This is a genomic window from Cognataquiflexum aquatile (assembly GCF_003316845.1).
Taxonomy (GTDB): Bacteria; Bacteroidota; Bacteroidia; order Cytophagales; family Cyclobacteriaceae; genus Cognataquiflexum; species Cognataquiflexum aquatile.
On sequence record NZ_QMIK01000006.1, the window covers coordinates 57672 to 173014 of the forward strand.

The window sequence follows — 115343 nt, forward strand, 5'->3', positions numbered from 1 at the left end:
GTGTAGACCCCATTCCTTTCTTAATCTTTTTGGTCTCAAAAATGAGCTGAATCATATATTAAAAAGCGGGAACCCTATGGATTCCCGCTTTTGAAAATGTTGACATAATCTTCTATTTCTTTGTCACTTCATAAAATAAGCCCCTTCAAACTTCACCCTTGACAAGCTATCGGCAGAAGTGGTCTTGCCGGCTTGACTACAGGTAAGGCACAGCAACCCTTTTTCATTAAATACCCAATGGTTGCGTGAATTGATGTCTCTCGTTTTGTAGCCATTGCGGTGGATGGTGTTTTGGATGATCGGAATGATCGATTTATCCATCACAAATGGCCTGTCATAAGGTATTTCCAAGTCAAGGCTGAGGTTTTGCACCCTGAATTTATCCAATTCATTCAAATTGATCGACCGTTCAAAAGTCACCGTAGAGTCCTCCACTTTGTAGCTGTATTGAATAGATTCGGCGTTTTTCAAGGCATCGGCTTTGTTTTTTCCCCTAGCTTCAAAGTTTTGAATCAATATAGGTTCAGCAGCATCCGTGCCTTCAAGCTGGAGCTTTACAAGGTCAAATATTCCTCCCTCTTTATTGGTATCCACTGATTTAAGGACTATCGTACCTGGTGCAAAGGCCAATGGCTGTTCTACTGTATGGGTTGCTTCGGTTTTGAAGGATGCCACTACACGTGGTATCTGGAAGGCACATAGCCCAATGCTCAGCAACCAAAGTCCTAATGCCACCAATCCGAATCTTGCGTCGATGATGCTCTTTTTGACAAGCACCGAGATGCCTAACAGTACGATGATGATTCCCGGAATCAGCATGGCTACGGCTGCGGAGATCGCAAGCCAAGTAGGTACGATTTCAGTGATCCATTCCATGGGTATGCTCTCCCTGATTCCTAAGTACACATCACTTCCCGGTGCTATTCCGAAATATACAGCCAAAGCGACAAGTGGGGCAATTGTGATGGACATTCCGATGATGAATATGATCAATCCGAAAAAGACCCGGATGACCGCTAGCAGGAATGAACCCAATGGTCCCAATGCCTCACCAAGTGCATTGATTACTTTTCCTAGAAATCGGAAGGGTGCCAAAAGGATTTTCCTTGCCTGACTTTCTTCTTTTGGAAGGATGGGGTTTTGATTTTCCTTAATCGTGGTTTCAATATTATCCAAAGTGATGGCGCCACCTTTCATTTCAATTCTCTCAGTGATTGATTTGGCCACCGGCGTAATGATCCAAAGGATGATGTAGATAACGAATCCTGATCCACCGGCAAATATCAACCCGATAAACAACAGTCTCATCCAGATCACTTCAATACCAAAGTAGGCCGCCAATCCACTGGCCACACCTCCTAGGGTTTTGTCGTCCGGATTTCGGTAGAGCTTCTTGATGTTTTTATCCTCAGGTTCGTCGTAGGATACCGGCAGGATTACCCACAATACGATATAGGCGATGATGGCAAAGAATCCGAAAGAAAGGCTGAAATTGAAGTTCCAAGGTAGAAAATCCCAACCCGGACTTCCGAGTTTCAAGTTGCCGCTAAAGATCAGCAAGATCGCCACCAGCCTGGTCCAAAGCGGGTCAATGGAAAGGTAATTTGCCATTCCGGCACAAACCCCACCGAGGATTTTGCGGTTTTCCAGTCTTGTGAGTTTTTTGTAGCCTTTGGTGTTTTCGTGCGGAGTGATATGCTTATAGTAATCATATTCCTCATTGGCCTCTGCTTTTTTATCTTCAGGACTATCGTCCAATTCCTCCTCAATTGCCTTAAAATCGGCAATCGTACCCATCTTTTCGATCAGGCTGTTTACATTTTCGGCGGTGATGACCTGCTTGTTGTTTTTGAGGTTGCTGAGGAAAATTTCCGCAATCCTGTTTTCGATATCGGAAATGATTTCCTGATTGTCCTCATAGTGAGAAAAATGCCTGTTGATGGATTCAAGGTATTTTTTCAATGTGGTATAACCATCCTCTTCTATGTGAAACAGGATCCCACTGATGTTGATGCTTATTGTCTTTTTCATGGCTTATTTCTTTGAGGTGATTAATTGGGTAGAATTGACCAGGGAATCCCAGGTTTCATTCAGGGTTTCTAAAAACCTTGATCCTTCTTCTGTGATGGAATAATACTTTCTGGGCGGTCCGGATTCGGATTCTACCCATTTGTAGGAAACCAAAGAGGCATTTTTGAGTCTGTTGAGCAGAGGGTACAAAGTACCTTCCACCACGATCATCTTGGCGTCTGTAAGTTCCTCGATCATGTCTGAGGCATATACTTCCCCTCTGGCTATGATATGCAAAATGCAGAACTCCAGAAGTCCTTTCCGCATTTGTATCTGGGTGTTTGAAGCGTTCATTTTTTCTGAGTGGTTTAGTTACCAAGGAGTGTGTTTCAAAGCGTAGACATACTCCTTTTCCCATCAACCTTTAGAAAAACTGTACCAAAGTGTAAAACAGTACCTTGCATTACAAGACTTGTGTGTATAAAAAGGTACTGGAAAATTAAAAAAATATTAAAAAAGTTCGTTTTTTTTTATTTGAGGCATTTTTTGCCTGAATTTTGACCAAGGGATTTTTTTTAGACTTGATATACAAAAAGGATTTCAGGAAAAACAAGTGTGGCTGAAGTGGACAATATTATGTACACTTCCGAACAGGATTTTGGGAGTCAGGGCGTTCATTTTTATTTTGGGAAGGCTTTTTCCTTAGGTTTTTCTTTTTACTTTGCATCATAATTTAATACATGATAAATGGTGATTATCAGGTGTTTTATTGGAATAGTATTGTTTTTTAGCTTAACCAAGCTTGATGCCCAAACAATTACTCCCAAGTATTCCAATGAATTCATGAATATTGGTATTGGCGCCCGTGCCCTCGGAATGGGGGGTGCCCAGGTATCCTCTGTCCGAGATGTGACAGCTGCGTATTGGAATCCGGCCGGTCTGATCGGAATCCGGCACCAACATGAATTTGCCATGATGCACGCAGAGTATTTTGCCGGCATTGCAAAGTTCGATTACCTGGGGTACAGTACGAGTATAGATATGGACAACTCCATCGGTGTGTCTCTGATCCGGTTTGGGGTGGACGATATTCCTGACACAAGATTTTTGTACGATGCCAATGGGGCTTTGAATTACAATAACATCCAATTTTTCAATGCAGCGGATTATGCTTTGATGTTATCTTATGCGAGGGACGTCAGTGATGTATTCAAAATCGGCTTCAACGGAAAAGTGATCCATAGGAATGTGGGTAAATTTGCGCAGGCTTGGGGCTTTGGACTCGATGTAGGCGGGATTTTTCTTTTGGAGCAATGGAGATTTGGTTTTATGTTGCGGGACATCACCACAACTTTCAATGCGTGGTTTCACAATGCAGACATGGTGAGGGACATATATGCCCAAACCAACAATCAGATTCCTGTCAATTCCATTGAACTTACCTTGCCGCGAGCGATATTCAGCGTGACGAGAGACGTAGAGATCAATGAGGAATTCAGGGTTCAGGGAGTTTTTGATCTGGACTTGACTTTTGACGGAAGGAGAAATACACTTGTGAGGACCGGCTTGGTCAGTGTCGACCCAAGGTTGGGGATAGAAGCATCCTATAGAAATATGGTTTTTCTGAGAGCGGGGGGGAGCAATGTGCAGCGGATCAAGGATTTTGATGCGACTTATTACACATCTTGGAAACCCAGTTTTGGCTTGGGAGTTTTTCTCAATGAAAAATTCCAGATTGACTATGCGTTGTCCGATATTGGGGGAATTTCCCAAACACCCTATTCACATGTGTTCAGTGTGAAGGTGAGTTTGAAAGAACATGAACAGAGATTTAGGTTGAATAAAGGCTGGGAATATTAATGATGGCGAAAAGATTCTTTTTTTCAGTGGTGGCTTTGTTCTATTGCACTTTGGCTTTGGCTCAAAGTGAATGGATTGACTTTGACCGTACTTATTACAAAATCCCAACTGCCACAGATGGGATTTACAGACTGAATTTCACTTCCCTTTCTTCCTCAGGGCTCAATCCCAATGTCATCGATCCTCGAAACATCCGTGTCTTTCACCGCGGAGAAGAAGTAGCAATCTTTGTTCAGGGCGAGGCAGACGGCAAGTTTGACCCGAATGATTTTATTGATTTTTATGGCAAAAGGAATGATGCCACCTTGGATGTCAAGTTTTATGATGATCCTTCCCATTTGGGAAATACCATGTATAATACCCACAATGACACCACCGCTTTTTTTCTGACACTATCGCCCGATACCCGTGGCAAAAGGATGGCTAGAAGGCAAGAATCCAATGCATCTATTCCTTTGCAGGCCAATTACCAAACCATCCGGCAGGTAGTCTATTTTGAAAATTATAATCTTGGACAGATTTACAGTCCGGGGGTGTACCTGACTGATTTTGAACAAGGAAGCGGTTGGATGAGTGCTGCTATCACTAAAACCAACCCCAGAACGGTGGTGCTTGCTGACCTTGGGGATGTTCCCAATACAGGTAATGTGCAGCTGGAAATCGGACTCACAGGCAGGTCACCAAGTCCCCATACTTCCCTCATCAGCGTGGGACCCAATTCCAGTAATTTGAGGCAGGTGGCCTCCTACGATTATGAAAATTATCAGGCTATACACCAGGTGGTTGGACTTTTGCCATCAGACTTTAGCCCTACCGGATCGATTGCCATTCGGGTAGCCTCAGCAGGTACCGGGGCAACAGATAACGTTTCCATTGCCTATATCAGATTGACCTATCCCAAGGTTGTAGCAGATGGTGATTTTAGCAGAGAAATATTTATTTCGGGAGCTGAAAACAGTAGAGTCCAGATAGGAAATGTCCTTTCTGATTACCTAGCCTTAGAAGTGTCGGATCCGATCAATCCCATCCTTGTCCCTGTTACCAAAACCGGGAACCAAGTTGCTTTTGTCTCCGGTACAACGGGTGTTCCAAGCAAGATTTTTGTCCAAAACCAACTGAACATCAATAGGATTGCCACTATGACTCCGGTGAAGTTCCGGAATGTTCTCGGGCAAAAAGCCGACTATATCGTTTTGTCCCACAAAACACTGAGAAGACCTTCTTCCACTTATGCTGATCCGGTCAAAGCGCATGCTGCCCACCGGGCTTCCCCACAAGGGGGAGGATATGATACTTTGGTAGTCAATATCGACGAACTTTACGATCAGTTTACTTTTGGAGAAAAGACACCTTTGGCTGTTTATGAATTCCTGAGGGCCTATTATCCTATCCACAAGCCTGACTATCTGTTGCTGATAGGCAGGGCAATGGGGATTTTTTCTACAGCTAGAGCCAATGGGATCAATTTTTTCTATCGACAAAACCCATCTGTTTTCCAGTTTCAGGACCTTATTCCTCCGGCAGGATATCCCTATGCGGACAACAATTATTCGATGGGACTGGATCCGGACAACCTCAGCACGGCGGCTATTGTGATTGGAAGAATACCTGCCCGAAATCCCGAACAAGTGGCTGCTTATCTGGACAAGGTTAAGGAAAAAGATGCCCTTGGAGTATCAGAAGATTGGCAAAAAGAAGTGGTCCATCTCAGTGGAGGGGTATCTGCTTTCGAGCTGAACAGGTATTTCAATTTTCTGAATGGGTTTAAAAACATAATTGAAGGTCCCTACATGGGAGCGAATGTCACCACTTACCGCAAGCGTTCCAATTCGACGATCGAACTGATCGATATTTCCGGTGATATCAACAGAGGTACCAGTTTGGTGACCTTCTTTGGACATGGGTCTCCTTCGCTGATAGACATTGAAATCGGGTTTGCTTCAGATCCCACGATTGGATATAACAACAAGGGGAAATATCCTATGTTGCTCCTCAACGGTTGTGATGCCGGTAATGCCTTTGGAAATGCATATACTTTTGGAGAAGATTGGGTGCTGACTCCGAATAAAGGTGCCACGAATTTTATGGCCCATGCAAATATCGGTGTGGATGTTTACCTCCGTAGGTACAGTGAGGCATTCTATATCAAAGCATTTTCTGATTCCGCGACTATCTACCAACCCGTAGGGATGGTTAGGAGAGAGGCAGAAAAGTGGTTTTTTGACAGATACGGACAATCACCGGTCAACCGCTCCCATGCCGAGCAGTTGGTCATGTTGGGTGACCCGGCAGTAAGGCTTTTTCCTGCCAACAAAGCAGACTATTCTGTCAAGGAGTCTGATGTGACTTTGGGAAGCTTTGAAGGGGAGACTTTCAATGCACTTGCCGATTCCTTAGATTTCTCCTTTATCCTAAAAAATATCGGAAGGGTAGATGTTGATTCCCTCGAATTCAAAATCTCCCGAAGATTGCCTGATGGAACAAATATCAATTTCCCATCCATAAGGATTCCTGCAGTTTACAGAAAAGATACCATCCATTTTGCTGTTCCAAATACAGGTATCCAAGCCTTTGGGGACAATATTTTTACCTTGGAAATCAATCCGACCAGGGTGATTCCTGAGATGACTTTTGGTAACAATGCCATCACTGTAACCAAATTTATCCCGCTTAGTGGAACCATTCACCTGATTCCGGAAAACTTTGGAATCGTCAATGAAGCAGAAATCAACCTCATTGCACAGATTCCCGGAAAATCCGTGGAATCAAGAAACCTGGTGATACAGCTGGATACAGCAGCCAACTTCTCCTCTGCCATCAGAAGGGAAACCAGGATTACAACTTCCAATTTGGCAAATTGGGAATTGAACCTTTTCCAAAATGTGACCCAAAGAGACTCGGTGACATTCTATTGGAGGTCAAGATTTTTGGACCCAAGAGAAGGGGAAAGCCAAGAGTGGACTGAAGGAAGTTTTACATTCATCTCCAATGGCCCTCAAGGTTGGGTACAAAGGAAGCTTGCCCAATTAGAAACCAATCAACTAAACAACCTTGAAATCGAACCCGTCAAGCGCCAATGGAAATACAAAGACACCAAGCTGGATGTGGGTGTATTTACATTTGGAAACCAAACAGACAGCTTGACATTTAGGAATACCCAATTTTACCTGCAGGGTGTTCCATATATTATTGATAATGTAAACAATGCCAACTCAAGGCTTTGTCCTGACGGTTCTTTGGGTTTGGTGGCTTTTGAGCAGAGGTCTCTGACACCTTATTTGGTGATTCCTGTACCGGGATTTGATATCCTGGATGGCAGGAGTTGCGGTAGGGTGCCACAGGTGATTCAGAGTGTTCGCAACGCGTGGATTACACAACCTGGTCAAAGGATGCTTCTTGACTATATCGATGGACTAAAGGAAGGGGACTATGTGGTGATTTTCTCCGTGGGTAATGTGACCTATCAGCAATGGCCGGATGCCGTATTTGAAAAAATGAAAGAAATCGGAGCCAATGAAGCTGTGCTCAGAAATCTTCAAAATGGCGATCCTTACATACTCTATGGACGAAAAGGCATGAGACCTGGAGAAGCTGTGGAGATCGTTTCCCAACAGAACATTGAATTGGAGACAAATCAGCAGATCATAGAATTCGATACCGAGTTGCAGGGTTATCTTTCTTCGGGAAGTATCGTCACGCCAAGGATTGGGCCTTCGTCGGAATGGAAGAGATTCTTCAACAGCGTCAATGGAAGGGATTGGTTCGATGAGGAGTTGGCATTTTTTGATGTGATCGGTGTTGGGCCTACAGGCGATGAACAGGTACTTTTCAATGAAGTGCAAGACGGAGAAATAGACCTTTCCAATGTCAATTCGGACCTTTTTCCTTATCTGAGACTGCGGTATGCCATGAAGGATTCGCTTTCGACCGCGCCGGCGTACCTGGACAAGTGGCAGGTAAATTATACAGGAGTCCCTGAGGGAGTATTGATATTCAATGGCAAAGAGGAAAAATTGAACTTACAGGAAGGACAGGTTGCTACCCTCAGTTTTGAATTTGTAAATATTTCCCAATTGGATTTCCGGGATTCCTTGGTCGTGGAATGGGAATTCAACAACACGACAACCAAGAAAATAGAAAAGTTTTCCAAAAAGATTCCAGCTGTCAAATCGGGTGAAAAATATGGGTTCAACATTGAGTTTAATTCTACCGGCAATGGAGGAGATATCCAGGTGGAGGTTTTTGCAAATCCAAGAATTATCCTCGAGCAGACTTACAGAAACAACATCATCGATCTCGGGACCTACTTTGTAGTGGCGCCGGATCAAAACAATGCCATTTTGGACGTTAATTTTGATGGGGTTTACATCCTTGATGGGGATATCGTTTCGCCGACTGTCATGATTACTTCTATCCTCAAAAATGACAAATCCCTTATCCTCAAAAAGGATACCTTAGGCTTAGAGATATATCTCAAAAAACCTTGTGAGGATTGTCAGTATGAAAGAATTAATTTTTCTTCTCCTTTGGTCACTTGGTCTGAAGCAACTGAGAATAGCAGTTTCAAAGTGGAATTCCGTCCCGGACCTTTGGAAGATGGGATTTATACCCTGAGAGTGGTGACCGAGGACCTAGGTGTCGACAAACCTTACGAAATCAACTTTGAGGTTATCAACGAATCCACCATCACCAACTTCTATCCTTACCCCAATCCATTCAGCACCAGCACCAGATTTGTATTTACAGTGACAGGTTCCGAAGTGCCTGATCAGATCAAAATCCAGATCATGACAGTGACCGGAAGGGTTGTCCGTGAAATCCTTCAGGATGAAATTGGCCCAATCAGGATTGGTAACAATATCACCGAGTTTGCTTGGGATGGCAGGGATGAGTTTGGAGACCAATTGGCCAATGGTGTTTACATCTATCGGGTTCTTGTCCGCAAAGACGGACAATTTGTAGAGCTCAGGGAAACTGCAGGGGACAAAGCCTTCAAACAAGGTTATGGAAAAATGTATTTATTGCGATAAGGATGTGATGAATTCTTTTCGAAGAATCCCTAATCAAAAAAAAATTTGGTAACGGCGGTAACCCTGTATACAAACTTTGATTTATTGTCTTTTAGCTAGGTCAAAAGAATAGAAAACAAAGAAGCCTGTTTCTGACCAGAAACAGGCTTCTTTGCATATCGTTAAATATTCTTTGGAATATCAACCTTCTTCATCTTCATATTCCAAAACCACAATTTCATACATATTTTTACCATTGACCTGTACAGGCTGATAGTAGGTTTCACCGTATCTTACTAAAGTTCTTTCTCCTACTTTCACTTCCTCACCACCTTCGGACAGATTTTCAACCAAAGCACCCGCTGTCGGAGGTACTACTACATACCCATTGGCAGTCTTTTCATAAAATGCGCCTCCCCAATAATAGTTGATTTCATTGTCTTCCAATTTTACTATTTCGTAATTGTCCGGTATAGAGCTTACTTCTGCACCAATCGGTGCAGGAACGACAACCCAGCCATCGTCATCTTTTTGGTAGAATACCCCATCTGCGTATTGGAATTCATTGACGACATTCGTCACGTTGGTCACATTGGTGATATTGGTTTCATTGGTGACATTGGTAACGTTTACCACCTGAGCCTGAGGAGGAGGCATAGGCATCCAAAAACCCCAAGGATGCCACATCGGTCCCCAAAAGAAAGGGCGAAATGCGAAGAAGAAGAATGGATGGAATGCGAATACTCTCATTCCTCCCCACATAAAGGGTGGACGCATCATCATTGGAGACATCACATTTACCCTTACTACTGTGTTTCTTTGGGCATTGATATTGATATTGTTATTGTTCCCGATATTAATGTTGTTGTTTCCTCCACCAGGTCTGTTTCCACCTCCTGGTCCGTTTCCACCACCGGGTCTGTTGTTATTGCCTACTCCGGGATTTCTTCCGCCATCACCACCTGGCCTAGCACCTGAGGCACTTCCTGCCCTATCACCATCTCTGTTTCCGGTTCTATTACCTGAAGCGCTTGCTTGACTATTTGCGCCAGCGCCCTGATCCCTTGATTGACGTGAAGAGTTGATGGACCTGTCACCAGTTGCCTGATTGGTGTTAACTTTTCGGTCCGGAGCTCTTTGTGCTCCACCATTGATGGATCCGGGGGTACTTGTAGAAGGTCTGGCAGAAGGCTGTGAGGCACGATTTGAGGGTGCTGCAGCCGGTTGTCTGGAAGGGCTACTTGTGTTTGGCCTTGAAGCGGAGCTACCACTTTGTCTGGATGGAGAAGCGCTACTTGGTCTAGATGCAGCCCCGCCCCCGCTAGGTCTTGAAGCTCCACCACTGCTCGGCCTTGCAGCCGCGCCACCACCTGCTCGGCCTCCACCACCATGGCTCATTCTCTGAGCCAAAAGGCCGTCTGGATTAACAGTCAGGAATAGCATCAACATTGCTATACCTGCCAATTTTGCATATTTATTGATCATAATCATGAGCTTTAATTTCAATAGGTTGATGATTTGGAAACGATATTTAAGCGTCTTGCATTTTCAGGAGCTACAAAATCAAAGATAGCTACCGGTAAATCGGGGTTTAACTTCCAATTGGAAAATGTACCTTCGAATTGCAGGGTCTCTCCGTCTTTTTTCTCATGGATGACATATCGCCCAGGGAGAGCAAATGTGTCATTGTGAATCCAAATCTGAATGTGTTTATCGGTTCCTTTCGCAACAATATGGTGGTAATCTCTGCCGTCAAAATGGACCAATCCTATATAATAGATACTTTCACTGCTTTCGATCAGATCATCAGTAAATGAGGGATAAAAGAAATCACCCGCAGGGAAATCAACACCATAATCGGCGTTGACCATATCGATGGTTTCAAGGATGTTGTCCGGAGTCTCGATAAACCCATAAGTATTGGCAGTAAAGGAGTAATACATCAGCATGTCTGTATTATACCAATATCCCAATTCTTCTTTGGGCCCTTTGGAATGAATATGCATTTTGTCTGGTCCTACCATATGGACATCATGCACTGAATACTGCCTGAGTATTCCTTTGCCTGGATCATTGACATCTATTCCGGTTTTGAGCTGAAAACTGCAGGATTTAAGATCCCCAATGACCTCGCTCATTCGGTCCAAAAGGACCACTGCTCTTGCATCCATGGTACTGTCCTGTGCTTTTGCACCGACTACCAAGAAAAATGCAACCATAAAATATCCTATTTTTTGCATAGACTTTAGGTAATTGATAAATTGATAATTTTGTATTGAATCTTGAAATAAATTTAAAAACAATCGGGACAAACAGCTAGGGTTTGCAAAAAGAAATCAGGTTTTGTGACCTAGGGAATATTTTTTTAGGAGTTTCATTTTTCAGGTGAAAATGGGTGGTAGCAAGGTGTTTTATTTTGTTCTAAAAAACCGCCAAATTCCCCATAAACTCAGTAACAAAAGAAAAATGAAAATCCAGGCTTTTCCTGAAATCCCTTCCTGATTGATTGCACTATAGATATCTGTACCAAGAGTTCCGGCAGAAAAGGTAATAATTGTTCTTGGCAACATTCCGATACTGCCAAAAAGTACAAGTTTTTTCCAACCTACATGCAGCAATGAAAAAAGAAAGTTAGAAACTGCAAATGGTAGGATGGGACTCAATCTTCCAAAAAAAATCAATTCTCCCATCCGGTTTCTTTTCATTTCGATCAGGTTTTTTGCTTTGGGGTACCTGTCCAAAATCAGATCTAGACTTTCTCCACCTAGTTTTTTGCCCCAGGCATAACCCAACAAAGAAGCAAGATTATAGGCCAAAAACAGATATAAAAAAGCTTCCCAGCCAAATAGGAACCCCGAAAGGACTGCGACCAGCGTGGTGGGCATCAGGGCTAAACCCATCAATAAGGTAACAAAAAGCAGGTATGTAGCGGCAGTCAAGACAGAGGAAAAATCCCAATTTTGGAGATTCTCGGAATAATGGATCAATACAGGAATTCCTAAAAGACTGCCTATCGACGGCACTACCGCAACCCAAACAAGTGCCAAAGCAACGACTGGATTAATCCTGTAGGCGGATTGGAATTCCTTGAATATGCCTTGCTTTTTTTCCATCTTTGGGCCACTGAAGCGCAAAGGAAATCAAAACTTCGGAATTAAACCCAAAGAAATTAGATAGCAGAAATATGAAATTTGGAACAAAAGCAATCCATGCCGGTGTAGAACCGGATCCATCCACAGGGGCAATCATGACCCCGATTTTTCAAACTTCGACATATGTCCAAAAATCCCCCGGAGTGCACAAAGGGTATGAATATGCAAGAACCCAAAACCCTACCCGGGATGCACTACAAAAAAATCTGGCTGCCCTCGAAAACGGAAAGCACGGATTGTGCTTTTCATCAGGCTTGGGAGCCATCGATGCAGTGGTCAAATTGCTCAATCCCGGTGACGAAGTCATCAGTACCAATGACCTCTACGGCGGAACTTACAGGATTTTTACCAAGGTTTTTGGGCGCTATGGGATCAAATTTCATTTTATCTCCATGGAAAATCCCGCTTCGATTGAATCCTATATCAACAAAAACACCAAGATGATCTGGGCTGAGACTCCCACCAATCCGATGATGAATATCATTGACGTGGAGGAAATCGGAAAGATTGCCAAGAAGCATAAGATTCTTTTTGCCGTTGACAACACTTTTGCGACTCCTTTTCTCCAAAACCCTTTGGATATGGGAGCAGATATTGTCATGCATTCCGTTACCAAATACCTTGCAGGTCATTCTGATACCGTGATGGGCGCGTTGATAGTCAATGATGATGAACTTGCCAAGCAATTGGCTTTCCTCCAAAATGCCTGTGGAGCGACACCTGGACCTCAGGATTGCTTTTTGGTATTGCGTGGGATCAAAACACTCCATATCCGCATGGAAAGACATTGCCAAAACGGAGCGGAAATTGCCCATTTTCTGAAATCCCATCCTAAAGTGGACAAGGTTTATTGGCCGGGATTTGAGACTCATCCAAACCATGCCGTTGCCAAAAAACAGATGCGGGACTTTGGGGGGATGATTTCTTTTGTCATCAAAGGCAACAAATTGGAAGATGCCATCAAGGTATTGGAAAACATGCATTACTTCTCCCTTGCGGAATCTCTCGGCGGCGTTGAATCCCTTTGTGGGCATCCCGCTACCATGACACACGCAAGCATTCCAAAAGCAGAAAGAGAAAAAGTGGGTTTGGTAGATTCGTTGATCAGACTCAGTGTAGGGATAGAAGATGTCGAAGACCTGAAAGAGGACCTAGCGCAGGCATTGGAACTGGTATAAGTTTGGTGGGTATTCAGGAATGAATGCCCGTACTTTAAAAAAATACAATGAACTTTGGGAAACATGGAAAAATAGAAATTCCATGTTTCTTTTTTTGTCCGAAGCAAAGGAATTTGGGAAAATGATTTTTGGCTTAAAGCAGCTCGGAAAATTCGAGGGGAGAAATGATCGGAAGAATGGGGGTTGTTTTCTTTAAAAAACCTTTGTCAGAGGTTACAATTACACTTATGTTATTTTCAAGTGCGGTGAAATATTGGAGGGCATCTTCTAAATCTCCAAAGTCAGATTTTATGGCTTTAATTAGAGTATTCTTGTTGGCCTCCAATAACTCAAAATTCAAAATTATCATTTCCAGAATGGCCTTGGTGGCTTCCAAGCCTTTACTTTTTTCTAAAAAATAAATACAGATTTGAATGGAGGATATGCTGAAAAATCCAATAATTTTTCTTTGATCAATTGACTCAAATAATTCTGTAATCCCTGTGGTTCCTCTCTCTAGAAAGAAGTCCAAGAGGACATTTGAATCAAAATATACCCGATGCTTCATTTAGGTTAGTTTTGATTTAAAATAGGTTTCCTTCCAATCAAAATCTTCTGGAAATTCAGTTTTTGACTTGGGTAAAGTCTTTAAAAACTCAATCAGACCTAAATTACTTTTTGTTTTGGTTTTTGGTTTTAGAATTTCCGCAAAATGGGTTTCAACCAAATTTGAAATGCTGATATCTTGCTCAATGGCATATTGCTTGACCTCATTCAGCAAGTTTTCTTCAATGGTTATATTGAGTTTTTTTTTCATAAGAAAATTAAATACGTATAAATATATGTTATACGCATAGAAAGGTCAAGAAAAAAATGAGATTAATTGAACCCGTACTGATTTCCGATGGTTTTATTTTTTTATTCTACACATTTTTAAACCAATTATGACCATGCAGAATCTTGAAAACAAAACAGCACTGATTACCGGCGGAAGCAAGGGGATCGGATTTGGAATCGCAGCCGCGTTGATGGCTCAGGGGATGAATGTAGCCATTACAAGCCGCTCCCAAAAAGGTGCGGATGAAGCGGCTGCTGAACTGAATAAATCCGGAAAAGGTAAGGCATTAGGGATTAAAGCTGACGTTAGGAATTTTGAATCCCAACAGAAAGCGGTAGACACCGTACTGAAAAAATGGGGAACTTTAGACCTTTTTGTAGCCAATGCCGGAGTTGGGTTTTTTGCCTCTATTGAGGATATGACTTTGGACCAATGGCATGAAACGATAGACACCAACCTGACAGGTGTGTTTTACAGTTTAAAAGCGGGATTGGATGGATTAAAAGCTTCAAAAGGATATTTTATTTCTATTTCTTCCCTTGCAGGGACAAATTTCTTTGTCAACGGATCGGCATATAATGCTAGTAAATTTGGGGTCACGGGTTTCACCCAAGCTGCTATGCTTGACTTGCGACAACACGGTATCCGGGCTACTACGATCATGCCTGGCTCAGTGGCTACCTATTTCAACAACCACAAGCCTAATGAAACTGATGCGTGGAAAATTCAGATAGAGGATATAGGTCAGATGGTGGTGGACTTGATGCAAATGAATCCAAGGACACTTCTAAGCAAAATTGAAGTCAGACCAAGCATGCCTGCTTGACCAGATCAAAGCAATAATAAAATTAAATTCAGTACCCAAAATTGAATTGTCAGTTTTGGGTACTTTTTGTTTCGGTAGCATCTTGGATGTTTGGTTTTTTCCTATTTATTTCCTGATAATGAATTCCCTCATCTCAACAATTAAATCTTGCCGTATCTGTGAGGCTTATCTTCCTTTGGGTCCAAGACCTGTTTTTGTAGCCGATTCCGCTGCAAAAATCCTGATTGTGGGACAGGCACCCGGCACCAAGGTTCATGCTTCAGGTATTCCTTGGGATGATCAAAGCGGCAAAGAACTTCGCAGGTGGTTGGGTGTCGATAAAGAAGACTTTTATAATCCAAAACTTTTTGCAATAGTACCAATGGGATTTTGTTATCCTGGGAAAGGAAAAGGTGGTGACCTTCCTCCCAGACCCGAATGTGCCCCACTTTGGCACCATCAACTTTTGTTACAAATGCCCCAAATCCGACTGACCTTGCTGATTGGCAGCTATTCACTGGACTATTATCTGGGAAAATCCAAAAAGAAAAACCTTACTGAGACTATCACCGCTTTTGAAGAATACCTTCCGGCATATTTTCCCTTGGTTCATCCCTCCCCGAGGAATAAAATATGGCAAAAGAAAAACCCATGGTTTGAGCAAGTGGTCGTACCGCGCTTAAGGGAAAAAGTCCATGCCATAATCGTCAATTCCAATCCATGAATCCCATCCTTGAAACAGATCGTCTTCTCCTGAGAGAATTAAACCTGGGCGATGTCCCTTTTATCCTTTCCCTGCTGAACAGTCCCGGCTGGCTGAAATATATCGGAGATCGGGGGGTCAAAAATGAAGAACAGGCAAAGGATTATCTTTTGAACGGTCCACTCAAAAGTTATAAAGAAAATGGTTTTGGCCTGTATTTAGTAGAAGAAAGGATTTCAAAATTACCAATCGGATTGTGTGGCCTACTCAAAAGAGAAACTTTAGAAAATCCTGATTTGGGATTTGCGTTCCTTTCGGATTATATGGGCAAAGGATTTGCCTTTGAGGCTGCACATGCAGTTTTGGAGTACACGAAAAGTGAGTTGAAGATGCCGACAATCCTAGCCATTGTTCTTCCCAATAACCAACCCTCCATTAAACTACTAGAAAAGCTAGGTTTTCAATATCAGAAGACTATTCAGGTTAAAGAAGGGGAAGATTTGAGTCTATTTCAGGTCAATCTATAAAACCGGATCCTGACACCTACTTCTCAAATCATCAGTCCCATGGAACCGAAAGAAAAACCAATTATGGCGCCGATGACCAATTCTTTCATGCTGTGTCTCTTCATTTGCCACCTTGACCATGCCACCGCAAGTGCAAATCCCAAAGTGATAAATCCTGGCAAAAACCCAAACACAAAAATATTTACCCCGATATAAAATGCGATTCCGGCATGCATGGAGGCTTTTATTTTGAGATTGACCAAGGCCATGGACAGTACCATGGCAAAGAAAACCAACGTTTGACGCAGGACTTCTCCAGGAAAATCGAGGATCCAAAAGACCAAAAGCAAGACCACAAAAAGGCTGATGGCAAAAGGATAGAAGCCTTTCCTTTGCATCCTGTCGGAGACATCAAAGTTGGTATATTCCCCGCTTTTCATTTTCCGATAGTTGTTCCAAATGATAGGAACTGCTACAAGCACAATCACAAGGAAAGAAACCATCAAGGCCATTTTCCTTTCGAGATTCTGAAAGGACATAAAAATCACGTAAGCATTTCCAAACAATAGTGGGTGTCCTATTACAGAAATGAATTTTGCGGTTTTTTGTCCGTTAACATTCATCAGTTCGGTTGGATCAGGTCCCAAAGATTGCCATAAAGGTCCTCAAATACGGCTACAGTCCCATAAGGCTCCGTGCTTTTTGGACGGAAGATTTTGATGTTTTGATCTAAAAGATTTTGGTAATCCCTTTCGAAATCATCGGTGTACAAAAACAGAAAAACACGCCCACCGCTTTGGTTTCCGACTGCCTGGAGCTGGACTTCATCTGCCGCTTTGGCCAATAAGATTTCACATTGTCCATATTCATATCCTGGCGGCGCTATTCTGACCCATCTTTTGGTATCCGACATGCGGGTGTCTTCCAATAATTGAAAGTGGAGTTTTTTGGTGTAAAAAGCGATGGCTTCGTCATAGTCCCTGACCACCAAGGCGAATTTTGCGATAAATTGTTTCATTATTCTTCTGGTAAATACCGTTGATTGGAAATTTCCGAAATTACCCCAAACCTGCAATTTTTCGGATTTTCCTCCCAATTTGTTTTTTGGTCACTATTAAGTTCAATGAATTTGGTCACTTTGGTCTTCGATTGTTGTGGCGATAAAGGAGGCAATCTGCTCATAGCCCATATCGGAGGGATGGATGCCATCTTCTGAAAAAAACTCTCCGGCAAACTTTCCGCCATGATTTTCAAAAGAAAGATGAGGTAATTTTTTTTCCAACTTTTCCAATTCTCCGGTTAAAATCCCCCTCTGCCATCCCAAGAAGAACCGCATGATTTTGGGTATTCCAGGAAACATCTGAACAGGCGGAATAAGAGGTATGGTGATTTTCTCCACATTTTTTTCCAATACAAGATATTGGATAAAGGATTCTATTTTTGTTCTGAATTTTCCCGGAGGTGTGAATCTGAAGCAATCATTGGCGCCGATCAGGATGATGGTTTTTGAAAAATTCCTTGGCATTTCATTTTCGGATTTTCTAAAAAGACTTTGGAGGTTCTCTGCCTTTAGGCCATTTTCACCAATATTGATAATTGTGAATTGCTCTTTTAAATTTTTGAATATGTGAGAGGCAAATGTCCTTTCGGTACTCGTCGCTCCCACACCGGCGGCGGTGGATTCTCCTATGATCAATAGACAGGATCCTGGATTGGAGCTTTCAAGTTTTAAAAATTCACTCCTTGGCGGAAGTTTGACAAGGTTGTTTTTCAATTTTGTTCCAATGATATAAAGAATTGGAAATACCGGTACCAATACCACCAATTCTAAAAAATACGAAAATCTGTTGCGCATGACTTTGTGTAAAACTGTAAACAAAACACCAAGCCTTGATTCAAAGCTTGGTGCAGAATTGGTTATGCTGAAAAGAGATTATCCTCCGACTTTTTTGGCTTTATATCCCTCTTGGATCAGGATCTGAAGGACTTTGTCACGGTGGTCGCCTTGGATCAGGATTTCCCCTTCTTTGGCACTTCCCCCTACGCCGCATTTGTTTTTGAGGATTTTGCCCAGTTCCTTGAGATCATCTTCAGTCCCTATAAATCCTTCTATTAAAGTCACCTGCTTGCCGCCACGGGATTTTTTGTCCAACATGACTTTGAGATTTTGCTTTTGAGGGGACAAAGTTTCATCTTCTTTTTCTCCCCCAAAATTGAATGCGAAATCATTGCTGGTGGAATAGACCACACCGTCCCTTTTCTTCCAGTCGTTGTTGTTCTTTTTTGACATTTTATTTTTTTGATTTCATGGTCCACACTGGCCTTTGGGCAGCATTGACCACATCTTCTGCAATACTTCCGCTCAGCAGGTGCAAAAATCCTGTCCTGCCATGCGTGGCCATGGCGATCATGTCGGCATTGACATCATCGGCAAACTCAAGGATGCCTTCTTCTTCCGAAGTGCTGTTGTACACCTGCATGGAAGCTGCATTGATCTCAAAATCTTCTGCAAAGGTTTTCATCTTTTCCATCGAAGTCCTCGTGCTTTCAAACATCGAAGGGGTATTGATTTTGACCAAGTGAATCTCTGCACCTATGGTGGCTACGGCGGTCTTCAGTCTGTCGATTACCTCGCTTGGTACTCCTTCAAAGTTGCTCGCAAACACTACTTTACGGATGTTTTCTGCAGAGACAGGTCCCTTAATCGTGATGACAGGACAGGATGCATGCCTTACGACTTTTTCGGTATTGCTGCCGACCAATACCTCTTCCATGCCCGAAGAACCTTTGCTCCCCATGATTACAATGTCAGCTTTGGCATCGATTATTTCTTTGGAAATTCCAGCAAAAGGATTCCCGAAAACCATTTTGGTTTCAAATTTAAATCCGTCGTCTTTGAATTCCTCCTCCATCGCTGCCATCTGTTTTTTTCTCTTTTCGATCAGCTCGATCATAAAAATCTGGCTTGATTCGCTGCTAAAGGAACCGACTTCACCATAACTCGAAAAACTCTGTGGTGAGGGCAGTTCGATGATATGTAAGAGTTCTAATTTGTTTTTTGTCCTTTTTGCCAATTCAATGGCAAATTCAAAAGCATAGTTTGCTTCTTTGGAAAAATCATAAGGAACGAGAATTGTTTTCATGGTATAGGGTGTTTATTGATGCAGGAAATTACAAAAATTACCTCAATCCTTTCAGCAACTGATCCTTTTTATCTAAAAAAATAATATTCCAATTCCAAAAACTAAAACCCAAAGCAATGTTGAAATGGCCATTTTTTTTAGATTGGGATCAAGATCTCTCGCTTCGGTTTTTGAGGCCACGGATTTTCCTACTTTTGCCATGATTGGAAGGACAGCCAATGCTATCAGACAGCCATAAGATTGGTTGAGGATGGCAAAAAGCACCAAAGACAAATTTCCGCCAAAAATCAATCCCCAATTGTAAATCACAGCTTTTTTCCGGCCGATACGAACAGGAATGGATTTTTTCCCTGCGAAGGTATCTGCTTTGATATCACGGATGTTATTGATGTTCAAGACCGCAGTACTGAAAAATCCCAATGAAACAGCAGGCAAAACAATACTCCAATCAAAGGACAGTGAATGCAGAAAATACGTGCCTAAAACTCCCAATAAACCAAAAAACAAGAAAACTGAAATATCCCCCAATCCGGCATAGCCATAAGGCTTGCTGCCGGAAGTGTAAGTCACTGCCGCTACGATGGCTGCGATACCCAAACCCAAAAACAGGAGAAACATCTTCCAATCCTGAAGGGAAATGTAAAGCAATACCAATCCTGAAATTAATGAAAGGCTACCCAGAAGAAACATTGCTTTTTTCATTTCTCCCAAACTGATGATACCCGACTGAACTGCCCTGATGGGGCCTTCCCGGTCAGCAGAATCCGCGCCATGGATGCTGTCGCCATAGTCGTTGGCGAGATTGGAAAGAATCTGAAGAAAAACAGTCGTCATTGCTGCCATCAAAAATACCCAAAAGCGAAATTCCCCTTGGTAGGCTGCAAGAAATGATCCCATTAAAATACTGGACAAAGCCAACGGTAACGTTCTCAAACGGATGGCATGCATCCAGGCCTGTCTTTTATTGGATAAGGTAACTTCCACTTTTTGATTTTGGATCAAAACTAACAAAAAGACCTGTTTTCGGAAGGAAAACAGGTCTTTTTGTAACAAATATTTGTGTTATTCAGCAATAAGTTTCAGGATTTCTTCATCCATAGGCTTCACTGAGGAAGCGAAAAACTTTACAAGTTCACCTTTTTCATTGATGAAGTATTTACAGAAGTTCCATGTAGGTTCTTTGTCATTCCATCCGTTCAGGTCTTTGTCTGAAAGCCATTTGTAAAGGGGCGCTTTGTCATCACCTTTTACGGATATTTTATCCATCATCATAAAGGTGACCCCGAATTTGGAAGAGCAGAATTCTTTGATTTCCTCATTGGTTCCTGGTTCCTGACCACCAAAATTATTGGCAGGAAAACCGATGATCGTCACCTCATCTCCATGTTCTTGATGAAGTTTCTGGAGGTCTTCGTACTGTTTGGTATAGCCACATTTCGAGGCTACATTCACCAATAGTAGTTTCTTTCCTTTGAATTGGGAGAAATCGACTTCCTGACCATTGATGTCTTTCATTTTAAAATCGTAAAAAGATTTTTCCATAACCATTTCATCTGGTGATACATTGTTGACTGGTTCTTGCTTTTGGATAAAGCCTGTGAAGGCTAAAGCGATGATTGCGAAAGTGAAAAGGATTTTTTTCATATTACATTCTGTCTGGGACTTTGATTCCTAATAACTGCATGCCCTTGCGAATTGTTTTGGCGGTGATGGCAGAAACGGCAATTCTGAAAGATTGGACCTTTGGGTCATTTTCATGGAAGATCGACAATTCTGCGTAGAATCTATTATATTCTTTAGCCAAGTCAAAAAGATATTGGGCTAATACAGATGGCGAGTATTCTTCTCCAGCTGCCATTATTTTTTTCTCAAACTCATTTAAAACAACAATCAGGTCTCTTTCAGCAGGCTCAAGCTTGTCCAATCCTTCAAATCCCGCACTGCTGTAATCAACTCCGATTTGTTCGGCTTTTCGGAGAATAGATGCAATTCTTGCATGGGAATATTGGATAAATGGACCGGTATTTCCCTGAAATTCAATGGATTCCTGAGGATTGAAAAGCATCCTTTTCTTGGGATCGACTTTGAGCAAGAAATATTTCAAAGCGCCCATTCCCAATATTTCATATAGTTCAGCAGCTTTTTCAGCGCTGAAACCATCGATTTTTCCAAGTTCTTTGGTATGGCTTTCGGCCGTCTCGATCATTTCCTGCATGAGGTCATCTGCGTCGACGACGGTTCCCTCACGAGATTTCATCTTTCCGGTAGGCAAATCCACCATCCCATAGGATAAGTGATATAAACCATCTCCATAAGGACGACCCAACTTCCGCATGATCTTGAACAACACATCGAAATGGTAATCCTGCTCGTTGCCGACTACGTAGACCGATTTGTCAAAATGGAAATCCTGGTATTTCAATTCGCAGGTCCCCATGTCCTGGGTGATGTAGACCGAAGTGCCGTCAGACCTCAGAACCAGTTTTTCATCCAAACCTTCGGCTGACAGATCGACCCAAACTGAACCGTTTTCTTTTTTGAAGAAGACGCCTTTTTCCAGGCCTTCATCTACGATGTTTTTCCCCAAAAGGTAAGTGTCTGATTCGTAGTAAAACTTATCGAAATCAACTCCCATTTTTTTGTAAGTGGCATCAAATCCCTCATACACCCATCCGTTCATGGTTTTCCAAAGGTCAACCACGCCATTGTCTCCTGCCTCCCAAAGTCTCAGCATTTCCTGTGCTTCGAGCATGAGTGGCGCATTTTTCTTGGCCTGCTCTTCTGGTTGGCCATCGGCAACAAGCTGTTGGATTTCTTTTTTGTATTCCCTGTCAAAAATCACATAGTATTTTCCTGCCAAATGGTCTCCTTTTAGTCCGCTTGAAGACGGGGTTTCTCCATTGCCGTGGTGTCTGTAAGCTACCATTGACTTGCAGATATGGATGCCGCGGTCATTGACAAGGTTGGCTTTGACTACTTCATAGCCGTTGGCTTTCAGGATTTCAGCAACGGCATAGCCTAGGAAATTATTCCTCAAGTGTCCAAGATGCAGCGGCTTGTTGGTGTTGGGGCTGCTGTATTCGACCATTACCTTTTTTCCGTTTGCGGGAAGTTGGCCCAAATCCGGATTGCCGTAGATCTTTGAAAAAATATCCAACCAAGATGTCTCACTCACAGAGATGTTCAGGAATCCTTTGACAGTGTTGAAAGAAGAGACCACATCACAGTTTGCCACGAGATATTCCCCGATTTTTGCACCCGAAGCCTCAGGATTGAGTTTGGTGATTTTCAAAAACGGAAACACCACAAATGTAAAAGTCCCTTCAAATTCCTTTCGGGTAGGTTGTAGGGCAAGTTCTTCTAAAGTTGCCTGATGACCAAAAAGCTCTTGAAAAGCTTGTTGAATGCTGGCTGTTATTTTCTGTTCTATATTCATGAAATAGACATGAGACGTGAGATATGAGACTTGAGACTGTGACCATCGATCGGTATTAGTATCTCTTTCTCAGTTTTTAAATTTTATACTTTTATTAACCAAATAACCAAATCACCAATAACCAAATCACCAATAACCAAATCACCAATAGCCCTTAAACTTAAAAGTTATCCACCAATGACTTGGTAGTCGCTTCTAAAATGTCAAAGGCGTTTTCGGCCATCAGGTTTTCGGAATCTAGGGTAGGATTCACTTCTACGATTTCCCAACAGCAAACCCGCTTGTCTTTGATCAATTCTGTGTTGAGCTCGAGGGCTTCTTTTACAGTTAATCCATTGGCAACGGGCGTTCCGGTACCCATGGAGATCGATGAGTCCAAGCTGTCCACATCAAAGGAAATGTAAATCTGATCACAATTTCCAAGGATGCTAAGTGCTTCGGCCGCCACTTTGGTGATGCCAAGGTTCCTTACTTCTTCTGTGGTGAAATTTTTGATCCCATATTTTTTGATCAGAAAATCCTCAGGCGATTCGGTATCCCTTACAGAAATGAATACTATATCTTCCGCTTTTATTTTTGGTGCGTCGCCGCCGATTTTTTTAATTTTCTCCCAATACTGAACGGTCTCTTCAGCAGGCTGATTGACTTCACAGTCCCTGTTGTCGGTCTGAATACACATCGCCAAAGGCATCCCGTGCATATTTCCTGAGGGGGTGGTATAGGGAGTGTGGAGGTCAGCATGTGCATCTATCCAAATTACCCCGAGACGTTTGTCAGGATGGGCAGACTTGATTCCCATGATGGTGCCTGCGGCTGTGGAATGATCTCCCGCCAATATTATTGGAAAAAGCTTTTCCAATCTCAGCGATTCTATGGTGCTGTAGACATTTTTCAAAACCTGGTAGACTCCATCGATGTATTTGGCATTTGGATGTTTGTTTCCTTTCCAAAGAAAATTGTTGGCATCAGGGACATGGATAGGATCAAATCTGGTGAAGAAATCCGAAGTTTTGTCTAAGCTGGCGATTTTTAGTGCGTCAATTCCAAGACTCGCGCCTCTCGTTCCGGCGGCAATTTCCGATCGGACCTCGACCAATTTTATATCTCTCATAGATGGTTTATCTGGGCTTCATTCAATTATTCTTCATTCGAAGTGCCGCAAAAGTAGTCAAAAAAAGGCTGAAAAACCATTTGAAAAGATTCATTTGAGAAAGTCAATACCTGCCAAAACGGGTCTTATTCACCATGTAAATTTTTGGAGATTCAGGTTTTGATGATTATTCAATAATTCTGGTTTATTTAGGGAAAGTGATTTTTTTAAAACAAAAATCAGGCATTGTCAATGAACATCAAAAATAAAGTCGGCTGGAAGACAGCATCAGGCTTGGTGATAGCCAATATGATCGGAACCGGGGTTTTTACAAGTCTCGGATTTCAGGTGGCAGAAAGTCAGAATACCTGGAGTATCATCCTACTTTGGGTGATAGGAGGGTTGATGGCACTGATAGGGGCATTTGTCTATGCAGAGTTGGGTACCCATTTCAAACAATCCGGAGGTGATTATATCTTCCTTTCGAGGACCATTCATCCTGCGGCAGGTTATCTCTATGCCTGGATTTCCCTGACTGTGGGTTTTTCGGCGCCGATTTCCATTGCGGCCATGGCCATGGTCGAGTATTGGGAACCATTGATAGGTTTCCACAATAGCAGGACTATCGGTATGGCGGCGATTTTGATGATGGGTTTGTTTCACTCGTTTTCGGTTCACCAATCTGGTCTTGTCCACAATATCCTTACCGGCATCAAATTGCTTTTTGTCTTTGTCCTCATTGGATTGGGATTCGGATATGCTTCAGTTCTCTCGGAAAGCAGTTTTGATTTTAGCGCTTCTTGGAAAGGGGAGATTTTTGCCCCCGGATTTGCTGTTTCTCTGATCTATGTTTTTTATGCCTATACAGGATGGAATTCTGCAGCATACATCGTAGAAGAAATCAACGAACCGCGAAAAAGCCTTCCCAAGGCATTGATTTCTGCGGCTATTCTGGTAATGGTCGTTTATGTGTTGTTGCAGCTTGTCTTTCTAAAGCATGCTTCTATTGAGCAGCTGGAAGGAAAAGTTCAGGTGGCCACCTTGGCATTTGGGAACCTTTTCGGAACCCAAGGGGTGTTTTGGGTGAGCCTGTTTATTGGAATCCAGCTAATTGCCACGATAAGCGGCTATACTTGGGTGGGTCCAAGGATTACCAATGCGATGGCCAAAGAATATGTGTTTTGGAAACCATTGGCTTTGGTCAACAAAAACGGGATACCGGTTAGGGCTATATGGTTCAATACTTTTGTAAGTCTTCTATTGATGTTTACCGGCTCTTTTGAGGCCATCATGTTGTATGCAGGGTTTGTCCTTCAGGTAATGGGAACCTTAACCATCGCCGCTTCTCTCAGACTCAAAAACAGATCCGGATTCCAAAGTCCGTTCCGGCCTTGGCTGCAGTGGATTTACATTGGTTTCAGTCTTTGGGTGATGGTATTCATGGTTTATGACCGTCCAAAAGAAAGCCTTTTTGGATTGGGGATAATCTTTGTAGGTTACTTACTTTATCTGTTTGATTCATTGAAAAAGCCAAATAAAGTATGATTAAGTCAAAGCTTCCTGATGTCGGTACCACCATTTTTACAGTCATGTCCAAGTTGGCCACGGATTGCAATGCCATTAACCTGGCGCAGGGATTTCCTGGATTTGATTGCTTCCCCTACCTCCATGACCTGGTGACCAAATATGTAAGTGAAGGATATAACCAATACGCTCCCATGAGCGGGGTGCCGATTTTCAAGCAAAGGATTGCCGAAAAAACTAAATTGGTATATGGGGTGGACTTCAATGGAGAATCGGAAGTCACAGTCGTTTCCGGTGCTACTGAAGCTCTTTTTGCAGCAGTGACGGCTGTGGTCAGGCCTGGTGATGAGGTGATTTTGCTCGAACCCTCCTATGACAGCTATGCTCCGGCAGTGGTGTTGAATGGCGGAATTCCGGTATATGTCTCCCTAAAGCTTCCTGATTTTTCGGTGGATTGGGACAGCGTAAAATCAGCCATCTCTGACAAAACCAGACTGATCATGGTAAATACTCCCCACAATCCATGTGGCTATGTCTGGACTCAGGATGACCTGAACACCTTAGCCGAACTGATTCAGGACAGGGAAATATACGTCGTCAGTGACGAAGTCTACGAGCATATTACTTTCGATGGAAGGAAGCACCTCCCCTTGTTCAGTCATCCTCTGCTCAAAGAAAGGACTTTTGCCTGTGGCTCTTTTGGAAAAACTTTCCATATCACAGGATGGAAAATAGGATATTGCCTGGCTCCCGAAAAACTGACCTCAGAATTCCGGAAGATCCATCAGTTCCTGACCTTCAGCACAGCCACTCCACTGCAGTATGCTTTGGCAGATTTTATGGTGGAACCATCCAGATACCTCCATCTCAATGACTTTTATCAACGAAAAAGAGATTTGTTTTGTCAGGGTTTGAAAAATACGGCTTTTGAATTTACTCCCTCTCAGGGAAGTTTTTTTCAAATGGTTTCCTACGCCCACCTTTCTCAGGAACCTGATTATGACTTGTCCGTGCGGATGACCCGGGAGATCGGTGTAGCAAGTATTCCTGTCTCTGTTTTTTACCATAACAAAACCGACCACAAATTGCTCAGGTTCTGTTTTGCCAAAGAAGATGATGTGTTGGAAAAAGCGCTTGAATTGCTTCAGAAACCTTTGTTTTGAGCGATAATCCTAATCTACCTATCCCCGAGTTTTCTTACTGACACAAAAAAATCCCCACCTTACTCTATTCTGGTAAAAAGAATGGCAATGGAATGCGATTTGACTTCGTAAGTGGTTTCATAGTAATTTCCGGCCTCAGTCCATAAGCAAATATCACATGGCCCATCAAGGCTGGTATCTACCCACCTCCTCCAAGTCACACTTATCCCTTCGATAGTTTGGGGTATTTCAAAGCTTAGGTTTTGATTGTAGGAATTGATCAAGTAATGCATGGCCATTTTACCGTTGAGGGACATTACTGTCATCGCGATGCTGAGTGAGGTCGGGGACCAATCAGGTTGGTGAAGTTTGATACCATGCCAATAAATTTTGGACTGTGTGAGCAGTTCCTTCAAACTCAGTGTGAATGTGGATTGGGAGGTTTCTCTCAGCAAGCGTTTTTTGATCAGTACCTTCACAAACCTGAATATTTCTTCATTTTTTTCAACCAGATCCCAATTGAACCAAGAGAGCTCATTGTCCTGACAATAGGCGTTGTTGTTGCCCTGTTGGGTATGTAGGATTTCATCTCCCATCAAAAGCATGGGTGCTCCCAATGACAATAAGGTGACCGTGAAAAAGTTTTTGATCTGCCGTTTGCGAATTGCCAAAATCTCAGGATCGTCTGTCGGACCTTCGACACCGCAATTCCAGCTGAGGTTGTCATTATGTCCGTCGCGGTTGTTTTCACCGTTTGCAAAGTTGTGCTTGATATTATAAGAAACTAGGTCATTCAAAGTAAACCCATCATGGCAGGTGACAAAGTTGATGCTTTGTTCCGATTCTCTGTTTTTGGATCCATATATGTCCGGGCTTCCGATCAACCTTGTTACAAAATCACCCACTTTTCCTTTGTCTCCGCGGAGAAAACTACGGGCATCATCTCTGAATCTCCCGTTCCATTCTTTCCAGCTGTCACCGGTGAAGTTGCCTACCTGATACAATCCCGAGGCATCCCAAGCCTCAGCAATCAGCTTGGTGCCTGCCAGGATCGGGTCAGATTCGATGTCCCAAATGATCGGGGCATTTTCGATGGGATTGCCCCTTTCATCCCTGGATAAAATGGAAGCCAAGTCAAACCTAAAGCCGTCCACATGCATGTCCCGCACCCAAAAGTGCAGACTTGAGATGATCATCTTTCGGACAATCGCCTGGTTGGCATTCAGCGTATTACCTGTTCCTGAATAGTTTTTGTACTTGGACCGGTCATTGTCCAGAATATAATAAATGCTGTTATCGATGCCTCTGAAGGTATAAGTCGGTCCTTCTTCGTGGTTTTCTGATGTATGGTTAAATACCACATCCATGATCACTTCCAATCCTGCGCGGTGAAGGGCTTTGACCATATCCCTGAATTCATCCAATACTTTCAGCGGATTTTCGGGGTCGGTGCTGTATCCCTGATGCGGGGCAAAGAAAGAAATCGGACTGTAACCCCAATAATTGGATTTGCCCTCAGGGGCATCCTGAACATCAAACTGAAAGACAGGCAGCAGTTCTACGGCAGTGATACCGAGTTCGACGAGGTAGGGGATCTTTTCTATCAGCCCCGCAAAAGTCCCTCTTTTGTGTGGGGCAACTCCCGAATTTGGATTTTTGGTGAATCCGCCGACATGCATTTCGTAAATGACTGTGGATGAAAATGCTTTTCTTGGATGGATATCACCTTCCCAATCATACAATCCCAAGTCGACAATAACGCTTTTCAGGGACATGGCATCTTCTTTTCCGAATTTGCTGACTGCTTTTCTGTTAAATTGTTTGGGTATGGATACAGCTTTGGAGTAGGGGTCAAGCAATATTTTGGAAGAATCAAACCGGTGTCCAAGCATGGGTTCGAATGGACCGTGCACGCGGTAACCATAAAGTTGACCTGGTTTAACTCCGGCAACAAAAATATGCCAATAGTGGTAAGTTTTGTTTTTTGAAGCATCCAACCGGAAGGTTTGGATTGGTTCGATATCCTCTACTTTGTTAAAAAAAAGCAATTCGACCCAAACAGCATTTTTAGAAAAAAGACAAAAATTGACTCCTTCAGGAGAAAAGCTAGGACCTATTGGGAAGCTTTGGCCAACTGAAGTTGAATATGGGGTGATGGGTGTGGACATTGGGTTAATTTGTCTCAGCATGAATTTAGCGCCGAATTAAGCTTGTTTTTAAACGTGAAACAAGCAAATCCCCCATGCTGTTTCCAAATATTTCGTCATCTTTAATATTGGAAAATTTCTGTAACTAGAATAAATCTATGGAAAACCCTATCAATAATCCCAATATTAAAAAACTGAGCCCTGAAGAATGGGAACAGGCTTGGCAAAATAACTGGAAGGATGCCCAAATGGACTATGAACTTCCTTCCAATAGCAAAAAATCGAAAAAAGGAAAATCCGAGGAACGTGATTTTCTGATGAACCGAAGGTCGGCCAAAAAGGAAAAGGAAAGGCTGAAAAAAATCTCCGAAGAATTTGAAATGGGTTTCAAAAAGCTTGGAAAGCTTGGGCCCGCGATCACCATTTTCGGTTCGGCAAGGTTCAAGGAAGGCGACCCTAATTATGAAATGGCAAGAAAAGCTGGGTATGAATTTGCCAAAGCCGGGTTTACAGTCCTCACGGGAGGCGGTCCCGGAGTGATGGAAGCTGGAAACAGGGGTGCCCATGAAGCGGGTGGCCCGACTTATGGCCTGAATATCATATTGCCAAAAGAACAACATCCCAATCCCTATGTGACTGACAGCATTGAATTCAAGTATTTTTTTGTTCGAAAGGTTATGTTGGTCAAGTACTCCTGTGCCTTTATTGTCATGCCCGGAGGGTTGGGCACATTGGACGAACTTTTTGAGGCGGCGACCCTCATCCAGACCAAGAAGATCGGACCGTTCCCCTTGATCTTGGTAGGGAGTAAATTTTGGAAGGGATTGCGGGATTTTGTCGGCTTTATGTCCGAACAGGGCGTTTTCTCTACCGACGAAATCGGTTTTTCCAAAATTGTGGATACTCCTGAGGAAGCCGTGGACCTGGTGCTGAAAAGCTTGCCGCCGTCACTCACCAAAGAACTGGTTCCTATCACTAAGAACAAAAAGGAGAAAAAGTAAATCCAAAAACCCTTATCCAAAATATTTGTTATATTTAAATCCTATAAAAAAGATAGGAAATATATGAAATATTAAAAATACGTTTTTACATTTGTCAACCCACTCTGTTTCAAAGGATCAATTTGACCGTTTTTTATACTATGGGATAAAATTTGAAGAGGCGTTACGCAATAAAAAGAGTGCTTTAGAAAAATAAGTAACCAAACCATACCGATATGTTTTTTTATAAATAAAAACATACTAAAACGATATGAAAAATATGATATTAAAATTTGAATTCTATCCCAAACCTGATTTATCTCAAACCACAATTAAAATTTAATTTCTATGAAACAGATTTTACAGCTTGTCCTGATCTCAATTTTCTTTGTACACTCTGTATTTGCACAAGAAGCAGTCCGGGGAATGATCAAAGATTCTGCGGACAATCCAATCGTGGGCGCTGCAATCACGATCAAGGACACAAAGTTTTATGCGATCTCGGACGAAAATGGAGAGTTCCAAATAGCAGGAATCAAGGATTTTCCTGTGACGCTTTCTGCAAGCTTCGTTGGATTTGAAGCATTGTCGATTGAATTAAAAGAACATCCAACTTCGCCTCTTCAACTTGTGCTGATAGAAGACGACCTATTGGCAGAAGTATTGATCACTGCCAGAAGACGTCAGGAAGAAATCCAGGCTGTTCCGATTCCGATTACTGTCGTTAGTGGGGCATTGGTGGAAGAGGCACAGGCATTCAATGTCAACAGGTTGAAAGAATTGATACCTTCTGTCCAGCTTTATTCATCCAATCCACGAAACACCACGCTAAATATCCGAGGTTTGGGTTCCACTTTTGGTCTGACCAATGACGGTATTGATCCTGGAGTCGGATTTTATGTGGATGGCGTTTATTATGCAAGGCCCGCAGTCACTACCTTGGATTTCATCGATATTGACCAAGTGGAAGTACTCCGTGGCCCGCAGGGAACACTTTTTGGAAAAAATACCACAGCCGGTGCCTTCAACATCAGTTCACGCAGGCCAAGATTCCAACCGGGGGCGACGGTGGAATCAAGCTTTGGAAATTATGGCTTTATTCAGACCAAAGCATCCGTGACAGGTCCTTTGAGTGAAAAACTGGCCGGGAGGATTTCTTTTTCAGGTACACAAAGGGATGGTTTGATTTATAATGTTGCCACCCAAAAATATACGAATACCATCAATAACCTTGGGGTAAGAGGGCAGCTTTTATATCTTCCTTCTGATAAAGTGGAGATTTTGTTGGCGGCCGATGCTACCAAACAAAAACCTGACGGCTTTGCCCAGGTAGTGGCAGGCGTAGTGCAGACCAAGCGTGCACCGTTCAGACAGTTTAACCAGATCATTGCAGATCTGAATTATACGCTTCCTTCCACCAATGCATTTGACAGAGTGATTGACCATGATACACCATGGAGATCCGGGAATGATATCGGAGGTGTTTCATTGAATGTGGATGTAGAAGTTGGAAAAGGAACCTTGACTTCAACCTCAGCTTGGCGGTATTGGAATTGGGACCCCTCCAATGACAGGGATTTTACAGGATTGCAGGCATTATCCAAATCCCAGGCGCCTTCCAAGCATGACCAATATTCTCAGGAAATCAGATATGCCGGTGATTTTAACTCAAAATTGAGCGGAGTAATTGGGGTTTTTGCATTGAGCCAAAATCTAAGGTCTAGCCCTTACCATACTGAAGAGTCTGGAATTCACCAATGGAGGTTTGTCCAGAATAACCAAAACCCGCTTTGGAAAACTCCGGGGCTGTTGGATGGATATGGGACACGAACCACAAATAGTCTAAAAAGTTTTACCGGAGCTGTTTTTGGGCAGTTGGATTGGGCTATCACAGAGAAGCTGCATATTCTCCCAGGTTTGAGATGGAATTACGACCAAAAATCTGTGGTTTTTGATCGGGTGACCTACGGAGGATTACAGACTACAGATCCCGCACTTTTGGCCCTCAAAAATTCGGTGTTTAATGATCAGGCATTTGACGCCGAAGTCGAAGAGTCCAATTTCTCAGGACAATTCACTGTTGCTTACAAAGCCTCAGAGCGCATCAATACTTTCGCCACTTACTCCAAAAGCTATAAGCCTGTTGGGGTCAATTTGGGTGGTTTGCCAAGAGAAGGCACGAGGACCATGATTGAATTGGCAAGGGTAGAACCGGAGGATGTATCCCATTTTGAGTTGGGAGTGAAAACCAATCCCACCCAACGTTCCACTTTGAATTTAAATTTTCACCATACCGATATCAAAAATTATCAGACTTTGGTCCAAACCCCGGATTTAGCCGTGAACCGGGGCTATCTTGCCAATGCCGAAAGGGTCAGGGTGTATGGAGTGGAACTGGATGGCAATATCAGAGTCAATAGAAGCCTGTCATTCTTTGGGGCCTTGGCCTATACAGATGCCATTTATGTGAGCTTTACCAATGCACCGGTACCACTGGAAGAAGTCGGAGGAGAATCCTTTAAGGATATTTCAGGGGGCAGGCTTCCAGGGGTTTCCAAATGGGCAGGTTCCCTTGGAGGTGAATTGGTCAACGATGGGAAATTGATGGGGTGGAAGGGGGAATTCTTCTTTGCAGCGGAAGGATTTTTCAGAACTGAATTTTCTTCCAGTCCTTCGCCATCAGCCTTCCTGAATATTGATGGCTATGGCTTGGTCAATGCAAGGGTAGGTTTCAGGGCAAATGATGGGCTGTCTTTTTTCTTATGGTCTAGAAACCTTACCGATACCCAATACTACGAACAATTCCTTCCCGGGGCAGGAAATGCCGGGCACTATGCTGCCGTACTTGGAGATCCAAGAACATTCGGGTTTACTGTGAGGTACAATCTTACAGATTGATAATTTCCAACTTCTTAAGTGTTTTCTTTTGGATAGTAATTTTATTCTCTACATACCCTACAAAAAATATAGGAATTGTTGGAATAATGGGAATTTGATTTTACTTTTGGCACCATCAAATAGAAAAAGGTCAAACCATGGAAAAGGTAATGTTGAGATTGCGTGAAGAACCGTTTTGGTTAGGGTTCTTTGGGCTGAGTCTTCTTTTGGTTTTTTTGATAGGCTATAAGGCCTTTTCAGGGATTTTCACAGGGGTGGAGATTGATTATGAAATGTTTGCCTGGTTTTTATTGGTTGGTTTTGTGGCGCAGACCATTGATGGAGCTCTTGGGATGGCATACGGGGTCAGCTCAAATTCAATATTATTGGGAATAGGTGTTCCCCCTGCAATGGCGAGTGCATGGGTTCATTTTGCCCAGGTATTCACGAGTCTGGCTTCAGGGTTTTCGCATTGGAAACTTGGAAATGTGAAGTGGGACCTTGCCAAGAGATTGATGATTCCCGGAGTTTTAGGAGCAGTGGCCGGAGCTTATTTCTTATCCAATATTGATGGGAATACGATTAAACCATTTATAGCTGCCTATCTCATGCTGATGGGGGTGATCATAATTTCCAAGGTGTTTAGAAAAAGGAAGAAAGAGTTTGATTCCAATGGAAAAAGTCTTCCCTATTTGGCAGGTGTCGGAGGTTTTGCGGATGCGGTAGGCGGTGGAGGATGGGGTCCAATTGTCAATTCGACTTTGCTCGGTAAAGGTCAGGTACCCCGATTTGCCATCGGGACAGGAAATTTTGTAGAGATATTTGTATCCTTGGCAAGCGCAAGTACATTTTTATTTTTTGTCAAAGAATTGAGTTTAGCCCCGGTTTTGGGTTTGATTTTGGGTGGGGTGATCGCAGCTCCTTTTGCGGCGGTTATCTGTAAAAAACTGAATCCTAGGATTTTATTGTTTTTGGTGGGTTTGTTGATCATCGGGTTGAGTATTCGAACATTCTATCTTGCCGTCCAATAAAATTCCAATAAGGCGCATTGGATAGTTTGGCCTTAACTTTTTTCGTACTTTGGGGAGCAAAAGAGAAAAATAATGCTGTCCAAAAGAGCCAAATATGCCATAAAGACCATTTTATACCTTTATGAGCATCAGAGTCCTGTTCCCATATCAGCCAAAACCATCTCTGAAAAAGAGAGGATTCCCTACAAATTTTTAGAGAATATCCTTCGTGAACTCAAAACCCATCAGGTGGTCAGAAGTGTGCGTGGGGCGGAAGGTGGATATACTTTGGCAAAGGACCCTAATGAAATTACCGTCGCCCACCTGATGCGCATCATTGATGGACCGATTGCTTTGATACCCTGTGTATCAGAGCGTTATTATGAATCTTGCGGTGAATGCGAAAATGAAGAAACATGCCGTATACGAAAGCTTTTTGCCGAACTAAGAACGGAAATGCTTCCGGTACTTGAAAAATCAATCATCCAACTTGCCGGTTTGTAGGCAATTAATTTTGAAATTCTTTTCGTTGGAATCCAAGGTTTAAAATTTTTTAATCATTACCCTATAAAAATGATAGGGTAATTAGGATAATTAAAATCCACCTTTTATATTTGAAGCATCGTTTTGAAAAAACCTTTGTCAAACAAAAAAATATTTAATCCATGGCATCTCCAATCTCTACCCAACAAGCCCCAGTTCAGGAGTCATTCACTTTCCAAAGTGTATCAAAAAGATCAGAAATTCTTGCTCCTTTGGTAAGCGTAACTGAAATGATTATGGCTTGCGATATGGTAGAATTGACAGGACAAGGTTCTTTTAACTTCCCTAATTATCCTGAAGCCAACAAAAACTTTCAAGTCTTATATTTTAAACTCACCTCTGATTTCGAAAGCCTCAAAGGTTTGTTTAACGGGCTGATCAGCATCGGACAGCCGAAAGGTGTGATTTTGGAATTCGAAAAGGAATTGAATACGTACACCTTGAAATTTTACTCTTCCAATGAACCTGTTGTTACAGGATATTTTTCAAAAATAACCAAGGAAATCTCGGAAGAAATCAGATTTAAAAAGATCCTCAAAAAAATAATTGAAAACCAAAAGTCCTTTGAAGCTGAAGGCCAACTGCTTCGCAATGAGATTTTCGCATAAAAGTTCTCTCCGATTAAATTTGTTGTTAAGGGGAAAGTCCAAGTGGATTTTCCCCTTTTTTCATTTGATTTGCCGATTTTAAAAGCAAATTTTGCAGCACGTTTTCAATTTTAACTTCTCCGATTCCAAATGAATAAATACATCGATCTGATCCAACAGACTTTTGACTTTCCCACCAAAGAATTTAAAGTAGAGAACAACGAGCTGCACTTCAACGGTGTCAACCTCATGGAAATCATCAAAACCTATGGGACGCCTCTGAAGCTGACTTACCTTCCGAAGATTTCTGAAAACATTCAAAATGCGAAGACCTTTTTTGGGAATGCGATCGAAAAGCATAATTACAAGGGGAAGTACACCTATTGCTACTGTACCAAGTCGTCACATTTCAGCTTTGTGTTGAATGAAGCATTGAAAAACGACATCCATATCGAAACATCTTCCACTTTTGACATTCCTTTGGTCAGGAATCTTTATGCCCAAGGATTGATTACAAAGGAGACCTTTATCGTTTGTAACGGTTTCAAAAGACAGCTTTACAAGCAATACATTACCGAATTGCTCAATGATGGTTTTGTCAATTGTGTTCCCATCCTGGACAATCTCGGAGAAATCGACTATTACCTGGAGAATGTCAAAGTACCCTTTCAGGTGGGTATCAGAATTGCAGCCGACGAAGAGCCCAAGTTTGGGTTTTACACCTCAAGATTGGGTGTGAGGTACAATGACATCATTTCTCTTTACGAAGAAAAAATCAAGGACAATCCCAATGTCAGTCTGAAGATGCTTCACTTTTTCCTCAACTCCGGGATCAAGGATACTGCTTACTATTGGTCTGAATTGACCCGGTTTATCCAAAAATATGTAGACCTCAAAAAAGTGGCGCCGTCCTTGGATACCATGGATATCGGAGGCGGATGGCCGATCAAAACCAATGTGTTTTTTGACTATGACTACCAATACATGGCAGAGCAGATCGTCAAAAACATCAAATGGATGTGTGCCAAAAACCATACTGACGAACCCAATATTTTTACCGAATTCGGTAGCTATACTGTGGGAGAAAGTGGTGCTGTGCTCTATTCCGTTTTGGACGAAAAACTCCAAAATGACAAGGAACTCTGGTATATGATCGATGGCAGTTTCATCACTCAGCTTCCTGACAGCTGGGGGTTGAACCAAAAATACATCATGCTTGCAGTCAACAATTGGGATGAAGAATACCACAACATTTCACTTGGAGGCCTGACCTGTGACAGTATGGATTACTATAACTCCGAAGCCCATCAGTTCAATATTTACCTTCCAAAAATAGAGGAAGGAAGAAAACAATACATCGGATTTTTCCACACTGGAGCGTATCAAGAATCCCTTGGCGGCTATGGAGGAATTCAACATTGTCTGATACCTGCACCCAAGCATGTAATCATTGACAAGGAAGCAGACGGTACGGTCAGGCATTGGCTTTTTGCACCGGAGCAGACAAGCGACAGTATGATGAAAGTACTTGGATATGTGAAATAAGAAAAAGGGGTGGTTTTCAGCAAACCACCCCTTTTTTTGTTTGCTGCTTTCCCTAAGTGAATGATTAAAAAATCTCCTTTTCGAAAGTCAGCAAATGTATTTTTTCAACCTTCTGCGTGATCGACTTTTTCTCCGTTTATGGTAATATATCCTTTCATACAATCAGCCGTCATACAGCTATGAATGGGAAGGATTCCGAGAAGATCACCCACTTTAACTTTGGAGAGCAATTCGTCAGAAGCCTTGATGATGCCGTGCTCCTGAGAAATACTTTTCAAAAATGACCGCTGCGAAGGGATTTTCCATCCGTTTTCTGTCAGGTAGACCACCTCGCCAAAATTTTTCCCTCCATCAGGTTCAGTCAGTACATCTTTGGCAAGATGTACACCGCCACCGTGTACGAGGATTTCTTTTCTTTCTTTTTTGATATCTACCACAGGAACCACCAAAGCCACAGCCACATCTTCCCTGCTACAGCTTCCCAAAGCCACTTGCATCAGGTCATAAAAAACAAAGTTTCCCGGCCCAAGCTCATCAATATCTCCAAAATCCTCCATCACAGAGCAGCCGGGAGTGTCCCCTGTCCTTGTGACAAGATCAGGATATTCTGACCGGTATTTATTTTTCAGCATGCTGAGGGCGGCACGGGTTTGCTCATAGATTTTAGGGATGTTTTTTTCATAGTAAGAGTGACCCGCATGAAGGTAAAACCCCTTGAATTTGAGTTTGTCTGTGCTTTTGGCTTTTCGAAGAATGGCTTCCATCAATCCAAAATCCGACACCTCTACTCCGGTACGGCCATAACCTGCATCTATTTCGATAAAAAAGCCAACAGGATTTTCCAATTCATTGGCGAGTTTTTCAGTAACAGCCTCATTGATAAGCTGCACAGATAGTGATTGGGTTTTGGCAAGGTCACTCAGGGTTTTTGTTTCGAGGGGATTGAATGGAAATGCGATGTGGATGTTGTCCCAACCCTGACCACAAAAGTACGCCGCCATTTTGATCGAGGATACGGTAATTTCTCTTATACCGTATTCCATGGCCCATTTTCCCACCAAGTGGGATTGTGAGGTTTTGAAGTGGGGCACAAGTTTTTTTCCATATCTTTTGGCTTTTTCCGACATCTTCTGAAGGTTATGTCGGCAGATTTTTTCATCTAGCAAAAGGGTAGGAGAGGTGATACCGGAAAGTACAGACATGGAATGGATGGTTTTTGATTGGAATTTGAAAGTAGGGAAAATGCCCCAATCAAAAAATATTTCCCACAGCCGATCATCAAAATAATAGGAATGAACCTGACATTTTTGGTAAATTATGGCCTGTTAATAAAACAATTATCCCCAATCCCAACCTATGAGAACCAAAATTCTTTCTAAAGGTATTGTCCTTTCATGTTTCTTGATTGTATCCTTCCTTTTTTCCTGTAAGGAAAAAGAAAAAGCACCTGAAGATCTTCAGATCACCCAATATGACCATGAAGTCGTCAAAAAGCAAGCTGCAGAAATAGAGGCAACGGTGACCCCGACTTTGGCTGAAGGGCTATCGATGAAACTTTGGGCGGTAGATTCCATGATTATCGATCCGGTTTCAATTAAGGTGACAGATGATGGAACTTTGTATTATGTAAGTTCTGAGCGTCTGGGACAATCAGAATTTGATATCCGGGGACATCAAAATTGGGAGATACAATCCATCAGCTGGCAAAGTGTAGCCGATAGGAAAGCCTTTTTGCGTAAAGAATTCGCTCCGGAAAGGAGTGGGGAAAACAAGTGGCTGAAGGATCTGAACGGTGATGGTTCTTTTGATTGGAAGGACCTGACGGTGGAGAAAGAAAGTGTTTATAAAGTGAAGGACACCAACGGTGATGGCTTGGCGGATTGGTCTCAGCGGATTGTTTATGACTTCCATGAGGAGGAGACAGATTTGGCATTGGCAGTTACGGTACATGAAAATGACCTTTTTGTGGGTGTTGCACCGGATTTTTGGAGGTTACAGGATACCAATGGAGATGGGTTGATGGACAAAAAAACTTCCATTTCTCATGGATATGGTGTGCATGTGGGATTCGGTTCCCATGGTATGTCGGGTGCCAAAGTCGGACCTGACGGGAGGATATATTGGGGAATAGGAGACATTGGGTTTCATGGGACTGACCAAGATGGGGTTGAGTGGAATTACCCCAACAGAGGAGTTGTGGTCAGATCAAATCCCGACGGAAGCGACTTTGAAGTGTTTGCGATGGGTTTGAGAAATACCCACGAGTTTGCTTGGGATGAATATAACAACATGATTTCTGTCGACAATGATGGCGACCACAGAGGGGAAAGTGAGCGTTTGGTTTACTTGGTCAATGGTTCGGATACGGGCTGGAGAATCAACTGGCAGTTTGGAAAATACCGTGATCCGGACAACAATTCTTACAAAGTCTGGATGGACGAAAACATGTACAAACCAAGACATGAGGGACAGGCGGCGTACATTACCCCATGCATCATCAATTATGTAAACGGCCCGACAGGGATGGTTTACAATCCCGGGACTGCCTTGGGAGAAAGGTGGAAGCAGCACTTTTTTGTGGTCGAATTTGTGGGAAATCCAGCCCGCTCTGGAATCCATGCTTTTCAGCTTAAACCTCAGGGAGCCACCTTTGAGCTTGCCAAAACCGAACTGATCCAGACAGGAATGCTTCCTTCAGGGATAGATTTCGGACCTGACGGTGCCTTGTATGTGGCGGATTGGATCAATGGTTGGGGAAGTAAAAATTATGGACGTATCTGGAAGCTTGATGATAATGAAGGTCAAAACTGGGCAGCAAGAAAAGAAACCCAACGGTTGATCACATTGGATTATTCCAAAATGTCTGAGGAGGAATTGGAAGGACACCTGTATTTTGAGGATGTCAGGATACGGAGAAAAGCACAATTTGAACTCGCAAAAAGAGGAGAAAAAGGTGCAAAAGTATTCGAAAAGGTGATGAATCAGAAGGCCAATCAGATTGCAAGAATTCATGCCATTGTCGGAATGAGCCAGATTGCGAGGATGGAGGACATGAAATTTGCGAAGCCATTGATTCCATTGCTAAAAGACACTGATCCTGAAATCCGTGCCCAAGCTGCCAAATGGATCGGTGATATCAAATACAAAGACGCCGGAGAATTTTTATTGGCTCTTTTGGTAGATGAATATCCAAGAGCAAGATTTTTCGGTGCCGAGGCCATAGGCAGAATCGGCTATACACCGGCATTTCCCTCTTTGGTAGGCTTGCTTGATACCAACGATGATGAGGATGCCTATATCCGACACGCTGCTTCTTTGGCTTTAGCGAGGTTGAACCAAGCTGATGAGTTGGTAGCGCTCTCAACAGAACCCAGCAATGCTATCCGGTTGGGTGCTGTATTGGCTTTGAGGAGATTGAGCCACCCCGGAATCCAGCAATTTCTAAAAGATCCAAACGAGTATATCGTAACTGAGGCGGCAAGGGCAATCAATGATGATTTTTCTATAGAGGGGGCTATGCCTGCTTTGGGTGACATGTTGGTTACCACAAAATTTTCAAATGAACCGCTGATAAGGAGGGCTATCAGTGCTAACTTAAGGGTAGGCACAGAAAAGTCCATGCAAAACCTCATTGCTTATATTTCCAAACCTGGGGCACCTTTGGTGCTGAGACAGGAAGCGATCGATGCTTTAGGGACTTGGACCAAGCCTTCGGTTTTGGACAGGGTAGACGGAAGGTACCGAGGAGAAGTTACAAGAGATGGCGCATTGGTCAGAACTGCAGCTGCCGGCACCTTGCTTCAAATGTTGAATGAAAAAGAAAACGGACTTAAAATTTCAGCAATCAATGCCATCGGTAGGCTTGGAATCCAAGATGGATCAGACGAGCTTTTGGCTTTGATCCAAAATGACAAATCTCCTGAAGTCCGTGTTGCCTCTATCCAGTCTCTCGCCAAAATGAATGCCTCCAATACAGCTGCAGGCATCGAAAAAGCCATTGCAGATGCTGACAAATCAGTCAGGGTGGCAGGCTTGAGCCTAATGGAACAATTGGATATGGACAAGGCCCTGAAAGTAAAACTTTTGAATGAAATCATTGAAAAAAGAACCACCGAGGAAAAGCAAGCTGCATTGGTAGCTTTGGGTAAATTGCCTGTGGAAAATACCAAAACTGTCTTTGAGGACCTATTTGCCCAGATGTCTGCGGGCAAACTTCCTACGGACATTTTATTGGAACTTTCTGAATCTGTTGAAATATCCAAAGACCCAACTCTTGCAGGAGGATATCAAAAAGCAGCAGACATGCTATGGAAAGGAGATGTATTGGCCTCTTACCAAAGCAGCCTCAATGGCGGTGATGAAATCAAAGGAAGGGGAATATTTTTCCAATCCCAGACCGGCCAATGTATGCGCTGCCATGCTTTTGACGATATGGGAGCGACTGTTGGCCCAAGTATGAACGGCGTGGGCAGAAAGTTAAGCAGACAGGAGATTTTGGAATCCCTGATCGACCCAAGCAAAAGGATTGCTCCGGGATATGGTATTGTAATGGTGGAGTTGAACAACGGAAAAACCGTCAACGGTATCCTTGAAAATGAGACCAATTCCTCACTTCTGGTTCAAATGGGCAATCAGCCTGACACCCTCATCCAAAAGATAGACATCAAAACCCAAAAGATGGCTGCCTCAAGCATGCCGGACATGAAAGCTATCCTGAGCAGGAGGGAAATCAGGGATTTGGTCAGTTATCTTGCCACCTTGAAAGAAGATTTTTGAAAAGGGTAGGAATTATATTTCTGATTTCAATCCTTGTCTTTACCGGGATAGGTGTAGGGTTGATTTGGTGGGGGAGAACTATGCTTCATAATGCGGATATTCCCCAAAAGACACACCTATTGGAAGATTCTCAATCCCAAAAGGTGATGGTCTTTTTTGCCCATCCTGATGACGAGATTGCAGTGGGAGGTACTTTGCTTGATTTACGAAAGCAAGGACATGAGTTGATGATGGTTTATTTGACCAAAGGGGAAGCCGGGCCAACGGGAGGGTTGGTGAAGCAGGAGGAACTTGGAGCAGCAAGGGCACTTGAAATGAAAAAAGTGGCAGGAATCCTTGGAGCAAGTGAATTAGAAATGTTTGACTATCCTGACAGTGGCCTCAAGAATCTACCTTTGGATACCTTCAAAATTGTAGCAAGGGAAATCATCGAAAAGCACCGGCCTGATGTGGTAATCAGTTACGACAGTAAAGTCGGTCTTTACGGACATCCTGACCATAGGATGGTTTCCCAAGCGATGGAAGAAGTTTTCCTTGAGGATAAAAATAAACCGGGATTTCCAGTCAAAAAACTCTATCAAGTCACTTTATCCCCCAAACAGATTGAAATTGCTTTGAAAATTGCTCCCGGCTTTCAAAGAAATTATCCCAAGACAGGAGAAGGATTGCCGGTTCCCGATTTTTCAGTTGGGACCACGGCCTATTTCTCCACTTTGGTCAGGATGATGGAAGCACATGCCACCCAACAGGAGGTTTTCAGAGATCTATTGCCTTACAGGGAACAAGTGCCAGAGTTCATTTATTCCAGAATTTTTGACAGGGAGTATTTTTATGAAGTGAAGTAGATTCCAGGATTGAAATGTCGTTTAGAAAATAAAAAAATTCAATTATGATAAGACATACGGTTGTTTTCAGACTCAAATTTCCAAAAGGTTCATCGGAAGAAAGGGAGTTTCTACAAGCGGCAGCTGCCTTGGCATTGATTCCGGGAGTTCAAAAATTCGAATCCCTCAGACAAATCAGCAAGAAAAATGATTTTGATTATGGCCTTTCCATGGAGTTTGATTCGGAAAGTGGTTATGATTCCTATAACAATCACCCCGACCATTCAAAGTTTGTGAATGACTTTTGGGTAAATTCGGTTGAGAAATTTTTGGAGATTGATTATAAGTTGATCAAATAAGAAAACAATCTTTTGGGGACAAACCCGAAAGAGATGCCTTAATAGACAACAAAATTTTTTGAATTGCGGAGATGTTATTTGACCAAGGTTACTTCAATGGCAAATTCAACTGCCTCGTCTGTTCCGTCAGAGTTGACATCAAAAGGCTCCGACTCATCCAAAACTAGAACAAGTTTGTTATTGGTCAAGCTAGTAACATCAAAGTCTTGGTCGCCGTTGACCGAAGTCAATGCCAACTTGGTATTGTTATTTTGAAGGCTATACGTGCCCGAATCCTCCTCCATACCATCCACTCGGACTACGTAAGTTCCATCGGCATTAAATGTAAATTTAGTGGTTTCCAATTCTGCCTCTTCAATAATTCCCGAAAGGAAAAGGACCTGTACAGATTGTGCTACTTGGGGTGAAAGGCCCATTACGGAGGTCAGGTAGGTCAGTGCCGTCTGCCCGTTTATAGTAGCTTCTTTGAGAGAATAGGAATCAAAACTCCATGTTCCCACGATGGTGGCAGAAGGAGATTTGTCCTCACTCATACATGATCCCAAAAATGAAAACGCGGCGATAAGTACCGCAAAAAAGACGAATTTAAAGTTCTTGATCATGGCTTAACAAGTTTATAGATTCTACATAAATCTCATAAATTTACAGAATAAACCGGAAATATTAAAACCAGAATAATTTAAACACAATTTTGATTTTAGTAAATCAAGTATTTTTTACGTGAAATTTTGAAGGCATCCAGGTCTTTTTGCCAGGATGCTTTGATTTCGGCTTCGCTTTTTCCGGCCAGAATATCCTTTCTTAATTGGTCGCTTCCAGCCAATTTGTCAAAAAAATTATTGAAAAACTTTTCCTTCTTTCCTGAAATTTCATAAGCCTCCAACAGGTATTTCAAAGTAAACTGATGGGTCAATGGTTCATTTCTCAGATCCCTGCCATAGCACTTTTTATCCTGCTGTGGCGGAGTCTTTGACATGCCTTCTATACTTACCGGAGTGAAGGTGAAATCCCCGAACTTGGGATCAGGATAGCCATAAACCTGAAAAGGAAAATAGGTTCCCCGACCCAATGATACATCTGTCCCTTCAAAATAACAAAGCGTCGGGTATAGCCGGATGGCTGTATCATTGGGAAGGTTTGGAGAAGGTTTGACAGGAAGGCTGTAAGCCATACTGTGGTTCCAGTTTTTGACTGGAATGACTTGGATTTCGCTTTTTACGCCTCCTTTGAGCCAACCCTCACCATTGATCATCTGGGCCAATTCCCCTACAGTCAGTCCATGGACCACAGGTATGGGATGCATGCCTACAAAACTTTCATATCCTTTTTTGAGAACAGGTCCATCGATATAGTTACCATTGGGATTGGGTCTATCAAAAATCAACATTGGCTTTTTGTTTTCGGCGCTGCTTTCCATCACATAATGCATGGTGCTGATGTAGGTATAAAACCTGATACCGACATCCTGCAAGTCATAGACGAGAACATCAATATCCTTTAACGTTTCGGCAGAGGGCTTTTTATTGTTTCCATACAGCGATACTATCGGCAATCCGGTGCGCTTATCAATCTCAGAATTGACAACTTCTCCGGCATCGGCATCTCCCCGGAATCCATGTTCGGGGACAAAAACCTTGACCACCTCAATCCCCTGGGACATCAGAAAATCAACGAGGTGGATGTTGTTTTTGGAAGTAAGGATGGAAGTCTGATTGACTACCAAGCCGACTTTTTTTCCTTTCAAAAGAGGAAGGTAAACCTCAGGCTGGTCGGCAGCCGGCAAGATCATGTTTTGATTTTGGGACTGGATTTCAGGTTCAGTTTGGGTTTTTGTTTTGCAAAATGCCAGACTCTGAAGGAAAAATGTAGCGAGTATGATTATTTTGAATGGCTTCATAGTTACTTTGCGGTAGAATTTCAACCAAATAAACAAAATCATTGAACCTTTCCTATTTCATTGCCAAGAGAATCAGTTTTAAGAGGACAGGCGGTTTTACCGGAACAATCCATCGCATTGCAGTTGCATCCGTGGCAATCGGAATAGCGGTGTCTTTGGTTTCTTTCATGATTTTGGGTGGGTTTCAGGACAAAATCTCCGAGAAGGTTTTTTCATTTACCGGACATTATCAGGTTCAAAAGTTTGTTTCAGGCAATGCCTTCGAAGAAAGCCCCACTTCAACCAATTCTGATTTTTATAAGGATTACCCCAAAAATCAACTGATCAGCCATGTGCAGGTTTATGCACACAAGCCCGGTCTGCTAAAAGGAGACGAGGAAGTGGAGGGGGTTTTGATGAAAGGAATTGGGCCTGACTTTGATACGCTGGACTTTCAGAATTCCATCATCAAAGGGAGATTTATCCAGTTTTCCGATTCCGGTGCTTCCAATGAAATCCTTGTCAGCCGCAAAATCGCTGACAAACTTAAACTGGAGGTAGGGGAAAAGATTACCATGTACTTTGTGCAGGAACCCCCAAGATTCAGGAGGTTTGAAATCGTCGGACTTTACGAAACATTTTTGGAAAATTTCGATGACAAAATCATCATTGGGGATATTCAGACCATCCGAAACCTTAATGGCTGGTCCGATGACCAAGTAGGAGGTTTTGAAATTTTTGTCCATGACAACAAAAAGTTGGATGAAATGGCTGAACCCATTTATAATTCTCTCGACTTTGACCTCAAGCTGATCAAAGTGACGGATAAGTACATCGAGATTTTTGATTGGCTGATTTTGCTCAATAACAATGTGTACATATTTCTTGGGTTGATCCTGTTCGTCGCCGCCTTCAATATGGTGTCCATTTTATTTATCCTGATCATGGAAAGAACCCAAATGATCGGGATACTAAAGGCCTTAGGATCGACCAACAAACAGATCAGGAAGATTTTTGTCTGGAACGGGGTCAAGATTATCAGCAGGGGATTGCTGATTGGCAATGCCATTGCGATTGGTTTTGGATTGCTTCAGGATAAGTTCCGGCTTGTAGCACTCGATCCCGAAAGTTATTACATGACCTTTGTCCCGATTTCATGGAATTGGCCGGTATTTTTTATACTCAATGCAGCTGTTCTTCTGGTGACAACTCTGGTGTTGTTTATCCCTGCAATGCTTATCAGCAATATCCAACCGATCAAAGCTATACGGTTTGATTGACCTTGTAAGTCTTGAAAAAGCTTAAAAATTTCATGTAAATCACTCCCCAAACAGCCTCTTTGAAAATGTGGGTGTTCATCTTGGAAGTTCCCTTTGTGCGGTCTGTGAATATAATGGGTACCTCTTTGATCTTGAATCCAAGTTTCCAGGTAGTGAATTTCATCTCAATCTGAAAAGCGTATCCGATGAACTTGATCCTATCCAACCTGATGCTTTCCAAAACCTTCCTTGTGTAGCATTTGAACCCTGCGGTGGCATCTTTGATGGGCATCCCGGTGATAAACTGCACGTATTTGCTCGCAAAGAAAGACATCAATACCCTTCCCATCGGCCAGTTGACCACATTGACTCCTGTAATGTACCGCGAACCGATAGCCAGATCATAACCATCTTCAGCACAGGCTTTGTACAACCTGACAAGGTCTGCGGGATTATGGGAAAAGTCAGCATCCATCTCAAAAACGTATTGATAGCCATTGACCAGTGCATAGTGGAAACCTTCGATGTAAGCGGTTCCTAAGCCAAGTTTGCCGGTTCTTTGAATCAGGTGGATCCTGTCGGGAAATTCTTTTTGTAATTTTTTTACTTCTGCAGCAGTCCCATCAGGTGAATTGTCATCTATGATCAGGAGTTCGAATTTTCCATCCAATTCCATGACAGCCTTGCTGATGTCATGGATGTTTTCCAGCTCATTGTAGGTGGGGATGATGACAAGTTTTTCTCTGTTCATAAAATTCGAAACCCAAAAATATGATTAAAAGCATGGAATTGTAAGCACCGAGAGATTTTATGCAAAAATTAACATATAATTGCCTCCTGAAAATTTCGCCCAAAATCATGAGAATTGCTGTAATCACCTATGAGGCAAGAGGATCTTATGCCACTACCGATGTGGCGGATGAAGACCTTATCCTGGAACAAATCCTGGCCGAACTTGGTCTTGACTTTACATTTGAAGTATGGTCAGATGACGGTGTCGATTGGACAGCATATTCTCACTTGTTGATGAAATCCCCTTGGGATTATTTTGACCGATATCCGGAGTTTTTGGCTTGGTGCCAAAAGGTCAAATCTTTGGGGATTCCGGTGATTAATAATATGGACACAGTAATCCGAAATTCTGATAAGCGTTATTTACAGGAAATAGAAGACCGTGGATTTTCCATTGTGCCCACGATTTTTAACAGCAAAAACCAAATTCCTGATATTGAAGCCTGTTTTGGGGTTTTTGGAACTGAGCAGATGGTAATCAAACCAACCGTCAGTGGCGGGGCAAAAAACACCATGAAAATCGAAAAGGGAAATTGGCAGGCTGATCGGGAAGAGATTGAAAAACTCCTCGCTTCTGAGAATTTTATGCTCCAGCCTTTTGTCAGGGAGGTAGCCGAAGTAGGGGAGTTTTCCTATCTTTTTTTCAATGGAAAGTTTTCCCATGCGGTATTGAAAAGCGCCAAATCAGGAGAATTCCGTGTACAACATTTTTTCGGCGGACAGATCCATCCGATCGATCCGACTTTGATCGAATTGGTTTACATCCAAAAGATTATTGATGAATTTGCTGCCAATACCCTATATGCGAGGGTAGATGGGGTTTGGATCAAAGGTGTTTTTTATCTCATGGAGCTCGAACTCATTGAGCCTTATCTTTTCCTTTTTACTTCCAAAGAGGGCAGGGAAAATTATAAAAATGCGATCAGGGAGAGGTTTGGGGTTTGAGAGAGACGAGAAGCGAGAGCCTAGAAGTAAGATTTTTTGAACAAAGTATAAAGTACCAAGTACCAAGATCAACCTATCCTTTTCATTTGGAGTCAAAAACTTTTTGCAAATGTTCAGAAAATGAATAACATTTAAACGTAATTATTTCGGCCTCGGCAAGCTCGGCCACCGAGGTTATTCTTGGGAGAGGGAGAGGAGGAAAAAGCGGCGCAGCCGCTTTTTCCTCCTCTCCCTCCAAACGCCGAACCTCCGATCCCTGAGCTTGTCGAAGGGGAAAATTCCATTTCTGTCATTGGTAAGGAGGTACGACTGAGAAATCTTTTGAATAGACCTCTCCTACGTCGAGGTGACAAGGTTAAGCTTATATCCATTTGAATCCTAGTTTTAAAATTGGTCATAAGCAAATAGAAAAAACATCTCGTCCTTTTTCACGGAGACAGTTAATCATATAACCAATAACCAATAACCAAATAACCAAATAACCATTAACCCATCACCCAATCACTCACACCTTTCCAGATTCATTTGGGCATAAAGACTTCCTTTTTCGGCTGCCTCCCGGAGGTCTTTGCAGCCGGTAGGGTCATTGATATCAATTTTGGCATTCCCTCTCCTTGCAAGAGCTTCAATATGGTTTGGGTTGGCTTCGAGCACATCTTCAAAATCCTCCACGGCCCAATCTGAATTTCCAATCAGCAAAAGGATCAACCCCCTGTTGTATTTGGCAGTGATGTTTTCCGGATCGTACCTTAGACACATGTTGAAAGAACCTGCGGCACCCAAAATATCCCCGATCTGAGATCTTGCCATACCTTGGTAGAAATAAGCCCGGGAATCAGTGGGATTCAATTCTTTGGCAAGCTGTAAAAATTCATCTGCGCTCTGATAGTCTTCATTCATGAGCATTGCCCTACCCAGCATCAAAAGAATATCAAAATCCTTGCCGTCCTCCTTGGCCGCAAAGAGGAGGTATTTTTGTGCGTTTTTATAATCTTCCCTTTTCCAGTATAGTTTTCCAATGCCGGCATAGGCTTGGGCATAGGTTGGATCGTATTGGATGATGGTTTGGTAATCTTCCACTGCTTTGTCAAATTCTTCTAATTCCTCATAGGACCTAGCCCTTAGGTGCAGGGATTTGATGTCATTGACATTGAGAAAAAGTGTCCTGTTGAACTCAGAAATGGCGTTTTCGTAATCACCTTGGCGAAAATACCTTTCTCCTTCAGAGAAACTTCCAAAACAGGAAACACAGGTAATCAGGAGGAATATTGAAATAAAGGAACGCATCTGTTTTTTTAATAAAAACTAAAAATAAAAAAACATTACGAAAATTTCATAATAACACTAAAAAAATTTAACTCGATTTTCATTATTCTATCTGGGTACTGTAGAATGTTTTTGAGAAGGATACTAAAAAGAAAAAGCTTTGGAAAATAGATAGGACATATCGATTTCCAAAGCTTTGAATTGGGTTGAGTTTACATTGACTTATCTACCCTCCGATATTTCTGTCTTTTCTTGCTTCAATATAGGCATTCAATTCCGCCCTAGACATCGGTAATTTGTCATCAGGAAGGCTTCTTAGGTAATCGTAAAATTCTTTATTCATCTGCTCAGTGTAATTGCTGTCAATCTGACCGGTCGTCCAGTCCCCGGCTTTGTTGCGCATGATACCATAACCGTGTCGCATGTTGCTGATTTCGGCATTGAGTACAATCTCTGCTACCAAGTAGGCCGGAAAAAAGAGGGTTCCGTAAGGACTTGCAAAAACCACATCACCCGGCAAAACCGTCACATCTCCAATTCTGATCGGGGCATTGATCGAAGTCAACATGACTTCAGCAATGGAAGAAGGATGGTCACCAAGGATCCAACCGTTAAATCCTTCCACTTTTTTGATTTCTTGAATATTTCTGACGGTTCCATAGAATACCACACCGCGTTTTGTCTTGGCATAGATCGAGTTGGCCAACCTGTCCCCAATCAAAGTGCCCTGCTCGACTTTGGCAAAGCCGTCAGCGACATAAACATCGCCGTCTTTCAGCATTTCGATAGGCCAAACATTGGATTGGGCTTTTTCTCCGTGTCCTTCTGCCAAGCCAACTTCCCGGATCAAATCCCCAAAATCAGGACGCTGAGGCATATATTGTGCAGTCACTGCCCTTCCTGTCATGATGGTGTTTTTGTCGGGATTGATCATCATCCAATCACCTTGGTACTGATTGTTAAACTTGTGGCTGCGCAATCCACCCCAAGCATGGGTCAGCACAACGTTTTTGAGCCTTTCAAGTAATTCATCAGAAACATAAGGTCTGCCATCAGGCAGCCGCTCTCCAGTCCAGCGTGAAGTCAATGAAATGATATATTCTCGGTCCATGGCTACCCGGTCATATTGGGCAAAGGAAGGAGTAAGTGTGCAGAGGATCATTCCTGCAAAAATCAAAGCGGTCAATAGGTTTTTTTTCATGGTGTATGTTGGGTTGAAAAGGTTGTATTTATTTTAGTGTTGTAATGGTTGAAGGGTTGTCTGCTACTTGATGTCATGTAAATAGGAATCTTTGCTCTGTACTTTATTCTTGGTTCAAAAACCAAACTCTTGCCTCTCGCAACAAGAAATACCCACCTTTATCCGAAAGAAACATAATCACACCATTATTCTCCATCAATGCTATTGAATTTGGATAAATGGCTGTTTTCAAAATAAGTACATATAATTTTTGGGTTTCCAAATAATTGTTTGAATAAAATTCTCCCATGTTCTCAAAAAGTTAATTTTAGGATGGGAGATAAAAAAAATAATTGCATTAATCTTTTTAAGATATTTGAAACAAAATTTTATTCAAAAACAAAAGATTGAGGATTTGAAGTAATCTCCTCTACGCAATTGAAATTTAAATCATGTTTTACCTCGTTGGAATCGTCATTATTTTTTTCCTAGCTTTGATATTGCTGTCAAAAAAAAATAAAAGTGAAGCAGACTCAATTCTCGTAATTTGGTTTTTTTTTATTGGGATCCATTTGAGTTTGTACTATTGGCATTCAACTGGGAACTACATCCATTTCCCCTACCTCTTGGGGATAGAGTTGCCCTTGCCATTAGTTCATGGCCCCTTTTTGTACTTATATACAGCATCCTTGACCCGGCAAGTCAAAAATAAAAGATCCAGTTGGCTTCATTTTCTACCTACTTTACTGACATATGGATACTTTGCACCATTTTACCTTTCTTCCAGTTTGGAGAAAATTGAAGTCTATAAAAATGAAGGCCTGGTTTACCAAAGAGAATTAGAAATGGTGCTACTAGCTATCATAGTCTCAGGGATTGGATATGTGGTTGCAGCTTCTTTATTAATTATTGATCATAAAAAGAACATTTCAGATCAATTCTCCTACACAGAAAAAATCAATTTAGATTGGTTAAAATATTTGATTGTAGGCATTGGGGTAATCTGGGTAACAATCATTTTTGGCGAGGATACTTTGACTTTTTCTTCCATTGTGCTTTTTGTAATTTTTATCGGATACTTTGGAATCAATCAGGTTGGGATATTTACCCAAACCAACATTTCCCCAAATAAGGAAACCCATGGATTTAATGCTGATTTTAGGAATCAGGTAGCAATGAATTCTACTCCAGAAACTGAATCAAAAGAGGTTAAATCTCAATCCAACCTTGTCAAATACGAAAAATCAAGTTTAACCGAAACCCAAATCAGTCAAATCCACTTTCAATTAGACCTGCTAATGTCGGAGGATAAAATTTTTAAGGATCCTGAATTGACACTTTTTTCACTTGCCCAGCAGATGGGTGTTCATCCCAATAATTTATCCCAGGTGATCAACTCTGTTGAAAACAAAAATTTTTACGATTACATCAACACCTTCCGAATAAAGGAATTCAAAGACATGGTGTTCCTTCCCGAAAACCAAAAATACACATTGCTCTCCCTCGCTTTTGATTGTGGTTTCAATTCGAAAACCTCCTTCAACCGCAACTTCAAGAAAGTTACAAACCTATCGCCTTCCGAATTTCTCAGCCAAGCAAAAGTCAATCTCAAATAGAATTCAAGAAATTAGGTGCCACCTTTCATTTCGGGGCGATAAAGAAACCCAATACCCTCATTCTTGCATGAAATTTTAAATTAAAAATGACATGAGGTTTAAGGTATTGCTTTTTGCTATTTCTATTTTTTGCTTATTTATAATTGGTTGCAGCGATGATTTAAGCATCCATCAACCTGGGAATCTGGTGCTCAAAACTGTTGATGAAAATCCTGCTCTTCCATCGGTTTCAATAAATGGTACAAGGCTGCACGCTGAGGCATTCGGGAATCCCAAAGATCCGATGTTGGTGTTTCTACATGGAGGCCCAGGCGGGGATTACCGCAATGCACTATCCGTAAAGCAATTTGCTGGGAATGGGTTTTATGTTGTTTTTTACGATCAAAGAGGTTCTGGATTGTCAAGGAGACATCCAAAAAACAGCTATACTATAGATATCATGTTTGAGGATCTCCGCGCTGTCATTGATTTCTATAGAACAGATCCCAATCAAAAGATTTTCCTTTTTGGACATTCTTGGGGTGGGATCTTAGCTGCTGGATATATCGATAAATACCCTGAAAAAATCGATGGGGCTATTTTTGCCGAACCTGGAGGATTTACCTGGAAACATCTCGAAGAGTACAGCAACCAATCAAGGGGGTTGAACCTATTTTCTGAGCCTGTATCTGATGTGATGTATTTGGATCAATTTCTCACGGGAAAAGAAAATGACCATGAGCTATTGGATTACAAGCTGAACATTTCATCTAGTTTTACTTATGCTCCCGGAAATGCTGAAGGAATCGAAGGTCCGTCTCCGACATGGAGAAATGGTTCAGTGGTTTTGAACAGTCTTGGATCAATTGCAGCCAGAGATGGGTATGATTTCACCCAAAACCTAAATCAATATAATACCAAAGTCCTGTTCATTTATGGAGAATCAAACACTGCCTATGGACGAGAGGGGGCTGAAAAGGAAGCTGATTTTTTTAAGGTAAGTCAGGTAACCGGGATTCCGGATACCGGGCACGAGATGATTTACTTCAAGTGGAACAGTGTATATCCTGTTGTATTGGAATACCTTAATTCTTTGAAATAACATTCTATGAAAACATTGAAAATTGTTCTTCTTTTTGCTTTCACTTTTGTGATTTTACCAAAGTTATATTCCCAAAATATCAATTGGGAAAGCTTACAAAAAAATCAAAAACACATCGCCCATTTCAATGGTCATTGGGAATATGCACTTGGTTTTGGGGCAGCTTATGGTTATCAATTAAATTCCAAAACCCCTGTAGTTTTGAATGCTTCTTTTTCCAAACCGGCCGGAGAGAAGGTTTTGGATGATTTTAAAACCAGAATAGGTGCTCAATTTCGTATTATGAAAATCAATACTTTCCAGGTAACTGCTAGTGTTCAGGCAATTTATAGAAGATATCAAAATCCTTTGGTCAGGATACAGAATTTTGGAAGTGAATTGGGATTGAATGTGGGGTATTTTAGGCCCAGATTTTTTATTGCAGGAGAGTTCGGTTTTGATAAAGCCATACTTACCAATTTCAAACATGCTGAAAGTTTCAAAACAAATTTTGATCCTGATGTCAGAGATGGTTGGTACCAGCCCAGCACAGGTGGAAATTTTAACTATGGAATTGTATCCGGATACTCATTTGGTCAAAGTGACATCACGTTTAAAATAGGAATGGTGCTCTCTCAAGACTTAAAAACAACCCCATTTGTTCCCTTTTATGCCCAATTGGGATATAACTTTAGGTTTGGAGGAAAATAAGTTCTTTAGTATTGGATTTTAAATTGTTCACAAAATAGTCTTATTCACGTTGGCTGAACAAGACTATTTTGTAAGCCGAATTGATGCTTCATCAAAATTGAAATTATTTTTTTATCCTGCTTCCTTTCCCCCAAAAAAACCATCCTTCCTTCTTGCTAGTTAAATTGCCTGTAGTAACTTTGCCGACGCAATGAAAAGTAAGGTATCATATCGTACATCTTTTTCTGTCCACATCATCCTCGGTGGGGCACATCATTTGCATCATTCCTCCTAAGGAGGAAATTTTTGACATATCGCCCGCGGACGGCTGTTGGTATATCTTTACAGCCCTATCATCCAAAATTCTTATTGGCATTTTGATACTAAACGTATATTGCACCCATGAATTCAATTATCCGAATAGCCGTACAAAAAAGCGGCAGACTAAGTGAAGATTCCCTCAGCCTCATCAAGGAATGTGGCATCAAATTTTATAACGGAACCGGCAAACTCAAGTCTGCTTCCACCAATTTCCCTATTGAATTCCTTTTTTTGAGGGATGATGATATTCCGGGATATGTCTCTGATGGCGTAGCTGATCTTGGTATTGTGGGGGAAAATGAATTGGTCGAAAAGGACAAAGATGTCACCGTGCTCAAGAAATTGGGTTTCTCCAAATGCCGGCTTTCTCTTGCCATTCCCAAAGGGGAAGAATATGAAGGAATCAGTTATTTTGATGGAAAAAGCATTGCAACTTCCTATCCAAAGATTCTTGGTGACTACCTCAAATCCCAAAATATATCAGCCGAAATCCATGAAATCAGCGGTTCTGTGGAGATTGCGCCAAGTATAGGTTTGGCACAAGGCATTTGCGATATTGTAAGTTCGGGTTCAACCCTGATGATGAACGGACTCAAAGAAGTGGAGGAAATCTTCAAATCCGAGGCCGTCCTCATTGGAAATAAATCCCTTACTGAAAAAAAATTAGCGATCGTGGACAAACTTCTCTTTAGGATGAATGCTGTCCAAAAAGGGAAAAGCAACAAATACGTTCTTCTAAATGCCCCCAACGCTTCTTTGGACAAAATCATCGCCCTGATTCCAGGAATGAGGAGTCCAACGATCCTGCCATTGGCAGAAGAAGGTTGGTCCTCTGTGCATTCGGTATTGAGCGAAGACCAGTTTTGGGAAAACATCGAAGGCCTCCGTGCTGCCGGTGCTGAAGGGATTTTGGTTGTGCCGATTGAGAAAATGGTTATTTAAGACAAGAGATGTGAGATTTGAGACATGAGATTTGAGACATTAGAAGCGAGATTCGAGAAGATATGTCGAAGGTAGCAGTCTCAGTTACAGATTTACAGATCCACGACCTTTCAAAAACTTGAAAACCTGACAACCTACCTACGGCAGGCAGGCGCGAAGCAGACAACCATTACAACAACTAAAACAATTACAACCAATAGAACCACTACAACAATTACAACCATAAAAAATGAGACCCTTCGTGCCTCAGGGTGACGGACTCGAAGACAATGACAACCTGATAACCTGACAACGCGAAGCAGACAACCACTACAACAATTACAACCACTACAACCATTACAACCAATATTACCACTAGAACAATTTTCCATGAAAACCATATACAATCCGACCAAGTCTGAATGGACCAAGGCCTTGCAGAGGCCAATTCAAAAGACAAAAGCCATTGACAAAATCGTCAAGCCGATCATGAGGAAAGTCGATCGAATGGGGGATAAGGCTTTGAAAAAATTTGCTTTGGAGTATGACCACGTCACGATCAAAAACCTGCTTGTTACCAATGAGGAGGTGCTTCAGGCCCGTGAGCAAATTGAACCTAAACTCAAGGAGGCTATATTATTGGCCAAAGACAATATAGAAAAATTCCATGCCGCCCAAGCCCAACCTGACCTAGTCATGGAAGTAATGGAAGGCGTGACCTGCATGCGTAAATCTGTTCCGATCCAAAGGGTAGGTTTGTACATTCCCGGGGGAACGGCACCACTATTTTCCACAGTGCTGATGTTGGGAATCCCTGCAAATCTTGCCGGCTGTGAGGAAATCGTCATCTGCACCCCTCCCGACAAAGAGGGAAATATACACCCGGCCATTCTTTACACTGCCGACCTAATCGGGATTGATAAGATAGTCAAAGCAGGTGGCGCTCAGGCCATTGCAGCGATGACTTTTGGAACCGAATCTGTTCCGAAGGTGGATAAGATTTTTGGACCGGGCAATCAATATGTAACTGCGGCCAAGCAATTGGCCACTAAAAAAGGGGTAGCCATTGACATGCCGGCAGGACCTTCTGAGGTTTTGGTATATGCCGACAGCTCTGCAATTCCTTCTTTCGTGGCGGCAGATTTACTTTCACAAGCCGAGCATGGTGTGGATTCGCAGGTAATTTTGGTGGCTAGTTCCGAAAAAGTAGCCAAAAAAGTGCTCAAAGAAGTGGAAGAACAATTGGAAAATCTGCCACGAAAAGACATTGCCAAGCGTGCTTTAGACAACTCGGTAGCCGTCGTCATGGGCAAAGAAGAAAATGCCATCGAACTGATCAACGATTATGCGCCGGAGCATTTGATCATCTGCGTCGAAAACGAGGATTTTGTAGTTTCCCAGATCGTCAATGCCGGTTCCATCTTTATCGGCAACTTTACACCTGAGTCTGCAGGCGACTATGCCTCCGGTACCAACCATACTTTGCCGACTTATGGCTATGCCAAAAACTACAGTGGTGTCTCTTTGGATAGTTTTGTCAAAAAAATCACTTACCAGAAAATCACTGAGAAAGGCATCAAGAAACTTGGGCCCACTGTGGAAATCATGGCCGCCAATGAATTGCTTGAGGCACACAAGAATGCCGTCAGCATCCGCCTCAAATACCTAAAAGAGAAAAAGTAATGGCTTTTGATATCCAAAAATTCCTTCGTCCCCATATCCTAACCATCAAACCCTACTCTTCTGCAAGGGATGAATATTCGGGTCATGACGGCGTGTTTCTTGACGCCAACGAAAATCCTTATGGTTCGCTGACAGGGGAGGCTTTCAACCGATATCCTGATCCTTACCAACAGAAAATCAAATCCAAATTGGCCGTGATCAAAGGTGTTTCTCCAAAACAGATATTCTTGGGAAATGGGAGCGACGAAGCCATTGACCTGTTGATGCGCGCCTTTTGCAGTCCGGGAATAGACAATATCATTTTGCTTCCTCCAACTTATGGGATGTATGAAGTCTCAGCCTCGATCAATGACATTGCCATCAAAAAGGTTAATCTGACTGAAGACTTTCAACTCAGACCAAAAGAAATCCTTGCAGCTACAGATGAAAACACCAAGATTATTTTTGTCTGTTCTCCCAATAATCCGAGTGGCAACAAGATGAAAAGGGAAGCCATACGGGAAATTCTGGCAGGCTTTGAAGGATTGGTTGTCGTGGATGAAGCCTATATAGACTTCAGTGACGAGGAAAGTTTTACCACCGAATTGGCACAATATCCAAACCTTCTTGTCATGCAGACATTCTCCAAAGCTTGGGGACTTGCCAACCTCCGGATCGGGATGGCTTTTGCTTCTGAAGATATCATCAGAATCCTGAATCTGATCAAGCCTCCTTACAATATCTCCGGACTGACACAGGAAAAGGTACTTGCGTCTCTTGAGAAAGCAGATGAGATCAGTAAAGTGGTGAAGACTATTTTGGAAGAAAGAGAACACCTCCAAAAGGATTTGGAAGGTTTGTCATTTATCAAAAAAATCTATCCTTCACATGCAAATTTTCTTTTGGTGAAAGTTCCCGATGCCAAGAAAATGTACGATGACTTGGTGTCCAGCAAAATCATTGTCCGCGACCGCTCCAAAGTGGTTTTGTGTGAAGATTGCCTCCGGATTACTGTGGGAACAAGGGAGGAAAATGAAGCTTTCCTAAATTCATTCCAAAAGCTCGCCGGACAATCTTTGAACTAGTCCAATAACCTAATAACCAATAACATTTATTTTATAATCATGAAAAAAGCACTTTTTATCGACCGGGACGGCACCATCATCGTTGAGCCGCAGACGGATTTTCAGATCGACAGTTTGGAGGATTTGGAGTTTCTCCCAGGTGTCATTTCCAACCTGAGAAAAATCGCTGAAGAATGTGATTACGAATTGGTCATGGTAACCAATCAGGACGGTATGGGGACAGCTTCTTTTCCGGAAGAAAACTTTTGGCCGGCACACAACAAGATGATGCTTACCTTGGAAAATGAGGGTGTGAAATTCGCCAAAGTTCACATCGACAAATCTTTTGACCATGAAAATCTCCCTACCCGCAAACCGGGAATCGGAATGCTCACGGAGTATTTTGACGGTTCCTATGATTTGGCAAACTCGTATGTGATCGGGGACAGGAAGACAGATATCCAATTGGCAAAAAATATGGGAGCCAAGTCCATTTATATCGGAGATCCTGACGATAAAGCGACATTCTGTACCAAAAGTTGGGATGCGATTTACAGATTCCTAAGGATGCCGGCAAGGATAGGTGAGGTTTTTCGCAAAACATCCGAAACAGAAATCCATATCCGGGTCAATCTTGACGGCTCAGGAAAATGCGAAATCTATACCGGATTGCCGTTTTTTGACCACATGCTGGAGCAATTGGGCCGACATGGTGGAACTGACCTGCTGATTGAAGTCAAAGGCGACTTGCATATCGATGAGCACCACACGATCGAAGATACTGCTTTGGCTTTGGGTGAAGCATACCTGAAAGCTTTGGGAGACAAAAAAGGCATTTACCGCTATGGTTTCCTGTTGCCGATGGATGATGTTTTGGCACAGGTGGCATTAGATTTTGGAGGCCGGCCTTGGATAGTTTGGGATGCAGATTTCAAAAGGGAAAAAATCGGAGACATGCCGACAGAGATGTTTTTCCATTTCTTCAAATCCTTTAGCGACACTGCCAAGTGCAACCTGAACATCAAAGCCGAAGGAACCAACGAGCACCATAAAATCGAAGCAATCTTCAAAGGCCTCGCCCGCGCTATCAAAATGGGGGTCGCAAAAGATGGTTCGGCTTTGAATCAATTGCCAAGTACTAAGGGCATACTCTAATAGCTAATTTGTCCAATTGATTCAATTAGTTCAGGTCTTCAGACTTGGACTTTTTTTTAGACCTTATTGTTCAAGTCTTCAGACGTGAACCATGTCTCAATTAAAAATGAGATTCTTCACCACCGCAAGCCCCGGTTTCTAATGACGTGAATATCCAGGTCGTCACACTGATCCGCCGAGGCGGAGAAGTGTCTAAATTAAGAGATTCTTCACCTTCGCAAGCTGCGGTTCAGAATGACGGAGTACAACAGTCATTCCTTTTTTGAACGTTTTTTTGAAAATGTTTGAAACTCAGAATGACGAGTCACCAACCCAACAACCCGACAACCTGACAACCTGACAACGCGCAGCAGACCACAATTACAACCACTACAACCACTACAACAATTACAACTTAACCATCTAACCAAATAACCAATAACCATTAACCCCTTTTTACTTCCCCAAAACGACCCCATAGATCTCCTCCAAAATCTTTTCTGCTTCCTGATGAATCGGACTGTCTGTGACGGTGCCGAGGTTGATTCCGAAAAACATATAAATCTCTTTTTCCGGGAAATAATAGAGTTGGCTGCCTGAACCCAAACCTCCGCCGCTATGCCCGATGGCCGGTTCTCGGAGGAAAGCGGTGTAATCCAATCCCAAGCCATATTGCGGATCTCCGTTTTTATCCAAAACCCATTCTTTCATTAGGGTCAGGCTTTCATTTGAAACCAGTTTTCCCTCCATCAATCCTTTGAGAAACAGGATGGCCTCTTCGGCTGTAGTGATGATTCCATCATCTCCGACCATGGACGCGACGTTGGTATTTTGTAGCACAGAAGCATTTTCAACAATTCCATTGCTGTACCTATCCCAATACCCATTGACCAATCTGTCACCATAAGAATCTCCTTGTTTGATTTTGTAATAGGTGTTTTTCAGTCCCAATTTCTCAAAAATATGCTCCTCCATATATTTCCCATGATCTCCGGTAATGCCATCAGCGATCAAAGCCAACAATACATAGTTGGTATTACGGTAGGAATACCTGCTGCCTGGTTCAAAATCCAATTCCTTTCCAGCAATGTATTGGATATATTCTACAGGCTGAAAAATCCTTTCCGGATTCTGTAGCAGTCTTGTGACGTAGGTTGGTTGAGAATTGTATTCAGGAAGTCCCGAAGTATGGTTGAGCAACATTTTGACAGTTAAGCGGTCTGCATTGGGTAGCATAGCCAAAATTTCTTTTGGCAAATAATCTGAAATTTTCCCGTCTAGGTCGATTTTTTCCTTTTCCGCCAACTGCACAATGGTGACCGCCATGTAGGATTTTGCGATGCTTTGGGTGTAGACCAAATGGCAAGGCTGCATGGGAACCTGTCCTTCAATTTTTGCCAATCCACTGGAAAGTGTCCAAAGGTTTCCTTCCTCATAAATCGCTGCTACAACACCAGGAATTCCTACAGCCGTCAGTTTGTCCAATGCTTTCTGCAGAGCAAGGGCTTTTGGATGGATAGGAACAGGCTTGGAATCATTGCATTTGACAACATTGAAATCCTGCGCGAAAGTGGGGTATGTGATCAGGATTGCCCAAATGAAAATCAGTAAATAGCTATAATTTTTCATGGCTTAATTTTGGGTCAGGTCTGGATAAACAGGATGGATTCTGGCTCCCATCTGGACAAAAGTCATAGGAACGACAGGAATGCTTTTGTTGTAATTCTTCAAAAACATTATCTGGTATCCGACAAATGGGGACACAAATGTTTCAGATTGGTAATTGTGATAGCCTAAAGAAACCCCTACGGGTATGGCTAGCATTCCCTTTCCTTGTTTTTGGACTGTTCGCCAAGTTCCTTCTTTTTGGATAAAAGATTCCGTCGGACGAAAGGCAATGTGGTATCCGATCCCCGCTTTGATTTCTGCAAATGAATTGGAAACCAAGTATGGCCGCCAAGCCACCTGTGTCGAAAACAGCAATCCGCTTCCCATGGCTTTATTTTTAAACCAAATAATGTCAAATTTCTGTACCCAATTGTGGTAGGAACTGTGACTGACTTCGGTCCCGATGCCGATACCAAAGTTTTTGAAATTGGACTTCAGGTCCTTGAAGGGCATGGCAAAAGCCTGGAACTGAAGGGTGACAACAATCGGGAAATTCCGATAGTCTTTGGCTTTGTCGTCCTGTGCATTTCCATTTTGCGTGAGCAAAAACAGAAATAGGCAAGGCAGTAAAAATCGTGTTTTCATGTCTTTCGAATTTTCTCCAAAACTACCACAGACAGGCTGGTCAATTTAAAAATTCCTGATTCCAATTGCTGAAATGTAGCGGATTTCCCCCCGAACTGTCAGCCCTGCGGTAAAAACCAACTCTTAAATGCAGGTGCTTTGGTGCGGCTGACCGTGAGTTCTTGCGGTGATTTGATGTCACATTTTACCTGAACAAGCAATTTCCCATTTTCCAGCCGCTTAAATCCTGTTACAATTTGTCGGCTGACCATGTATTGCCTGTTGACCCTGAAAAAATCAATTGAAGAAAGCTTCTGCTCTATTTTGTCCAACGAAAGGTCCAAAAGGTAATTCTTTCCTGTAGAGGAAATCAGTTGCACATAATCCTCTTCCACCAAGAAAAGGTCGATTTCCGAAAATTTGACCAATATAAGTTGATTGCCGGTGCGCACCGGAAAACCATCCATTTCAGGTTTGAGGCTTTGTTTTTCTGTTTCAGCACTTTCCCATTGCCTGTAAAAAAACATCCCCACATAATAACCATTGATCACAAAAAACCAGATGCTGATGATTACCAGGTCTTTGGTGTAGAAGTGGATCGGGGCAGTTTCACCTTTGATCAAAATACTTAGAAACTCCGTACTCAAAGCCAAAAATGCCAATCCTGCAATAGTTGTGCTGATCATTTGTATGACAATCCTTCTTAAAAAATCGGGCTTGTAGGGTATCTTTTGATCCAAGGAGAAAACAATCCATCTGACCAATAACCAAGCTACATAGCCCTGAAGGGTATCAATTGTAAAACGCAGGAGTAAAAAACTGTTGAATTGGATATTGGAATAAGTGAGATAATAATTGAATGCACTGATAAAAGGAATGGCTATCAAAAAAACCCAAATATCAGGATGATAAAATGCTCGTCTTGAAAGAAGGTTTGGTGATGCCATGGGGAAAAGTTGATTTGGATTAATGGAAATACACAGATAAATTCCATTTCAAAATAACCAAATTCTATGCGTCTCCTTTATTTTCTTGCAGTTTTTCTTTTTGCAACCTCTTTCTCATTTGCCCAAAAACAATCCCTGCAGCAGGTTTTGGAAAAGGAAATGGCAGGTTTTCGGGGGGATGTAGGCATTTATGTCTTACATCTGAAAACGGGTGAAGAGGCGGCAATCAATGCAGATACGATATTTCCGACAGCAAGTATTGTCAAAGTACCGATTTTGGTAGGTGTGATGGACAAGATTGAAAAGAGAGAATTGGCTTATCATCAAAAAATGATTTACAGGGATTCGATCAAATACGGCGGTTCGGGACTGATGCAATATTTCAAAGACAGCACTGAAACAGAACTCAGCGTGCTGATGTCACTCATGATCACCTACAGCGACAATACAACCTCGCTTTGGTGTCAGGCATTGGCGGGTGGTGGGGAGCGGATCAATGAAATTATGGAAAGCCTCGGTCTCAAACATACCCGCGTCAATTCCAGAACTCCCGGTAGGGAAGAGGACTGGAAAAAATACGGTTGGGGCCAAACCACTCCACGGGAAATGGCCCAACTTTTAGTCAAAATCCGCAATGGTGAAGTCATCAGTCCCTCAGTTTCGGACCGCATGTACAGGTTGATGGGGAATATTTATTACGATGAATATGCGCTATCAGCAATCCCTGCCCAAGTTCAAACTGCATCCAAACAGGGAATGGTCAATGCCTCACGTTCTGAACTCGTGATGGTCAATGCCCCAAAAGGCGATTATGTCTTCTATTTCGCCACCAAAAACAACGAAGACCAAAGATGGGAAGATGACAACGAGGCTCAATTATTGCAAAAAAGGATTTCCAAGGTTTTGTGGGAATGGTTTGAGCGGTAAAACATACTATTGCTTTTATTATTTTAGCCCATGTTAGAAATTTTGAACCAAGTCCAAAAAAGCAAGCAACTCAAAGACTTCCGTAAAGCCATTTCCTAGTTGGCCATAAAAGAAAAGTCTTTCGGCAACAGTTTACTGGCGTATTTCGAAGGGATTTTTTTCGTCTCGGGATATTCTGACAATATTTTATACAAATTATTCTTAGTGTACTTGGTTCGTCCAACCGTCACAATCGCAGTTCCTGCGGCGAGTCCTATCAAAGCAATTTCTCCCCCGGGGTCTTTGGTCTCTTCGGGGACCTGCCCGGTAAAAGCTCCGGATATTGCGCCGGCAAGTTCCTCTGTAGCATTGGCGGAAGTCACTACCAGACCGATCAATAATCCGCTACCTCCTACGATCAGTCCTGTTGTAGTGGCACTTTTCCTTTTTCGGAAAAACATATTGACAACTGCAGTCAACGAATCTGATTTTGATGCCATAGCCAAAAACTCATACTTAGACATTTGGGAAGGCTCTTTGAAATCGGTTCCTTGTTGGGCACAGGCTTCAGAAAATATGAAACCTGTAATTATGATCAAAATAAGAATTAGTTTCATAAGAAATAGATTTTTTTTCTCTATTAAAATAATCCTTTTTTATCAAAAATACAAGATACAGTGTGTTGAAATTCAGTGAAATAGGAAAAATAAAAAATTATAAGACGGGGAATAAATTTAAGAATTAGGTTGTGTGTTGATTGGATTCTTTTTGGTACCCTTAAGCCTATATTCTGAATAATTGGAGTGGAAAACCCTTAAATTTCACCTCAATTCTTCAGATTCAACTCTTTTCTCAGAAACTCATCACCAACCTTGTTTTTGGTCCAATAGTCTACGATTTTCAGGCCTTTGCGGGTGGCTTTGGTGATTTCTTTGGTTCCGTCGGATTTGGTTTGGATTTCTTCCCATCCCATAATCTCATATGGAAATTCCTTTTCGAAGTCCAGTTTCAAAACCCTGCTTCCTGAAGCGTACGCCACTTCCATCTGACTTCTGCCGGCACTGAGGTCCAAAACCCTGATAAATGCCTCCTCTGTTTTGAATTCCTGATGGGTGAATCTTTGGTGAAAAAGAGAAGGCAGCATCTGCACACTTCCTGTTGGAATTTGCTTCGGATCGATACGGATCAGGTTCCAAAGGTCATCTTCTGCCATCCCGCTAAAAGAAAACGTATCATCTCCTTCTTTTTCGAAGTAGGAAAAAATCTTACCGTTGTAGCTGTCACTGCCTTTGAGATTGAGTTGGGCGAAAGTATGGCCGCACCATTCTTGGGAGGATGCTGTAAATTTCAAACCCTGACTTGGCTCCATGGTAGGCGTAAAAGCCGACATCATCATGTGGTAAGGATAGATCCCCGTCACAAAATCCCTCGTTTGGTTCATCTTCAGGACAGAAATTTTGTCTGAAGAGCTAGCTTCCGGATCATCCAACTTGACTTGCTTTTTTCTCGAAAAATCCTCCGTCACAAAGATCAAAACCGATTCGCCTTCCCTCGCTTCTCCATACCGGTATTGTGTCAGGTCAAAACTGCTGATTTCCGCCTTTCCCTGAAACCAATACTTGCCCCATTGTTCAAAATCAACATCCGGGCGCTGCGGCTTGGAACAGGAAACAATAAAAATCATTACTAAAAGAAAGACTATGGATTGGCTTTTCATGGATTCATTTGGCTAACATAATTTCTAAATTTAATCAATAGGACCGGGTCTTAGGCTATTTTTATTTTTTTTCGATGACGAGTTAGGATGAAGAAATTCTTTTTTTCAAAATCAATATTCCTCAACCGGGTTTTGAGAATTTCCTTGAATAATTATGTAAAAAATCAACTCCACGTAATCATTGGGATCACTTTCTGTGAAATCAGAAAAATCGTAACCAACATATGAAAGCAAGTGAGCGCAATGATCGGCCAAGTTATCAACTTGCTGTGGGGTAATCTTTTTGAAAGAATTATAACAATCGCAGAAGTCAGTGACCCCAACACAAAAAGGATGGAGAAAAGCAGAACACCAATTGACAAATAACTTGGCGTGGAAAAAAGTAAATCTGCGCCATCAATATTCATTCTGGGAATAAAAAACATCAGGAATGCAAATAAACTTGTAAGGGTTGGGAGGATTGAGATTTTAAAAAGATTGAAGTATTTTTCCCTATTTCTAAGGAAAAGTATAATGGTTAAGACAGCTATAAATGCTCCCAAAACCATCAAAATTACCCATATCACCAAAATGGAAATTTGCCCAAAAACCCTAAATCCTGATATAGGCTTTAAAACAAACCTTTCTGTATAAAGCACTTTACCTTCCAAAGGATCGGAATCCTGAACCAAACCAATCTTTCCGCTATTCCCATAAGTGTATTCAGTTGGAGAAACAGGATAGTAAGTTGATTTGCCACCGGGAAGGATCCAAGCCATGGTCAGGTGGTCCTCATGTACTTCCATTTTTTCAATATTAAAGATCAGGTCCTGGTAAAACCGGTCTTGATTTCTGGGATTGATAGCCAAATAATAGCCGCCTTCAATATGAATTTCACCTTGATATTTTTCTTTTTTGTCTGGTCTTAATGGGAGATCGGTAGTTTCAAAATCCCGGATCAGGGCAGATATTTCCTGCATTGCAGTGCCATTGTTGGCATTCATCAATATTACATGTCCAATTTTTTCTTCAGGCAAGTAAGCCAATTCCGAAAGTCCTCCATCCATAGCACCGCTATGACCGTGATAGGTAAAGTTGTTGTAGATAGAAGTTTGGTTTCCCAAGCCGTAACCCAATTCCAATCCGATATTTGATCCGGGACTATTGTAAGGAATTTCCATTCGATCTATAGATTCACTTTTTAAAAATTGCAGACTGTCAACGATTCCCCGGTTTAGCAATAATCGTAGGATTTGAGAAATATCAGCAATAGATGTATTGAGGGCAGAGGATGGCCGGAAAAGCTCATTTTTGTAAGCGATTTCCTTCATTTCCCAATTGTATGTTTCCGCTCCCCACTTTTGAAATATTTGATCATTGAAAAAAGTAGAATGGTTCATCATAAGCGGTTTAAAAATCGATTCCCTTACATAATCTTCATATTTTAAGCCGGTTACCTTTTCGACAATATATGCCGCAACCGCATACCCTGAATTGCAATAGGCCATTCTCGTACCGGGAATCCATCTTGAAGTCCTCGAGTGTGGATGAAACTCCAAAGCATCTTTCAATGAAATGGGAGGATGCTGATTGTGAACCATTTCTACCAAATGAATTTCATCCCATCCTGTAGTATGTTCTAGCAGGTGTATAATCCTTACGGGATGTTCTTCTTCCCATTTATTTTCAAATTTTACTTCAGGGACAATACTTTTCACTTCATCTTCCAATTTTAAATTTCCTTCTTCCTGAAGCTTAAGGATCGAAAGCGCAACAAACATTTTGGATAAAGAGGCAATCCGGAACATTGTATTTTCAGTATCCTTTTCAGCAATATCTTGATCTGAAATACCTAAAACCTCAAACCACAAATTTCCCTCTTCATTTAACAATGCTATGCCGACCTTGAGGTTTTGGTGTTGGGAAATGACATGTTTTATGTTGATTTTAAGGTTGTTTAATCTTGTATCTGTAATTGAATCATTTTGAAAATCGTATTTCGATTCTCCAAAACAAAAAATACTATTCAGAAATAGGAGGGTGGTCAGGAGGAAAAATATTGGCTTTTTAAACATAGTATCAATTCTGCTCAATTTGCAAGGGCCACCAACCGGCTCACCATAATTCCCGATTGGGATTTGTTAGCCATAAGGTAGTCACTCAAGGGCTTTTCCGAAATCTCTACTTTTTTGGATCCTGAACTCGCATGGAGCAAATGGATTCGACCTTCTTTTTCGATGGCAAATCCCACATGGACAATGTCCAAATTGGTCATCGAGGTAGTAATGGCAATCAAGTCTCCCGATTTGATTTTGTTTTCGTGAGTCATTATTTCGGCTTTTGCCAAATAGTAATACTTCCGGGATTTTATTTCAGATTCGGTTTCTTTGAGTTGATTGATATAATCCGGATTGGAAAGCTGTGGATAGAATTTTGGGTTGGAAGTCATGAAGGATGGATTGTTTTCGTAGACACTTCCACCGATTTCTTTGCTGATATCCTTCAAAATCCCTTTCTCTTCATTCTGAAAAATCCAGTCTGAGAAATAATGCAAACGGGAAGAATACCCGTCATTGACCCCATGTCGGTATCTTAATTTTTCCAGTTCTTGGGTGTAAGCTTCAAAAGTAAATTCCCCTGCCTTGGCTGTCTTTGCCAATGAAACCACAGTTTCCAAATACGTGGTACAATCCAAACCCATCAAGTTCACCACCAGTTTTTCCTCGCCGGGTAGTTCCAAAGTTTTCTCCACATAGGGTGTATTCAAAAACCAAGTGCCGATTTCGATGGTCAGGTCATTCATGGACTTTTGGGAATGATCCTGAAGAGAAAGCATGTTCAGAGCAGAATCTAGCCTTTGACGGCTTTCCAAAGTGCATACAGTTTGGGCCTTTAGTAAAACAGGAAAGAAGAAAAGGATAAAGAGGATCAACCGCATGAAAATGGATAAAAGAAGGTTCTTTGACAAATTGGATGATTTTTTTGAAAATGTCATGCTATTTTTAAATTGAATGTAGGGTTGGTAGACTTTCAAATATTCCATTAATATCTTATTCTCCACACCCACATTGGAAAGTTGCAGAATAGAGTCAAATTCCCATTATTTTTCTAAAGGTCTTGCCCAAAAGTCAGCAAATTATGGTCAGGATCAAGGAGAGAAAATTCCTTCATTCCCCAAGGTTTGGTCTGTAATGGCCCGTTTGGATGAATGGGAATTTTTTTGTCCAACAGGGACTGATAAAATCCATCGATATCGTCAGTCCTGATGTAAACCTGACCATAATTTTCTTTAGGGTCAAGTTCCTTAAATTCAAAAAAGTGGAGCTGGATTTTGTCCTTTTGCACCATAAGGTAGCCATCATAATCCGCATTTCCATATTCCTGAAAGCCCAATTTGTTGATGTAATATTCCCTTGTGATGGCTTTGTCACGCATGGGAAGTTTGGGATGGATTTCGGTGAGCATGGCTGATGGAGAATAATTAGATGTGGAAGAAATGAAAGGAATCGATTGTACTATGCGATTAAATTTACTCAGTTTTGATAGCAAATCAAATCCGCTGTTCAACCTTCCTTTTTAGCTTCTTCGATCTGTTGCAATAGGTCTGCTGACTTCATCATCGGATCCCATTCTTTACCGCTTAATAGAAACTTAAACCATTTTTTGTCCCGGTTTTCAAACCTGATATTTTTGAAAAGCCAGACCCCAAGATAGGCCATGCCCAATGCAACCCCTACCATGATGCTGATTTGAAATACATGGAGGTTTTGGAACAAATCTTTGGTCCAATAGAAAACCGTCCAAGCGGGAAGTTGCAAAAACAGTAATCTGGTAATCCAGATGGTGCTTGACTTCAATTTGGCGATCTTCTCCTGTGTATCTAGAATCGGGTTGTTGATGTCGACGAGCTTGATCAGCACGAGCTGATAGAGGTAAACTCCGATAGAAAGTTTGGTGAGGAGAATGTGAAATCCAATCGCAAACAAAAACATCGGACTGGCATATGCCCAAACGTTAAAAACAATGAGATCCAAAAAACCCACCCAGACGATACCCACAATGATGGCAAAGATTTTTATCGGCTGCATACCGGAAAGGAGCGATTTGACTTTGATTTTGGTGATTTCTTCTGCGTTTTGTCTATTCAGCACAAGATTTTGGGAAAGCTTTCGGTCATAAGATTCCCAAAGGGCGAGGAGTTGGTTTTCTTCCATGGTTTTATCTGTTTATGGTAGCAAATTTTTGTTTGAGGGTCTGTTTGATGCGGGAGACTTTGGTCGAGACATTGGCGACAGTGAGTCCGAGGATGTCGGCGATTTCCTGTTGGCTGTTTCCTTCGAGATAAAGGAGAATCACCGCCCGGTCGATTTCTTTGAGTTCTCTGATGAATTTCTGAAGCATATCAAGTTCTTCATTCTGTTCGATCGGGAGTTTTTCGGCCGGAAGGGAAATAATTTCCTCAGGAAATGGTTGGTTGATCCTGCCCCTGCGGCTTTCTTTTCTGTAAAAAGAAATGGACACATTGAGCGCAATTCTGTACATCCAGGTACTCAGCTTGAAACTCGGGTCATATTTGGAAAAGCTGAGCCACAACTGCAAAATGATCTCTTGGATCAGGTCTTTGCGGTTTTCTTCATCCCTACAATAGGAGTTGGCGACCTTGTAGATGATGCCTTTGTTGGCATCTATGACTTTCAGAAATGAGGTCGAATCCCTAGTAAACATGGTGTGGCTGCGGTTGTAGGATCGGATCTGTACTTTGTTTTGTTGAATATGGCAAATTTCCCATGATTGAAATCAGGTTTGGTGGAGTTGTTTACCCAATTATTCGCCTGAGGTCAAAAAATCTCACATGGATTGGAAAATTATTTTCTACCAAAGTAAAAAAACCATAAAAATGGAAATCAAAAAAAGTACACTGAAAAATAAAAAGGGCCAATGCTTTCGAAAGCATTGGCCCAAGAATGTATTTGTATATCTCTTTTCTAATTAAGAATCTTATTAATCTTTTCGATTTTCCCATTGACGATGGAATCCACCTTCGAACTTGATTTGTTGACAAGGGAATCAAGGACTTTGACCTTTTCTGTTTCCAAATTGATGATCGAATCAAGAGAATTGATTTTGTCAAGTTCCTTGTTTACAATCGAATCAAGCTTCAACGCCTTGTCAGTAATGCTGTTGAGTTTGTCTTCTACATTCTTTTCGAGGTTGCCGCAGGAAGTGAGAACAAAGAAGCCAAGGAGGATGGGAAGGAATTTGAATAAGGTTTTCATTTTTGGTTTGGTTAGATTTTCGGACGATTTCTTCGATTACATCACGCCATTCCTTACGCCGATTTTCATGGGTTGTTTTCCCAAATAGGCTGAAAACCTGATAATTAATCACAATTCATTTGATACTAAACATAAATGGTTTTTATGATCGGCCAAAAATTCACTTTTTCTTCTTAGTAGGTTTGGCATTCCTAATATTTTCATCCAAACGAAAAATCACAATGTCTGAGATCAGTTCCAAAGGAAGCGGTTTGTCCAAAGAAAACTGAACAGTTCCTTTGGAGGTGTTGTATGACTCAAGTTCCTTCTTGAATTCGGTTATTCCTGAAGCGCCTGGATAGAAGCCAAAGTGGGTTTTGTATGCCGCAAAGTGGACAAGATTGCCATGAATCTTAAAAGTAGGAATGCCATAGTTGATGCATTCTTCTGCTTCAGGAGCGGCTTGCCTGATAGTGCTTCGGATGACTTGGAGCTTTTCCTGAATGTCCTCCGGAAATTCCGAAATATAAGCGTCGGTGTCTTTGGCGGCTGGTTTCATGGGTTCAAAGAAGTTTAAAAATTAAAAGTTTATCCTAATTCTGTCGCTATTTCTCTGCCGTTCCTTGACCATTCGCTCCAAGAACCCACATACAGTTTGGGGATTTCCATTCCTGCATGCGCCAAGGCCAACAGTGTGTGGCAGGCCGTGACCCCCGAACCGCAATGAACGATGACGTTTTCTAAAGATTTTCCTTCCAAGGCTTTCTCATATTTCGCTTTTAGTTCTGCAGGAGAAAGAAACAATCCTTTAGGATCAAGATTGGATGCAAAAGGGATATTCACTGCCCCCGGTATGTGACCCGCTATCAAGTCGATGGGCTCTTTTTCTCCCCGGTACCTTTCATTTTCACGCACATCGATGATCAGGTAGTTTTTGTCTTTGAATACTTTGTCGATTTCTGAAATGTCTGAAATCGGCAATTTCCAATTGGCCACTTTGTAAGTTCCCTTTGTAGGGGTTTTTTCCACCTCCGAACTTACCGGAAATCCAGCTTGGATCGCTGCATCCATTCCTCCATCCAAAACCTGGATTTTTTCGTGGCCTACAGCTTTCATCATCCACCAAAACCTAGCAGCTGCATTTGCTCCGTTTTTGTCATCATAGACGACTACCTGAGAGTCAGGGCTGATGCCAAGCGACTCCAAAAGTAGGGAGAATCTCGCTGCGTCAGGCAAAGGATGTCTTCCGCCATCCGCAAAATCCGCCTTGATATCAGACAGTTGACTGTTCAGATCCACATGCAAAGCGCCTTGGAGATGGGATTTGTCGTAGTTCTCTTTGCCAAATCTGGCGTCAATCAGCACAAATGCTGACGAAGCTGATAAAGTTTGTAAATCAGAAGCTGGTATGATCGGGGATATAGATTTGTTCATTTTGTGGGTATTATCTGGAAAAGGGGAAAAGCAAATTCCTTAAAATTTGAACCAAGGATAAGATTCATTGACAAAATCCAAAGCCCTTGGCAATCCGTCCCCGGGGAGAAGTTTGAGTTCTGGCTGCATAGACGGGTTGGAGGGATAGGTTTTCCCATCAAATTTCACAATCCTGTATTTCCCTCCCGACAAAATGAACAGGTCTTTCCAGCCATTTGACTTGGTATTGTCAATTACAACAGGGTAATCTGAAACTGTGAATTGTGTGATGACATTGCCTTCACGGTCCAAAATCATCTGGGTACAGCCACCTGAACCGCAAAAGTACGGTCCGGTAAATCCCACCATGATTTCTTTGTTGCCATCTTCATTGAGGTCATATTCAAAGAAGATAAACTTCCTGCTGTATTCGTCGATGATGTCCTTGTCCAGATCATCTTTGAACAAGGTTTGAACAGTCTTCCTGACTAATTCGGCGGTTTCTTTTGCGCTGCTGTTGATACCATAAAGATTTCCCGGAATGGTGTCAGTCGGATCCGGATCGTAGATTTCTTCGGGGATGACGATTTCCGTTAGGACGCTGTCAATTTGGGTACTTTCTTGAGAGCTTGGAGATTGACAGCCTACGACCGCCAAAATAAGAAAGCCAAGGAGGAAGGATATTTGGTTTTGGGACATGATAAAAAAGGTTGGTGTGAATTTATTTTTGGCTAGATGCAATTATTACCCCAATATAATTCATTGCCTTTTCAAAAGTCTCAATCCCGTGTCCCACTTGTTGAAAAATTTTAATCTCTTTGAGGTTGCTTAGGTGCTTTTGGGCATTTTCTCTGGACTTTTCAAATGGGAAAAGTAAATCCTTGTCCCCGAGTAGGAGGTAGGTCTCTGTTTTCACTTTGGCAAGTTCGGTGTCCATATAATACGGTTTTTGGGTGTTGTCCTTATAACGGCTGATGGCAAAAACCTCATAATCCACCAACATTTGTTCAGAGAATGGGGAAAGCCGGTGATTTGGTTTGGAGAAAACAGCCTTGTCCAAAAACTTCAGGACATTTTTGGCATTGGTGCTGAGGATGGGGAGAAGGTTGTAATATAGGTTTGAAAAAGTCAGTGAAAATGGTTGCAAGCAACCAGGATTGAGAAGGAATGCTGCTTTGATTTTTTCCGGATTGGTGATAGCGAGCTTCATACAGATCAATCCTCCAAAAGAAGCGCCCGCAACAAATGCTTTTTCAATTCCTAAGCCTGCCAAAACTTCATTTGCCCAAAATCCATAATCCAAGGTTTTGATATCAGGTGTGGCACCTTCACTCAGATTGGGCAATCCATTGGTCTCAACCATAAAAATCCGAAGCTTCGTTTTCAGATTATCCAATCCTTTGTCAAAATCCCAAATCAAAGCCGTGGTCCGTGCTCCGGGAAATATCACCAAAGTTTCAAGGTCTTTTTTGTCCGCATTGAGACTCCAAACATGGGTATTCCCCAAAAATGTTTTTACACCATGTCTTTGGTAATTTCGCCTATTCTCTTTTTCCAATTTATTGACCCAATCTTCAAAATAGGCGATGTCTTTTTCGGGATTTTTGAAATATGATTTGTACTTGATATTCATAGGAAATATTGGATTGAAAATTCAAAAAATACTTATTAACCGGCACCAAGTCAGTCCAAAGATGTTTTAAATATAAATTAAATTCCCCTGATAAGGCAAACTCGAGGTTAGAGAATTGGGGCTTAAAAATCAAAATCAATCTGATCTCCTCTTGGAGACGGACAACTGTCTTCCATTACTTAATATGCTCCTTTACCAGTCAATTTGGGAATTTGGTAGCCAATCATTTTTTCCCATATGACATTTGTCCAAACATTTGAAACAACCATCTGAGTCAGGTCATATCCTGATTTCTTCTTTTGGGCACATATTCTCCAATAGTGAAAAAAACCGGGATGAATCTCAATTCAAATTTTGTTTAGGTATCTCATTTGAACCCATTCTTTTCAACAATTTATAATGAGAAATAATGGCACCCCACATCGTTGCTTCATGGTATTGGATATGATATTCCTCTGCTGATTGTTTTATAATTTCGGAAAGGGCTATATAATGGACATGGCAGATATTTGGGAAAATATGATGCACGATATGGGTATTGAGACCACCAAAGAGGATATTTGCAAGTTTGCTCGTTCTAGAAAAATCTATGGTGTTTTTAAAGATATGAGTAGTCCATGTGTCAGCTAAATGACCTTTTTGGTCGACAGTCCCAAAGTCAGATTCATCCACCAAATGCACCGGAATAAGTACCGATAGCAGGAATAGGCTCAAAATAATGTGAATAGCTATGTAACCTAGGAAAAACTGTTGCCATGTGACATCGAGAACTAAAATGGGGATCACCAAGGTGTAAGTGAAATAAATCACTTTGGAAAAAAACAAAACAAGGTATTCTCTTAGAGGTGGATGGTCAATTCCTAACCATCTTTTGGATGTAGAGCCGGGGAAAAATTCTTTTAGTCCTTTTACAAATACAAAGAAAATACTGAAAAGCAGGTAAAGGAAGGTGGCGTATACATGTTGGAACCTGTTATACCATCTATACGGCTCAGTAGGGGACACTCTGATCAGGGGGGCTTGTTGGTGGATGTCAGGATCAAAATCAGCGATATTTGGAAAGGAATGATGGGTTTTATTATGACTTAGATTCCATAAATAGGAATTTGATCCCACGAGGTTAAAAGTATAACTCAGGATTTTGTTCAACTTATTGTTTTGAAAAAGGGCATTGTGTGAAGCATCATGGGCAATATTGAAAACTATCAGCCCATGGGTAAGGCCAAATAAAAGGGCAATAAAAAATGTACCCCAAGGATTGAACCGATTGCTCAACAACAGTGCATACAACACACAGAAAAGCACCAAGAGAAATACCGTTTTGAATGTGGCCTCCCAACCTCCTTTTTTTGATTTTCCTGTTTTCTTAAAATAATAATCAACCCTCAAAGCAAGGATTTTGGAAAACTCATCGACATCAGGCTTTTTAAATGTGGGCTTTATAGCCGATGGTTTTTGTTGGATTGACGGTCTTGGCATGAGATTTTGGGTTTTGATTTAATAATTATTTGACCAATGGCAAATGATTCGCAATAAGCTCCTGGAATTAACTCTGAAAAGAAATTCCACTCTTGAACTCTTGAAAGATTAATTCAAATTTCGCAAAATATAAATTTGAATTATTGCAAAAAGTTAAAATATATTATTAATGTATATTCCCTACAAAAAATTTAATTCTTATTTCATGCCAAACTATTTTGATATTCTTGAAATCAGCCCAACGATTAGTAAAAACTGCGGTGGGTGTATGGAAAGGAAATTTTCACCTACCTATTTGGATAAAAAAAGCAAAAAATATCCGGCAATTTCTTGCCAATATACTTGCTGTTTTAATGAGAATGAGGATGATTAGAACCTTAAACCTCATCCAAAAAAATTATGTTGCATACTATTCCTTGTTAGGTTAAATTATATCCTTCATCTTTAATTTCAATCCACTTCCATGAACTTAGCAGCAATCGACATCGGTACCAACTCCATCCACATGGTCATCGTCAAAGTGACCTCAGGACAGTCTTATGAAGTTTTGGTTCAGGAAAAGGAGATGGTCAAACTTGGCGTTGGGGTGTTTGCAAACAAAATTCTGAGTCAACGGGCTTTTGATGCCGGGATAGAGACCATTTCAAGGTATGTGCAGTTGGCAGATGAATATGGCGTCGAGCACATCATTACCGCTGCCACGTCCGCAACCCGGGAAGCCAAAAACGGTAGAGAGTTTCTGGACCGTCTGATCCAGGATTCAGGACTCCATCCACAGATGATTTCCGGAAAGGAAGAAGCAAGGTTGATTTTTTTGGCCGTGAGAAAATCCATCGATCTCAAAAAGCAGAATGCCATGGTCATTGATATCGGCGGGGGAAGCACCGAAGTGGTCATTGGAAATAAGGATGAAATACTTTTCAAAAACAGCCTTAAACTTGGGGTTTTGAGGCTTTTGGATTGGGTTGGGAATGAAGGTCCATTGAATAAAACCAAACAGACCACACTCCGGAAATATATCCGAGACATTGCCCTCAAAACCATGGAAGAAGCCTCCTTAGCCGGTTTTTCGAAGGTCATCGGTACTTCCGGGACCATCAGGGCATTGGGGGAAGCGGCTTTGGAAATGACGGATGTCAACATCGTCAACTCTGTCAATGCAGAGGTAGTGAAGGTCAAAGACCTTGAAAAAATTGTAGAAAAACTCCTTGAGTTGCCGGCAGATCGAAGAACTGAGGTGAAGGGGATCAATGAAAACCGTGTTGATGCCATCCACCTCGGTGGTATGCTTATCCTTGAACTCCTCCATTTGTCAGGAGCTTCCGAAATAACGCTCTCAGATGCTTCTCTTAGAGATGGGCTGATTATCGATTATATCGAACGAAACAGGCCGAAACTGGGTGACCTTGTTGAAGGCAAAAACATCAAAGAACGATCGAGTTTGCTCATGGCGATGCGGTATGAGACAGATATTGAGGAAAAAAGGCATGTGTCCAAGTTGGCATTGCAGCTTTTTGACCAACTCCAGAAAGAGCATCAGATGAATGAGGAAGCGAAGGAATTGCTCCACAATGCCTGCCTGATCTATGATGTGGGCTTGTTTGTCAATTTTCAGGATTATCAGAAGCATTCGGCTTACCTGATATTGAATGGCCGCCTACGGGGATTCAATAATGAGGAAAGGGTCATGTTGGCGCTAATGGCACGATATCACCGAAAGTCAGGTCCGAAAAAGAAACACAAAGAATTCCATACACTTCCATCTGAAGATCAAAAACTAGTAAAAGGATTGGTGGGGATTTTGCGGATCGCAGTGGGACTTGATAAAACCAAAAACCAATGGGTAGAAGATATCCAATGCCACATGGATGAGGAAAATCTGGATATCAGGATTTTTGGCGCTGCGGCCATGGACCTGGAAATATGGGAAGCACAAAGATTTTCGGATGTTTTGTCAAAATTTTTGGATAAAAAAATACAGATCCTGAAAGGATAGTAGGTATAAACCAGCCCTCTTTTTGCCAATTCAATGTTTAATACCGGAAATCAGGGCATGTGTTCCCCAAGAAGCACTTTCCTAAGATCACCTTTTTCTTTGCCTATAAGGTATATTACATAAGGAGCAAAAACCACTATCCCAAGGATCATGGCGACAATTGCAAAGATGACGGATTTGGATTGAAATCCACCACGCCACATGATCCAGATCCCGGAGAGCAATAAATAACAGGCAAAATCCAATGCAAACTGACCGCTCCAGGTCAGAGAGCCGATATTTGAAACTGCTATCTGTAAAAATCCCCAGCCTTCATTTCGGACTGCAAAGGCAGTATAGGCCAATAAAAGTATGGTCTGGGTAATTAGAATGGCTTTAAGAATGAATTGGTTGTGGCTTTGGTTTTTCATAAGGAGGATAGATTGTTTCTTGAGACAGGAATACAATTATCCAAATTCAGAAAGAATGATTTTAGCCGCTTCCGTACAATTCCAAGAATTTTATTGGGATATGTTAAACTGAGAAACAGTTTTTTTGAGGTTGGTGAAATAGGCCGATAACCATTCGCCATTCAGTGTTTCTTCGGTGACTTGCAGGTAAAAATTTTCCAGGGCTAGGTCAAAAAGGGAAGCCGCAAGCTTTGGGTTATTTTCAAGTCGGAGGTCCTTGGTCAAGACGGAAATGAATCCTTGACTGACGATTTCATCAGATTTTTGGAGACATTTTTTGAAAGTCGGATCAGTCCTATGTACCCTCAATTGGCGGTTAAACAAAAGGTCGGTTTTGGAAGCAACCAATACACTGATAAGTTCAGGGTCAATATTCCTGCATTTTTTTTCTTCCTCAGCGATTGTTTTGGATCGGACCAAATGGTGTTCGAGCAATAGTCCCGTAAAAATTTCCAAGTCAGCAAAATGATGGTAAAAAGATGATTTGCTTTTATTCACATTCCTTGCGATCACCTCGACTTTGAGGCCTTTCGGACCTTCTTTTGAAAAAAGCCGGTACCCGGTTTCAACCCATGCTTGCTTGCTGTCTGGTGCCATTTTTTGAGAAACTTGAGATTTGACGACTGACCAATGATCTGAAAAAGACCTTAAATACAAAAAACCACTTGTCTTCTTTCGAAATATCAAGAAATATCTACTATCAAAAAATAGGCAAAAGGCTTTATTTTCTATCTGAAGGATGTTTAAATCAAAGATCCTGAATCGCAATCCTTCTTTTCTCTTTCAGTTTTTTGAAATGTGAAGGGGAGAGGCCCGTCACCTTTTTAAATTGGTTGGAAAGGTGTGCCGCACTGCTGTAATGCAGCTTGAAGGCAATTTCCGACAGGTTGAATTCTTCCAAAATAATCATTTCCTTGACGCGCTCGATTTTGAGGGAAATAAGGTACTGCTCGATCGTGGTGGCTTCCACTTCAGAGAAAAAATTGGACAGATAGGTATAGCTGTGGTTGAGTTTATCACTCAATAGCGTAGAAAAATTCACGATAGGTTTTTCGTCTGAATGGTATACATAGTCCACCATCACTTTTCTGATTTTCTCTATGATGACCCCTTGTTTTTTTTCAAGGAGCTCAAGCCCAACCGTCTTGATTTTTTTATTGAGTTCGCGTTTTTCCTCATCGGTGACATCCTTTTTTGTCTCTATTTCTCCCAAACCGACTTTGACTGGAACAATGTCCATTTCATCCAATGCTTCTTTCACGAAGGCCACGCAACTTTTGCAAGCCATATTTTTGACATACATTTTCATGGTTTTAAATTTTGTGGTTTAATGATGGAAGTAATTCAGATAGATACTCTTGTTTGACAGTTTTACTAAAATTATGCCAATTACGGCCTCCATGCGATGACAGATCCTGTAAGGTGATTGGTTTTAGAATTTCAATGACAGAAGAAAACATAAAGAAGAATGACTTCCAATGCCCAAAAAATCAAGCTTTAAATTTTCTTTGAGGCCACAAAAGTCGGGAAATCCATAGGATTGAGTTTATATAATTTCAGGTTAGGATTACATCATTTACAGGAACATCATAAGAAAAATAAAAAATAACCATCTTTTCCGTTGGGAGGCTATTTTTTACCGCCCATCAATTCTTTTGTTAGGATCTTAAACTTAAAGGCGACACCGTTGTTGTTTATCCAGATTTAAACCAAAATCAAAAAATGAAAAATTTAAGATTCTTATCATTGGCAGTTGCTACTGTCGCCACTGCTTTTCTAGCCAGCTGTGGAAATGCACCAAAAGAAGAAGTTGTAGAAGAAACAGCAGTTGAGGTAGTTGAAGAGGTTCCTGTAGAAGCTCCTAAAACCGTTGTTGACATTGCTGTTGGTTCTCCTGACCACACTACTTTAGTAGCCGCAGTTACAGCCGCAGGCTTGGTTGAGACTTTGAGCGGAACAGGACCATTCACCATCTTCGCCCCAACCAATGCTGCTTTTGCTGCATTGCCTGCAGGAACGGTAGACAATCTTTTGAAGCCTGAAAGCAAAGACAAACTGACATCAATATTGACCTACCACGTGGTAGCCGGCAATGTAATGGCTGCTAACCTTTCTGATGGTCAGGTTGTAAAAACTTTGAACGGTCAGGACTTGAAAGTTTCCATCAAAGATGGCAAAGTAATGATCAACGGTGCCAATGTTACTGCTGCTGACCTTGCAGGTAGCAACGGTGTAATTCACATAGTAGACGCGGTATTGTTACCAAAGTAATTGTAAACTGTAGAAAAATGAAAACCTGCCAATCGGCAGGTTTTTTTGTTTTAGGGGGGTTGGGTTATAGGTGCTTAATCCTGTATTTCGTTGCTTTGCTTTGAGCAAAGATTTCCATTGACTTTTGTTTTCCTGACCCCGATTCGGGCGTTTTCTTACAATTCCATTCAACGGTTTGCATATGGCTTGTGGCGGTTTCGAAGCACTTTCCTGTCCATTGAAACCAAGTCTGGCTACGAAGCGAAAACCTTGCTGGCAGTTGTTCACCCGCCATAAGCTATATGGGTTGTTGTAAGCTGTTATTTTTTTGTCATATAGTAAAATTCACGTTCCAATTCGTGCTTCATTCTTTTTGTACTTCTCCTCATTATAAAATAAGGAATTCCAAACATAAAAGCTGCGTGAATAAATATAAAAGGTAACGCAAATCCAGCCCCATTTCCTTCGATATTATCAGCCATAAAAAATGCTCCGATAAATATCGAATAGAAAACAATGCCAAATAGATAAAAAGGAATCATCATTCCACTAAATCCATTTATCTCGGTTTCAATTATTAATTTTTCGTTATTCTGTCTATAAGTTCCGCTTGCAACTGCTAAATTCATATTCATATCGAAAAATTTCCTTCTCCTCTTTATTTTGAATCCTTCATATCCAACCTGTCCTTTGTATTCATTTTTACTTGAAGAAAAGACGTCAAAAGTATCAGAGAATATTCCTGTGCTTCCTTCATCAACGTGCTGCCTAAATTTTGACACAAATTCAGTTTTGTGAATTTCGACATCAGTTGTTAAGTGTTCAATTAGTTTTATTTTCTTTAAAAATTCTTTCACGTTAGTTTGTTAATGGCTTACAACGTTCCCACGCTTGGCGCAGTGGGGGATTTTGGAAAACTAAATTGTCAACCAGCACGAATTTACAATAGAAGCAGAAACTTACAATGAACGATGTTAGCCCCCATTGCGCCAAACGTGTGTTATGCGGTCGGCTTTCTATTTTTTCTTGATTTTCGATATTGTTTGTCCAATGGATTTAGTAGGTTTGTCCATATCCTTTATTGCAAAGTCAATAGCTTCTTTTATCAATGCTTTTGCTTTGGGGTTTCTGTAATCAGTCGGTTTCTTTACGTCAATATGCCGAATTAAATTACCTGTCTCTGTCAAAAGTTTATCAGGGTCTTTCAAAAGTGTCCCTTTGTTAAACCCCAAGTTTAGGTGGTTTGTGTAAATTGGTAACATACAAAAAGCGTCCGATAGCTTGTCTGATATTGAAAATACTGCTGTCAAAGCGTGAGTATGATAAACAAGTTCGTTAGAGTCAGGGTACAATTCCAAGATGTATTCTCGCAGGTCTGTGAACAAGTCAATAATTTCTTGGTCTTTAAAGTCCAAGAGAAATTGAAAGTCTGGATGGATTGTCCGTGTTGTTTTCATCTTGCTGAATTGTCGTATTGCATTCCACAAATCAAGTTACCTTCTGTGTCCAAAAATTTAGCAATGTAACCAACGTATGGAATAGCTGTCTTAGGCATCAGAACCTGTCCACCATTGCTCTTTACTTTTTCAATAGTTTCGTCAATGTTCTCAACACCTATTGTGCATTCCAAACCGATAATTTTGTCAGGAACAGGTGAATACTTTCTTGATTGCATAGCACCAATAAGTTCTCCATTTTCTGACTTGTCCGCCTTAATTTGCAAAAAGTCGTCTTGACCATAGGAGTTGAAACCCCATTCAAAAACTCCGTCATAGAATTTTTTTGCCCGTTCAATGTCGTCAATGTGAATGGCAAAATGTGTCATTTTATTTTTCATATTTTTCTATTTTAATTGGTACAGTGTCGTCATTTAAGCTGCCGCATAACGATTGTATATCAACAACACTTGTTGATATCTACCCAAATCAGGCTGCTATCAACAATATTGTTGTTATTTTTCAATTACCTAAACTTAAAACTAATTTCCTAAATATCCAATCTGGCAGACAGACTTTTTATGTGGATAAGCACCTGGCAGACCTGAATGGATCGGGAGCCGAACTTGAAGAAAAAAAAGGCTTGGGAGATATGCGGGAAAATTAATAATCGCAGTCGAATCGCGGAGAGGGAAGGTAGTCCCATTCATACTGCTATCCCATGTACCCTGATGAAGAAAATGTTTAAACACCCTTCGGGGTCGGGGGGATTTCATTCGTTTATTTTTCCATGGGTTTCACCCACGGCTAATGAGAGGTTTGACCCTTTCAGGGTCTGAAATCCTCGGATTTGGGTATAGTATTAGGTGACGGTGAAGCCGTCGAACTTCTCAATAGCCCCTGGTATAACCGGGGGAAAGGGTAGATTAAGAAGACTTCGGAACAACCCCGAAGGGGTTGAACTTTTATACAACAAAAAACATATTCAAACTTATAACAAGTATTTGGGATCGAATTTGATTTCGTATTCTTCCAACAATGCCTGATATTCCTCCAAAAATGTGACCTTTTTATGATGCACTTCTTGGTTCTTGATATAATTGATCAACCTGGTTTTGGCTTTGATACTTTCTGAAAATGCACTATACCCATCCTGCCATCCTTTAAAATTTGGAAAAATCCCTTCACTTTTAATAAAATCACTTGAGGCGAGTTTGATGTCTTTTACAAGGGCAGAAACTGAAATGGTTGGGTGCATATGGGTTAAAATATGGATATGGTCTTCCATGCCATTTATCCTGTATAAGTGACAATTTTTATTTGTTAGTAAGTGATGGATATAGGCTAATAGCCTCTTTTTTTCAGTATGAAGAAGTGTAGTTTCCCGATGTTTGGTAGAAAAAACGATATGGAAAATAAATTGAGTGTATGTTCCCATAGGTAGAATGATTTGAAAAGTAAAAGATAGTGGAATTTAGATATTTTTCATGAAGTTTAAAAAGTTCGACACTCTTCGGGGTCGGGGGATTTGATTCTTTTATTTTTCCATGGGTTTCACTCACGGCTTCCCGGGTCAATTATTTCATCACCAAAAGCTGTTTGGGATTCTGAACATAAAAAAGTGTAATCTCAGCCATTTCCGGATTGGTGAGAACCGATACCCATTTTGATACTAAGTCATAATCAATAAAAAAAGTATCCCGATGATTATCCTGTAATATCCAAAATACTTGAACCCGTAATTTTCAACCAATTTAAGGAATATTTTTACTGCAAACCATGCACTGATAAAGGCAACTACCAGTCCTATGATGAGCATTGTAATTTCGTCATTGGTAAAATTAATGGGCGTTTTGAGCAAGTCATAGCCTGTTGCAGCAAACATGGTGGGAATAGCCAAAAGGAAGGAAAACTCTGTTGCCTGCTTTTTGTCCAATTTATTGAACACTCCTCCGATGATGGTGGCGGCAGCTCTCGAGGTGCCCGGTATCATGGATAGGCATTGCACCAGACCGATAAAGAAGGCATTTTTTAAAGGGATATTTTCAAGGGTATCCACTTCTGTGACCCGATTTACCACTTTCTTGTCAATCCAAATCAGTACAACTCCTCCAACAATCAGCGAAACCGAAACCACCACCGGATTAAACAAATAGGCTTTGATAAAATCGTAGGCTAAAAACCCAATAATGGCAGTGGGTATAAAAGCCACAATGAGTTTGATATATATTTGAATTCCCTTAAAAAACCGCTGGCTGTACATCAAGGCTATTGCGAGAATCGCACCCAATTGTATCACGATTTCGAAGGTTTTTACAAATTCATCCTCGTGGATATTCATGGCCGCCGCAGCCAAAATCATATGTCCCGTAGAGGAAACAGGCAAAAATTCTGTTAACCCTTCTATGAGGGCAAGAATGATAGTTTCAGTAATTCCCATTTTAAGCTACTTTATTTGTCGGATGAAAAGCGATATATTTTCTGATGGTTTATCCTTCACCATATGGTTAAAGGAATCCCCGGTCTGGATTATTCGGCCACAAATTAATATTTAAACCGGAAATACCTGCAATTAATGTTGGACACTTGAAAAACACTTTAAAAAACCTCCTGTCCTTAAGGCAGTTTCTTCGCTATCCATCATGCAGGATTTATGCCACCTTGACCCCAAAAATATAACCTGCCAAAGCGGATAAACCCATGGCGAGAGTTCCCCAAACAGTAATTCTCAAAATTGCTTTTTGAATACTTGAGCCACCGGTTTTTGCAGAAATCCCCCCTAGAATGACTAAGAAGAGGATTGTAAAACCATAAAGCCAATATTCCATCCCTTTGATCGGGAGAAATAAGATTATCAAAAGCGGCAACAGCCCTCCGATGGTAAATGAAGTTCCTGAGGCAAATGCTGCTTGTATTGGTTTGGCTTGGCTGATTTCATTTATTCCCAATTCGTCCCTTATATGTGTGGCCAAACCATCTTTCTCTGTCAATTCAATCGCCACCTGCAATGCCGTTTCCTTTTTCAGCCCTCGTTTTTCATATATTTGAGCCAAAATTTTTAATTCTTGCTCAGGCATTTCTTTCAACTCTTTCTTCTCTCTTTCTATGTCCGCTATTTCTGTGTCAGTTTGAGAACTTACAGAAACATACTCTCCTGCGGCCATGGATAAAGCGCCTGCTACAAGCCCGGCCACAGTTGCTAAAACAATGGGTTCCCTGGTTGAACTTGCCGCTGCAACTCCAATGGCAAGACTGGAAATAGAGATTATCCCATCATTTGCACCCAAGACTGCGGCTCTCAGCCAATTGCTTCGATGGATATAATGGCTGTCTAAATAGTTGTCGATCGTTACCATTGGCTTGCTTTGTTTTTCTTACTAAAAATTGAGACCTCTTTTTTTCAAACTAGGTTAAGGTGGTGATTTCCACCATCAAACTTTCTACAATGTACGCATCTTAAGAATCAAGCGTGCATCCCGGTGGTACCTTTAGAAAGAAATGGGATTTTTTTTCATAGCCTTACGAAAAAAAATAAATGGAAAATTACCAATTCTAACTTAAGGACATTCAACTCGTAAAAACAGGATTTGATTGACTTGATTTTATCAACTCACCCATTCAAATAGAGTTAACCACTTCACCCAAAATCCATTTTCACGACGATAAATTGCAAACTCTCCGCCGCCGTTGAGGTCCCCGCATATTTGTTCAAAATAAAAGACACACAATTGGTTGTTTCTAAAAAAAATGGGTACGCTAAAACTATTTATACAACTTCTATATTCTTTTAGAAAGTATGTCCATCCTAAATTGTCGTCAGTAAAAATTGTTGTAATGGAATCTTGAGTCATAGCCAAAGAATAAGGTATATCAAAATTACTCCATAATGAAGTGTCAATTTGTTTTTCAAGATTGTTGACTATGAATTGTTTTTCATCATTAATAAGTACTAGGGAATCAATGGCTTTGAGTTTGTTTCCTATTCTTTCATAGGTGAAAAATGAATTGTTATCCTGAATTACCTGTATCATATCATTTAGACTATTTGACCTAATCCCTTTTGTATAAACAAACTGCCTATCCTCGACAAGCTTTTCTTTAAAGATGTCTCTAAGAAATTGATCACCTTGAATTGACTGCCCTACAACATCATGGATATTAAAGAATAAGGTGATTGTGATGATCAAAAGAAAAATTTTCATAAGGATGGTTATTAAGTTACAAGTTTAACAAGCGGCAAAATTTTTAAAACTAACTTTTCTTCAAATTTTTTAAGGGCACTTTAGGATTACTATTCCTTTGTTTTCAATTTATACTTTTCTGGTTTTGAACTGGTCCTTTCTATGATTTGCCGTGCTTCCAAATCAAGTTTTAAGGTTTCTCCATACCACTGCACCCCTCCTTCAAATTCTTCTTTTACCCGCAAATACAATTCTTCCATCAATGTTGTATGCGTCATTTCGGATCCGGATAATATAGACAATAGATGATCGCGAATAAAAATATACTTGTCCAATGCTATGTTCTTATTGGTCTTGCCGGGTAGAGGATGCAAAGTCTGGATGGATTCTGATTTCTTTTTTCCCATGTCTCTTCAATTGCCCATAGGTGTGCAAACTTCAAGCAAAAATCCATCAATATCCCTCAGGTAAGCCACAGTTTGTCCCCAAGGTTTTTCTTTTGGTTTTTCCAGGATTGTTGCTCCGTGGATCAGGGCAAGTTCCACAATCTCGGATACATTTTCAGTAACAAACCCCAATTCAGTTGCAAAGGGTTTTTGCGATAAGCCGCTTTCCATAAATCCGTTTTTGAGGTTGGAATGGGCGAGTTCTTTTGAAGCAAAGGCAATGGTGGTTTGTCCTGTTTCCAATTCTCCGTAATCATTTTCGGGGGTGATGAATTTCCGGTTAAAACCAAAGGCGTTTTCATAGAATCCGATTGATTTTGACACGTCTACTACGTAGAGAATTGTGTAGCCAAATTTTACCATGGTATTTTACATTTATTTTTTTCTACTTAGATGTCAATTAAGGGAAGCTTCCCTGTCAAATTTAATGGGGGACTTGGTAGGAAATCCGGGGGAGGATTTAATTCCTTTACCCACATTTTGCCCCGGAGCATGCCTAAGTCAATCCTTAAGAATGTTATATTTCTATTTCAATCCCGCTTTGACATATTGACTTCTCTTGCAATTTCATTGTATAATTCGGTTCTGTCCCTTTCATTAAATGGACCCGGGATGCAATGAAGCATGCCTTTCATTTCCTTGTGAATAGTCGGAATATTGGCATCCATTAACTTTTTTGCATATTCCCTTCCCGTATCCCTTAATGGATCAAATTCACAGGTGATTACAAATGCCGGTGGAAGATTGGACAAACTATCCGCATAGAACGGCATCGCCAATGGATTGGTATAATCGGCCTCATCGGGCAGATAACTTTCTATCCCAAAAAGCATTTCAGCTTCTTCTAAAAAATAGCCGCTCTTAAATTTCTGATAAGAATCTGTTTGGAGTGGGATAAAGGCAACGGGACAATCTAAAACCTGGTATTTGATATTTGTCATTCCCTCCTTCATGGCTCTTATCGCCACCGTTGTTGCCAAAGTTGCCCCTGCACTTTCACCGGCTAGAATGATTTGGTTGGGGTTTCCTCCCCATTTGCCGATATTTTGAATCGTCCAATGTAAGGCTGCATAACAATCGTCATTGGGTATCGGAAAGGGGTGTTCCGGGGCAACCCTATAATCCACTCCCACCACAATCGTATTGAACGATTGGGCCAAGCGGGTGGCGTAAGTGACAGACACATTTGTCCAGGGCAACACAAAAGCTCCACCGTGAAAATAGACAACGACAGGGCTATTCTTTGGTAAATTTTTTGGTTTATATATAAAGACTGTCAGGCTATCTTTTGTAATCCTAAGGGTATCAATATCCAATCCTGCGGTATTGATCCGGACGGCATCAGTAAAGTGGCGCCGTTGCTCCAAAGTCATGGTTTTGAGTAGGGCTGTTTGGTCGTCATTGTCACCTACCAATTTTAAAAATAAAGCTTGTCCCCAATCGAGACGTCCTTCCGGCCGGAATGTCAAAGAGAAGATATAACCTACAGCAATTAAAAAAACCGTCAGGATTAAAATCAGAATGGTTTTGAAGATTTTCATGGCTTTTGGTCTATGACATGGGAAGGATAAAGCTTAAAGGTAGGTTTTTTCAAGCTTTCACCCAATATGAGAAATCTTACTGATGAGGGGGATTTTGGTACAATACTGTCATGAAGTGAGGTGCTTGACCAGTCAGCACAATTTCTTGAAATGAAGTCCAAACAGGATCAAGTTTGTATAAAAGAATTGGGTTCCAAAAAAAGGCAGTACCTTTTCTATTACATCTCCCAAATTCCAAATTCAAGACAAATCACCCCACCTCAAGTTGGTGAGAGGTATAAAATCGGTAGGTAAAAATAGCAATACACTAGTTTCAATATTGCTCCCATCATCCGAATATAATTGCAAAGATTCCATGATAATTGAAAAATTTTTATATTATCCCTGAATCCATTTTTGTTATTTAGGAATCAAAATAAAATCGAGAAAACACATGAAAAAAATTAATTCATTTCTTGCCATAAAGCTATTGCCAATTCTTTGTCTTGTTTCTTTTCTTTTTCAGTTTTCGGCATTGGCCCAGACCGAAGAGAAAGGAAAGAAATTCGATTTTCTGGTAGAGCCTTATATCATGTTTCCTAATATGAATGGGGAAACAGGTTTGGGTGATGTATTGAATATCCCCGTAAACGCCAATCCGGGAGATATTTTCAGCAGACTTCAAATGGCATTCATGCTCAATACGGAAATGAAAGCCGAAAAATGGGCTGTAACCTCAGATCTTGTTTACATGAGACTGAATCAGGATATTAGACCGGGATTGGTGATCAACTCAGGAGAAGTTACCGCCAAACAGTTTATCTGGGAAGCAGCGGGTCTTTATCGGGTCAGACCTTTTTTGGAAGTCGGTATCGGAGGTCGGTTGAACAGTCTGGATATGGGAGTGGATGTCGTTGTCAATGATCCTCCGATTGGGGAGGTTGGGGTAAGAACTTTTTCATCAAGTGAAACAAAAACATGGTATGACCCCATTATTGTCACCAGACTGACGACTGATTTTAAGGAAAAATGGGAATTGCAATTCAGAGGCGATATCGGAGGATTTGGAATAGGATCTGATTTGACCTGGCAATTGCAGGGATATGTAGGCTACCGTTTCTCAGACTTGTTTCTGTTAACGGCCGGATATAGGGTGATTTATATGGATTTTGAGTCCGGACAAGCTCCAAGAGCCTTTGTTTTTGATATGCATCAGTTTGGGCCGGTCATTAAATTCGGGTTTAACTTTTAGTAGAAGAAAAAAGACAAAGTAGGCTAGGGTAAACAGGGTGTTCTTCTTTGAAAGCAGTGTTTTAATAAACCCCGGAGAATTGACACAATTGATTTTGGTTAGGCCATTCAACAGGTTTTTCTACAAGAATTATCTTTTAACTTGGCGATGAAGCAGATTCCGACTTTAAAATATGGTGAAGATGAATGCCGAGTTTTCGGCATTCACCTTGTCCCAATCTATATCATTATCCTCATCATCAAAGGGAAAGTATCCCGACTATTTTCAAAAACGATTCTCTGCTTTTGTTAAACACCGGAATATATTTTTGTTAAATACTCTTTCAAGGAAGTTGGCTTTCTGCCCAATAGGCTCTCTAAATCCGTGTTTTCAGTGACAAACTCCCCTTGCTTGATAGCTTCGGCAAATCCTGCGAAAAACCCAATATACTCGACAGGAACACCTGCTTGGGTCATAGTTTCAAAGTACACTTCCGTCGAAGGACTCACATAATTTATTGGTTTACCGACAATCTCGCTTAAGTATTGCGCAGCTTCTATCAGTGAGGTATTTTCGGTATTGCTTATGTTATAGATTTTATTTTCGTGTCCTTTACCCATCAGCACGTTTGCGGCGGCCTCAGCCATATTATCCCTTGAGGCATATGCCGCTTTGGTCTCTCCTGCGGGCAAAAATATTCCGGTTTCTACCACCTTTTCTCCAAAAAACATAGGCAATATGTCTAGGTAGAGGTTATTCTTAAAGATAGTATAGAACATGCCGCTTTCCTTAATTTGCTTTTCGGTAGCAAGGTGTGATTTGGATACAAAAGCAATAGGCGAGGATTCGGTCTCGTTATTGCTTTTAAAACTCGTGTAAAGAATATGTCTGACGCCAGCTTCCTTAGCTGCATTTACAGCATTTTCTTGTTGTTTATCACGGTTGACCACATCTGAACCCGAAACCAACAAAAGCTTGTCAACACCTCTAAATGCTGCTACCAAAGCATTGTAATCATCATAATCGCCCACTCTCAGGTTGACACCTTTTGCTTTCAAATCACCTGCCTTAGCCTCGTCCCTCACCAAAGCAGAAATGTCCTTGGCATGAATGCCTTTTTCCAGAAGATGATTAATTACTGCCTTTCCATAATGTCCTGTTGCACCTGTTATTAAAACCATTTTTTGATAATTTAAAATTGTTGTTTATTATTGTTACACAAAGTAACAAATAATAGTATTTTAAAGTAACAGGTTACCTATTGGTAACTGAGAAAAGAGTGGTAACAAAATGGTAACTAAAGCAGCGAATATCCAAGAAGTCAAATGTCCTGTCACGGGAATGCTCCAACTCATCGGCGGTAAATGGAAGCCCATCATATTGTATTGCCTCAGGTCAGAGACCAGGAGGTTTGGGGAAATTTCGGCGCGCATACCCATCCTTTCCAGAAAGGTCCTGACCGAACAGTTGAAGGAACTCGAGCGGGATGGTTTGGTTATCAGGGAGCAGTTCAATGAAATCCCACCCCGAGTGGAATACACCCTGACTGAACTTGGGAAAAGTCTAACACCTGTTTTGAATGAAATGGAGAAATGGGGAATGGAAAATATTATTGCAAAGAGGTAACCCTAGGCACATATTTGTTCTTAGCAATCACCACAGGTCTCCGTCCTTTGTTTATTTCAGATTTCGCTGGGTGAGAAATGCATCGACTTCTTTGATTCGTTTATATCTTGGGTTATTCTACCAATTCTTTCAACTTGTTTGCTGTTTTTTGTCTATAAAATTTGATGATGTCCGTCAACTCTCCTTCGGCATTGATGATATAAAAAGTAGGCCAAATGGTCCTATTCAAATAAGTGGATGCAAAACCAAATTCATCCCAAAGGTTGGTCCAGGTTATTTTCTCCTTTTTGTCTTTGTGGGTATTTAGCCAGATTTCCCGTGAGGAGTCATCCCAAATGGTTATCATTTCTATTTTGTCATTGTTCATGGCAGCAAGCTTCTCGAGCATGCCAATACTCGCCACAGAATACGCGCAACCGGAGGAAAATAAAGCGATTAATGTCGTTTTGTTATTTGGTTGAATCACAGGAACTTGGTTACCATCCTTATCAGGCAAGGTGAAGTCTCCGACTTTACTGCCTATTTTGATAGTGTCTCGCTTTTTGGCAGCGATATAGCTTTCTATCCTTTTCACATAGGCAGAGTTTCGGTGTTCATCCGTAACAAGCAGGGTAAAGCGCTCCAAATCAGGAATACCAATCTTCTTTTTTTGCTTTTCCACAAAATACAAACCGGGAAGATTGATGGGATTGGCAAGTATAAAATCGAATTGATCCTTTCCTTCCAAGGCTTCTATCTTTTCCGAATTGGCTTGAAAAGGCAATAATCCCTGCATTTGGTAAGATTGGTCTGACCAATCTTTGGTGATTTGGACGCTGTCACTTTCAAACCAAATCAGCGGTGTTTTTTGTTCGATTTTCCCTCCCTTGGTGATATGCGCCAAATAAAAGAAAGAAGGGTGCTGCGATATATTGACATCAACTGAAAAAGTCCCGTCAGCCGGTGGGTTTAAGGGAAATAAGCGCCCATCTATTCCCATATAAATTGATTCTGCTGCATTCAGATTGTCTATTTGTCCACTGATGTTGACGGCAACCTGTGCCTGTGCATCCCAAAATGCGATAAGTAGACCCAGTGTCAAGAATAGTTTTTTCATATTTTCTGTAAAATTAAAAATACTAAAGATTGCTTAGATATCTAGCGCAAAACGGGATTTTAAGGTTTTAAAATTTTAACCGAATTTGTAGAATTGCACAAATTCTGAATTAACCGCTTTTCCCTGCAAAAAAACGCATCCGCCGAGGCCTTCCCCTCTACGTCATCATAAGCAATATCAGGATGAAGGTCAGCATCCCAAGCCCCGTGGTTATTCTTCCCATCCTTTTTGACTTTGTCCAGCCTGCCAGGGAAATCATCGTGATCAGGGATAAAACACCCAAGAAAAAAGAAATTGTTCCCAAAAGTCTCGGCAGTGCCAAATCACGCTCTGCTACCTGAAAGGGATATCCCTCGGTGGTCATCAACAAAAGTTTGGTCATGGCAAAAATCGTAACCAAAAAGAAACTCCCTGCCAAGGTCGACACCAGCATGATGATTTTTACCAATCGGGAATCATTTTGGGATACCAGGATATTGGCTATGATCGCTATGGAAAAACCCCCAAGCAGCGAACTGATGGTAATCACTTGGTTTGCTAGTTTGTTCCAGTATTCAAATGGAATCCCGGTTGTCAAGTCTGTCATTTTCTGTTCCGGTTAACAATCTGTAATTTATTCAAAACTGATCAGTTTTTTTAAAGGTTTTTTTGTTTCAGTTTGTAGGTAAACTACCTTCCAATGAACTGCGCCCGTAATTGGGGGAGGACCCGAATTCCGAAAGGTATCGGCATTGTCCCGAATTTCTCAGGATAAATTGTGAAAGGCGTACTTCTGCATTAGCGGGACTGACTGTGGATAATAAATCACGGCCGACTACTCGATTATACTTTAAACCTTTCACATCAGAAGTTGAATCTAACAAAAGGGCCTAGGTTGAAATTAAAAGTCTTTGTCTGAAATCTTTGCAGCATATCTATCCCTGCACCAAACTGAATCTTGTCTTTGTAGTTGGCCCCGATTCTTACAATTTGAGTTGCTTCAACAGGGTCAATCGAAAATATTATTTGCGAAGAAAGTCCCCAACTTTCGCTGAATTTTGGTGTATATCCCATGAGACCTAAAACACTTGCTACAAATTGTCCCTCAGCAATACCAACTGTAGGATACATTTGAATAAAAAAGTCTTCCTTTTTATTCAAATATGAAAGACTTAATCCAATACTTGGAACAAATAATTCACCGTAGAAACCGCCTCCTGCTGAAATTCCCAGCCAAGGTTTGAATTGATAGGTAAGTTGTCCCTCAATAGAAACAGTGTTTAGTGCGTTATCCCTGTAGTCTACAGTAAATCGATTAAGATTAAAGAAGTTCCATTTGGCATTACTATCCAAATCTTTTTCAATGTAGTTTATATAATGTGCTTGTTCATTTCCACCAAGTGCTTCAAGTACAATTTGGGCATGAATGTTTAGGCTAACCATTAAGAAAATGGCTGTTAAAAACAGGTTTCTCATGGGAATTATGAATTCTTAATGGTAATTGCTTTCGTTTGCGGAATTGATTGACAGGTTAGGATATACCCTTCTTGGAGTTCATTTTCCGTGAGTGCCTGATTACTCTTCATCATCACTTTGCCCTCAGTACATCTCATTTTGCACATTCCGCAAAGTCCGCTTTGGCAAGAAAAAGGTAAGGGTATGCTTTGGTCTAAGCCACTTTGCAAAATGGTTTTACCTACTTGGGTTTCAAATTGATGCGTTTTCCCAAATATTTTGGCAGAAACTTGGGCTTTTTGGGAAGTAGTTGCTTGGGTTTGGGCTGTGATTAAGAACAATTCACGATGAATTTTCTCTTTGCTAATTCCCAAATACTGCAAATCTTCTATCAATTTATTGGTCATTATTTCGGGACCACAGAGATAAAAATCTAGTTTATTCTTACCATACTTATTCAATATTTCTTCTATCGAAATCCGGGAAACATAGCCTTTGATGGCATTTTGAGGGTTTTCTTCTTCACTCAGGAAATGTTGGACTTCCAATTGACCGGGAAATTTTTCTACCCATTTTTCAATTTTCTCCTTGAAAAGAATGCTATTTGAAGTTCTGTTGGCATACAGCAAAGTGATTTTACTTTTGGGTTCGAAATTCAAAATAGTGCCCACCATACTGTAAATGGGTGTGATACCGCTTCCGCCTGCTATCATCACATAATGCTTTTGATGTGCAGGATCAGGATTGAGGAAAAATTGCCCAGAAGGCGCTGTCACTTCCAAGGAATCACCTACGCTCAAATTTTCCGCTAAGTAGTTTGTGACCTTTCCACCCTTGATTTTTTTTATTGTCAAAGTCAGTGAATTATCTGAATTAGGAATAGAGGAGATAGAAAAAGTACGATACAGCGTTTCGCCATTGATATTGACTTTGATGGTGAGATGTTGTCCTGCCGAAAAATCCCTGAAAACCGTAGGAACATTGCCAAACTCAATGGTAAAAGCCTCATTAGCTTCCTGCCGAATATCAGCAACAGTAAGCGAATACAATCCTTCATTTGATTTTTTGATATGCTTGCGCTCAAATATTTGTTCGTGACGGGTTTCATACTCTTTAAATTCTGTGCCCATCCATTTGTCCCACCAAGTAAAATACAAGGCATAATTGCCGTTAAACAATTGATGGTGCATGTTGTGATGAGTAGAGGCTGTTTTGAATTGGAGTAAAGGAAATTTCACCCAGCCTTTAGGGTATATTTCATAGCCTAAATGAGCTAAGACATTATTTAGCATAGAGAAAACTTGCCAAGCAAGAATTACCCCAAAATTCAAGGGTAGCAAAAACGGCAAAACAACATGCATAAGTTGTTCAATGATAGCTTCTGAAGGGTGAAAAGCAAATGCTGTCAGTGGTGATGGGTCGGTACTTTCGTGATGTACCTTGTGGAAAAACTTATAAAAACGGGGATGGTGCATCGCTCTATGACTCCAATAGAAAAACATATCATCAATAAAGAGTATAATTAAAAAACTAAGTCCTAACCACAAGTACCCGTAGTCGTTGATGCCGAAATAGATTTTTGTGTAACCTTTGCTTTCTAAGTAAAGAAGACAAACATCCATAACAGCAAAAACTAAAAATGTACTTGCCGAAAACCCGAGGTCGTGTGTAAAATGATGCAGGTTAGCTCTTTGGGTCTCTTGTATCCGTATTTTTTTAAAATACCTTTTTCCAACCATCCAAAAGATGATGAAAAACGGAAATGCAAATCCTGCATACCAGAGTAGCTGTTCGCCATACCCATCGATGACGTGTTCAAAAAACGTTGAAATATTCATTTGCTTCAATTTTAAAGTGTTTAATAAGTACACTGCAAAATTGCAAAGCACCTGAACGAATGCTTTTGACGTAGAACAAAAAGGGATTTGATGTAGATCAAAAATGCTTAGAGCTTGCCCGCTCTAATTCTACTGAGTGTTTCTTGAGTAATATTTAAGTAAGAAGCTATGTTTCCAAGACTTACTCGATTGGTAATGTTTGGATATTTACTTAAAATTTTTTGGTAACGTTCCTTTGCATCTAGGAATTGTAAATCGGCAATTCTGTCCTCAATTTGCGACACATAATGTGACTCCACCAATTTAATATACCAAAGTGCAAATGGATGATGCTTTTGGAGCAATGCTTGTAATGCCGCATATTCAATGGAATACATTTCACTTTCTTCCAGCAGTTGAATGCTTTCCTGAGCGGGTTCCTGTTTTACAAAACTGGTAGTGTCCGTTAAAATTTGTTCGTCCAACGAAAACCAGGTATTCATTTCTTTTCCCTGGTCATTGGTGTAAAAGTACCTTACCGCACCCGTTATCATAAACCAAAGGTGTTTACAAGGTTTGCCCGATTTGAGTAGAAAATAGTTTTTGGGATATTCCAAATATTGAAAGTGTCCCAAAACGTCTTCCAATACTTGTTGAGGTAATAGATAAATGGATTGGATGATGTCTTCTAAATTTTCTTTCATTTCGTTTGTTGATATTCTGACTAACATAAATTAAGATCTTCAAATGTAGCTGATTTTGAAATTTGAATTCTGATTAATCAGCTTTTCAGGGTGCCTGAGAAATTAACAAAAAAAAGTCAAGGTTCTTGAATACTATTTGCTTACGAAATCAGATTTTTGAAGTAGTGGGAATTACTCACAAGGCAGGACTGTGAAAAAGTCCCTGTTATTTTTTAGTTCATTATATCACTGCCTGTCCCTCTAAAATTAGGAAATTCAGTTGTCGTTTTATTTAAGCCGACAATTTTTTTCTATGAACTTAATAAAGGGTACAGACAGGTTCCATCCCGATAGCTATCGGGACTTTTCTTGTTTGGGTAACTGTCTATAAAAAGAAAATCCCGTCAGCGTGGGATTGGTTTCAAATGCTGTAGCGAAACTTCCAAACAGCACCTACTCAAAAAAAGCTTGAAAGAAATCCAATTAAAAATCGGAAAGGACAAAAGGGTGGAATTTCTTGCTGATAGCGGCATCCACTCAGTCGTAGTAAAAGTTGATAAATTACACCTAGAGAGGGTTTTTCCGATGCTATTTATCTGCAATTATTTTGTCATAGCTTATTTTTTGGCATCCTTCTAAATTCCGGATAAAAAATACACCGTCAAATACTTTATTCCACTGATAAATAAAATTTCTATGTTGTGTCATTGGAAAAGAACCTTTCATTGAAAACTGAGTTTTTTCTGAATGTGTTTCATTCCAATTTTTCCAATCTAAAAATGCAAAGTTCCAGTCTTTATTTATCCAGGTTTCAAAACTATTTTTTGCAGGTTTTTCAGTGTATTCAGGCTTATTTTGTGATGTTGTCCAAATTGATGTGGCGTTATAAGAAGTAAAACCAAGTGAATAATAACTGTATGGATTAATTTTTTTATTACCCAGTAATTCACCGGTCATACTTGTAATATTTTTATTGTCTTCAAAATCATAAATTGATTTGGAAATGTGTGAATTATGTGCCCAAATTATGATCTTTTCATTTGGAAATTTATACTTCAAGAGCCACATCAGGTTATTAAACATCTGCCTGTCTCTATGAACCTGGTTTTCTCTACTAAGATAGTTATATGAATTTTTACCAACTTCTTGCAAATAAGGAAGAAGATTTTTGTAAGAAGCACTTACGTTATTGATAATATTTATTTCTTCATTGTTCAATTGTGATAGTGATTTACCTTTCAATAAATTGTCTATTGCCTGTATTCCATTTTCACACCCTGATAAGTTTGCTTCTGAATTATTGTGAAAAAGCGATGACAGATTATCTACTACGTCTTTTGCATCTATTGAATCTTGCTTACTCTCTATAATTTTTGATAAAATATGTTTTACGCTTAATTCTAAGTTTTCAAAAGTGTATTTACTTTGAAATTGACAGTCCATACCAGCTAAAATCAAAGGGAATGGGGTAGATTGGGTTTGATAAACATAGGAATAAAGCAGTGGTGTCATACTATGACACCAAGACCATAATCCGATTACGTTATGGAATATAAAATTATTTAATGAGTCTTTAGATTTTTGAGCTTTTTCAAATCCATATGTTAGTCCAAAAAAATCATTTTCAAAGACCAATACATTAAAGCCTTTTTTTTCGTGCAGGAATTTAACAATTCTACTTTTTGCTTCAAAAGCTGTTCCGTCACCATGCATTTGCTCTCCTAATGCAACAATTCGAGTATCTCCAATAGCTTTACCAATTGGCTCAAGGTCCTCAAATGTACTATCGTTAAAATTGATGTGCTGGACCTCAACAGAATGTTTTTGAACATAGGATTTTATTCTATCCTGTCCAAAAGCCATTGAGCTGATACAAAAGAAAATAAAGATATAATTGTAAAATCGCATTTTGATATTTGGTGTTTTTCTAAAATTGCTAAATGGTCAGACTGTTAATAAGCCCCTGTTGTTTTTTAGTTCAATATATCACTACCTGTTCTAATAAGCACGAAACCCCTGGTCTTGGATAGGTTCTGTTACTTGACGTTTTTTTCTTCAAGGTCTAACAAATATTTTTTTCGCCAAAGTCCGCCACCGTAACCCGTCAATTGTCCATCTGAACCAATAACTCTGTGGCATGGGATTAATATAGATATTCTGTTCATTCCATTGGCGTTGGCAACAGCTCTTACACTTTCCGGGCTTCCAATTGTTTTGGCCTGGTCTTTATATGACTTTGTTTGTCCATAAGGGATGCTTTGTAATGCAGCCCAAACTTTATTTTGAAAATCAGTCCCCGGTGTATGTAAGGGAACAGAAAATACTTTTCGTTGACCGTTAAAATATTCTTGAAGCTGGGTTTCTAATATGTCAAAAATTTTATTGTTGCCTTGTATGATTGTTGCATTTAAAAGTTTGGCAATCGATTTCAATTCCGTTTCCAACATTTTTCTGTCAGTAAATTCCAACAGACAAATTCCTTGATTTGTAGCACAGGCAAGCATTGTTCCTAAGGGCGTTTCAATTCTTTTAAGGTCAATAATATTTTGCTGTTTTCCGTTCTTTGGCGAAACGCCAAATATGTTTTTAAAACTGTCGCCAAAACCACTTAATGATTCAAAGCCTGTTTCAAAAGCTGTGTGGGTTACACTTTCGCCATTTTGTATTTTTTTAAAGGCCGAATTTATCCTGAACATTCTTTGGTATGCCTGAAAGGTAATTCCGTGGTTTTTTAAAAACCATCGTCTTATTTGGCTTGGTTCAATTCCTTTTTGTTTAAGGTCGTAGTCTTTGAATTTTAAAGTCGGATTTTCTGAAAGTTGATCAATGATTTTCTGAAATTCAATTGGAGTATGGTTTATCGTTTTTAAAGGATTACAAACTTTACAAGCTCTGTAACCCTTCAGGATGCACTCCTTTGAAGTTTTTAAAAATTCCACATTTTCAAATTTGGGTTTTCGGGCTGTGCAAGATGGTCGGCAAAAAATGCCAGTGGTTTTAACTGCTGTAAAAAACACTCCTTCAAACGAAGTGTCTTTTTCAACTATTGCTTTGTACATGATCTCTGCTGTCAATTCCATTTTTAAAACAAAGGATTAAAAGATTGTTCAGCCAATATTTTTTTCGTCATATTTTCCAATGAGGTGTAGGCATAACCATTTAAAAAATTACCCATACTTATTCTTTTTACACCAAGTTTTTCAAGCGTTTCAAAATTGGGTAAATCTGGCATACACATTACATTTAGCGGTAATTTAGTTTGCAAAACCAATGTTGCAATATCACTTTCTTTTGTGATACAGGGTAAGAATATTCCGTCAGCACCTGCTTGTTCATATTTCTTAATTCTTTCCATTGCCACTTGTAGTGTATTTGGAATATCCAAAAGAAAAGCATCGCATCTTACATTGATAAAAACTAGAATTCCTTGTTGCGTTAAGATGCTTTTTACTTCTCGTAAAAGCTGAGAAAACTGAAGGTTGTCTTTCAGTTTCCGTTCTCCGTTTTCTATCAAACTATCTTCAATATTTATACCTGCTACGCCTAACTTTTCTAATGATATGATGGTGTTAGCAATTTCTGCTGCAGTATTTCCATAGCCAAATTCAATATCCACAGATACTGGAAGTGAAACACTTTTACGGATTCTTCCAACAATAAATAACAAATCCGAAAAAGGCATTTGTTCTCCATCTTCGTAACCTAAAGAATGGGCAATGGCAGCACTTGAAGTTCCGATTGCTTGGAAATTCAATTTTTCATAAACCTTTGCACTCTGCACATTCCAAACATTTCCAATAATCAGAGGCTTTGTCTGGTTATGCAATTCTTTAAATTCTAAATACATTGTCACCATATCTTTATGTGTTTGTGCAAAGATACTCTCGGCCAATTCCGTAGGACAACCGAAAAATTGACATGTATTTTTTGTATTTGGTAAGTCACTTCAAAGTGGCTGGTAACTCACTTATATGTCTGGTTTTACTTACCTTTTCCTTTAAAAAAACTTAGATCTGCACAAGAAATGTAGTCCCCGTGAGTGAAAACTTCTTGGAAAAGATAAAAAGTGAAATGGCATAAATTAAGGACCACAAACATCAAATGGCACCATTGATAGGTTCTGTTGGGAATTTCAGACCTAGGTTTTTATAGTATGTCTGCCAATAGGTTTTGTGGATAGATTCATTTCGGACAAATTCGGAAATGCTTATTCAGATCGCCGCCAAAAAGATCGGAAGGATGGTTTTTTTCATTGGTATATTGGGTTTTGCTTCCACCAGAAATGAGGTCAAGCAGAGGCTCTCTCCATAGCCCGACAGCTTTTTTCTTTCCTATTTCAACCTTATCGGCTCAAAAACCAAGGAAGTGCCATCCAATTTGGTGATGGTCATTGATTTTGGTTTGTTGGTAAATGACCACCTCATAAAATCACAGGAATCCTCAAAATCTTCCGCCCGGCGGCCGTTCACAGAAAGGATTTCTTCTCCGATGCTGAGCATGATGTCTTCCGGGACTGCCCCGATGGATTTGCTCATGACGACGAGTTTTCCCTCTTGGTAATGCACCCCGACCTGGATCGGATCTTTGAACTTCACCTCTTCCCTCATGCGGAGGAGGTATTTCGATTCGGAATTGTTGATGACCAGGCTGCTGCCCAAAGTTTTGAAAAAGCCAATACCGAGTTTCGCCCCGGTAATGGGCTCAAAACTTATCGGGATTCTTTCAAAGTAGTTTTCGCCGATTTGGAGACTGTCCACCAGGATCGTTCTCGTGCTGTCTGTTTGGATACTCAAAGCCCCCATAGAACTGCTGATATCGGGATTGCTGAGGCCGAGGCTGTCCTTCAGAGACAGGAAATCCTGGATGGAAGGGTTGTTGGCCGGAAAACTGAAAAAATGCGTATATCCTGTGTCAATGAGGACGTTTTCAAATTCCTTTCCAGCAAACTTCACCGTAACATAGGGCCTCTTATTGAAAAAATAAACCGGAATGTCTGTCCATCCATTTTCGACTGGGAAGGGGTTTTTCGAAAAACGGATCACCATGTTTTCAAAATCAATCTCCCAATTGAGCTGTGAAATGATGTCAGAGCCGAGCAGGTAATAATCCATGCAATAGAGGTAAGCCATGTCATTGACGAGGCTTCGGACTTTGGGAAAGCTGACTCCGCCGATCCTGATTTCTTTGGTCAGTCCTGTCGGGACTTTGGCCACCTGCTTGTTGGAATCCCGCATTTTGATTTTTCTGCCTTTGACCTGCAGCCTTTCGGCCGGTTCGGCAAGGGAGTTTGCCAAGCCCATACTCGCTCCGGTATCGAATGCAAAATCTGTTTCCACGCCGTTCATTTGGCCTTTGAATACGAGCAACCCGGCATCAATATGGAAAGGAAGGGAATAAACAGAATCAGGTTGGGTCCGGCCTTTAACCGTTTCACCTGACTTAAAAACAAGCAGGGCAAAGAATACAATCAGAAATCGTTTCATAAATGCCAAAATAGGGTTTTTTTGAAAAATAATTTTTGGATTATTCTTATCAGGGGTTTCTATTTAGAATTTTTAGAATAAAAATAAAGTTTTAAAAACATTGGCTTAGAACAAAGTCAGCCTGCCAATAATCCAAATAAGAATACCGTCAGCATTCCCCAACTCGTACCTGTCACCATGCTCAATATGGCCAAGACGATCGCATGAGGCATCAATTCTTCCTTATAAGCCGAAGTTACTGCGGGTGCGGTGGATATTCCGCCCAAATTTGCCATGCTACCAATCGCAACCCAAGCTACGTTGGTTTTGAGGATTCGGGCGACTAGAAGCATAAAACCGAAATGAAGCAACAGCCAAACCAATACAAGGATCACCAGATTGATGGGCAATGAAAGATTCTGAAAGTCCAGCTTTAGGCCAAGTATCGCCATAATCAGTACAATAGAAAAGCCCGCCATTTTCAGGACAAGCTTGTGATTCCAAGCAGGGATCAAGTTGCCCAAGAGAATCCCCACAGCCGACAGCACGACTATACTCATCAAAAAACTCATTTGGATGAAAAATGTAAGCACCATGATCATCAAAATACTACCCAAGGTCAACAGGTTGATCTTGTAGATACTTAGCCCATTTTTACTTTTAGGCGGTTCAACGACAGGGATTTCACTGTCAATTCCCCATGCACTATTGATCTTTTCACTCCGCTTGATAAATTGGAACATCAGAATGGTCCAGATATTTACCAGGATATTGTCGAGCACCAAGATAGATAGGAACAAATCCTCAGGCGTTGCCGCCAATTCCTTCAAAACCAGCTGACTTGTACTTCCTCCGATCCAACCTCCCACGATGGGCGCCAGCCCTTTCCAATAAGCCTGTTCGAGAAACATCACATTGTTCTGTGGATCTATTATCCCAAAAATCACCACGAGCAGTACGGGTAAAGTGGCGATTACAAAAGATCCTGAGACAAAAACAAGGATTGGTTTTATACCCACAATCTTCAGTTGCCTGAATGACAAAGCACTCATCACCGAAAGGATGGTGAAAGGAATGATCCAGGTTTTGCTCCAGTCATGGAGAATTACCTTGGATAAGTCAATCCCAAAAGCATGTGTAAATGCCGCAGGAATCACATAGGCAAACAAGATCGCCGGGAACCAATCAAGCAATAATTTGATCCGCTTGGATTTGGCTTTCCCGATCCATGATACGAAAGCAACAGTTACCAATACCAGTACGACGGAGATGATCAGCGATTGTGGGTCACTCATAAGGCTGAGTTAAAATCCCAAGACACATTTTTAAGCCCTCGTGAAAATTCCCAATCCTCAAGTTCTCGTTTGGTGCATGGATATTGCTGTCAGGATTGGAAATCCTTATGGAGACAGCAGGTATTCCAAGGGTGGAAATAAAAGGTTCAATAGGTTGCGATCCTCCTGTGGCTTGCATGCTGATATATGCTCCTTCGCCCAATGACTGATCCATTGCCAACCTTAACCAAATCCCTATCGGAGAGTCAAGGGATGTTTTGAAAGGTTTTGACCCTATTCTCGTCTCCATCCTGATAAGTTTGGGGAATTGTTTTCTTTCAGCATCAGTAGGTAAAGAATCCAGTATTTTAAAACCACGGCCTTCAATATGGTTTTTCACCAATTGGATCTGCCGCTCAGCGGGTGTTTCTGTCACCAGTCTCATGTCGATCTCAGCGATTGCTTTGGAGGGAATGATTGTCCGGACCTCTTCATCCACCCAACCGGCCTGTAGTCCCCTTACATTAAATGAAGGATATTGGAGGGATTCCTGATAGGTATTTCCCACCATTTCAGGTTGAAAAATCCCCATGGATTCCAGCATTTCGGCCCGATCTTCCGGCACTTTATTGATAAGCTCTTTTTGCTGACTGCTGAGGTTTACTCCCTCATAGAAGCCCGGAATCAATACCCGGCCATTTTCATCCTTCATGCTTGCCAACAGATGGGAAAGTGCAAAGGCAGGATTTGGAGTGAAATTCCCATACTGCCCACTATGCATGTCGCTTCGGGGACCAAAGACAGTTAGTTTCAATGTGGCGATTCCCCGCGCACCGAAGGTAAGGTTGGGTATATTGCCTGGAGGCCGCGTCCCATCCATGATCAGAATGACATCAGCAGCGAAAAGATCACGGTATTGGGTCACCAGCGATGGCAGGGTAGGGGAACCCAACTCTTCCTGATAATCCATGATCACTTTGATATTGAAAGCTGTCGGAATATGTTCTTGACGAAGAATCTTGAGAGACTGAATAAAGGCTACTGCCGGCCCTTTTGAATCTGAAGCAGACCGGGCAAAGATCCGCCAATTTGGATCCCAGTCTTTTTGTAGAGCACTCCAGTCTATCTCGGGACAATCAGCCCTGTCACAATTTTTGAGAACTGCAGTAAATGGATTGGCCTGAAACCACTTGCTTGCATCAACGGGTAGTCCATCTATCTGAAGGTACACCAGAACTGTGGGTAAGGTTTGGTCCAGTATTCTTTCCGCAAATAAGTATTTGACACCATCTGAGACGAGGACAGAAGTTTTAAAATCCAAAGATCCAAACTCCTCCTCACACCATTTCAGATTTTGATCTATGTCGGACGGTATGCTTCCCAAATTGGAGAGGGCTAAAAAATCCCTAAGTGTATTGACGCCATCAACCAAATAGGTGTCCGCCAATTTGTTAATTTCCTCTTTTTCCAAGCTTTGACCGAAGCTTGGAAAAAGAACCAAACACAATACAATTGTTGCAAAAATTCTCATTCTTGAAAGTAACATTAAATTTTAAAAAAAATCCAACAAAGTATACCCGGAAATTTCTCTCGTATCGAAGCCCTTTAAAACTTATTGAAGTTAGAGGAAGGCCATTTTTCAAAAATCACTTTCTGCCTAATAATTCAAGATTTTTGATTTTTCCTCTTACTTTCTTTTCCACCTTTCAGGCAGCGAATAATTCACCTTTTTTACACTCTCAATCCTAAAAAGCAACATGGGCAGAGTTACCCCCAAGGAAATAGCAAGGATGATAAAAAACGTCATTGCGCCGTTGTGGGCAGTGGCGGTAAGGACTTCAGCTTCGGTTTGGTTGATAAATGAAATCAAACCCAACATCGTCCGATAGGCAAAAGACCCCGGAATAAGTGGGATCACGGCCGGAATACTGATGACCACCGGCGGGACATGCCTCCAATGCGAAACGGGGATACTTGCAAAACCAATGGCCGCTGCCGCTGCCGCCGAAGCCATGATTATCCCCCCGCCAACCTCAGGCAGCAGTACGGTGAACTTGAACAATCCTGCCAAAATGCCTCCCAAAAATATCGCGAGCAAAGCCCGTGGAGGCGTGTTAAACAGAACAGCAAATCCTATCGCAGCGCAGCCACACCAAAATGCTTTGAAAATAATCTCTAACCAGTCTGGCATCATAGCATCTTAAAAATATATAAAACTGTGGCCAATCCTGCTGCTATGGAGAAGGCATGCATCAGCGCATTGGTGCCCCGGTCAATCCCGTTGATGATATGGCCATCCAATAGGTCTACAAAGGAATTGATCAGCAACACGCCCGGAATCAGAAACAAAATGCTGGTAGCAAATGCATGTTCTAAGTTGGTCTCAACGCCAAGAACTTTACTAGAAATCGCGATAACGGCCGAAGCCAACATCGCGCTGCCAAAGGTGACCATAAAGGGGTTGTATTTTTTGATGACCAATTCCTGCTTGAAAAAAAGACCGATCACCGTAGCCAAAAAGGTAAGAACCATTTCCATTACATTGCCGCCAAAAGTATAACAGAATGCCGATCCTGCGATTCCTGTGAAAAACAGAATGACATTCCTTTTGTAGGTGGGAATATCGGGAACTTGGTTGATGACATTTGCATACTCTTCAAGGCTGATTTTTTTCTCCATCACATCCCAACTCAATCGGCTGATGACAGAAATCACCCTGAAATTGGCACCGGGTAGGGAGGCGATGCTCCTGGATCCTGAGAAAATGTTGCCCCGTTTTTCCTTGTGAAGAGATATCGAAATGTTGCGTGTGGCCAGGTCTACATTGGCCTCATAGCCGTAGGCATTTGCAAACCTGGAAAGGTTCTTGATGACCCGGCTGCTTCCGGCACCGGACTTGATCAAGGCAACCCCGGTCTGTAACAGGAGGTTTCCCAATCTCGCAGGTTCGTCACTTTTTTCGTTGCTCATGTTTTGTCCTTTTTGAGGGATTCCCAAAAATCAATAGTCACCGGATTGGCTGATGCAAATTAAGTCTAAAATGAGAAAAATTCAGGAAAAGATTGGTTTAACTGACTCATTTCTTCCTGATCTCTTCCAAAGTTCAATGCCCTGAATCCAAAATCAGTACCTAAGGAAGGAGAAGGATTTTGCCCTAGGCTTTCCTCAAAGCAAATAAAAGATGCTATAAATCATTCCCAAATTAAAGGCAGCATGACAAAGAATGGCGCCTAAAATAGAACCTGATCTTTTTTTGAATTGATAAAACAACAAACTCACCAAGAACATGCCCGATACCCAGATCAATGTGGGAAATACAAAGAAATCCCATTCCCCGTCAATGAACACCAATCCGAAATGGGAGATATGGGTCAGTGCAAAAGCCAAACCATCCACCATAGACGCACGCTTTTCTCCCACCGACTTGGCAAAACTTGCATGGACGATTCCCCTAAAAAAGACTTCCTCCCCAACCGGACTGAAAATCATACCCACCAAGGCCACGATGATAAACATGGTCTGTTTGTCTTTGGCATTGATGTCCACCGGAATTTGATAGGATTTTGCGATATAGACATACCAGTTTTGAAATGAATCCCCATAGAGGGTTTGTCCTATGAAATATAGAATTAGGCTCGCTATCAATCCTCCGGCAAAAGCCCAAATGAGCCAACGGTAGCTTGTGGGTTTTGTAATTCCAATTGATTTTTGACCAAACCTTCCCAAAAATACAAAAGGAACAACCGCAGAAACCAGCATGACCATCCCCATGGCACTGTAATTTGCTGTAACATTGGCATCCAATACCAATACAAACCTTGGGATGCAAACCAGCAGGATGAGGACGAGGCCAAACCTCCAATCGAAACTGAAAAACCTATTCCAAAAGGACCTCAGTTCAAAATCTGTGGTGGGATTGGGTTGAATCTCATTCATGGAAGTTGGATTTTTTTATTGGGTAAGTACCCACACCTATTTCGCTTTGTAATCTGCCAGATTCCTCGCTTTGGAAACAACAAATAAAATCAAGGGACGGACTCCGAGATGAATCACTGCACCGATCAATGCCAAAATGCTTCCGATACCGGTGGGAAGCACCGCTCCAAAAGTATAAGTCATCCCGATCACAAACCCAAGAAGGCACTCCGCCCGATAGATGGGAAAGAATAAAGCGGTAACCAACGCACCCATCAACATATACCCCGGCACTTCGGTATTGCCAAAGCTGAAAAAGGAGGATAAAGTAATCCCAAAAAGCAAAGCGATAAAGAAGCCAAGGATTACACTTTTGGGAAGGTTGGTCCGCGGTGATTGAACGTTGTTTTGCTTCGTCAACCTTTTTTCCACACGATAAGACAAAAACAAAGTCAAGAGGGGAAGCAATACAGCACCCCACCAATTGGAGATTTCGGGTAAATCTTCCCGGGCTAGAATATGGTGGCTTGGAACCCCTCCGTTAAAATGATTCCAAAGCAACAAAGACAGAATGCCAAGGGTGACGACGGCAGAAAAATAGAGACGTGTTTTCAAAAACATTGTTTTCCAGGTAAAATCAGTTTTAAAAATACCGCTTATTTTTTGATTTCAAACCGAGTCTTCATGGCCTTATGTGCCGCATTTATTCCGGAAAATCTCAAAACTGCGAATTGTACAAGGTTCAATACAAGTTCTGTAACATATGTTGGCTTTGTGCAAATTAACTTTGCCTTCGGTAATAATTAATGGTTTTCATGGATTATTTCATCCAAAATAGATTCAAATCACCTAAGCCACAATCTTAAACTTCAACTCAACCAAAATGAAAAACGAAATCAAAGGATCCGATTTGACCATCGCTGTCAGCAATTTCCATATGTCCTACGATGAAATGGGAGAAGGAAATATTCCGGTCATCTTTTTACATGGTTTCCCTTTTGACAAATCCATGTGGGCAGAGCAACTTGAATTTTTGAAATCTTCCTACCGGGTAATTGCGGTTGACATCAGGGGTTTTGGTAAATCTACCGACGAGGAATCGGACTTTAGCATCGATATGTTTGCCGAGGACCTCATTGCCTTGATGGATGAATTATACATCGAAAAAGCCGTCGTCTGTGGTTTGTCAATGGGAGGATTCATCTTATTGAATGCCCATGAGAGATTCCCTGAGCGTTTTGAGGCTCTGGTTTTGTGCGATACGCAGTGTGTCGCAGATACTGCAGCCGTTAAAGAAAAGCGACTCAACACTATACTTGATATAGAATCCGACGGAGTCCAAAAGTTCAATGAAAGTTTTGTGGAAAGTGTTTTTCACCCGGAATCCCTGACAAAGAAAAAGGGCTTGGTAAAAAATCTGAGCAAAGTGGTTTTTGCAAATTCTCCCCAGATCATCAGTCAGGGATTGCTCGCCCTTGCAGGCCGCACTGAAACCTGTACCACATTGGGTGCGGTGGAGGTACCAACGCTGATCATCTGTGGCAGGGAAGATGCCGTGACGCCGCTCGCCCAATCTGAGAAAATGCACAAAAGCATCAAGGGTTCTATCCTAAAAATTATCGACAACGCCGGCCATGTTTCCAACCTCGAACAACCACACGAATTCAACCAATATCTTGGAGACTTTTTGGCTTCACTTAGCGGCCTGAAAGTCGAAGAAATGATTGAAAGTCAAAAGATTGAAAAATAAAGCATGGGAAAGGATTTGAATAAAAAACATAGTTAAAGTCTTTTTCTGTTGTAGATGCAAACCCATTTCACAATGGTTAAAAATTGAATCTAATCTTTGGAACCTTCGATAAGGGCATTGAGCGCCTGTTGGTCAAAAACCGTGTTGGTCTTACGGTCAAAAAGTCCTGAACCATTGTTCCCTGTCCCACCAGCATCCCAATAGAAAGGTAAGATGCCATTTGCTAGGGCCTGTTGCGTCACGTATTTGAGGTAAAATGCCCTAGAAGCCAAATGGAGTTCTAGGTCTGCACCTGTCAGTGTAAGCCTTCTTCCTACCGCATATTCCCCAAGAATCACCGGTATCCATTTATCCACAAACTTGGTTTTCATCAGCCGCATCATGCTGTCAACGGTAGCTTCTTCCCCCCAGGTTGCATTTCGGGTAGGGTCTGTCAGGGAATGAAAATCCTTACCCCAATAATAAAACATGTTTCCCCAATTGGCATCTGATTCCATCAAGCTGAACTGAAAAGGCGTGTAGTAATGGACCTCGGCCATCATCCTATTTGCAATTTGGTCTATAGGTAAGGAAGTCATCAAAGTATTCGTTTTTTCGATATCGGTAGATGGTCCCTGTACCACGAGGACCCGATAACTGTTTCTACCCCCTGTGGATCTGACCGCATCCACAAAAGTCTGAAGATAAGAGTTGAGCACTCCCATTTGTGAGGCATTATCGACATTGGGTTCATTGGTGCCTGCAAACATCAGGTGCTCATCAAAATCCCGTAAATGCGTAGCGATCTGTTCCCAAAATGCTTTTTGTTTGGCATTGTTTTCAGCCTGCTTGGCAGGAGTGACATTGTTTTCCAGCCAACCCCCATCCCAATGGATGTTTAGCACGACATACATACCCTCGTCAACACTGTATTGTACCACCTCTTTTACCCTGTTCAGCCACTCGGTTTTGATTTTGGCGGTGGCACTGTTTTCCATATATTGGTTCCAGGAGCAGGGAATACGGATGGCATTGAATCCGTTTTGTTTGACCAATTGGATCAGTTCCGGTGTAATGAGTGGATTGCCCCAAGCTGTTTCGCTTCCGATGGCTTCTAATGAATTGCCGATATTCCAACCCAACCTGATTTTGCCAGCCAATTCTATCGCTGAGCTCGTCATCTCACTTGCATCCGGTGGGATAGGGGAGGTGTTGTAACTTGGATAGAGTTGCCCTTTCTGGCTTATTTTGATTTCTTTAGGCGCTGCTTTTCCCGCTGTCAGGGTCAGATTTCCTGTTCTGATGACATTGTCCGGATTGGTCAAAGCGGTGACCTCAATGGTAGATGTTCCACTTGAACCGGTACTTTTACTTAGCTGTATCCAAGGTAAGTTGGATTTGATTTCCCATGAATCCGAATTGGTAGTGATGGAAAAATCTGCTGTGCCGCCCTCTTCGGGGAATTCAATTTTTTCTTTTGAAACAGATACCGAGATCAGGTCCTCTTTTTCACATCCGCTAAAAGCAAAAAAGGCAAACACAAATGATAATCTTACTAAAATCCGCAACATCAAAGGAATAGGTATGGTTTTATGGAAAATAGGTTTGCCTGGAACACAGCGGAAGATTTGAAATTCTCAAAATCAAATTTTCAAAGTGCAGAATGAATTTATGAAAAAGATTTAGGTTCCGGCCATGCTGCAAATTAAATAGGCATTCCTGCAAAGTTTTTAACGCGGAGACGTAAAAGAGGCAGAGTTTCTTTTCTCATTTTTTCTCAGCGTACTCTGTGAACTCCGTGGTAATATGTTTTTTTACCGCAAGGGAAAAGAAGGTTTCGCAATGGACGCAAAGGGAGAATCGGTGAGATAATAATTTACCGCAGAGCGCACGGAGGACACAGAGATCGCGCCGTTATTAATTCATCTTGGTTAAAGCCCTGAAAGGGCGGAATAACAAAGGGATGGGTGAAGCCCATCCCTTAAAGTTTGGGTGGATTCCCAAGAGCCCTGAAGGGGCGGAACAATTCCTTCAACAAGTTTCTTCAACTAGTTTCGCCCTTTCAGGGCTAATGGTATGAGTTACGGGGCTAGACCGATGGGCTGCACCCATCGTTGGGATATTTTGCCCTTTCAGGGCTGAGGGGGTTTTACTGCATTGGAAAAAGAAGGAGTATCAGTGGGAATCATTTACCACAGGGCGCACTGAGGGCACAGAGATCGCATTCATTCTGAAATCTGAAATCTGAATTCATCATCCTCCATCCCTTTTCCTTCATCCTTTCAAATTTCTCTTTTTTTCTCAATGTCCTCTGTGGTGAATGTTTTTTTTACCGCAAAGAGCCCATAATTCATCCAGCTATTTGATTCTTCCTTAATATCCGGACAATCCGATTATAGACAATCTCTGAAACCGTCCAGGCATTGCCACCACTGGTATTTACCAATTGAACTACAACAGCGTCGATGTCCTTGTGATAGCGGGCAATACTCTGATAGCCCGGTAATAATCCGGTATGATCAAATTCATAAATTGTTGCATAGATTGTCTGTTCCTCTTTATCCAGCAAAGTCCCGTTATTCAATGCCCTCAAAAAAATCCCGACATCCTCAGCTGTCGCGACCATCGAACCTCCTGGAGAAACAAAATCAAGCATCTTTACATCGTCCTCAAAGTGGCTGTCATATCCACTCACCACTTTCTCAGAATCCACATCAGTCAATAAACCAAATGTCTGGGTCAAGCCTAGTGGATCCAAAATTGCAGTTTTGATATACCGCTGATGATCATATCCCAATGTTTTGTCCAGGATTTTGCCGATCAAAAGGTAATTGGTATTGGAATAGTCGTACCTGCTATCGGGTTCAAAATCCGATGGTTCATCCAAAACGAGCTCTAAAACTTTATCGACATCCGTCATGGGACTGGCCCATGGAAACTCAGGATCTTCAATCCAATCAGGAATCCCGCTTCGGTGTTGCAAGAGCATTCTCAAAGTAATCCGCTCGGCATTTTCAATTCTTCCAATAAGTTCAGGCAGGTAATCCGCAAGGGAATTATCTAGGGAAAGGCTTTTTCTTTTGACCAATTTGGCTGTGGCAACAGCAATATACAATTTGCTGATGCTTGCGATCTTGAATAATGCTTTGGGATCTGCAGGAACTTTGTTTTCCCTGTCTTTCCACCCGGCTGCAAACAATTCCGGTTTTTTGCCCGATTGGTCTATATACACGATGACTCCATCCAAGTCATAATCCAAAGATAAATCTATCTGTTCCTGAACTGTATCGGGTAGCGGTGTAACCCAGGCTTTCAGCATCACCCAAGGAATAAACACCCAGCCAAAAATCATTACCGCAGTAATTATAAAGATTCTTATCAGTCCTTTTGGATGAATCATTTCAAGGAAAACTTTCTATAAAAATGTGTTTAGGCACTATTTAATAAATTGGCAAAACATTGACAGATTACAAAAATACCAAAAGACCTGCATGCAGATTAGGAAGCAGGCAGGCCTTCTGATTTAGAATTTTCTGTTGTGACATCCCTTAGTTAGGGACAACCGGTATCATGAGTTGGACATTGCTCCATTCGAAATAAACGACAGCGCCTCCGGACCCTTCTTCAATACGTGTGGTAAATTGCTCCACGGGCACCACAGGTCGGGTTACAGGAACTTCGGTTACGAACACGTTTTTGCTAAAATCAGGCTCCCAAGCACCCCATTGTCCGGTTTCTGTGTTGACACCGATCTGAAATGAATCCGGGCCGGGGATGGCATACAGGCTGTAACTTCCTGCTTTCAATGGCATGCCGTTGAAAGTCACATCTTGGTTGAGGGTGATGGTGGTAGCCTCATTTGCTCCCAAGCGCCAATAGGCTCCATAGGGCTGGAGGGCACCCTCATCTTCCGATCCAAAAATCACACGGCCTCTAACCGAAGGACGGCTGTAGCTGATTTCCACATGAAGTCCATTGACATCAAGATGCGCTGTGTCGGGCGGGCTCATTGAGCGGTTACGGTTGTTTAGGTAAATAAATGCAACGGCCAGCAACAAAGCCAATATGCCTACACCGATAAGAATCTTTTTTAACATGAGGATTTTGTGTTTTGAGTAAGATAGAAAAGTAGGAAAAATTGGGTGAAATGACAATGTAAGTGCCCAATTTTAACGTTAGGTTAATACCAATAAAACCTATTTAAGACACTCTTTTTTGGTTGTGGAAATTGGTACAAAGCTTCATTGATGCACTGAACCCCCACTTGCGTGTAGGTGCTGTTGTAGCCAGTTATTTTTTTATAAATTTGGTTAAAACTTCGGCAAAAGTTGTCGGTGTTTCACAATTCAATCCGTGGTCACAATTTTGAATAGTTACTTCCAGACTTTTTTGGTCAAGCTCTTTTAATTTTCGATAGAACGGTATTAAATGGTCTTCGATTGGACAAACATTATCGTTAAGACCGGTAAAAAAATAGAGTTGTTTGTTTTTAAATTTAGCTGCTTGAGCAACGAAATCATATTTATATAAATTTTCTGTTAAGTCTTTCATAAAAATTTCTTTGTCTTGTTTTATTATACCGTTTGGCAAGAATAAATCATCCATTACTGCTTCAAGCCAAGCTCTTATTTCAGAATTCGGATCCATAAATTGCCTGCCGAAGTAGCTGTGGTCGCACAGTGCAAGCCCGATTATTTTATCGATACGCTCATCGTACATTGCACCGACCAATGCAGTGGATGAACCAAAACTATTACCACCAACATATATTTGGGCGGTGTCAATTTTGTATTTAGTCAGCATTTCTTCGGAAGTCAATAAATCCATTGCGTTTGACAAGTCATTTACTGCGTTTCCGAGACTAAATTCCCCTTCATTTCCCCATAGCCCCTGATAATTAAATCTCAAAACATTAATCCCGTTTTTGGTCAGTTGTCTGGCAGTTTCTGATGTTCCATCTTCCTTACCACCGGGATTTCCGTGAAGCCAAAGTAATGTAGGCATGTTCTCTGTTCCTACTCCTTTGTAGAAATATGTGTTTAGTTTTTTTCCTTCGCTTATAAATTCTATTTCATCTACCTGTCCTTTTACAGATAATGAAGTGAAAATAATAATTATAAATAGAGTAATTAGACATTTCATCTTGTTCGTTTTTTTAATTGGCTACAACGTTGAGTGTATGATTTGGTAAGGGATTTCGTACTTCAAACCTATCAAATTACCACCAAAATTGATGCGGGTTAAAGCACTCGAAAACCCCACCTAAGTGTAGTTTAGCGATTGACAGTGGGACTAGGTGGAGCTTTTAGAACACCTATTTTTTAAACAGCGAAATAATTTTTTTAACAATTGCTATTGAAACTAAAGCAATTATTCCGCCGACCACGCCAAGTAAAAATTCTTTTATAATGGTTGGCCAATTGGGTAAAATGTGGTGTAAAAGGTCAATATTATGCGCAAATATTCCACCCGACACAAGTAATAGGGCTATGGTTCCTACCACAGCTAATATCCTGATAACGATCGGTAGGGATTTTACTAAAAGCATCCCTACTGCATTTAATAGGCCTTTATTTTTAGATCCTTTTATCAGGCTATATCCAAAATCATCCATTCTGACAATCAGCGCTACTATGCCATAGACACCAACAGTAGCTATAATGGAAACAACCGATAAGGTTAAAATTTGCACCTTTAAACTTTTGTCTATAACCGTACTTAAAGCAATGATTACAATCTCTACAGAAAGAATAAAATCAGTGGTTATTGCTGATTTTATCTTCACTTTTTCCAATTCAGGGTCTTGTTTAAGGACTTCAACTGCCAATTTCTTTTGCGGCTTTTTTTTATGAAAAAAGTATTCTGCAATTTTTTCTACACCTTCAAAAGCAAGATAAAAACCTCCAATTATGAGTATTACTATTATGGCAGAAGGTAAAAATACATTCAGCAATATAGTTACCGGAACAATAATTAACTTGTTAATAAATGAACCTTTTGTAATAGCCCACAAAACAGGAATTTCTCTGTTGGATACAAAGCCCGTTGATTTTTCGGCATTAACGGCCAAATCATCGCCAAGTATTCCTGCTGTTTTTTTTGTAGCGATTTTAGCGTTGACAGCAACGTCATCCATCAAAGCAGCGATGTCGTCTAAAATTGCAAAAAATCCTGAAGCCATATGGGAGTTAAATATATTTTGGTGGCAAAGTAAAAAATTCTTGTTAATTATTCGGGTATGTTTTCTAAGTTAAATGTGTGTCAATTTTTCGTGTCGACTGTACCATTGGCTTTAACGTCAGAATATGAATAAAGTCACTGCTGTTTTTTGGGTCACCCCGTCTGCCAACATAACCCCAAACTGCTTTGTTGATTTAGCGGTTGTTTTTTATTGTTTAATTACTTGTCCGATGAACAAAAGGGTCTTTGTCTGAGGAACTTCAATATGCACTTCTCTCATCCCGTATTCACGGTCAAACGGCTCTCTTACTTTCAAACCTGTTACTTTGTCCTTTATTGCAATCCAAAGTCCGTCAAGGTCGTCAATTTCTAAATAAAATTCCATTTGACCGATGTCTTCGCCTGCACGCATAATATGAATTGTCAGATTATCTTTCTGGTAAATTGCGTAAGTTTCTGTGTCCATTTCAGGGGAAAAACCCAATACTTCTTTGAAAAACAAAACTGTTTCTTTCAAATTGAAGGAAGGTATCATCGGGCTTAGATATTTTGCTTTGTATCCATTCATTTATAGAGGTATTTGTTTGGTATGTTGTCAGATTTGTAGTCAATGCCGTAAGAGGCTTTCATCAAAATCTGTACAACTTCGTAAATGTCTTTTTCGGTTCGCTGAAATTGTCTAAGCAAGCCCATCATTGCATAACTGATAGGGTTGACAGAAGGGATAAAAGTTTCCCACTCGTATTCTTTTCCCCAAACAAGCCCTCTTACGGTCAGCGAAAGGTCAGCCTTTTGAGAAACGAGAAATTTCAGTACGTCAATACAGGTGTTATTGTGTTGATTGACCGTGTGAAACACTGGAGTTTGTCCGCCAAATCCGTTGCTGTCAATTCCTGCTTTTTCATTGATGTCGGCCCCGTGTTTCAAAAGGATTTTTGCACAGTTCAAGTGATTATATTCAGCACAAATGTGCAGAAGCGTTGCTTCAAAAAGTGGCGTAAAAGTACAGTCTAAGGAGTATTTTCTATCTTTCTGTTCGTTGTTCTCTGTGAGGATCTTGTCAAGCGAGAAGCCATCATCAAGTAACACAGCGAGAAAAATTTTGTCGTCAAATACCAATCCATAATCAACGAATGTCTTGATGCAGTCTTTAAACTTCGGGCTTCGCAGATACATATTTATCAATTCATAAATAAGCGGCTTGCCATTATGAATCTGATTCGGGTCAATACCATTTTCAAAACATTCCTTAATCCCTTCAGCAGAGTGGATTTCAAAATCGCCTATTATTTTTTGGAGGTAGTCCATTGTACCTGAGATGTGTCAAATAAAATAACCGCTAACATTCGAGGCGTTGCGCAGGTTGGATAACCTGTGATCCTACTGCTGGCTTGGCCACTAAAGACGCGATTAGTTAAAGCCAAATTACTGAAGATGATTACCAATACCAAAAGTTGATAGGGCAATTGTGAAAGCGCAAATTTCACCAAGCCTTTTGTTAGCGGTTTGGGCGTTTACAACGTGAGCCTCCCACCAAGGTGTAGTTTAGCGATTTATGGTGGACTGGGTGGGATTTGTAATTCCACCCTTTTTTTTTCCAATTTGCAATTGGACTTTTCAACCAAACACCCAAATGAAAGATAATTTTTGGAAACTGGAATTACATCCCGACAGCTGTACGGTATCTAATAAATAAAGGGGTGTTGATACAATCTTCGCCTAGAGGTGGTGAATCTTGATAACCGAGGCCGTTTTTCACCGCTAGCGGTGTGTATATGCGTAGTTGCTGACGATAGAAAGCAAATATCGGATTTAAAGTGTCATAGCCATTTTATTCCAATTTTTGTCCGACTTCTCTAATAACGTTTAATAAAAAGTCAGATGTCTCTTTCGTTTTTCTATGATTAATTAAACAAGCCCTTAGCACAAATTCTTCGCCCAGTTTTGTTCCTGTTATAAATACTCGTCCATCCTGTTCCAATGCCGGAATGAGATTTTTATTGATGGTCTTGATAGCTTCCTCGGACTTTAAATTGCCAATATATCTGAAGCATACGACAGCTAAATGTGATGTTGCTTTTAGTTCAAAGTCAGTTGATTTTTCAATTTCATCTGCCAGATAATGCGTCAAATCAATGTCTTTTTGAATCATTGCTTTATATGCGTTGAATCCGTAAGACTTTAAACTCATCCAAACTTTAAAGGCCTTTGCATTTCTTGAAACTTGAAAATAATGCTCATTAAATTCTAATCTATTGTTTCCGGATTCTAATTCGGTGTCTAAGTACTCAGCCTTTTTATAATAGGTTTCCCGTAAGGAGCTCCAATCTTTGATAATTGCACATCCTACTTCAAAGGGTTGATATAACCATTTATGAAAATCCAAAGCTATGGAATCAGCCCTCTCCATGCCTTTGTAGTAATGTTTCAAACTATCCAAGGCAGACGCCAAACCACCATACGCCCCATCAATATGGAACCACATCTGATGCTTTTGGGCAATGTCTGCCAAAGCATCCAAATCGTCAATAGCTCCAGTATTTACTGTACCTGAAATGCCTACTACGCAAAATGGGCGATAACCCTGCGAAATGTCTTTTTCTATTTGTTGCTTTAGGGCTTCAATATCTATTCTGTACCCGGTATCTGTTTTGATTTTTCTTAATTGATTGGTGCCAATTCCCAAAATCTGAACACTCTTATCAATGCAACTATGAACTTGTTCGGACGTATATACCGTAAATGGTTTTTTATTGAATAAACCTTCTTCTTTGATGTTTTCTTTTTTGAAAAATACATTTCGGGCAACTGTTAAGCCTGTTAAATTGGCGGCCGAACCACCACTGACCATTACGCCACCAGCTATAGGATTGTATCCAATCATTTGCGTTGCCCAATGAATCACTCTTTTTTCAATTTCATTCATTGCCGGTGACAAATGCCATTTGGTCGGATTCTGGTCTACCGTATTGGCTAATGTTTCAGCTATGTTAGATATTTGATTCCCTCCAGACATCACATAGGCATACATATGTGGGCCTAAATTGCCAGTTGCAGTATTCAGGACTTTTTGCTCCACAAATCTTAGCAATTCTTCATTATCCATTCCGTTTAAGGGAATAGATTCATCAAACCAACTTTCCACCTCTTCTTGTGAAAAATTGTGATAGCCTTTCTGTGTCTCTATTTGCTCGTATTGCTTTAAAACAAGTTCGTTTGTTTTATTCAATAACTGCTTGTATTCATTT

The 115343-nt window shown here is 41.2% G+C and carries 109 protein-coding genes (1 of these 109 only partly in view); 33 read left to right on the forward strand and 76 right to left on the reverse strand.

What is annotated here, in order from left to right:
• Nucleotides 1-123: 123 nt before the first annotated feature.
• Nucleotides 124-2031 carry a PspC domain-containing protein gene (locus tag DQW11_RS17200; RefSeq protein WP_113925351.1) on the reverse strand — a complete coding sequence of 636 codons (1908 nt, stop codon included), beginning with the start codon at nt 2029-2031 and terminating at the stop codon, nt 124-126.
• A gap of 3 nt (nt 2032-2034) precedes the next feature.
• Nucleotides 2035-2364 (reverse strand): PadR family transcriptional regulator, encoded by a 330-nt coding sequence (locus DQW11_RS17205; RefSeq protein WP_113925352.1) that lies wholly within the window; start codon nt 2362-2364, stop codon nt 2035-2037.
• Between the two features lie 393 nt (nt 2365-2757).
• Here DQW11_RS17205 and DQW11_RS17210 point away from each other — a divergent pair, with 393 nt between their 5' ends.
• Both DQW11_RS17210 and porU2 read left to right on the forward strand, forming a co-directional pair.
• Nucleotides 2758-3870: a putative type IX sorting system protein PorV2 gene (locus DQW11_RS17210; protein WP_113925353.1), complete on the forward strand. Its 1113-nt coding sequence runs from the start codon at nt 2758-2760 to the stop codon at nt 3868-3870.
• Nucleotides 3870-8900 (forward strand): putative type IX secretion system sortase PorU2, encoded by a 5031-nt coding sequence (gene porU2 / locus DQW11_RS17215; RefSeq protein WP_317047897.1) that lies wholly within the window; start codon nt 3870-3872, stop codon nt 8898-8900. Before DQW11_RS17210 ends, porU2 begins: the two co-directional genes overlap by 1 nt.
• Before the next feature lie 180 nt (nt 8901-9080).
• Here porU2 and DQW11_RS17220 read toward each other — a convergent pair whose 3' ends face one another.
• The 3 genes from DQW11_RS17220 to DQW11_RS17230 all read right to left on the reverse strand — a co-directional run bounded on the left by DQW11_RS17220 (nt 9081) and on the right by DQW11_RS17230 (nt 11992).
• A complete protein-coding gene (locus DQW11_RS17220) occupies nt 9081-10364 on the reverse strand; it encodes a DUF6515 family protein (RefSeq protein ID WP_232826782.1) in 1284 nt (427 codons plus the stop codon).
• 17 nt (nt 10365-10381) lie between these two features.
• Nucleotides 10382-11119 (reverse strand): DUF2092 domain-containing protein, encoded by a 738-nt coding sequence (locus tag DQW11_RS17225; RefSeq protein WP_113925355.1) that lies wholly within the window; start codon nt 11117-11119, stop codon nt 10382-10384.
• Between the two features lie 171 nt (nt 11120-11290).
• Nucleotides 11291-11992, reverse strand: coding sequence for a TVP38/TMEM64 family protein (locus DQW11_RS17230; RefSeq protein WP_113925356.1), 702 nt, complete (start codon nt 11990-11992; stop codon nt 11291-11293).
• A gap of 71 nt (nt 11993-12063) precedes the next feature.
• Between DQW11_RS17230 and DQW11_RS17235 the strand changes: the two genes are divergently transcribed.
• A complete protein-coding gene (locus tag DQW11_RS17235; protein WP_113925357.1) occupies nt 12064-13209 on the forward strand; it encodes a trans-sulfuration enzyme family protein in 1146 nt (381 codons plus the stop codon).
• A 133-nt stretch (nt 13210-13342) separates the two neighbouring features.
• Here the strand turns inward: DQW11_RS17235 and DQW11_RS17240 are convergent, their stop codons facing one another.
• On the reverse strand, nt 13343-13756 hold the full coding sequence (locus DQW11_RS17240; protein ID WP_113925358.1) for a type II toxin-antitoxin system VapC family toxin: 414 nt from the start codon (nt 13754-13756) through the stop codon (nt 13343-13345).
• Complete coding sequence (locus DQW11_RS17245; protein WP_113925359.1) at nt 13757-14005, reverse strand: DUF6364 family protein; 249 nt, start codon at nt 14003-14005, stop codon at nt 13757-13759.
• Between the two features lie 133 nt (nt 14006-14138).
• Here DQW11_RS17245 and DQW11_RS17250 point away from each other — a divergent pair, with 133 nt between their 5' ends.
• The 3 genes from DQW11_RS17250 to DQW11_RS17260 all read left to right on the forward strand — a co-directional run bounded on the left by DQW11_RS17250 (nt 14139) and on the right by DQW11_RS17260 (nt 16061).
• Entirely contained in the window at nt 14139-14852 is a 714-nt protein-coding gene (locus tag DQW11_RS17250; RefSeq protein ID WP_113925560.1) for an SDR family oxidoreductase, read from the forward strand.
• Between the two features lie 118 nt (nt 14853-14970).
• The gene (locus DQW11_RS17255) at nt 14971-15555 is read left to right on the forward strand and encodes a uracil-DNA glycosylase family protein (RefSeq protein ID WP_113925561.1); all 585 of its coding nucleotides are present in this window, start codon (nt 14971-14973) and stop codon (nt 15553-15555) included.
• Nucleotides 15552-16061 carry a GNAT family N-acetyltransferase gene (locus DQW11_RS17260; RefSeq protein WP_113925360.1) on the forward strand — a complete coding sequence of 170 codons (510 nt, stop codon included), beginning with the start codon at nt 15552-15554 and terminating at the stop codon, nt 16059-16061. The genes DQW11_RS17255 and DQW11_RS17260 overlap by 4 nt, the downstream gene beginning before the upstream one ends.
• A 23-nt stretch (nt 16062-16084) precedes the next feature.
• Here the strand turns inward: DQW11_RS17260 and DQW11_RS17265 are convergent, their stop codons facing one another.
• The 9 genes from DQW11_RS17265 to rocF all read right to left on the reverse strand — a co-directional run bounded on the left by DQW11_RS17265 (nt 16085) and on the right by rocF (nt 23730).
• Nucleotides 16085-16663, reverse strand: a complete 579-nt coding sequence (locus DQW11_RS17265) for a phosphatase PAP2 family protein (RefSeq protein WP_113925361.1) — start codon at nt 16661-16663, stop codon at nt 16085-16087.
• A complete protein-coding gene (locus DQW11_RS17270; protein ID WP_113925562.1) occupies nt 16663-17058 on the reverse strand; it encodes a VOC family protein in 396 nt (131 codons plus the stop codon). The genes DQW11_RS17265 and DQW11_RS17270 overlap by 1 nt, the downstream gene beginning before the upstream one ends.
• Before the next feature lie 102 nt (nt 17059-17160).
• Nucleotides 17161-17895: a GDSL-type esterase/lipase family protein gene (locus DQW11_RS17275; RefSeq protein ID WP_113925362.1), complete on the reverse strand. Its 735-nt coding sequence runs from the start codon at nt 17893-17895 to the stop codon at nt 17161-17163.
• 78 nt (nt 17896-17973) lie between these two features.
• Nucleotides 17974-18330 carry a translation initiation factor gene (locus DQW11_RS17280; RefSeq protein WP_113925363.1) on the reverse strand — a complete coding sequence of 119 codons (357 nt, stop codon included), beginning with the start codon at nt 18328-18330 and terminating at the stop codon, nt 17974-17976.
• A gap of 1 nt (nt 18331) precedes the next feature.
• A complete protein-coding gene (locus DQW11_RS17285) occupies nt 18332-19183 on the reverse strand; it encodes a universal stress protein (protein ID WP_113925364.1) in 852 nt (283 codons plus the stop codon).
• A gap of 72 nt (nt 19184-19255) precedes the next feature.
• A complete protein-coding gene (locus tag DQW11_RS17290) occupies nt 19256-20167 on the reverse strand; it encodes a 1,4-dihydroxy-2-naphthoate polyprenyltransferase (RefSeq protein WP_113925563.1) in 912 nt (303 codons plus the stop codon).
• 78 nt (nt 20168-20245) lie between these two features.
• The gene (locus tag DQW11_RS17295; RefSeq protein ID WP_113925365.1) at nt 20246-20827 is read right to left on the reverse strand and encodes a glutathione peroxidase; all 582 of its coding nucleotides are present in this window, start codon (nt 20825-20827) and stop codon (nt 20246-20248) included.
• A gap of 1 nt (nt 20828) precedes the next feature.
• The gene (argS, locus tag DQW11_RS17300) at nt 20829-22619 is read right to left on the reverse strand and encodes an arginine--tRNA ligase (protein ID WP_113925366.1); all 1791 of its coding nucleotides are present in this window, start codon (nt 22617-22619) and stop codon (nt 20829-20831) included.
• A gap of 160 nt (nt 22620-22779) precedes the next feature.
• A complete protein-coding gene (gene rocF, locus DQW11_RS17305; protein ID WP_113925367.1) occupies nt 22780-23730 on the reverse strand; it encodes an arginase in 951 nt (316 codons plus the stop codon).
• Nucleotides 23731-23961: 231 nt separating this feature from the next.
• Between rocF and DQW11_RS17310 the strand changes: the two genes are divergently transcribed.
• On the forward strand, nt 23962-25254 hold the full coding sequence (locus tag DQW11_RS17310; protein WP_113925368.1) for an APC family permease: 1293 nt from the start codon (nt 23962-23964) through the stop codon (nt 25252-25254).
• Complete coding sequence (locus DQW11_RS17315) at nt 25251-26396, forward strand: methionine aminotransferase (RefSeq protein ID WP_113925369.1); 1146 nt, start codon at nt 25251-25253, stop codon at nt 26394-26396. The genes DQW11_RS17310 and DQW11_RS17315 overlap by 4 nt, the downstream gene beginning before the upstream one ends.
• Nucleotides 26397-26455: 59 nt before the next feature.
• Here DQW11_RS17315 and glgX read toward each other — a convergent pair whose 3' ends face one another.
• Nucleotides 26456-28564 (reverse strand): glycogen debranching protein GlgX, encoded by a 2109-nt coding sequence (gene glgX / locus DQW11_RS17320; RefSeq protein ID WP_232826783.1) that lies wholly within the window; start codon nt 28562-28564, stop codon nt 26456-26458.
• Nucleotides 28565-28680: 116 nt separating this feature from the next.
• Here glgX and DQW11_RS17325 point away from each other — a divergent pair, with 116 nt between their 5' ends.
• The 6 genes from DQW11_RS17325 (at nt 28681) to DQW11_RS17350 (ending at nt 36064) form a co-directional block, all read left to right on the forward strand.
• Nucleotides 28681-29523, forward strand: coding sequence for an LOG family protein (locus tag DQW11_RS17325; protein WP_113925371.1), 843 nt, complete (start codon nt 28681-28683; stop codon nt 29521-29523).
• A gap of 327 nt (nt 29524-29850) precedes the next feature.
• The gene (locus DQW11_RS17330) at nt 29851-32400 is read left to right on the forward strand and encodes a TonB-dependent receptor (protein ID WP_113925372.1); all 2550 of its coding nucleotides are present in this window, start codon (nt 29851-29853) and stop codon (nt 32398-32400) included.
• 137 nt (nt 32401-32537) lie between these two features.
• Entirely contained in the window at nt 32538-33410 is an 873-nt protein-coding gene (locus tag DQW11_RS17335; RefSeq protein ID WP_113925373.1) for a sulfite exporter TauE/SafE family protein, read from the forward strand.
• Nucleotides 33411-33482: 72 nt separating this feature from the next.
• The gene (locus tag DQW11_RS17340; RefSeq protein WP_113925374.1) at nt 33483-33893 is read left to right on the forward strand and encodes an RrF2 family transcriptional regulator; all 411 of its coding nucleotides are present in this window, start codon (nt 33483-33485) and stop codon (nt 33891-33893) included.
• Nucleotides 33894-34054: 161 nt separating this feature from the next.
• The gene (locus DQW11_RS17345; protein WP_113925375.1) at nt 34055-34540 is read left to right on the forward strand and encodes a hypothetical protein; all 486 of its coding nucleotides are present in this window, start codon (nt 34055-34057) and stop codon (nt 34538-34540) included.
• 129 nt (nt 34541-34669) lie between these two features.
• Nucleotides 34670-36064, forward strand: coding sequence for an arginine decarboxylase (locus DQW11_RS17350; RefSeq protein WP_113925376.1), 1395 nt, complete (start codon nt 34670-34672; stop codon nt 36062-36064).
• A 104-nt stretch (nt 36065-36168) separates the two neighbouring features.
• Here DQW11_RS17350 and DQW11_RS17355 read toward each other — a convergent pair whose 3' ends face one another.
• Entirely contained in the window at nt 36169-37266 is a 1098-nt protein-coding gene (locus tag DQW11_RS17355; RefSeq protein ID WP_113925377.1) for an alanine racemase, read from the reverse strand.
• A gap of 154 nt (nt 37267-37420) precedes the next feature.
• Here DQW11_RS17355 and DQW11_RS17360 point away from each other — a divergent pair, with 154 nt between their 5' ends.
• The 3 genes from DQW11_RS17360 (at nt 37421) to DQW11_RS17370 (ending at nt 42023) form a co-directional block, all read left to right on the forward strand.
• Nucleotides 37421-40840, forward strand: coding sequence for a HEAT repeat domain-containing protein (locus DQW11_RS17360; RefSeq protein ID WP_113925378.1), 3420 nt, complete (start codon nt 37421-37423; stop codon nt 40838-40840).
• A gap of 80 nt (nt 40841-40920) precedes the next feature.
• Nucleotides 40921-41685 carry a PIG-L deacetylase family protein gene (locus DQW11_RS17365; protein WP_157966137.1) on the forward strand — a complete coding sequence of 255 codons (765 nt, stop codon included), beginning with the start codon at nt 40921-40923 and terminating at the stop codon, nt 41683-41685.
• A 44-nt stretch (nt 41686-41729) separates the two neighbouring features.
• Entirely contained in the window at nt 41730-42023 is a 294-nt protein-coding gene (locus DQW11_RS17370) for a Dabb family protein (RefSeq protein WP_113925380.1), read from the forward strand.
• A 74-nt stretch (nt 42024-42097) separates the two neighbouring features.
• Here the strand turns inward: DQW11_RS17370 and DQW11_RS17375 are convergent, their stop codons facing one another.
• On the reverse strand, nt 42098-42625 hold the full coding sequence (locus DQW11_RS17375) for a lipocalin-like domain-containing protein (RefSeq protein WP_113925381.1): 528 nt from the start codon (nt 42623-42625) through the stop codon (nt 42098-42100).
• A gap of 95 nt (nt 42626-42720) precedes the next feature.
• On the reverse strand, nt 42721-43920 hold the full coding sequence (locus DQW11_RS17380; protein ID WP_113925564.1) for an exo-beta-N-acetylmuramidase NamZ family protein: 1200 nt from the start codon (nt 43918-43920) through the stop codon (nt 42721-42723).
• 41 nt (nt 43921-43961) lie between these two features.
• Here DQW11_RS17380 and DQW11_RS17385 point away from each other — a divergent pair, with 41 nt between their 5' ends.
• Entirely contained in the window at nt 43962-45179 is a 1218-nt protein-coding gene (locus tag DQW11_RS17385) for an ABC transporter permease (protein ID WP_113925382.1), read from the forward strand.
• Here DQW11_RS17385 and DQW11_RS17390 read toward each other — a convergent pair.
• Nucleotides 45163-45909 carry a polyprenol monophosphomannose synthase gene (locus DQW11_RS17390; RefSeq protein ID WP_113925383.1) on the reverse strand — a complete coding sequence of 249 codons (747 nt, stop codon included), beginning with the start codon at nt 45907-45909 and terminating at the stop codon, nt 45163-45165. The two genes, DQW11_RS17385 and DQW11_RS17390, sit on opposite strands and share 17 nt — an antisense overlap.
• 107 nt (nt 45910-46016) lie before the next feature.
• On the opposite strand from DQW11_RS17390, the gene DQW11_RS17395 reads away from it, so the two are divergent.
• Nucleotides 46017-46895, forward strand: coding sequence for an ATP-grasp domain-containing protein (locus DQW11_RS17395; protein WP_113925565.1), 879 nt, complete (start codon nt 46017-46019; stop codon nt 46893-46895).
• A gap of 501 nt (nt 46896-47396) precedes the next feature.
• Here the strand turns inward: DQW11_RS17395 and DQW11_RS17405 are convergent.
• Together DQW11_RS17405 and DQW11_RS17410 are read right to left on the reverse strand one after the other, a co-directional pair.
• On the reverse strand, nt 47397-48182 hold the full coding sequence (locus DQW11_RS17405) for a tetratricopeptide repeat protein (protein ID WP_113925385.1): 786 nt from the start codon (nt 48180-48182) through the stop codon (nt 47397-47399).
• Nucleotides 48183-48387: 205 nt separating this feature from the next.
• A complete protein-coding gene (locus tag DQW11_RS17410; RefSeq protein ID WP_113925386.1) occupies nt 48388-49362 on the reverse strand; it encodes an RraA family protein in 975 nt (324 codons plus the stop codon).
• Between the two features lie 824 nt (nt 49363-50186).
• Here DQW11_RS17410 and DQW11_RS17420 point away from each other — a divergent pair.
• The 7 genes from DQW11_RS17420 (at nt 50187) to hisB (ending at nt 57830) form a co-directional block, all read left to right on the forward strand.
• Nucleotides 50187-50957 carry a helix-turn-helix domain-containing protein gene (locus DQW11_RS17420; protein ID WP_232826784.1) on the forward strand — a complete coding sequence of 257 codons (771 nt, stop codon included), beginning with the start codon at nt 50187-50189 and terminating at the stop codon, nt 50955-50957.
• 187 nt (nt 50958-51144) lie between these two features.
• The gene (locus DQW11_RS17425; protein ID WP_232826785.1) at nt 51145-52038 is read left to right on the forward strand and encodes an alpha/beta hydrolase; all 894 of its coding nucleotides are present in this window, start codon (nt 51145-51147) and stop codon (nt 52036-52038) included.
• Between the two features lie 6 nt (nt 52039-52044).
• Entirely contained in the window at nt 52045-52728 is a 684-nt protein-coding gene (locus DQW11_RS17430) for a hypothetical protein (RefSeq protein WP_113925390.1), read from the forward strand.
• Nucleotides 52729-53109: 381 nt separating this feature from the next.
• Nucleotides 53110-53970 carry an ATP phosphoribosyltransferase gene (gene hisG, locus DQW11_RS17435; RefSeq protein ID WP_113925391.1) on the forward strand — a complete coding sequence of 287 codons (861 nt, stop codon included), beginning with the start codon at nt 53110-53112 and terminating at the stop codon, nt 53968-53970.
• 369 nt (nt 53971-54339) lie between these two features.
• A complete protein-coding gene (hisD, locus tag DQW11_RS17440; protein ID WP_113925392.1) occupies nt 54340-55632 on the forward strand; it encodes a histidinol dehydrogenase in 1293 nt (430 codons plus the stop codon).
• Nucleotides 55632-56696 (forward strand): histidinol-phosphate transaminase, encoded by a 1065-nt coding sequence (hisC, locus tag DQW11_RS17445; protein WP_113925393.1) that lies wholly within the window; start codon nt 55632-55634, stop codon nt 56694-56696. Before hisD ends, hisC begins: the two co-directional genes overlap by 1 nt.
• Before the next feature lie 39 nt (nt 56697-56735).
• Nucleotides 56736-57830, forward strand: coding sequence for a bifunctional histidinol-phosphatase/imidazoleglycerol-phosphate dehydratase HisB (gene hisB, locus DQW11_RS17450; RefSeq protein WP_113925394.1), 1095 nt, complete (start codon nt 56736-56738; stop codon nt 57828-57830).
• A 435-nt stretch (nt 57831-58265) separates the two neighbouring features.
• On the opposite strand, the gene DQW11_RS17455 is transcribed toward hisB, so the two are convergent.
• The 3 genes from DQW11_RS17455 to DQW11_RS17465 all read right to left on the reverse strand — a co-directional run bounded on the left by DQW11_RS17455 (nt 58266) and on the right by DQW11_RS17465 (nt 60988).
• Nucleotides 58266-59438, reverse strand: coding sequence for a serine hydrolase domain-containing protein (locus DQW11_RS17455; RefSeq protein WP_113925395.1), 1173 nt, complete (start codon nt 59436-59438; stop codon nt 58266-58268).
• A 3-nt stretch (nt 59439-59441) separates the two neighbouring features.
• On the reverse strand, nt 59442-60062 hold the full coding sequence (locus tag DQW11_RS17460) for a hypothetical protein (RefSeq protein WP_113925396.1): 621 nt from the start codon (nt 60060-60062) through the stop codon (nt 59442-59444).
• A 98-nt stretch (nt 60063-60160) separates the two neighbouring features.
• Nucleotides 60161-60988 carry a LytR/AlgR family response regulator transcription factor gene (locus DQW11_RS17465; RefSeq protein ID WP_113925397.1) on the reverse strand — a complete coding sequence of 276 codons (828 nt, stop codon included), beginning with the start codon at nt 60986-60988 and terminating at the stop codon, nt 60161-60163.
• 66 nt (nt 60989-61054) lie between these two features.
• On the opposite strand from DQW11_RS17465, the gene DQW11_RS17470 reads away from it, so the two are divergent.
• Complete coding sequence (locus DQW11_RS17470) at nt 61055-61915, forward strand: serine hydrolase (RefSeq protein WP_113925398.1); 861 nt, start codon at nt 61055-61057, stop codon at nt 61913-61915.
• 95 nt (nt 61916-62010) lie between these two features.
• Here the strand turns inward: DQW11_RS17470 and DQW11_RS17475 are convergent, their stop codons facing one another.
• From DQW11_RS17475 to DQW11_RS17535, 13 genes are all read right to left on the reverse strand, one after another.
• Entirely contained in the window at nt 62011-62511 is a 501-nt protein-coding gene (locus DQW11_RS17475) for a hypothetical protein (protein WP_113925399.1), read from the reverse strand.
• Nucleotides 62512-62720: 209 nt separating this feature from the next.
• Nucleotides 62721-63611, reverse strand: a complete 891-nt coding sequence (locus tag DQW11_RS17480; RefSeq protein WP_113925400.1) for a hypothetical protein — start codon at nt 63609-63611, stop codon at nt 62721-62723.
• A 164-nt stretch (nt 63612-63775) separates the two neighbouring features.
• Nucleotides 63776-65665, reverse strand: a complete 1890-nt coding sequence (locus tag DQW11_RS17485) for a serine hydrolase domain-containing protein (protein WP_113925401.1) — start codon at nt 65663-65665, stop codon at nt 63776-63778.
• 14 nt (nt 65666-65679) lie between these two features.
• Nucleotides 65680-66558, reverse strand: a complete 879-nt coding sequence (locus tag DQW11_RS17490) for an N-acetylmuramoyl-L-alanine amidase-like domain-containing protein (protein WP_232826786.1) — start codon at nt 66556-66558, stop codon at nt 65680-65682.
• A 140-nt stretch (nt 66559-66698) separates the two neighbouring features.
• On the reverse strand, nt 66699-67055 hold the full coding sequence (locus tag DQW11_RS17495; RefSeq protein WP_113925402.1) for a bleomycin resistance protein: 357 nt from the start codon (nt 67053-67055) through the stop codon (nt 66699-66701).
• A gap of 98 nt (nt 67056-67153) precedes the next feature.
• Nucleotides 67154-67804, reverse strand: coding sequence for a hypothetical protein (locus tag DQW11_RS17500; protein ID WP_113925403.1), 651 nt, complete (start codon nt 67802-67804; stop codon nt 67154-67156).
• A 4-nt stretch (nt 67805-67808) separates the two neighbouring features.
• Complete coding sequence (locus tag DQW11_RS17505; RefSeq protein ID WP_113925404.1) at nt 67809-68315, reverse strand: RNA polymerase sigma factor; 507 nt, start codon at nt 68313-68315, stop codon at nt 67809-67811.
• A gap of 260 nt (nt 68316-68575) precedes the next feature.
• Entirely contained in the window at nt 68576-68866 is a 291-nt protein-coding gene (locus DQW11_RS17510; protein WP_113925405.1) for a hypothetical protein, read from the reverse strand.
• A 160-nt stretch (nt 68867-69026) separates the two neighbouring features.
• Nucleotides 69027-69404, reverse strand: a complete 378-nt coding sequence (locus tag DQW11_RS17515; RefSeq protein WP_113925406.1) for an iron chaperone — start codon at nt 69402-69404, stop codon at nt 69027-69029.
• Between the two features lie 29 nt (nt 69405-69433).
• A complete protein-coding gene (locus DQW11_RS17520; RefSeq protein WP_113925407.1) occupies nt 69434-70279 on the reverse strand; it encodes a sulfurtransferase in 846 nt (281 codons plus the stop codon).
• A gap of 39 nt (nt 70280-70318) precedes the next feature.
• Nucleotides 70319-70957: a hypothetical protein gene (locus DQW11_RS17525; RefSeq protein WP_157966139.1), complete on the reverse strand. Its 639-nt coding sequence runs from the start codon at nt 70955-70957 to the stop codon at nt 70319-70321.
• Between the two features lie 22 nt (nt 70958-70979).
• A complete protein-coding gene (locus tag DQW11_RS17530; protein ID WP_113925409.1) occupies nt 70980-71891 on the reverse strand; it encodes an alpha/beta fold hydrolase in 912 nt (303 codons plus the stop codon).
• 342 nt (nt 71892-72233) lie between these two features.
• On the reverse strand, nt 72234-73370 hold the full coding sequence (locus DQW11_RS17535; RefSeq protein WP_113925410.1) for a fatty acid desaturase family protein: 1137 nt from the start codon (nt 73368-73370) through the stop codon (nt 72234-72236).
• A gap of 463 nt (nt 73371-73833) precedes the next feature.
• On the opposite strand from DQW11_RS17535, the gene DQW11_RS17545 reads away from it, so the two are divergent.
• A complete protein-coding gene (locus DQW11_RS17545) occupies nt 73834-75366 on the forward strand; it encodes a Ppx/GppA phosphatase family protein (protein ID WP_113925412.1) in 1533 nt (510 codons plus the stop codon).
• A gap of 50 nt (nt 75367-75416) precedes the next feature.
• On the opposite strand, the gene DQW11_RS17550 is transcribed toward DQW11_RS17545, so the two are convergent.
• The 3 genes from DQW11_RS17550 to DQW11_RS17560 form a co-directional block, all read right to left on the reverse strand.
• Nucleotides 75417-75776: a hypothetical protein gene (locus DQW11_RS17550; protein WP_113925413.1), complete on the reverse strand. Its 360-nt coding sequence runs from the start codon at nt 75774-75776 to the stop codon at nt 75417-75419.
• A 90-nt stretch (nt 75777-75866) separates the two neighbouring features.
• The gene (locus DQW11_RS17555) at nt 75867-76412 is read right to left on the reverse strand and encodes a TetR/AcrR family transcriptional regulator (RefSeq protein WP_113925567.1); all 546 of its coding nucleotides are present in this window, start codon (nt 76410-76412) and stop codon (nt 75867-75869) included.
• Nucleotides 76413-76563: 151 nt separating this feature from the next.
• Nucleotides 76564-77103: a helix-turn-helix domain-containing protein gene (locus DQW11_RS17560; RefSeq protein ID WP_198669916.1), complete on the reverse strand. Its 540-nt coding sequence runs from the start codon at nt 77101-77103 to the stop codon at nt 76564-76566.
• Nucleotides 77104-77537: 434 nt separating this feature from the next.
• On the opposite strand from DQW11_RS17560, the gene DQW11_RS17565 reads away from it, so the two are divergent.
• The gene (locus tag DQW11_RS17565) at nt 77538-78086 is read left to right on the forward strand and encodes a fasciclin domain-containing protein (protein ID WP_113925415.1); all 549 of its coding nucleotides are present in this window, start codon (nt 77538-77540) and stop codon (nt 78084-78086) included.
• Between the two features lie 299 nt (nt 78087-78385).
• Here the strand turns inward: DQW11_RS17565 and DQW11_RS17575 are convergent, their stop codons facing one another.
• The 3 genes from DQW11_RS17575 to DQW11_RS17585 form a co-directional block, all read right to left on the reverse strand.
• Entirely contained in the window at nt 78386-78922 is a 537-nt protein-coding gene (locus tag DQW11_RS17575) for a hypothetical protein (protein WP_113925417.1), read from the reverse strand.
• A 159-nt stretch (nt 78923-79081) separates the two neighbouring features.
• On the reverse strand, nt 79082-79522 hold the full coding sequence (locus DQW11_RS17580; RefSeq protein WP_113925418.1) for a DUF1801 domain-containing protein: 441 nt from the start codon (nt 79520-79522) through the stop codon (nt 79082-79084).
• Entirely contained in the window at nt 79519-79902 is a 384-nt protein-coding gene (locus tag DQW11_RS17585) for a VOC family protein (RefSeq protein WP_113925419.1), read from the reverse strand. Before DQW11_RS17585 ends, DQW11_RS17580 begins: the two co-directional genes overlap by 4 nt.
• On the opposite strand from DQW11_RS17585, the gene DQW11_RS17590 reads away from it, so the two are divergent.
• Nucleotides 79884-80168 carry a hypothetical protein gene (locus DQW11_RS17590; RefSeq protein ID WP_157966140.1) on the forward strand — a complete coding sequence of 95 codons (285 nt, stop codon included), beginning with the start codon at nt 79884-79886 and terminating at the stop codon, nt 80166-80168. The two genes, DQW11_RS17585 and DQW11_RS17590, sit on opposite strands and share 19 nt — an antisense overlap.
• Before the next feature lie 324 nt (nt 80169-80492).
• Here DQW11_RS17590 and tnpA read toward each other — a convergent pair whose 3' ends face one another.
• The 7 genes from tnpA to DQW11_RS17625 all read right to left on the reverse strand — a co-directional run bounded on the left by tnpA (nt 80493) and on the right by DQW11_RS17625 (nt 85669).
• Nucleotides 80493-80939, reverse strand: coding sequence for an IS200/IS605 family transposase (gene tnpA, locus DQW11_RS17595; protein ID WP_113925421.1), 447 nt, complete (start codon nt 80937-80939; stop codon nt 80493-80495).
• A gap of 234 nt (nt 80940-81173) precedes the next feature.
• Complete coding sequence (locus DQW11_RS17600; RefSeq protein ID WP_113925422.1) at nt 81174-81941, reverse strand: undecaprenyl-diphosphate phosphatase; 768 nt, start codon at nt 81939-81941, stop codon at nt 81174-81176.
• Between the two features lie 211 nt (nt 81942-82152).
• Nucleotides 82153-82857, reverse strand: a complete 705-nt coding sequence (locus tag DQW11_RS17605; RefSeq protein ID WP_113925423.1) for a VIT1/CCC1 transporter family protein — start codon at nt 82855-82857, stop codon at nt 82153-82155.
• Between the two features lie 249 nt (nt 82858-83106).
• Nucleotides 83107-83703 (reverse strand): hypothetical protein, encoded by a 597-nt coding sequence (locus DQW11_RS17610; RefSeq protein WP_113925424.1) that lies wholly within the window; start codon nt 83701-83703, stop codon nt 83107-83109.
• Between the two features lie 89 nt (nt 83704-83792).
• On the reverse strand, nt 83793-84089 hold the full coding sequence (locus DQW11_RS17615) for a DUF6958 family protein (protein ID WP_113925425.1): 297 nt from the start codon (nt 84087-84089) through the stop codon (nt 83793-83795).
• A gap of 6 nt (nt 84090-84095) precedes the next feature.
• Nucleotides 84096-84491, reverse strand: coding sequence for a VOC family protein (locus DQW11_RS17620; RefSeq protein ID WP_113925426.1), 396 nt, complete (start codon nt 84489-84491; stop codon nt 84096-84098).
• A 167-nt stretch (nt 84492-84658) separates the two neighbouring features.
• The gene (locus DQW11_RS17625) at nt 84659-85669 is read right to left on the reverse strand and encodes an alpha/beta hydrolase (protein WP_113925427.1); all 1011 of its coding nucleotides are present in this window, start codon (nt 85667-85669) and stop codon (nt 84659-84661) included.
• A 433-nt stretch (nt 85670-86102) separates the two neighbouring features.
• Here DQW11_RS17625 and DQW11_RS17630 point away from each other — a divergent pair, with 433 nt between their 5' ends.
• Nucleotides 86103-86900: a hypothetical protein gene (locus tag DQW11_RS17630; RefSeq protein WP_113925428.1), complete on the forward strand. Its 798-nt coding sequence runs from the start codon at nt 86103-86105 to the stop codon at nt 86898-86900.
• Between the two features lie 287 nt (nt 86901-87187).
• Here DQW11_RS17630 and DQW11_RS17635 read toward each other — a convergent pair whose 3' ends face one another.
• Nucleotides 87188-88060 (reverse strand): SDR family oxidoreductase, encoded by an 873-nt coding sequence (locus tag DQW11_RS17635; protein ID WP_113925429.1) that lies wholly within the window; start codon nt 88058-88060, stop codon nt 87188-87190.
• Between the two features lie 109 nt (nt 88061-88169).
• Here DQW11_RS17635 and DQW11_RS17640 point away from each other — a divergent pair, with 109 nt between their 5' ends.
• The gene (locus DQW11_RS17640; protein WP_113925430.1) at nt 88170-88505 is read left to right on the forward strand and encodes a winged helix-turn-helix transcriptional regulator; all 336 of its coding nucleotides are present in this window, start codon (nt 88170-88172) and stop codon (nt 88503-88505) included.
• A gap of 112 nt (nt 88506-88617) precedes the next feature.
• On the opposite strand, the gene DQW11_RS17645 is transcribed toward DQW11_RS17640, so the two are convergent.
• The 15 genes from DQW11_RS17645 to DQW11_RS17715 all read right to left on the reverse strand — a co-directional run bounded on the left by DQW11_RS17645 (nt 88618) and on the right by DQW11_RS17715 (nt 104801).
• The gene (locus DQW11_RS17645; protein ID WP_113925431.1) at nt 88618-89601 is read right to left on the reverse strand and encodes a TlpA family protein disulfide reductase; all 984 of its coding nucleotides are present in this window, start codon (nt 89599-89601) and stop codon (nt 88618-88620) included.
• Nucleotides 89602-89758: 157 nt separating this feature from the next.
• The gene (locus DQW11_RS17650) at nt 89759-90187 is read right to left on the reverse strand and encodes a hypothetical protein (protein ID WP_113925432.1); all 429 of its coding nucleotides are present in this window, start codon (nt 90185-90187) and stop codon (nt 89759-89761) included.
• 257 nt (nt 90188-90444) lie between these two features.
• The gene (locus DQW11_RS17655; protein ID WP_157966141.1) at nt 90445-91056 is read right to left on the reverse strand and encodes a hypothetical protein; all 612 of its coding nucleotides are present in this window, start codon (nt 91054-91056) and stop codon (nt 90445-90447) included.
• 5 nt (nt 91057-91061) lie between these two features.
• Nucleotides 91062-92873, reverse strand: a complete 1812-nt coding sequence (locus DQW11_RS17660; protein ID WP_113925434.1) for a sterol desaturase family protein — start codon at nt 92871-92873, stop codon at nt 91062-91064.
• Nucleotides 92874-92980: 107 nt separating this feature from the next.
• Nucleotides 92981-93556, reverse strand: coding sequence for a Crp/Fnr family transcriptional regulator (locus DQW11_RS17665; RefSeq protein WP_113925435.1), 576 nt, complete (start codon nt 93554-93556; stop codon nt 92981-92983).
• A gap of 567 nt (nt 93557-94123) precedes the next feature.
• Complete coding sequence (locus DQW11_RS17670) at nt 94124-95443, reverse strand: erythromycin esterase family protein (RefSeq protein ID WP_113925436.1); 1320 nt, start codon at nt 95441-95443, stop codon at nt 94124-94126.
• A 128-nt stretch (nt 95444-95571) separates the two neighbouring features.
• Nucleotides 95572-96615, reverse strand: a complete 1044-nt coding sequence (locus DQW11_RS17675) for a bifunctional transcriptional activator/DNA repair enzyme AdaA (protein ID WP_113925437.1) — start codon at nt 96613-96615, stop codon at nt 95572-95574.
• A 2-nt stretch (nt 96616-96617) separates the two neighbouring features.
• Nucleotides 96618-97382 (reverse strand): isocitrate lyase/PEP mutase family protein, encoded by a 765-nt coding sequence (locus DQW11_RS17680; protein WP_113925438.1) that lies wholly within the window; start codon nt 97380-97382, stop codon nt 96618-96620.
• A gap of 484 nt (nt 97383-97866) precedes the next feature.
• Nucleotides 97867-99018, reverse strand: coding sequence for an aspartyl protease family protein (locus DQW11_RS17685; protein ID WP_113925439.1), 1152 nt, complete (start codon nt 99016-99018; stop codon nt 97867-97869).
• A 116-nt stretch (nt 99019-99134) separates the two neighbouring features.
• On the reverse strand, nt 99135-100292 hold the full coding sequence (locus DQW11_RS17690; RefSeq protein WP_113925440.1) for a DUF819 family protein: 1158 nt from the start codon (nt 100290-100292) through the stop codon (nt 99135-99137).
• Nucleotides 100285-101802, reverse strand: a complete 1518-nt coding sequence (locus DQW11_RS17695; protein WP_198669917.1) for a M20/M25/M40 family metallo-hydrolase — start codon at nt 101800-101802, stop codon at nt 100285-100287. Before DQW11_RS17695 ends, DQW11_RS17690 begins: the two co-directional genes overlap by 8 nt.
• 156 nt (nt 101803-101958) lie before the next feature.
• On the reverse strand, nt 101959-102465 hold the full coding sequence (locus DQW11_RS17700) for a threonine/serine exporter family protein (RefSeq protein ID WP_113925442.1): 507 nt from the start codon (nt 102463-102465) through the stop codon (nt 101959-101961).
• On the reverse strand, nt 102462-103241 hold the full coding sequence (locus tag DQW11_RS17705; RefSeq protein WP_157966143.1) for a threonine/serine exporter family protein: 780 nt from the start codon (nt 103239-103241) through the stop codon (nt 102462-102464). Before DQW11_RS17705 ends, DQW11_RS17700 begins: the two co-directional genes overlap by 4 nt.
• Before the next feature lie 195 nt (nt 103242-103436).
• Nucleotides 103437-104207, reverse strand: a complete 771-nt coding sequence (locus DQW11_RS17710) for a CPBP family intramembrane glutamic endopeptidase (RefSeq protein WP_113925444.1) — start codon at nt 104205-104207, stop codon at nt 103437-103439.
• A 36-nt stretch (nt 104208-104243) separates the two neighbouring features.
• The gene (locus DQW11_RS17715) at nt 104244-104801 is read right to left on the reverse strand and encodes a hypothetical protein (protein WP_157966144.1); all 558 of its coding nucleotides are present in this window, start codon (nt 104799-104801) and stop codon (nt 104244-104246) included.
• A gap of 268 nt (nt 104802-105069) precedes the next feature.
• Here DQW11_RS17715 and DQW11_RS17720 point away from each other — a divergent pair, with 268 nt between their 5' ends.
• Complete coding sequence (locus DQW11_RS17720; protein ID WP_113925446.1) at nt 105070-105936, forward strand: alpha/beta fold hydrolase; 867 nt, start codon at nt 105070-105072, stop codon at nt 105934-105936.
• A gap of 89 nt (nt 105937-106025) precedes the next feature.
• On the opposite strand, the gene DQW11_RS17725 is transcribed toward DQW11_RS17720, so the two are convergent.
• The 8 genes from DQW11_RS17725 to DQW11_RS17760 form a co-directional block, all read right to left on the reverse strand.
• Nucleotides 106026-107486 carry a cellulase family glycosylhydrolase gene (locus DQW11_RS17725; RefSeq protein WP_113925447.1) on the reverse strand — a complete coding sequence of 487 codons (1461 nt, stop codon included), beginning with the start codon at nt 107484-107486 and terminating at the stop codon, nt 106026-106028.
• Between the two features lie 779 nt (nt 107487-108265).
• Entirely contained in the window at nt 108266-109315 is a 1050-nt protein-coding gene (locus DQW11_RS17730) for a serine hydrolase domain-containing protein (protein WP_113925448.1), read from the reverse strand.
• Nucleotides 109316-109463: 148 nt separating this feature from the next.
• Complete coding sequence (locus DQW11_RS17735; protein WP_113925449.1) at nt 109464-110012, reverse strand: DUF2911 domain-containing protein; 549 nt, start codon at nt 110010-110012, stop codon at nt 109464-109466.
• Nucleotides 110013-110205: 193 nt separating this feature from the next.
• Nucleotides 110206-111057 (reverse strand): alpha/beta hydrolase family protein, encoded by an 852-nt coding sequence (locus tag DQW11_RS17740; protein WP_113925450.1) that lies wholly within the window; start codon nt 111055-111057, stop codon nt 110206-110208.
• Nucleotides 111058-111229: 172 nt separating this feature from the next.
• A complete protein-coding gene (locus DQW11_RS17745) occupies nt 111230-112096 on the reverse strand; it encodes a DUF808 domain-containing protein (RefSeq protein WP_113925451.1) in 867 nt (288 codons plus the stop codon).
• Between the two features lie 207 nt (nt 112097-112303).
• A complete protein-coding gene (locus DQW11_RS17750; protein WP_113925452.1) occupies nt 112304-112663 on the reverse strand; it encodes a VOC family protein in 360 nt (119 codons plus the stop codon).
• Nucleotides 112660-113403, reverse strand: a complete 744-nt coding sequence (locus DQW11_RS17755) for an ankyrin repeat domain-containing protein (protein ID WP_113925453.1) — start codon at nt 113401-113403, stop codon at nt 112660-112662. The genes DQW11_RS17750 and DQW11_RS17755 overlap by 4 nt, the downstream gene beginning before the upstream one ends.
• Nucleotides 113404-113926: 523 nt before the next feature.
• Nucleotides 113927-115343, reverse strand: the 3' portion of a protein-coding gene (locus tag DQW11_RS17760) for a pyridoxal phosphate-dependent decarboxylase family protein (protein WP_113925454.1). Its footprint extends 23 nt past the window's final position; 1417 of the gene's 1440 nt are visible here — the last part of the coding sequence; the start codon falls outside the window, past its right edge; its stop codon occupies nt 113927-113929.

What these genes read in the sequence shown, in the direction of transcription:
- DQW11_RS17355 (WP_113925377.1), bottom strand. Translation starts at nt 37,266, where the DNA reads ATGTCTGTACTTTCCGGTATCACCTCTCCTACCCTTTTGCTAGATGAA.
- DQW11_RS17255 (WP_113925561.1), top strand. Translation starts at nt 14,971, where the DNA reads ATGAATTCCCTCATCTCAACAATTAAATCTTGCCGTATCTGTGAGGCT.
- DQW11_RS17755 (WP_113925453.1), bottom strand. Translation starts at nt 113,403, where the DNA reads ATGGACTACCTCCAAAAAATAATAGGCGATTTTGAAATCCACTCTGCT.
- hisD (WP_113925392.1), top strand. Translation starts at nt 54,340, where the DNA reads ATGAAAACCATATACAATCCGACCAAGTCTGAATGGACCAAGGCCTTG.
- DQW11_RS17615 (WP_113925425.1), bottom strand. Translation starts at nt 84,089, where the DNA reads ATGGGAAAAAAGAAATCAGAATCCATCCAGACTTTGCATCCTCTACCC.
- DQW11_RS17530 (WP_113925409.1), bottom strand. Translation starts at nt 71,891, where the DNA reads ATGAATATCAAGTACAAATCATATTTCAAAAATCCCGAAAAAGACATC.
- DQW11_RS17600 (WP_113925422.1), bottom strand. Translation starts at nt 81,941, where the DNA reads ATGGGAATTACTGAAACTATCATTCTTGCCCTCATAGAAGGGTTAACA.
- DQW11_RS17680 (WP_113925438.1), bottom strand. Translation starts at nt 97,382, where the DNA reads ATGTATTTAGAATTTAAAGAATTGCATAACCAGACAAAGCCTCTGATT.
- DQW11_RS17410 (WP_113925386.1), bottom strand. Translation starts at nt 49,362, where the DNA reads ATGAAAAAAAACCTATTGACCGCTTTGATTTTTGCAGGAATGATCCTC.
- DQW11_RS17365 (WP_157966137.1), top strand. Translation starts at nt 40,921, where the DNA reads ATGCTTCATAATGCGGATATTCCCCAAAAGACACACCTATTGGAAGAT.
- DQW11_RS17565 (WP_113925415.1), top strand. Translation starts at nt 77,538, where the DNA reads ATGAAAAATTTAAGATTCTTATCATTGGCAGTTGCTACTGTCGCCACT.
- DQW11_RS17720 (WP_113925446.1), top strand. Translation starts at nt 105,070, where the DNA reads ATGAAAAACGAAATCAAAGGATCCGATTTGACCATCGCTGTCAGCAAT.
- DQW11_RS17270 (WP_113925562.1), bottom strand. Translation starts at nt 17,058, where the DNA reads ATGAAACAATTTATCGCAAAATTCGCCTTGGTGGTCAGGGACTATGAC.
- DQW11_RS17250 (WP_113925560.1), top strand. Translation starts at nt 14,139, where the DNA reads ATGCAGAATCTTGAAAACAAAACAGCACTGATTACCGGCGGAAGCAAG.
- DQW11_RS17405 (WP_113925385.1), bottom strand. Translation starts at nt 48,182, where the DNA reads ATGCGTTCCTTTATTTCAATATTCCTCCTGATTACCTGTGTTTCCTGT.
- DQW11_RS17750 (WP_113925452.1), bottom strand. Translation starts at nt 112,663, where the DNA reads ATGAATGGATACAAAGCAAAATATCTAAGCCCGATGATACCTTCCTTC.
- DQW11_RS17235 (WP_113925357.1), top strand. Translation starts at nt 12,064, where the DNA reads ATGAAATTTGGAACAAAAGCAATCCATGCCGGTGTAGAACCGGATCCA.
- hisC (WP_113925393.1), top strand. Translation starts at nt 55,632, where the DNA reads ATGGCTTTTGATATCCAAAAATTCCTTCGTCCCCATATCCTAACCATC.
- DQW11_RS17520 (WP_113925407.1), bottom strand. Translation starts at nt 70,279, where the DNA reads ATGAACAAATCTATATCCCCGATCATACCAGCTTCTGATTTACAAACT.
- DQW11_RS17580 (WP_113925418.1), bottom strand. Translation starts at nt 79,522, where the DNA reads ATGAAAACAACACGGACAATCCATCCAGACTTTCAATTTCTCTTGGAC.
- DQW11_RS17345 (WP_113925375.1), top strand. Translation starts at nt 34,055, where the DNA reads ATGGCATCTCCAATCTCTACCCAACAAGCCCCAGTTCAGGAGTCATTC.
- DQW11_RS17420 (WP_232826784.1), top strand. Translation starts at nt 50,187, where the DNA reads ATGGTGCTACTAGCTATCATAGTCTCAGGGATTGGATATGTGGTTGCA.
- argS (WP_113925366.1), bottom strand. Translation starts at nt 22,619, where the DNA reads ATGAATATAGAACAGAAAATAACAGCCAGCATTCAACAAGCTTTTCAA.
- DQW11_RS17495 (WP_113925402.1), bottom strand. Translation starts at nt 67,055, where the DNA reads ATGCTCACCGAAATCCATCCCAAACTTCCCATGCGTGACAAAGCCATC.
- DQW11_RS17455 (WP_113925395.1), bottom strand. Translation starts at nt 59,438, where the DNA reads ATGAAAAATTATAGCTATTTACTGATTTTCATTTGGGCAATCCTGATC.
- DQW11_RS17640 (WP_113925430.1), top strand. Translation starts at nt 88,170, where the DNA reads ATGGTAACTAAAGCAGCGAATATCCAAGAAGTCAAATGTCCTGTCACG.
- DQW11_RS17200 (WP_113925351.1), bottom strand. Translation starts at nt 2,031, where the DNA reads ATGAAAAAGACAATAAGCATCAACATCAGTGGGATCCTGTTTCACATA.
- DQW11_RS17735 (WP_113925449.1), bottom strand. Translation starts at nt 110,012, where the DNA reads ATGTTAAAAAAGATTCTTATCGGTGTAGGCATATTGGCTTTGTTGCTG.
- DQW11_RS17725 (WP_113925447.1), bottom strand. Translation starts at nt 107,486, where the DNA reads ATGTTGCGGATTTTAGTAAGATTATCATTTGTGTTTGCCTTTTTTGCT.
- DQW11_RS17745 (WP_113925451.1), bottom strand. Translation starts at nt 112,096, where the DNA reads ATGGCTTCAGGATTTTTTGCAATTTTAGACGACATCGCTGCTTTGATG.
- DQW11_RS17485 (WP_113925401.1), bottom strand. Translation starts at nt 65,665, where the DNA reads ATGTTTAAAAAGCCAATATTTTTCCTCCTGACCACCCTCCTATTTCTG.
- DQW11_RS17375 (WP_113925381.1), bottom strand. Translation starts at nt 42,625, where the DNA reads ATGATCAAGAACTTTAAATTCGTCTTTTTTGCGGTACTTATCGCCGCG.
- DQW11_RS17645 (WP_113925431.1), bottom strand. Translation starts at nt 89,601, where the DNA reads ATGAAAAAACTATTCTTGACACTGGGTCTACTTATCGCATTTTGGGAT.
- DQW11_RS17550 (WP_113925413.1), bottom strand. Translation starts at nt 75,776, where the DNA reads ATGAAAAACCAAAGCCACAACCAATTCATTCTTAAAGCCATTCTAATT.
- DQW11_RS17240 (WP_113925358.1), bottom strand. Translation starts at nt 13,756, where the DNA reads ATGAAGCATCGGGTATATTTTGATTCAAATGTCCTCTTGGACTTCTTT.
- DQW11_RS17660 (WP_113925434.1), bottom strand. Translation starts at nt 92,873, where the DNA reads ATGAATATTTCAACGTTTTTTGAACACGTCATCGATGGGTATGGCGAA.
- DQW11_RS17700 (WP_113925442.1), bottom strand. Translation starts at nt 102,465, where the DNA reads ATGATGCCAGACTGGTTAGAGATTATTTTCAAAGCATTTTGGTGTGGC.
- DQW11_RS17510 (WP_113925405.1), bottom strand. Translation starts at nt 68,866, where the DNA reads ATGAAAACCTTATTCAAATTCCTTCCCATCCTCCTTGGCTTCTTTGTT.
- DQW11_RS17330 (WP_113925372.1), top strand. Translation starts at nt 29,851, where the DNA reads ATGAAACAGATTTTACAGCTTGTCCTGATCTCAATTTTCTTTGTACAC.
- hisG (WP_113925391.1), top strand. Translation starts at nt 53,110, where the DNA reads ATGAATTCAATTATCCGAATAGCCGTACAAAAAAGCGGCAGACTAAGT.
- DQW11_RS17695 (WP_198669917.1), bottom strand. Translation starts at nt 101,802, where the DNA reads ATGAGAATTTTTGCAACAATTGTATTGTGTTTGGTTCTTTTTCCAAGC.
- DQW11_RS17730 (WP_113925448.1), bottom strand. Translation starts at nt 109,315, where the DNA reads ATGATTCATCCAAAAGGACTGATAAGAATCTTTATAATTACTGCGGTA.
- DQW11_RS17630 (WP_113925428.1), top strand. Translation starts at nt 86,103, where the DNA reads ATGAAAAAAATTAATTCATTTCTTGCCATAAAGCTATTGCCAATTCTT.
- DQW11_RS17605 (WP_113925423.1), bottom strand. Translation starts at nt 82,857, where the DNA reads ATGGTAACGATCGACAACTATTTAGACAGCCATTATATCCATCGAAGC.
- DQW11_RS17470 (WP_113925398.1), top strand. Translation starts at nt 61,055, where the DNA reads ATGCGTCTCCTTTATTTTCTTGCAGTTTTTCTTTTTGCAACCTCTTTC.
- DQW11_RS17480 (WP_113925400.1), bottom strand. Translation starts at nt 63,611, where the DNA reads ATGAAAAGCCAATCCATAGTCTTTCTTTTAGTAATGATTTTTATTGTT.
- DQW11_RS17535 (WP_113925410.1), bottom strand. Translation starts at nt 73,370, where the DNA reads ATGCCAAGACCGTCAATCCAACAAAAACCATCGGCTATAAAGCCCACA.
- DQW11_RS17740 (WP_113925450.1), bottom strand. Translation starts at nt 111,057, where the DNA reads ATGAAATGTCTAATTACTCTATTTATAATTATTATTTTCACTTCATTA.
- DQW11_RS17280 (WP_113925363.1), bottom strand. Translation starts at nt 18,330, where the DNA reads ATGTCAAAAAAGAACAACAACGACTGGAAGAAAAGGGACGGTGTGGTC.
- DQW11_RS17515 (WP_113925406.1), bottom strand. Translation starts at nt 69,404, where the DNA reads ATGAAACCAGCCGCCAAAGACACCGACGCTTATATTTCGGAATTTCCG.
- glgX (WP_232826783.1), bottom strand. Translation starts at nt 28,564, where the DNA reads ATGCTGAGACAAATTAACCCAATGTCCACACCCATCACCCCATATTCA.
- DQW11_RS17655 (WP_157966141.1), bottom strand. Translation starts at nt 91,056, where the DNA reads ATGAGAAACCTGTTTTTAACAGCCATTTTCTTAATGGTTAGCCTAAAC.
- DQW11_RS17625 (WP_113925427.1), bottom strand. Translation starts at nt 85,669, where the DNA reads ATGAAAATCTTCAAAACCATTCTGATTTTAATCCTGACGGTTTTTTTA.
- DQW11_RS17690 (WP_113925440.1), bottom strand. Translation starts at nt 100,292, where the DNA reads ATGAGTGACCCACAATCGCTGATCATCTCCGTCGTACTGGTATTGGTA.
- DQW11_RS17360 (WP_113925378.1), top strand. Translation starts at nt 37,421, where the DNA reads ATGAGAACCAAAATTCTTTCTAAAGGTATTGTCCTTTCATGTTTCTTG.
- DQW11_RS17285 (WP_113925364.1), bottom strand. Translation starts at nt 19,183, where the DNA reads ATGAAAACAATTCTCGTTCCTTATGATTTTTCCAAAGAAGCAAACTAT.
- hisB (WP_113925394.1), top strand. Translation starts at nt 56,736, where the DNA reads ATGAAAAAAGCACTTTTTATCGACCGGGACGGCACCATCATCGTTGAG.
- DQW11_RS17560 (WP_198669916.1), bottom strand. Translation starts at nt 77,103, where the DNA reads ATGGCTTGCAAAAGTTGCGTGGCCTTCGTGAAAGAAGCATTGGATGAA.
- DQW11_RS17380 (WP_113925564.1), bottom strand. Translation starts at nt 43,920, where the DNA reads ATGAAGCCATTCAAAATAATCATACTCGCTACATTTTTCCTTCAGAGT.
- DQW11_RS17635 (WP_113925429.1), bottom strand. Translation starts at nt 88,060, where the DNA reads ATGGTTTTAATAACAGGTGCAACAGGACATTATGGAAAGGCAGTAATT.
- DQW11_RS17265 (WP_113925361.1), bottom strand. Translation starts at nt 16,663, where the DNA reads ATGAATGTTAACGGACAAAAAACCGCAAAATTCATTTCTGTAATAGGA.
- DQW11_RS17295 (WP_113925365.1), bottom strand. Translation starts at nt 20,827, where the DNA reads ATGAAAAAAATCCTTTTCACTTTCGCAATCATCGCTTTAGCCTTCACA.
- DQW11_RS17705 (WP_157966143.1), bottom strand. Translation starts at nt 103,241, where the DNA reads ATGAGCAACGAAAAAAGTGACGAACCTGCGAGATTGGGAAACCTCCTG.
- DQW11_RS17555 (WP_113925567.1), bottom strand. Translation starts at nt 76,412, where the DNA reads ATGGCACCAGACAGCAAGCAAGCATGGGTTGAAACCGGGTACCGGCTT.
- DQW11_RS17245 (WP_113925359.1), bottom strand. Translation starts at nt 14,005, where the DNA reads ATGAAAAAAAAACTCAATATAACCATTGAAGAAAACTTGCTGAATGAG.
- DQW11_RS17500 (WP_113925403.1), bottom strand. Translation starts at nt 67,804, where the DNA reads ATGGAAGAAAACCAACTCCTCGCCCTTTGGGAATCTTATGACCGAAAG.
- DQW11_RS17460 (WP_113925396.1), bottom strand. Translation starts at nt 60,062, where the DNA reads ATGAAAACACGATTTTTACTGCCTTGCCTATTTCTGTTTTTGCTCACG.
- DQW11_RS17525 (WP_157966139.1), bottom strand. Translation starts at nt 70,957, where the DNA reads ATGTCCCAAAACCAAATATCCTTCCTCCTTGGCTTTCTTATTTTGGCG.
- DQW11_RS17710 (WP_113925444.1), bottom strand. Translation starts at nt 104,207, where the DNA reads ATGAATGAGATTCAACCCAATCCCACCACAGATTTTGAACTGAGGTCC.
- DQW11_RS17465 (WP_113925397.1), bottom strand. Translation starts at nt 60,988, where the DNA reads ATGGCATCACCAAACCTTCTTTCAAGACGAGCATTTTATCATCCTGAT.
- DQW11_RS17685 (WP_113925439.1), bottom strand. Translation starts at nt 99,018, where the DNA reads ATGAAACGATTTCTGATTGTATTCTTTGCCCTGCTTGTTTTTAAGTCA.
- DQW11_RS17665 (WP_113925435.1), bottom strand. Translation starts at nt 93,556, where the DNA reads ATGAAAGAAAATTTAGAAGACATCATCCAATCCATTTATCTATTACCT.
- DQW11_RS17275 (WP_113925362.1), bottom strand. Translation starts at nt 17,895, where the DNA reads ATGCGCAACAGATTTTCGTATTTTTTAGAATTGGTGGTATTGGTACCG.
- DQW11_RS17225 (WP_113925355.1), bottom strand. Translation starts at nt 11,119, where the DNA reads ATGCAAAAAATAGGATATTTTATGGTTGCATTTTTCTTGGTAGTCGGT.
- DQW11_RS17205 (WP_113925352.1), bottom strand. Translation starts at nt 2,364, where the DNA reads ATGAACGCTTCAAACACCCAGATACAAATGCGGAAAGGACTTCTGGAG.
- DQW11_RS17370 (WP_113925380.1), top strand. Translation starts at nt 41,730, where the DNA reads ATGATAAGACATACGGTTGTTTTCAGACTCAAATTTCCAAAAGGTTCA.
- DQW11_RS17610 (WP_113925424.1), bottom strand. Translation starts at nt 83,703, where the DNA reads ATGAAAATTTTTCTTTTGATCATCACAATCACCTTATTCTTTAATATC.
- DQW11_RS17675 (WP_113925437.1), bottom strand. Translation starts at nt 96,615, where the DNA reads ATGGAATTGACAGCAGAGATCATGTACAAAGCAATAGTTGAAAAAGAC.
- DQW11_RS17220 (WP_232826782.1), bottom strand. Translation starts at nt 10,364, where the DNA reads ATGATCAATAAATATGCAAAATTGGCAGGTATAGCAATGTTGATGCTA.
- tnpA (WP_113925421.1), bottom strand. Translation starts at nt 80,939, where the DNA reads ATGGGAACATACACTCAATTTATTTTCCATATCGTTTTTTCTACCAAA.
- DQW11_RS17670 (WP_113925436.1), bottom strand. Translation starts at nt 95,443, where the DNA reads ATGCGATTTTACAATTATATCTTTATTTTCTTTTGTATCAGCTCAATG.
- DQW11_RS17620 (WP_113925426.1), bottom strand. Translation starts at nt 84,491, where the DNA reads ATGGTAAAATTTGGCTACACAATTCTCTACGTAGTAGACGTGTCAAAA.
- DQW11_RS17505 (WP_113925404.1), bottom strand. Translation starts at nt 68,315, where the DNA reads ATGTTTACTAGGGATTCGACCTCATTTCTGAAAGTCATAGATGCCAAC.
- DQW11_RS17650 (WP_113925432.1), bottom strand. Translation starts at nt 90,187, where the DNA reads ATGACAGACTTGACAACCGGGATTCCATTTGAATACTGGAACAAACTA.
- DQW11_RS17340 (WP_113925374.1), top strand. Translation starts at nt 33,483, where the DNA reads ATGCTGTCCAAAAGAGCCAAATATGCCATAAAGACCATTTTATACCTT.
- DQW11_RS17210 (WP_113925353.1), top strand. Translation starts at nt 2,758, where the DNA reads ATGGTGATTATCAGGTGTTTTATTGGAATAGTATTGTTTTTTAGCTTA.
- DQW11_RS17315 (WP_113925369.1), top strand. Translation starts at nt 25,251, where the DNA reads ATGATTAAGTCAAAGCTTCCTGATGTCGGTACCACCATTTTTACAGTC.
- DQW11_RS17350 (WP_113925376.1), top strand. Translation starts at nt 34,670, where the DNA reads ATGAATAAATACATCGATCTGATCCAACAGACTTTTGACTTTCCCACC.
- porU2 (WP_317047897.1), top strand. Translation starts at nt 3,870, where the DNA reads ATGATGGCGAAAAGATTCTTTTTTTCAGTGGTGGCTTTGTTCTATTGC.
- DQW11_RS17325 (WP_113925371.1), top strand. Translation starts at nt 28,681, where the DNA reads ATGGAAAACCCTATCAATAATCCCAATATTAAAAAACTGAGCCCTGAA.
- DQW11_RS17585 (WP_113925419.1), bottom strand. Translation starts at nt 79,902, where the DNA reads ATGAAAAATAAAATGACACATTTTGCCATTCACATTGACGACATTGAA.
- DQW11_RS17335 (WP_113925373.1), top strand. Translation starts at nt 32,538, where the DNA reads ATGGAAAAGGTAATGTTGAGATTGCGTGAAGAACCGTTTTGGTTAGGG.
- DQW11_RS17310 (WP_113925368.1), top strand. Translation starts at nt 23,962, where the DNA reads ATGAACATCAAAAATAAAGTCGGCTGGAAGACAGCATCAGGCTTGGTG.
- DQW11_RS17475 (WP_113925399.1), bottom strand. Translation starts at nt 62,511, where the DNA reads ATGAAACTAATTCTTATTTTGATCATAATTACAGGTTTCATATTTTCT.
- DQW11_RS17230 (WP_113925356.1), bottom strand. Translation starts at nt 11,992, where the DNA reads ATGGAAAAAAAGCAAGGCATATTCAAGGAATTCCAATCCGCCTACAGG.
- rocF (WP_113925367.1), bottom strand. Translation starts at nt 23,730, where the DNA reads ATGAGAGATATAAAATTGGTCGAGGTCCGATCGGAAATTGCCGCCGGA.
- DQW11_RS17545 (WP_113925412.1), top strand. Translation starts at nt 73,834, where the DNA reads ATGAACTTAGCAGCAATCGACATCGGTACCAACTCCATCCACATGGTC.
- DQW11_RS17260 (WP_113925360.1), top strand. Translation starts at nt 15,552, where the DNA reads ATGAATCCCATCCTTGAAACAGATCGTCTTCTCCTGAGAGAATTAAAC.
- DQW11_RS17430 (WP_113925390.1), top strand. Translation starts at nt 52,045, where the DNA reads ATGAAAACATTGAAAATTGTTCTTCTTTTTGCTTTCACTTTTGTGATT.
- DQW11_RS17395 (WP_113925565.1), top strand. Translation starts at nt 46,017, where the DNA reads ATGAGAATTGCTGTAATCACCTATGAGGCAAGAGGATCTTATGCCACT.
- DQW11_RS17390 (WP_113925383.1), bottom strand. Translation starts at nt 45,909, where the DNA reads ATGAACAGAGAAAAACTTGTCATCATCCCCACCTACAATGAGCTGGAA.